The sequence below is a fragment of the Lacinutrix gracilariae genome (genome assembly GCF_042684485.1).
GTDB lineage: Bacteria > Bacteroidota > Bacteroidia > Flavobacteriales > Flavobacteriaceae > Oceanihabitans > Oceanihabitans gracilariae.
This window is the reverse complement of sequence record NZ_JBHULM010000011.1, coordinates 1,211,102-1,326,444: the sequence shown is the minus strand read 5'-3', so window position 1 is coordinate 1,326,444 and position 115,343 is coordinate 1,211,102. Positions and strand designations below refer to the sequence as shown.

Here is a 115,343-nt window from a genome sequence, read left to right as displayed (position 1 = left end):
AGACAAATTAAAACCTCTTTTGGAAAAACTGTTTCCATGCAAAAAGGAGCTTATTTGGTTATAGAACATACCGAAGCACTTCACGTTGTAGACGTAAATAGCGGAAACCGATCTAATAAAGCCAACTCTCAAGAGGATACAGCATTAGAAGTTAATTTAATTGCAGCAACAGAAATGGCCAGACAATTGCGTTTACGTGATATGGGCGGAATTATAGTTGTAGATTTTATTGATTTAAATACTGCTGAACACCGAAAAAAGCTTTTTAATCACCTACGTGATGAAATGAAAGATGATAGAGCTAAACACAAAATACTACCTCCAAGTAAATTTGGCTTGATACAAATAACTAGACAAAGAGTAAGACCAGAAATGAATATTAAAACTCGTGAGGAAAATCCTGACGATATTATAAATGGTTCTGAGGTCGAAGCTCCAATAAGTATTGTTCCTAAAATAAAATATGATATGGAACAACTATTTAAAAAAGACTATAAAAAGGTGACCTTAAACACACATCCCTTTATAGCAGCCTTTTTAACAAAGGGCTTTCCATCTATACGTTCAAAATGGTTTTTTGAACATAAAAAATGGGTGAAAATTTTACCAAGAGATGCTTACACATATCTAGAATATCATTTTTTTGACAAAGATGGTAATCAAATTAAATAATTAAAAAAGCCTTACTTTTTACAAGTAAGGCTTTTTTGTTTTATACCCTTTTGGTTTTATAATAAAGCGATGTACTAAATAAAACCTACTATTAGCTATAAGTACAACATAAAAAAACCACCTCATAAAAATGAGGTGGTTTTTAAACGTATTTATTGCGTTTCTTTTTATTGGTTATCTAAACCTCCACTTACAATAATAAACTCACTACGTCTGTTTAATTGGTGCTCTTCTTCGGTACATTTAGAACCACAGTTTACTGCTGGCTCACTTTCACCTTTACCAATTCCAGAAATTCTTGCAGCATCAATACCTTTAGATATTACATATTGTACTGTAGTTTTAGCTCTACGGTCTGATAATCTTTCATTATAAGAACTAGAACCTCTACTATCTGTATGTGATTTTGCATTAATAACCATTTCTGGGTATTTGTTCATTACTTGTACTAACTTATCTAACTCAAAAGCAGCTTTAGCTGTAATGTTAGATTTATCAAAATCAAAGTAAATAGCGTTTAATGCAATATGGTCTGCTTTTATTATTTCTTCAATAGGATCTAGAGCGATAGCTACAGATAATTCTTCTTCATCTGTTCCTTCAATGGCTAGTTTATTGCTTTCATAACCATCCATAGTTACTTCTAACTCTGTATCTGTATCACATTCAATAATAAACGCTGCTATACCTTCTGCATCTGTTATTTTTGAAGATATTTTATTTCCTTTATCATCATATAAAGTTGCTGTTGCTCCTGCTAAAATTGCTCCTGTTACTTTATCTGTTACAGTAGAAGTAATTTCAACATCGCATAAAGGTTGTAGTTTTTTAATAGCATAAATATCATCGCTACCTTTACCTCCTTCTCGGTTAGAAGAAACAAAACCTTCTCCAGATTCTTCGTCTATAGCAAAAGCAAAATCATCTGCACTACTATTTACAGGAATACCTACGTTACGTACTTTAGACATTTTACCATCTATTTCTTTAGTGTAGAATACATCTAATCCACCTAGTCCTAAATGTCCGTCTGATGATAAGTATAAGGTTCCGTTATCACTTATAAAAGGAAACATTTCACGACCTTCTGTATTTACTTTAGCTCCTAAATTTACAGCTTCTCCAAAAGAACCATCGCTTTTGATTGTTGCTTTGTAAATATCACCTTGACCAAAACCTCCTGGCATATCTGAAGTAAAATAAAGTGTTTTACCGTCTGCACTTACAGATGGATGATCTGTATTATAGTTGTTACTGTTAAAAGGTAATGCTTCAATATTTGACCAGCTATCTCCTGATTTAGTAGCTTTAAATAAGTTTAATACACTAAATCTAGTATTTGATAAAGAGTCACTTTGATACTTTTTCTCGTAAAAACTTTCTCTAGAAAAATACATGGTATTTCCGTCAGGACTAAAAGCAACTACACCTTCGTGGTACTTTGTATTGATATCGTTACCTAATAGGCTTTCGTTTTGGTATGTACCATCTTCTTCTATAGTAAATTCATAAAGGTCTAGAAAAGGTTCTTCATTCCAACCATATTCTCTTCTTGCTTTATTTCTTGCAGAAGTGATATATAATTTACCGTTATTAATAGTACCTCCAAAATCAGATACTTGAGAGTTAATTTCTAGATTTTGAACATTAAACTTCTTTCCTTTATCTAAAATTTTAGGTAAATAATCAGGATTTTCGTTAAATGCAATTGATCTTACATCTGCAGGTCTCATAGCTGCAAATTTGCTCATCCATTCATTTGATTTATCATACTTACCGTTTGCTTTAAGCATTTGTACGTAATTGATAATTGTTTCTGGATTTTGAGAGGTTTCAAGGGCTTTAGCATACCATTTTTCTGCATCTACAGTATTAAAAATATTGTAGTTTGCTTCTGCTAAACGCGTGTATACATACGCATCTGCTTTTCCTTTTTCTACTAATTTTTCATAAGACTCAATAGCTTTATTAAAATTAAATCTAGAAAAATATTTATCTGCAGTATTGGTATCCTTATTTTGAGCAGTTAAACTAAAGCTACTCAATAATAGTATTGTTATATATAATTTAAAGTTTTTCATAATATCTTTAGCTTATCTGATTAGAAATAACGTGGTGAACGTGATACACGTTTAGGAAACGCAATATCAAAATTAATAAATACCTCGTGTGATGAACTTGTTGAGTAATTTAAATCGGATTGAATAGCATCATATGCATAACCTACTCTTAAACGAGGAGTTACCATAAAGTTAACCATTCCGCTAAAAGAATCTTCTAAGCGATATCCTACACCTACTTCAACTATATCATACATAAATACATTTGCATTTACATCAAAACTTAAAGGAGCATCAAAAGCTGTTTTAACTAAAGCATGCGGCTTTAATTTAAAGTTATCAGATAAACTAAATACATAACCTGCTGCTGCAAATAAATGCTGTGTTTCTGAACCTATGTTAAGTCCGTTAGCATCTAAATGTGTAGCGTTTAAAATATTTGGCATAGAAACAGACACGTAGTATTTGTTTGGTTTATAAAAATAAACTCCTGCTCCAACATTTGGTGTTACTTCACTTATGTTTTGAAAAAGGTCATCATCTGCATCTGTTAATTCTAAATCACTTAACCCTATATCATGAAATGTAGCACCTGCTTTTAAACCAAAGGCTAATTTATTGTTTGCACCCATTGGTAAAGTATAAGAGAAATCTGCATAAGCATTTGTTTCTCTTACTGGTCCTATTTCATCACTAATAAGAGATAAACCTAAACCAACATTTTTACCTACTGGAGAATGTATTGCGAAGGTTCCTGTTTTAGGAGCGCCTTCTAATCCAACCCATTGGCTTCTATAAAGCATTCCAATAGCAACTCCTTCATAAGAACCTGCATATGCTGGGTTAACAACATTCATGTTATACATATACTGTGTGTACTGCGGATCTTGTTGTGCTTGCATTTGAACAACAAACAAGAAAGCGAGAATAATATATAATTTTTTCATTTTACTTAATTAGTTAATTAGTTTTCTCTATTTAAATATACCCAAGATGTTTTGGTTTTATTTCCTTGATATTCCATTACGTAGAAATAAGTTCCTACTGGTAGTTCATCGCCACTATCAGACTGTCCATACCAATCATTGGTATAATTAGTTTTAGAGTATACTTTAATACCATGTCTGTTAAAAATTTCTAATTTACTAACCTCATACCCTGTTAAATCGAAATTATCATTTTTACCATCGTTATTAGGTGATATACCTTGAGGAATAATACAATTAATACTTTCTACTAGTACGTCATTATAAACTACACAACCTAGGTCATTAGTAACTTCTACAACATAATTAAAAGCGCTTCCAGACATTGGAGGAGTAAAAATACTTGCGTCTATAACAAATACATTATCACCAGCAGTATTAGTTTGTAATACAGAATCCATATCATCATATAATACATATGTTGCAGTACTAGCATCATAACTATCATCTGTTGGGTTTATAGTTAACTCATAAATAGCACCATTACAATCTCCTATTACTGTAAAGTCAAAAGCGTCAAGTGTAACTAAAACCTGAGTACTAGTTGCGCTACATACTCCTGAAGTTGTGTACTCAATAGTATATGCTGTTCCTGGTAATGCGTTAGTAACTTCTCCTGTTACAGGATCAATTAAAGTTCCATCTGTTACTGTTGGGTTGAAACTAAATGTTCCGCCAGCGTCTCCAGATATTAAAGCAGTACCACCATCACATGTTGCAGTCATAGTAAATGAAGCATCTTCAGCATCTAAAACGGTAACATCTTGCGAGCTCGTTGCAGAACAAGAACCTGTTGTAGTATATACTACTGTATATGTTTCTCCTGGTGTAGCTCCTGTTACAGTACCTGTTGCAGCATCAATTGTTGCTCCATCTGTTGGCACAGTATCAAAAGTAAATACACCTCCAGTTGTTCCAGTAATTTCTGCTGTACCACCATCACATGTTGCTGTCATAGTGAATGAAGCATCCTCTACTCCAGAATCATCAAAAGTAATTACAACATCATCTGTAACAGTTGATGTACCACCTGTACAAAGCTCATAAGTAATTGAAGCTGTATATGTAGTTGTTTCTGTAGGTGAAACTGTTATTGTTTCAGAATCTCCTAAAGATGTTGTACCATCAAACCACTCAAAACTATAGTTTGGCGTTCCTCCTGAAGGAGCAAATCTCCAATACTCATCACTTGCAGACCAGTTTCCTGTATTTCTACCTGGAGGAGTAAATGCAACTGTACCAGGAACGTTTTGAACACCAATAACAGCACTACCACTATTCCAAGTTGTACAAGTTGGTTTATCGAAAACATTTATATCAATATTGTTAGAAGATTCATATAAAATAATCTGACTGCTTGACATTAAAGAGTTACAGCTGAAATGACATACATTTGAATAATTAACAACAAATTGTCTATAAGGAGCAGAACCTAAAATATAATAATTAATATCACCACATACACTTGGATCAATATCATGTGCTACACCAAATATATTAGCTTCAGATAATGCTGTATCTGTACTATTAGGTAAGGTATCTGTAAAGCCCCAAGCATTGTAACCACCAGCATACTGTAATTCAAAAGATAATACACCATTAGAACCAATTAGTATTTGACTGTATGTTTCACCAAAGAAACAGAAATCAAATCCTAGTTCAATAACTTCTGACCATGTATCATCAACATCTAAACTAGTTGGCTCTCCTCCAGATGTAGCAGGAGTTGGACAAACATCTAATGCGTTTATTTCATAAGTATTAGTATCTGTTCCGAAAAGGTGGAAAGTTGACGATAAATCTACTTCGTTATCATCACAAGTTACCGTTTGATCTTCACCTGCATAAATAATAGAACAAGGATTTGGTGCTGGAGGACAAACAAACGTTAACGGCATACTATTTACAATACAGTTAGCATCGTCTGTATTAGCTGCAGACACAACAACATCTATATTAGCTGTATAAGGACCAAATACTACTACACCAGGTTCTGTTAGAACTTGTGGAGCACTTCCTTGATCATCTGTTACTGTTACTGAAGTAGCATCACCAAAGTCTGTAACATTTACTTCTACAGTAAATTCTGGATTGTCTGGATCTGTATTACAATCACCATATACATCAAAATCTACCGTTTGTGGTATACAAGTTTGACACCAAACATCGAAATCCCATGGTGTATAACCAGTACTTGATTGGCAACTACCAGAACCATCTGAATCTATAGCTACAGATAAAGCATTTCCTGTACTAGTAAATGTTAATCCTGTAAGGTCTCCATCATTATCTCCTTGATATAAAATAGAACCATCAGTATCATAAATAATTACTTCATCCCAAGGATCTTCAATATCACCTGCATTAAACATAATATTTAACGGATATCCATCTGCACTTGCAAAATAAAATACCATTGGGTCATTATTATCATAACAGTAAGTAGTATTATAAACACCAGCTGTACAATCTATTATAACATTTGGATCATCTCTTGTTGTAAAGTTCTCTTCTGTACAACCTTCAGCATCACCATTAGTATTATAAGGCACAATAGTTACATAATATGTTGTAGCATAATCTAAAGTTCCCAGGTCATAAGTTAAAACATCTCCTACATCTAAACCATTAAGTACATCTGTTCCTCCTGGTGTTGTACCTACGTACAACTTATAACCATCAACAATAACAGATGCAGCAGACCAAGTTAAATCATCATTCTCATCTACATCAATAGCACCATCTACAGGAGCTACAAGTGCAGCATTACAGTTAGGTAAAGCGGTTGTATCTACACAAGCTACATCAAAACTAATTGGTGTATACCCATTAGATTCACAACTTCCGAAACCATCTGCATCAAAAAACACATATAGATTACCACTATTACCAACAAAATTAAAACCTGCTAAATTATTGTTACCAACAATACCGTCATTAGAGTCGTATAATAGTGTTCCGGTATTATCTGTACCATCATAAATATATATATCATCCCAAGAATTCCCTGAGAAAGTACTTTCTTCAATCAAACCAGCAAGGAAAGTAATTGAAATTGGGTTTCCGTTTGAAGATGCAAACCACAATTCAATTATTTCGTTATTTTCATAACAAAATGTTGTATTTATTACTTCACTAGTATCACAATCTACAATTTGATTAGGATCATCTTTTACTGTAAAGCTTTCTTCTACACAATCTACAGCAGAACCATTAACATTATATGGTATAATAGTTACATAATACGTTGTAGAATACTCTAATACTCCTGGATCATATGTTAAAACATTTCCTACATCTAAATTATCTAAAACGTCTACACCTCCTGGTGTTGTTCCTATAGACAAGTAATACCCTTCAACAAATACTGTTGCTGCACTCCATGTTAAATCTTCATTTTCATTTACATCTACAGCTCCGTTAACTGGAGAAGTTAAAGATGCATTACAGTTAGGTAAAGCTGTTGTATCTACACAAGAAACTGTGAAATTCCAAGGATTATTTGTACAACTAACCACAGAACCATCTGATGTTACTCCTATTGATATTGAACCTCCTGTAGAAGTAAACATTAATCCTGCTAGATTTCCTCCATTACCATAACCATTATATAATTCTGTTCCGTCTGAATCTGTTACCACTAATTCATCAAAGATATTTTCTGTAGTCCCTGAATTAAAAACGACCACTAAAGGTGCTCCTGAATTACTTGCAAAACTATACACGGTATTGTCGTTATTTTCATAACAAAAAATAGTATTTACTTCTTCACTTATAGAACAGTCTACTATTTGATTAGGATCATTTTCTGTTGTAAAAGTTTGTTCATTACAATTAACGGCTGAACCATTATCATTATAAGGAACAATAGTTACATAATACGTAGTTTCATAAGCTAAAGTACCTAAAGGATAGTTTGTAGCTCCAAACACATCTACATTATCAACAACATCTGTTCCTCCTGGCGTTGTACCAACAGAAAGAATATAACCAGTAACTAAAACAGAAGCTGGGCTCCAAACTAGATCTGTATTTACATCTACATCTATTGCACCATTAGCTGGTGTTGTTAAAGCAGCATTACAGTTTGGTAAAGCTGTTGTATCTACACAAGAAACATCGAAATCTAATGGTATGTAACCATTAGAAGCACAACTAAATGAGCTGTCACTATCAATTTCAATAAAAACAAAACCTGAGGTAGCTATTACAGAAACTCCTGTTAAATCTCCATCATTATTATCATCATACAGTACGGTTCCTGTATTGTCAGTACCATCATAAATAGTTATTTCATCACAACAAGACTCCATTTCTCCTGCATTAAAAAACACATTTAAAGGACCTCCTGTTGAACTTTGAAAGTTCCATGTTGTTGTATCATTATTATCATAACAGTATACTGTATTAATTGGTAAGCCTGAAGCACAATCTACAGGTGCATTTGGATCAGCTCCTGTTGTAAAAGTATATTCTGTACAACCTACAGCATCACCATTAGCATTAAAAGGTGTAATTGTCACATAATACGTAGTACCATATTCTAAATCTGGTAAGTCATAAGTTGTAGATAAACCTGTATTTACATTATCTAAAACTTCTGTTCCTCCAGGAGTTGTACCAACAGATAAAGTATATCCTGTAGGTATTCCTGTTGCATCAGTCCATTCTAAATCTGTAGTAATAGAAACTCCTGAACTACCATTTGTTGGTGTAAGTAAGTTTACACAAGAAGGAGGATCTACAACTACTTGTGTTGCAGAAACATTATCTAAATACAGATAATAAGTAACATCTGTATCTGTAGTGATCCAATTAGCATTAATACGTAACTTAAAGTCACTTCCTGTTGGCACATCTGCTGCAGGTACGACTACAGACCAGTTAGCACAAACATTGGATGTAACATGATTTGAATCATCAATAGTATCAACTGTTAACCAGGTTGCTCCATCATTTACAGAGTATTGCACCAATATTTCTCCCCAACCAGGTTGTGTTTCGGTTGTTGCTAAAGACCAATCAACTATTTTGTAATCAAAAGCAATAGTTAAATCAGATCCATTAGATTGACCTACAAGGTTTGGTGAGGTTAATTGCGCATCTGTATTTGTTGCATCTAAGTTTGCTCTTACAGATCTACCATCACAGTTTTCAACAAAAGACACAGAATAATCTTCTACATCACTTGTCCAACCAGTTGGCAAAGTAACTCCTGAGTCGAAATTTTCTACTAAACCTACTTGGGAGAATCCTATTAAGGACATCAAGCCCAATAATAGGGAAAGGGTAATTTTTTTCATTTTATGGTTAAGGTTAGTTAATAAATATTAAATATTCTTCTTGTAATTTACTGTTATATAAATCTTTATATTTAATTGTGTTTTTTTAAATAAAACACCACTTAAATTTTGATGCTTTAATTAATTACCTAAAGTATAAAAAAAGATTAGCCCTAATAAATTAACTTTAATTTAATAGATTAAATGCATTTTTATTCGATAAAAAGCACGTTATGTTAACAACTACTAGGTTTTTGCAAATGCGCTATGAAGTAGGGTTTGGTATAGCATTATGCACCTCTTTTATTTGGTCTAAAACATCCTTTTTTAGCTCTATATTTATACTATCTATATTCTCTTTTAATTGAGACATTGTAGTTGCTCCTATAATATTACTTGTAACAAATGGTTGTTGTGTTACAAAAGCTAGTGCCATTTGAGCTAAACTGATATTATTTTCTTCAGCAATTTTTAAATATCTTTTGGTAGCTTCTGTACAAGAATCACTACTGTACCTATTAAATCTAGAAAACAATTTTAACCTCGCATTAGCAGCAGCTGTACCTTTTATGTATTTTCCTGAAAGCACACCAAATGCCATTGGCGAATATGCTAATAAACCAATATTTTCTCGCATAGAAATCTCGGCCAAATCTCCTTCAAAAACGCGATTAAGTAGAGAGTATGCATTTTGAATGGTTACCATTCTTGGTAGGTTATGCTGTTTAGATTCTTCTAAATAACGCATAGTTCCCCATGCTTTTTCATTTGAAATTCCTATTTGGCGAATTTTACCTTCTTTAATAATGGTATCTAAAGTATGTAGAATTTCATTAAAATTATCTTGCCATGCATCTTTTGAATTGTGTGCATAGTCTCTAACTCCAAAAGTATTTGTTTGTCTTTCTGGCCAGTGTAATTGATACAAATCTATATAATCTGTTTGTAAACGTTCTAAACTTTTGTTTACAGCATCTTGAATAGCTTTTGGCTTAAACCCATTGGTTCTAATATGCGCTGTATAATCTCCTGGTCCTGCAATTTTTGATGCCAACACTACCTTGTCTCTGTTTCCAGATTTTTTAAACCAATTACCAATAATACGTTCTGTTTCTGCATACGTTTCTACATTTGCAGGAACTGGATATAATTCTGCTGTATCAAAAAAATTCACTCCTTGATCTAAGGCATAATCCATTTGAGCAAATCCTTCGTCTTGGGTATTTTGATTTCCCCAAGTCATAGTACCTAAACAAATTTTACTTACTTTAATATTGGTATTTGGTAGTGTGGTATATTTCATCTTTTGTTTTTATAAAAGAGGTGTCTTTTTTTAATTAGTTAGCATATAGTATTGACTTTTTTTTACAATGCCATTAAATATCATTTAAGAGCTTTGTTACCTCATCTAGCTTAGGAGTTAAAATAACCTCTATTCTTCTATTTTTTGCTTTTCCTGCAGCAGTTTCATTACTTGCAATTGGCGCAAATTCTCCGCGTCCTGCAGCAGTTAAATTCTCAGGTTGAATTGCTTTATTTTCTCTTAATATATTTACAATTGCTGTTGCACGTTTAGTAGATAGATCCCAATTGCTAGAAATTTGCCCTGTTCCTGTATATGGTACATTATCTGTATGCCCTTCAATTAAAACAGCTATTTCTGCATTTTCACCAAGTACAGTACCAAGTTGTTCTACTGCTTTTTTTCCTTGAACACCAACTGCCCAACTACCCGATTTAAAAAGTAATTTATTTTCCATAGAAACATATACTTTACCATCACGTTGCTCTACTGTTAATCCTTTTCCTTCAAAATCTGTTAATGCTTTAGAAATAGCATTTTTTAGTTGCGTCATTGCAGCATCTTTTGCAGCAATCATATTTTCTAACTCTGCAACTCTGTTAGAACGTTGTTCTAATTCACTTTTTATTTTTTCAAGTCTTAGGTTTTCTGCTTCTAAGGCTTGCTCTTTAGCTTCTAATTGCGCTAACAACTCTCTATTTTTTTTAGAATTTGCAGCTATAGATGCAGAGCTATTTTTTTCTAAAGCATCATAAGAAGCCTTTAAATTTTCTAGGTTTGTTTTTGATGCGTTATAATCTGCCTGCAACTGGTCTCTATTAGCAATTGCTGCATCGTAGTCTTTTTTAAGTTTTGCATAATCGTTTTCTGATTTATTGCTCGCTTGTAAAAGCGCTTCGTTTTCATCAGAAAGCTTTCTGTTTTCTTTTTTTAAGCTTGCATATTTACTTTCTAAATCTTTATAAACTTTAGGCGAAACGCATGAGGTTGCTACGATGGTTGCCATTGTTAAGACTACTAATTTACTTTTCATATTGTATTTGGGTTCTTTTTATTCTTTATATTTTAACTTTTGGTTTTGGTAAAACCAATTACTACTAACTAAAAACTAAGTATTAGTCACTTTATTATTCTATTTCAACTAAAACGGGACAATGATCACTATGCACAGCTTCTTGAAGAATAACGCTTCGTTTTATTTTTTCTTTTATTGGGTTTGCAACCATAGTATAATCTAAACGCCAACCTTTATTATTTGCTCTAGAATTTGCACGATAGCTCCACCAACTATATTCTTGTTTTTCTGGATGCTTATAACGAAATGCGTCTGTAAAACCACTAGCAATAAAATTACCAATCCACTCTCTTTCTATAGGAAGAAAACCTGAAACACCTTTCATTTTAGGATTGTGAATATCTATTTCTTCATGGCAAATATTATAATCACCACAAATAACAAGATTAGGTATTTCTTTTTTTAAATTATTAATGTACTCTTGAAACATACTCATATAATCTAGTTTATGTTGCAGTCTTGCATCATTTGTTCCTGAAGGCAAATACAAACTCATTACAGAAACACCGTTAAAATCTGCACGTATATTTCTTCCTTCAAAATCCATAGACTCTATTCCTGTACCAAACTCAACATGATCTGGTTCTATTTTACTTAAAATAGCAACACCACTATAGCCTTTTTTTTGAGCAGAAAACCAATAATTATATTGGTAACCAGCTTCTACAAAAACATCTAAATCTAGCTGTTCTTTCATTGCTTTTATTTCTTGCAAACAAATTACATCTGGGTTTGCAGCTTTTAGCCAATCTATAAAGCCTTTATTTAGTGCTGCTCGAATTCCGTTTACGTTGTATGAGATTATTTTCAAAAGGTTTTTTATTTTAAAATAGTTATGTTTCAGCTAAAATAAATAATGCTTTACATTTACACTAAAATATTAATGTCCTTTTAACAAAAAACTAGCAATAAAATATTTTAGGTATTTTTTAGTTTTAGTAACGCATGAAGTTTACATACTTTCTTTTAATGTTCTTAATTGGTTTTACTGCTTTAGCACAAGATCAAGAATCTAACTACAAGACCAAAAAGGTACTTGTACAAGATAGTATTGCTATAGACAGCGTTAGTATAAACCCATCTTACTTTACTATTAAAAGAAAAGACAACACTATTATAGACAGCACCTACTATGCTGTAGATTTTGCTAAAGCAATACTGTATTTTAAAAAACCTGTTGCAACAGACTCTCTAACAATTAACTACTTAAAATATCCTGATTTTATAACCAAAACCTATAAGCAATTAGATAAAAAAGTTATTGTTGAAAACACAGACAACCAACAACAGTTATACAAAATAAAACAGTCTAGCCAAAACAATACCTTTACTCCTTTTGATGGTTTAACAACTTCTGGAAGTATTTCTCGTGGTGTTATCATTGGTAACAACCAAAATGCAGTGTTAAATAGCGAATTAGATTTACAAATTACTGGTAAATTAAATCATAAGGTTTCGCTAAGAGCCTCTATTCAAGATGCAAACATTCCGCTTCAAGAAAGTGGTTATTCGCAACGTTTAGATGAATTTGACCAAGTATTTATTGAACTTTTTAGCGATAACTGGAAAATTCGCGCTGGAGATATAGACTTAGAAAACACACAGTCTAGTTTTGCTAATTTTTCTAAACGTGTGCAAGGGTTAAGTCTTGATGCAACCTTACATCATCCAGATTCTAAAACCAATATTTTTGCTGCTGGAGCAATTGTTAGAGGTCAATTTACCTCTAGCCAATTTACTGCAGAAGAAGGAAACCAAGGACCTTATAAATTAAGCGGTCCCAACAACGAGTTATACGTACTTGTAGTTTCTGGTAGCGAAACAGTTTATGTAAATGGAATTGTTCTTGAAAGAGGAGAAAACAAAGACTACATCATTAATTACAATGCAGGAGAAATTATTTTCAATTCTACTTTTCCTATTACTAGCGAAATGCGTATTACTGTAGACTACCAATATAGCGAACGTAATTATTCGCGATTAGTAGTATATGGTGGCAGCAACTACCAAAGCAAAAAACTAAACCTTGGGGTTTCTGTATACAGTGAAAATGATGCAAAAAACAACCCTTTACAACAAAACCTATCTACAGAACAAGTAGAAATATTAGCAAATGCTGGTGATGACGAAACACTCATGACTGCTCCTTCTGCTACTCCTGAAACCTATAGCGAAAACCGAATTCTATATAAAAAAGAATTTATTAATGGTGTGGAAGCTTTTGTGTTTTCTAACAATGAAGATGATGAACTTTACAGTGTAAACTTTTCTTTAGTTGGTGATAACCTAGGAAATTATATAATAAGTAACATTAACGCCATTAGTACCATTTATGAATATGTAGAACCTATAGCTGGAATACCACAAGGTAATTATGAACCTATTACCAACCTTATTGCTCCAGACAAATTACAAATAGCTGTTGTAAACGGAAGCTACACACCAAGCAAAAAAACAAGCATTGGTTTTGAACTTGCGGGTAGTAAAAATGATTTAAACCTATTCTCTAATTTAGATGATGATGATAATGATGGTTTTGCTGCTAAAATAAATGTAGAACAAGCAATACTTAAAAAAGATAGCCTTTGGAATGTAAATACGTTTGCAGATGCTATTTACATGCAAGAAAATTTTAGAACCATTGAACGTTTATACAATGCCGAATTTATTAGAGATTGGAATATTGAACAAACCTCTACCAATCAAAATGTAATTGACAACGGAAACCAAACCCTTTTTACTACAGGTGTACAAACAACTCATCATGAAAAAGGACTAGCAAAATACCAATATGAATATTTAAATTATTCTGAAAATTTTAACGGAAGCAGACACATACTCTATGGTGATTTAAGATTAAACAACTGGCAAATAACATCAAACTCTAGTGTATTAAACGCTAGCTCAAACCTAAACAACTCTACTTTTTTACGAAGCTACAACAATATAACCTACAGCTTAAAAAATGCTTGGATTGGCACCAAACTAGCTCTAGAAAACAACGAACAGAAAGACAAAGAAACAGATACTTTTACTGCCTTAAGTCAACGCTATAAATCGTATGAAATATTTACAGGAATTGGTGATAGCACAAAGATATTTGCAAAAATAGGATACAAACACAGAGTTAATGATAGTATTGTAGGATCTAATCTTGAAAAAGTAAACACTTCTAACACCTACTATATAGATTCTAGAATTATTCAAAACAACAACACCAACCTTGCTATTTACGCCAATTACAGAAACTTAGACAATGTAGATGAAACACTAGATAACGAAGAGTCTTTAAATTCAAGAATACAATTCAGTCAAAAATTATTTAAACAAATGGTTCACTGGAATACGGTTTACGAAACCAATTCTGGAACCTTAGCACAACAAGAATTCACCTATGTAGAAGTAGAAGCAGGACAAGGTGCCTACACATGGATTGATTATAACGAAAACAACATTCAAGAACTAGAAGAGTTTGAAATTGCACAATTTGCAGATCAAGGTACCTATATAAGAGTATTGCTTCCCAACCAAGTATATGTACAAACGCATCAAAACAGATTTAGCCAAACCATAACACTAAATCCGCAGCAATGGTCTACTAGTGATAATAATTTTAAAAAAATAGCATCCCATTTTTACAATCAAACCTCTTATTTAATAGACAGAAAACAAAAACGCGAAGGCAGCTCTTTTGACCTTAACCCTTTTAAAGACGACCCAGAAAAACGCCTTGGACTACAATCTAGCTTTAGAAACGTTTTCTTTTTTAACAGAGGAAAACAACACTACACAACCTCGTACACTTTTTTAACTAGCGATTCTAAAAACCTACTAACCATAGGCTCTTTAGAGGCAAACTCTAAAAGTCACCAGCTACTTTTTAACCATAAATTTGCAACAAATTGGCTAGCAAATTTAGCTACAAGCCTTAGCACTAATGAAAGCAAGAGCGAAAACTACACTAGCAAAAATTACAACATAGATGAAACACAGTTAAACCCAAAACTATCTTATTTATTTAATGACAATACACGCTTTGATATATATTACCAATACACCAACAAAGAAAACACCATCACTAATTTAGAAACCCTACAACAACAAAAGTATGGTGCTTCTTTTGCTTTTTCTAACCAACAGCAAATGGCAATCTCTGGAGAATTCAACTATTTTTCAAACACTTTTACAGGAGACTCTAATTCTCCTGTTGCATACCAAATGCTAGAAGGTTTACAACCAGGAAAAAACTTTACATGGACCCTTTTAGCACAAAAAAAACTCACCAAATACTTAGACTTAAACCTGAGCTATTTTGGTAGAAACACAGAAACCAGCAAAACCATTCATACTGGTAACATACAGCTAAAGGCTTACTTTTAAAACATTTGTAACATATGTTACGCAATTAATAATGCTAAATTTGTAAATTAGCATTTGTTATGAGCAAGATTTTAGTATTTACTTATTCTATCTTGATTCTCCTCCAGAGTTTCAATATTAACTTAGAAGATTTTTCTAAGATTAATGCTTTGCTAAATCATGCCAAGTTTCACAAAGAAATGTATGGCGATACTTTTTTTGAATTTATAGTAGAACATTATGGCGATGCAAAAGACAACCATAAAAACGACCACAAAGAACATGACGATTTACCGTTTAAAGACAGTCATCACATTTGCACACACATCAATACTTCCTTTATAAGTATTACTAATAATTACGATTTTACCTATACCGAATTTATAGAAATCCCTTTTAACTTTCACTACAACGAAGCATTAACAGATTCTGAAAAACCTTCTATTTTTCAGCCACCCAAACACGCATAATTCATTTTAAATTTTAATCCTGTTCTATAAAACAGGCTTTTATTATTTCTTAAATTAATATGAATTATGTTAACAAACATTATCAAATTTAGCTTAAACAATAAGCTAATAGTTTTTCTATTTACAGCCTTTATTTTAGGCTTTGGTATTTTCTCATTATCGCAAATACCAATTGGTGCTGTTCCAGATATCACCAACAATCAAGTACAAGTTATTACAACTTCAAGAAACCTATCTACACAAGATGTAGAGCAGTTTATTACCTATCCTGTAGAGCTAGAAATGGCCAATTTACCAGGAGTTGAAGAAATTAGATCGGTTTCAAAATTCGGATTATCAGTGGTTACCATTGTATTTAATGATGATTTAGGCACCTATTTACCTCGTCAACTTATTGCAGAAAAAATTAAATCTGCTTCAGAGCAAATACCAGATGGTTTTGGTGCTCCAGAAATGGGACCTATAACAACAGGTTTGGGTGAAATTTATCAATATATATTAGACGTAAAACCCGGTTATGAAGACCAATATAGCACAACCGATTTGCGTACCATTCAAGATTGGATTGTGAAACGTCAATTATCAGGAATTCCTGGTGTTGTAGAAATCAATACTTGGGGAGGATTTTTAAAACAATATGAAGTGGCCATCAACCCAAACAAGCTAACAGCAATGCATATTTCTATTACTGAAATTTATGACGCTTTAGAAAAAAACAACAGTGTATCTGGTGGTGGTTATATTGAAAAAAACAACAAAGCATTTTTTATTCGTGGTGAAGGACTAGTTAATTCCTTACAAGACATTGAAAACATTGTTGTTAAAAATGATGGCACACCAATTTACATTAAAGATGTTGCCAACGTAGGCTTTGGTAGCGCAACACGATTTGGTGCCATAACCGGAAATGGAGAAGGCGAAAAAGTATTAGGACAAATCATGATGCTTAAAGACGGAAACTCTAAAGAAGTAATTGATACTGTTAAAGAACGTGTTGCCTCTATACAAAACACACTGCCAGAAGGGGTTTATATCAATGGGTTTTTAGAACGTAGTGAACTCATTAACAAAACCACTTTTACTGTAGCAGAAAACTTAATTTTAGGATCTTTAATCGTCATTTTTGTCGTGGTTTTACTCCTTGGTAACTGGCGATCTGGATTGGTAGTAGCTTCTGTAATTCCGTTAAGTTTATTGTTTGCTATTATACTAATGAACTACTTTGGTGTAGATGCCAATTTAATGAGTTTAGGTGCTATTGATTTTGGTATTATTATCGATGGAGCTGTTATTATTGTCGAGTTTATTGCTTTTCAAATCATGTCTAAAACCAAACATTTAGCCGAAATTAGCAAAAGCCAAAAACAAGCCGAAATAGACCAAATAACACTACAAAGTGCTTCAAAGATGATGAATTCTGCCGTTTTTGGTCAATTAATCATCTTAATTGTATTTATTCCTATTTTATCTTTAAGTGGTATTGAAGGTAAAATGTTTAGACCAATGGCTATGACCTTTAGCTTTGCATTAATAGGAGCCATGATTTTATGCCTAACCTACGTTCCTGTGGTTTCCTCTCTATTTTTAAAACCTAATAAACAGTCTGCTAAAAACATTTCGGTAAGACTTATGCTGTTTTTAAATAAAGGCTACCAACCTATTATAAACTGGGCTTTAAACCACAAAAAAATAGTAATTGTGCTTTCTGTAGTATTACTAAGCTCTAGCATTTGGATTTTTAGCAAAATGGGAGGCGAATTTGTACCTACTTTAGACGAAGGTGATTTTGTTATTCAACCTGTTTTAAAAACAGGAACATCTCTTGGTAAAACCATAGAAATAACCACTAGAATAGAACAAATATTATTAGATAATTTTCCTGAAGTAGATCAAGTAGTTACTCGTATTGGTGCAGCAGAAGTACCAACAGATCCAATGTCTATGGAAGAAAGTGATGTTATTATAAAACTAATACCTAAAAAACAATGGACCTCTGCAAAAAGCAAAGATGAACTAGCAGATAAATTTAAAGAAGCCTTAAAGGTTATTCCTGGTATGGAAGTAGAGTTTACACAACCTATTGAAATGCGATTTAACGAGCTAGTTACAGGTGTAAGAGCAGATGTTGCTGTTAAAATTTTTGGCGAAGACTTAAATATTTTAGCTACAAAAGCAGCCCAAATAAAAAACCTTATTAAAAACGTTGAAGGTGCTGCAGATATTTCGGTAGAAAAAGTTGAAGGTTTGCCACAAATGAGTGTTACCTTTAATAGAAGTAAAATTGCACGTTACGGACTTAACATTCAAGAAATAAACCATATAATTTCTATGGGATTTGCTGGCGCTACAGTAGGAAATGTTTTTGAAGGCGAAAAACGCTTCGATCTTGTACTTAGACTGCAACAAAACAGCAGAAAAAACCTAGAAAGCCTGCAAAATTTATTTGTAGATACACCTAACGGAAACAAAATTCCGCTTAGCGAATTGGCAGAAATAAAATACACCAATGGTCCTGCACAAATATCTCGTGATGATACCAAAAGACGTATTGTAGCAGGTATAAACGTAAGAAATAGAGATTTACAATCTGTAGTAAACGACATACAAAACATACTAGAAAGCAAACTGAATTTACCTCCTGGATATAGCATTACTTATGGTGGACAATTTGAAAATTTACAAAGTGCTAAAGACAGACTGTTAGTAGCTGTTCCTGTTGCTTTATTACTCATATTCGTATTACTTTATTTTGCCTTTCACTCGGTAAAAGAAGCACTTATTGTGTACTCTGCCATTCCGCTTTCTGCTGTTGGTGGTGTATTATTACTTTGGTTTAGAGGCTTACCTTTTAGCATATCTGCAGGTGTTGGTTTTATTGCTCTTTTTGGTATTGCTGTACTTAATGGTATTGTGCTTATTGAGCATTTTAAAGAACTAAAAGAACGAGGTATTACAGATATTAATGAGCGTATTAAAAAAGGAACTAGTGAACGTTTACGTCCTGTATTGCTAACCGCTGCAGCAGCAGCTTTAGGATTTTTACCTATGGCAGTTTCTACAAATGCAGGAGCAGAAGTACAACGTCCATTAGCAACAGTTGTTATTGGTGGTTTGGTAACTGCAACCTTATTAACCTTAGTGGTTTTACCTATTTTATACGCTTGGTTTGAAGAGAAAAAAGAACTTAAAATGCATAAAAAAAGTATAGTAACTGTAATTGTTTTGCTAGCAAGCTTTCAAATACAAGCACAAAACAATCCTTTAAGCATGGAGCAAACTTTAGCATTAGCCATAGAGAATAATGCAAGCTTAAAAGCTGAAACCTTAAAAACAAATCAAGAAAATGCTAGTGTTAATTCGGCTTTTAGTTTTGATAAAACAAATGTGTATTATAATTATGACGAAAGTAATTTAGCTACAAATAACAAACCTTTAAAGGTTTTTGGTGTCTCGCAAAGCTTTAAGTTTCCTACGGTTTATTTTGCCGAAAAAAAACGAAACCTATCTAAAGTAGAAATTCAAAAAGCAACTTATAATGTACAATTACAACAAATTAAAAAGTTAGTGTACGCTAATTACTACCAATTAAGCTACGCAAAAAACAAAGCTAAAAACTATAAATACTTAGACAGCTTGTATCAAAATTTTGCGGTAAAGGCAGCACGTAGGTTTGAGTTAGGCGAAACAAACTACCTAGAAATGATTACTGCGCGTTCTAAACAAAAACAACTAGAAACCCTTTACAAACAGTCACTTCAAGAGGTAACCTTAGCCAAAGAGCAACTAAAAAAAGTGGTTCAAATAGATTCTATTTCTATTGCAGATACTTTTCTTAAAAAACTAGAGCTAGAAAATATATCAGCAAATCAAAATGTAGGTCTTTCCTTGTTTGATGCTTCTATTAATTATCAAAAAGCACAAACTACTTTAGAAAAACAAAACCTGCTTCCAGATATTAATGCAAGCTATTTTCAAGGAACTAATAATGACTTAAACAAGCATTTAACAGGTTACCAACTAGGTCTTAAAATACCCATTTTGTTTGGCGGACAGCGTTCTAAAATTAAAGCAGCTAAAATTGCACAAGAAGTTGTTTTAGAACAAAAGCAAAATTACAAAACACAGTTACACGCAGAACGACAATCTTTATTAGCTAAATTACAGCAGTATGAAGAAGCTATTAATTATTATGAAACGCAAGGAAAAACACTTTCTGAAGAAATTATAAAAACAGCCAATAGAACCTTCAAAGAAGGCGAAATTGATTTCTTTCAATTCATACAAAGTATAGAAACAGCTAAAGACATTCAGCTGAACTACCTAGAGCAATTAAATAATTATAACCAAACCGTTATCCACATCAATCACTTAATTTTATAACAATGAAATATCTATATATCTTATTATTTTCAATGGTTTTAGTAGCCTGCGGAAATTCAGAAAAAAAAGAAACTACCATTCCTGAAACAGAAACAAACAAGAATGAAATTAGGCTAACTAAAGCACAATTTGAAGGCGAAAAAATGGCTTTAGGAGCCTTAGCAGAATACAATTTTAATGAAACCGTAAAAGTAAACGGAATGATAGACGTGCCACCACGCAACAAATCTAGCGTTACTACTTTTATTGGTGGTTATATTACAAAAACCCCTTTACTAATTGGTGATACTGTAAAAAAAGGACAGCTTTTAGTTACCTTAGAAAACACAGAATTTGTAGAAATACAACAAAACTACCTAGAAGTTGCAGAGCAATTAAATTACCTAAAATCAGAATTCAACAGACAAAAAACCTTGTTTGATGAAAAAATCACTTCTGAGAAGAATTACTTAAAAGCAGAGAGTGCATACAAAAGCAACTTAGCACATTACAACGGTTTACGCAAAAAACTACAAATGATGCACCTAAACCCAACTAAGGTAGAGCAAGGACAAATCTCTTCAACTATAAATTTATACGCACCAATTAGCGGAAATATCACCAAGGTAAACGTGAGTAACGGAACCTATGTAGCGCCAAGTGATGTCATTTTAGAAATTGTAGATATTGATCACATTCATTTAGAACTATCGGTTTTTGAAAAAGACATTCTAAAAATTAAAAAAGGGCAAAAAATACTATTCAAAATACCGGAAACTTCTAACAAAACTTACGAAGCAGAAGTACATTTAGTTGGCACCACCATTGATGAGCAAACCAGACGTATAAAAGTACATGCACACGTAGATAATGAAAAGGAAAATTTTATAGTAGGTATGTTTGTTGATGCAGATATTATTGTAGATAGCAAAAAAGCACTAGGCTTACCAAATGAAGCTATAATTGAAAATGAAAACAATTTATTTGTATTAACTTTAAAGGAAGAAAATGCTACTGATTTTTATTTTGAAAAGGTTAAATTAGTCACAGGAAAAAAAACCGAAACCAACATAGAAATTATAAACACAGAAGCTTTAAAAGAAAAACAAATTGTAGTTAAAGGCACCACTATGTTATTAAATAACAGCGAAGAAGATAGCCAATAACTCCACCATTTTTTAAAAACTAAATGAACAACCACACTAGCCATTCGCACGACCATGGTCATAATATGATTTTTGGAAAAAAAACAGAACTCTATTTTGCCATACTGTGTGGTGTTTTTTTAGTACTTGGTTTTGTTATTGAAAAACTCACTAATGCGCCAAGTTGGCTAAACTTATTAAGCTATATTATCTCTTATTTTTTTGGAGGTTATTTTATTTCTATTGAAGCCTTTCAAAAAATAAAAAAAGGAGGTTTTGATATTGATTTTTTAATGATTGCTGCAGCCATAGGAGCTGCTTATATTGGTAGTTGGGCAGAAGGATCTTTACTTCTATTTTTATTTAGTTTAGGGCATGCTTTAGAGCATTACGCCATGAATAAAGCAAAAAAATCTATTGAAGCCTTAAGTGATTTATCACCAAAAACAGCCATAGTTAAAAAAAACAACCATTTAACAGAAACACCTATTGAAAACTTAAAAATAGGAGATATTATTGTAGTTAAACCAAACACTAAAATAGCTGCAGATGGTGTAATAATTTCTGGAAACAGCAGCATTAATCAAGCGCCAATTACTGGAGAAAGCATGCCTGTAGATAAAACAGCCATTGCAACAACAGATAAACTACCAGATTTTAAACATATAGACAAAAAACATATTGCTTTTACAGGAAGTATAAATGGAGATAGCACTATTGAAGTGCACGTATTAAAACAGAGTCATGATTCTACAGTAGCACGATTAATTAAAATGGTGAGTGAAGCCGAAACGCAAAAATCACCAACACAACGTTTAACCAAAAAGTTTGAAAAATGGTATGTACCTATAGTTATTATTGTTGTGGTACTTTTATGTTTTGCCTACTTAGTCATAGACGAAACTTTTAATGAAAGTTTATACAGAGCAATAACCGTTTTGGTTGCTGCTAGTCCTTGTGCTTTAGCAATTTCTACACCAAGTGCTGTTCTTAGCGGTATTGCAAGAGCTGCACAAAAAGGGGTTTTAATTAAAGGAGGTAAAGCGCTAGAAGACTTAGGAAGCATTAGCACAATTGCATTTGATAAAACAGGAACCTTAACCGAAGGAAAACCAAAACTTACCAATGTAATCCCTTTACATAATTTTAATAAAGAAGACCTTTTACAAATTGTTTTAGAGGTAGAAAGTTTAAGCAACCATCCTTTAGCAAAAGCAATTGCTAAAGACATTGAAACTTTGCATGCTATACATTTTAAAAACCATGCTAACTCCATGGAAGCCATACAAGGTAAAGGGGTTACTGCTATGTATAACCATGAAAAAGTATGTATTGGCAACTTAAAACTAATGCAAGATGAAGGCATGACTATTACAGATACTGTAACTTCAAAAATGAGCAGCCTTTTGCAAAACGGACATACTGTAATGTTAGTAGCTTTTAATAATGAAATTATTGGTATAATTAGCGTTATGGATGTACCAAGAAAAACAGCTGCAAACACACTTAAACAACTAAAAGCTATTGGTATAAAACGTATGACTATGCTTACTGGAGATCATCAAAATGTTGGAGATGCCATTGCAAAACAAATTGGTTTAACAGAAGCAAGAGGAAACTTATTACCAGAAGATAAAGTAGCAGCTATTAAAAACTTATTAGCTACAGACGGAAAAATAGCAATGGTTGGTGATGGTGTAAATGATGCACCTGCTATGGCATTAAGCACTGTTAGTGTTGCTATGGGAGCAGCAGGAAGCGATGTTGCTTTAGAAACTGCAGATGTGGCACTAATGTCTGATAAAATTGAAAACCTTCCTTTTGTTATAGGTTTAAGTAGAGCATCTAAACGCATTATAAAAGAAAACATCTTTATAAGTTTAGGTGTTGTTATTGTATTGGTTCCTGTTACTATTTTAGGACTTACCAATATTGGTTTAGCAGTTTTATTTCATGAAGGTTCTACAGTGGTAGTGGTGTTAAACGCTTTACGATTGCTAGGTTACAAAAAACACATATAAACCACTTTAATAGTTACATATTTGGCGTTTTTAGCAAAAACATTACAACAGCTAGCATTTAAGTTATATCTATTCTGTTATTAGATTGTACTACTTTTAATTAGAGGTTTATTTTAATATATAATAAAAAAGCCCAAGTTTAAAACTTGGGCTTTTACTGTTTTTGATTTCTGCTTTTTGCAGAGATTTATTATTTCATTTTCATTAGCCAATGTTTCACATCAACCTCTGTTTTTATTAAATCTTTTAAATCTTCAATCTTTACACGTTTTTGTTCCATAGTATCTCTGTGTCTTATAGTAACAGTATTGTTCTCTAAGGTTTCGTGATCTACAGTAATACAAAATGGTGTTCCGTTTGCATCTTGACGTCTGTAACGTTTTCCTACAGCATCTTTTTCGTCATAAAACACATTGAAATCCCATTTTAAATCTTCTACAATTTGTTTTGCTACTTCTGGTAAACCATCTTTTTTCACTAAAGGAAAAATAGCTGCTTTTACTGGAGCTAAAACTGCTGGTAATTTTAAAACGGTTCTTGTGGTGTTATTCTCTAATTTTTCTTCTACTAAAGAGTTTGAGAATACAGCTAAAAACATTCTGTCTAAACCAATAGAGGTTTCTAAAACATAAGGTGTGTAGCTTTTGTTATCTTCATGATCAAAATATTGAAGCTTCTTACCAGAAAACTCTTCGTGTTGTTTTAAATCAAAATCTGTACGAGAGTGTATTCCTTCTAATTCTTTAAATCCGAAAGGAAATTTAAATTCAATATCTGTTGCTGCATCTGCGTAATGCGCTAGTTTTTCGTGGTCGTGAAAACGGTAGTTATCTTCTCCCATTCCTAAAGAAAGATGCCATTTTAATCTGGTTTCTTTCCATTTTTCAAACCATTCTTTTTGTGTTCCCGGCTTAATGAAAAATTGCATTTCCATTTGTTCAAACTCACGCATTCTAAAAATAAACTGTCTTGCAACAATTTCATTTCTAAATGCTTTTCCTGTTTGTGCAATACCAAAAGGAATTTTCATTCTTCCTGTTTTTTGTACGTTCAAGAAGTTTACAAAAATACCTTGTGCAGTTTCTGGACGCAAGTATAAATCCATTGCAGTTTCTGCTGAAGCACCAAGTTTAGTACCAAACATTAGATTGAACTGCTTTACGTCTGTCCAATTTCTTGAACCACTTAAAGGACAAGCTATTTCTAGCTCTTCAATTAGTGCTTTAACATCTGCTAAATCTTCTGCTTCTAAAGATTTTCCTAAGCGTTTTAATATGGTATCAATTTTTTCTTGATATCCTAATACTCTTCCGTTAGTTGCTAAAAACTCTTCTTTATTAAAGGATTCCCCAAAGCGTTTTTGCGCTTTTTTTACTTCCTTTTCTATCTTGGTTTCTATTTTAGCACAATAGTCTTCTACTAAAACATCTGCGCGATATCTTTTTTTAGAATCTTTGTTATCTATTAATGGATCACTAAAAGCATCTACATGCCCAGAAGCTTTCCAGGTGGTAGGATGCATAAATATTGCTGCATCTATACCTACAATATTGTCATGCATTTGCACCATGGCTTTCCACCAATAGTCACGAATGTTCTTTTTAAGTTCTGCTCCATTTTGAGCATAGTCATAAACTGCACTCAAACCATCGTATATTTCACTACTCTGGAATACGTAACCATACTCCTTTGCGTGAGAGATTACTTTTTTAAATTGTTCGTCTTGATTTGCCATAGATGCAAAAGTAAAAAACCACTCCATATTAATGGAATGGTTTTTAAAAAATTATGTGTTATTTTTTTAATTTAATGCAATAGATGTGTTTCCTAAAAATGTTGCGTTTTCAAATATGTTAACAGAATAGCTTCCTGCTTCTAACCTTTCTTTGTTTTTCACACTTATTTTAAGGCATGCTGTTGTTTTATCAGCTATGTTTTTAATGGTTGTTTTCCCGCTGTATCCTATATGTTTTCCTTGAAATTTAAGAATTCCTCTTTCTGATACTATTTTATCATTAGCATCTACAATTTGAACATAAATATTTTTGCTTCCTTTATTAGTATACATATTACTCTCTAAGGTAGTACAAACCTCAAAATAATCTGCTTCACTTGCCTTGTTGGTTTCAAAAAATCGTAATGATGACGAAGTATTTAATGCTGAAACCGTTATTTGGTTTGCCTTAAGTTTACCAACCTCATTAATTATTTTATATAGTTTTTGGTTTTTTAAAACTAAACTATCTATTTCTAATTTTTGAGTTTCAGATTGTTGCGACACAGAATCTACCTGAGATTGTAAGATATTATTATTTCTAACAAGCGAGTCTATATGATCAAAAACACCTTCTCTTTCGTTTTTAAGAGTATGTATTTGACTTTTATATTTATTAATTAGTGACACATCGGTTTTTGCATTTTTTACTACATTTAAAATGCTTTCTACTTTTGTTTTAGAAGTTTCTAACCTTGTTTTAACCACTTGGTTTTCTACAGAAACATCTTCATATAGCGAAATCATTTCTTTTAATTCATTTTGAACAAGCTTTTTTTCTTGCTCTAAAAATTCCTCTTGATTTTTAGATGAATTAAAATAGGAAATGCTATAAGCTCCTAAAACAGTAATTACAATTACTAGTGTACCAATAATTAATTTGTAGTTAAAATTTTGAGGGAAAACCAACATATTATTTATTTTACGGCACGAAACTATATATTTTGTTTGATTTAAAATATTTTAATCGTTAAACGATAAGAAATAATTGTTAAAGCAATACCATTAAACTTTTCGCATTAAATTTTGTAAGTTTAGTATCATGTTTCGTTCTATTATAGATTTATTTTTTCCTAAGGTATGCTATGCATGTTATGTGCACTTGCAGGATTCTGAATGTTATGTTTGTACTTCTTGCAGACATAACTTGCCTGTTACTAATTATCATCTTAATGCTAACCAAGCTGTTGCTAAGGTATTTTATGGTCGCGCAAAGGTAGAACAGGCAACTGCTTTACTTCGTTTTGAAAAGAAAAGCATTGTACAGCAACTTATTCATAATTTAAAATATAGAGGTTATGAAGAAATTGGTGTTTTTTTAGGACAATGGTTAGGTAACGAGTTAAAAGAACTACCTACTTACCAAGAAATAGATATTGTTGTTCCTGTGCCTTTACACAAAAAGAAGTACAAAAAACGAGGTTATAATCAGGTTGCTAAATTTGGTCAAGAAATTGCCAAAGCGTTACAAGCAGATTATAACGACTCTTCTTTAATTAAAATTACAAATACCACCTCTCAAGTAACCAAGAAAAGATTTGCTAGATGGCAATCTAACTATGAGCTTTTTACTTTAGAAAATGCCGCATCAATAGAAAACAAACATATTTTAATAGTAGATGATATTATTACTACAGGAGCAACTTTAGAGTCTTGTATTCAAGTATTAAATAAAGCTAAAAATGTTAAAATTAGTATTGCTACTATGGCAATAGTACATTGAGTGTTTTGTTAATGATAAATATGTTGTTACTTTGTACAAAATCATGAAATTAATAATGCGTAATAAATTATCTAATTTATTTTTTATACTTACTCTAGGCTTAATTATAATTAGCTGTGCTAATAGAGGAAATCCTAGTGGTGGACCAAAAGACATAACACCTCCTAAAATTGTTAAATCCACACCAAAAAATTATACAACTAATTTTAATGGCAAGGAAATTAAAATCTATTTTGATGAGTATGTAAAAATTAAAAACCTTAGCAAACAGCTTATTATTTCGCCACCAATGGATCCTGCTCCAGAAGTAACTCCGCTTGGTACTGCTAGTAAGTATATTACTATTAAAATTAACGATACCTTATCTGAAAACACTACCTATGCTTTTAACTTTGGTAACAGTATTGTAGATAATAATGAAGAAAACCCATACTCGTATTACAAGTTTATTTTTTCTACCGGAAGTTATATAGATTCACTATCTGTTAAAGGAGATATTACAGATGCTGTTTTACGTAAACCAGAAGATTTTGTATCTGTACGTTTATATGAAGTAGACTCTACATTTAAAGATTCTATAGTTTACAATAAATTACCAAAATACGTTACCAATACCTTAGATAGTACCACAACTTTTAGCATTGATAATATTAAAGCTGGTAAATACATGCTTGTAGCTTTAAAAGATGCTAATGAAGATAATAAATTTCAGCAAAAAACAGACAAAATAGGTTTTTATAAAAACTACATTACAGTACCTACAGATAGCACTTTCTCTTTAAAATTATTTAAAGAAGAAACCAATTTTAGTATTATTAGACCTCGTTTAGTTGCTGGAGAAAAAATTGCCTTTGGTTACCAAGGAGATTATAAAAACACAACAATTACCACAAGCTCTGTAGTACCAGATAATTTTAAATTTATCATTACAAAAGATGCTATAACAGACTCTTTAAACTATTGGTATAAACCAAGATTAAAAGATACAGACTCTTTACTTTTTACAGTTAAAAACCATACATATAGTGAGGACTTTACAGTTAAAATAAGTGACCAACCTAGAGATTCTTTAAAAATTGAAGCCACCAAAGGAACTTTAAATTTTAAAGACGATTTTAAAATAACTGCAAATATTCCGTTTTCAAAATTTGATAAAGAAAAGCTAACTATTTTAGATAAAGATTCTGTAAACGTAGCATACAAGACTACACTAGACACACTTAACAACAAGTATTCTTTTTCTTTTGATAAAACCGAAAACAATAAATATTATGTTCAAGTTTTACCTGAAGCGTTTACCGATTTTTTTGATAATAAAAACGATACACTAAAATATACTTTAAGCACCAAAAGCTTTGCCGATTATGGTAATATAAGAGTAACGTTATACAATGCTAAATACCCAATAATTGCGCAATTAACAGATGCTAATGGCGAGTTAAAAGCAGAATTATATAGCACCAAACCAGAACCTATAGATTTTAGACACCTTGATCCTTCTAAATATTTTTTACGCGTAATTTTTGATGCTAATAAAAACAAGAAGTATGATCCTGGAAACTATTTAAAAAAGCTACAACCAGAACGTATTAGCCATTTTAAAGAAGCTATTGAAGTTCGTGCTAATTGGGATCCTATTATAGATTTTACACTTTTAGATTAAACGCATCAGCATCACCTAAAAACTGTAAGCGCTCACGATATTTTTTTATATGCTTTTTATCAAGTGTAACTATTTGGGTTTGCTCTTTACCTAAGGCTATAGTACTTATTTTTTCGCCTAAAACGTCATAGACAGCAGAACTTCCAGAGTACTCGTAGTTATTAACATCTAAACCAACTCTGTTAACACCTATACAATAAGTCATGTTTTCTATAGCACGTGCTTTTAGTAAGGCATCCCAAGCTGTAATTCTTAGTTTTGGCCAATTGGCAACATACAACAACAAATCATATTCTTCTGTATTTCTTGCCCAAACAGGAAAACGCAAATCATAACAAACAAGCGGACAAATTTTCCAGCCTTTATAGCTTACAAGTACTTTTTTATTTCCTGCTTGATACACTTTATCTTCTCCTGCAAGCGTGAAGGTATGTCGCTTATCATAAACATCTATTTTACCTTCAGGATGCACAAATAAAAGTCGGTTATAATACACGTTGTTTTCTGTAATAATAAGACTACCTACTATAGCTGCATTGCTTTTTTTAGCCATTTCAAGTATCCATTGTACAGATTCTCCTTGCATGGTTTCTGCAAGTGCAGAAGCATTCATGGTAAATCCGGTTGTAAACATTTCTGGAAGCAAAATAAGATCTACTGCTTCTGTTATTGCATTTATTTTTTGCGTGAAAAGCAATCTGTTTTCTTTTGGGTTTTCCCAAACTAAATCAGACTGAACAACTGCTATTTTTAATTTTTCTTGCATACTTTAAAAGTACAGGATTTTAGTTAAAAAAAACAAGAATTTAAAACATGAAAACAAAAAAAATCCAGAAACAAATATTTTTGCTTCTGGATCTTTTAATCATATAGTACGTAATAAGAAACTATGCTTTTCTTAGTTTTTTCTCGGCTTTATCTATATCTTCTTTATATCCTTCTATTTTTTTATGCCATTTCTCTTCATCTAAAGGAGACAGTTTTCCTTTCTTTTTAAGCTTTTCGTATTTTTCTTGAGCGCTTTCTAATTTACCATTTGCCTTATCAAAAGATTTTTGCGCTTTCTCTTTTTTCTTTAGAGCCTTCTCTGCTTTTTTTCGTTCTTTTTCACTCTTTTTTAAAGCTTTTTCACGAGCCTCTTCTTCCTTTTGCTTTGCTTTAAGCGCTTTTTCTTTTTCCTTTTCTGCCTTTGCTATCTCTTTTTCTTTTGCTATTTCGGCTTGTTTTTTTTCTTCTAATAACTTTGCCTCTGCTGCATAAGCAGTAAAAATTTCATTGCGTTTTTCTAGACTTAGTGTTTCTGTCACCTCTGTATCTCCTTGATAAATTTTATCGTTTTTTACAACATAAGGCTTTTCACCCTCTTGGTCTTGCGCATAAATGGTAAGGTTTACAGTAAAAAGGAATGCTAATGCAATTAGTTTTTTCATTGTTTTTATTTTGTATGTTTATTTCCATTAGAAATTACAAATATATTGCCAAACTACTTATAGCCAACTTATATTTTATTTATAATTTCTGCAGCCTTCTTTAAAGTATCATTGGTTTTTGCAAAGCAGAAACGCAATACCTTATCGTCTTTATTATTATCGTTAAATACAGATAATGGTATAGATGCTAATCTATTTTCTATAGTTAATCTTTTAGCAAAATCTACATCATTCTCTTGCGTTATTTTAGAAAAATCTAAAACTTGAAAATAGGTTCCTTTAGCTTTATTAAATGTAAATCTAGAATTTGTAATTAAGCTCAAAAACAGGTCTCTTTTTTCTTGGTAAAATTGAGAAATCTCTAAATAATGACTTGGTTCTTGCAAGTAATCTGCCAAGGCTTTTTGCATTGGATGGTTTACAGAAAACACATTAAACTGATGTACTTTTCTAAACTCTGTCATCAACGTTTTTGGAGCACAACAATACCCAATTTTCCAACCTGTATTATGAAAAGTTTTACCAAAAGAAGCCGTTATAAAACTTCTAGCTTTTAAATCTGGAAACAAACATGCACTTTGGTGCTTTTCACCATCAAAAATAATATGTTCATATACTTCATCACTCAACACTATAATATTCGTATTTTTAGTGAGCTCTTGAAGCTGCAACATATCGGTTTTACTAAAAATACTTCCACTAGGATTTTGTGGTGTATTTATAATAATCATCTTCGTTTTATTAGTAATTTTCGCTTTAACGGCATTCCAATCTATGGCATACTTTGGCGCGTTTAATTGTATGCTTATTGTTTTTGCACCTTGTAAAGTTATAGCTGGTTCATAACAATCATAAGCTGGCTTGAAAATAAGCACTTCATCTTCTTGTTTTACAAAGGCAGAAATAATGGTAAAAATGGCCTGTGTTGCTCCTGCTGTAATGGTTATTTCTGTTTCTGGATGGTAACTGCTATTGTATAATAAGTCAAATTTGTTAGCAATACGCGCTCTTAAATCTATATTTCCTGGCATTGGAGCATATTGGTTATAACCAGACTCCATGGCTTTAGTTACCAAACTTTTTAGCTTAGCATCGCTTTTAAAATTTGGAAATCCTTGCGATAAATTAATTGCTTGGTGCTTATTTGCCAAAGCACTCATCACAGAAAAAATAGTAGTTCCTACATGAGGTAGTTTAGATGTATGTTGCATAGTATAAATATAAACACAATTTCGCTTTCTAACTTCGCTTTCTACACATTCCTTTATTGCAATTTAAATTTGTAGCATTTAAAAAAAGTAAACCTCTATAAATTTAGTCCATTTTAACAATTAATAGTACTTGGTTTTTTATCTTTGAAAGCATTCAAACAAAAACAAAACATATGAAATTTTTTAAATTTTTATTACTTTTTATAACGCTGAATGTTTCAGCGCAGCAAGGTGGTATGTGGATTCCTTCGCTGTTAGAAGGTATGAACGAAACCGAAATGACAAATCTTGGTAGCAAACTTACAGCCCAAGATATTTATGATGTAAACAACTCTAGTTTAAAAGACGCTATTGGTCATTTTAATGGAGGTTGTACTAGTGAAGTTATTAGTGACCAAGGATTAATTTTAACCAATCATCACTGTGGATTTAGCCAAATACAATCACACTCTTCTTTAGAAAACGATTATTTAAAAGATGGGTTTTGGGCCATGTCTTTAGAAGAAGAGTTACCAAACGAAGGTTTATTTGTAGAGTTTATTGTAAGCATTACAGATATAACCGAAGAAATTCTTGCGGTTGTTACTGATGACATGACCGAAAAGGAAAAGCAATCTGTTATAGACAAAAACGCTAATGGCTTAATGAAAAATTGGCCAAGAGAAGCTTGGCAAGATGTAAAAGTGAAAGCTTTTTACAAAGGAAACCAATATTTTTTATTCGTTACAGAACGCTTTGAAGATATTCGTTTGGTTGGTGCGCCACCAACAAGCATTGGTAAATTTGGTAGCGATACAGACAACTGGGTTTTCCCGAGACATACTGGAGATTTCTCTATGTTTCGTATTTATGCAGATGCTAACAACAGACCTGCAAAATACAGCAAAGACAACAAACCTTACAAGCCAAAACACTTTTTACCAGTTTCTTTAGATGGTGTTGAAGAAGGTGATTTTACTATGGTATTTGGTTTTCCTGGAACTACAAATGAATACCTTCCTGCAGTAGCTATAGAACATATTACTCAAGAATTTAACCCAACAAATATTGCTATTCGTGAAGCTGCATTAAAAGTAATTGATGCAAAAATGAAAGAAAGTGATGCTGTAAGAATTAAATACGCATCAAAACAAGCACGTATTGCTAACGCATGGAAAAAATGGATAGGTGAAAACTTAGGAATTGAAAAAAGTGATGCTGTTGCTAAACGTCGTGCTTTTGAAGCTACTTTTACCAAAGCTTTAAAAGAAAAAGGATTAGAAGAAAAATACGGAAATATTTTACCAGAATTTGATAAACTATATAGTGACTTTGCTCCTATAAATATTAAACGTAGAAACTTTATTGAAGTCTTTTTGGTTACCAATGAGCTTATGCAAATGACATTTAGAGCATACCAAATGGAAGAAGCTATTAAAGCAAATCCGGAAATTTTTGATAAAGCTAAAGCGCGTTTAGCAGGTACCTTAAAAGGCATTCATAAAAATTATGATGCAGATGTAGACAAAGGTGTTTTTGCTAATGTGATGCCTTTTTACAATAAAAATGTAGATGTTTCTATTTATGATAAAACTGCTTTTACCAATCTAGACAACGCTTTAAAACTTTTAGATGGAGACGCTAAAGCTGTACTTAAAAAGTTAAATAAAGATGCAGCATACCAATATGCAAAACCAATGATTGCTGAATTCTACAGTACCATAAACAAAGAATTTGAAGAAAAAAACCAGCCAATTACAGCCTTACAAACTACATATATGACTGCTTTAATGAAAGCATTACCAGAAGCTCGTTATTTTCCAGATGCAAACAGTACGCTTCGTGTAACGTATGGTCAAGTACGTGGTTACGCTCCTAGAGACGCTGTGTATTACAATCCTGTAAGTTATTTAGAAGGTGTTATAGAAAAATACATTCCTGGAGATTATGAATTTGATGTTCCAGAAAAGCTATTAGAACTTTATAAAAACAAAGATTATGGTCAATATGCAGATAGTAACGGAAAAGTACCTGTTTGCTTTTTAGGAACCAACCACACTACAGGAGGAAACTCTGGAAGTCCTGCAATTGATGCACACGGAAATTTAGTTGGACTTAACTTTGATCGTGTTTGGGAAGGAACCATGAGTGACATGAATTATGATCCTGAAATTTGCCGAAACATTATGGTAGATTTACGTTATGTATTATTTATTGTAGATAAATATGCAGGAGCAACTCACTTAATTGATGAAATGCAATTGGTGCATCCTAAAACAAACAAGCAGTAAACAGTTCATCTGTATACACTTTACATATTTAAGCCTCACAAATTATAAAATTTGTGAGGCTTTTTTTTTATTCCTCTTACCTTCTGTTTTATAAAATCAGGCAAAGAAAGTCTTGCTTTTTTTTTAAACAATCTCCATCTTTTTCAATAAGAAACTAGCATTCATATTTTGGCAAATTCCTTTTTTTAGTTTGTAATCAAAAAAGAGTTCATCATTAATTATTTCTGCATCAAAATAATAGTTTTTTACTTCTTCTAATTCCTTTTCAATTTCACACAAACTTAAATCATGCGTTGCTATTATTCCTATTGCATTTTTAGAGACTAATTTTTCTACAAACTTACGCGAACCAATAGCTTTGTCTGTAGAGTTTGTTCCTTTTAAAATTTCATCTAGTATAATAAAGTATCTATCGTCTTGTAAAGCATCTACAATAAATTTTAAGCGCGTTAATTCGCTAAAGAAGTAAGAACTATCATCTGTAAGAGAATCGCTAGTACGCATACTTGTAATCAATTTTATAGGATTGTATGTACTGGTTGAAGCACAAATAGGCAATCCTACATTTGCCATAACAATATGAAGTGAAACGGTTCTTAAAAAAGTACTTTTTCCTGCCATATTAGCTCCTGTAACAATAAAAAACTGTTGGTCTGTTATGGTTAAATCACTTGTCACTCTTTTTGAAGCATCAAGTAACGGATGACCTAAGTCTTTAGCTTCTATAACAATATTGTTACTTACAATTTCTGGAAACACATAATCTGGATGATTAAAAGCATAAGCACCAAAAGTATTATATGCATCAAAAAAAGAAACTACTTCAAACCAATGTGCTACTGTAGTTTTATATTGGGCAATCCATTGTTCTATAGCATAGGCATTTTTTAAATCGGATAAGAAAAAACCGTTTCCAAAAATGGCAGCAATTAAATTATTTCTATTGTCTAAAGCATCTAAATTTTTTGAAAATTGTTTAAAAATAAGTGAAGCTTTTTTTTCTTCTTGCGCTATATAAGCTTGCTTTTCTTTTAACAAAGAAGTGCTAAAGTTCTCGCTTTCTATTTGCTGCAATAAAGAAGCATACTGCTTAAAAACATCTTTTACTTGATCTGTATTTGCTGCAAGAATATTTATTTTTTTTAGATAGATTCCAGAAATACCTAAACCTACAAGCAACCAATACCCTAAAAACAAAAAGGAAAGCACTTCAAAAATTGCCAAAAACAAAATAATAGCAGAGCCAATTGTAAAAGCTACTGGCAGCATACGCATGGTTTTAGGCAAAAAAGATTTATGCGCTTGCAGCCATTCTATAATTTGTACTGCAGGAGTTTCGGTTTTAATTAAACTTGCTACTGCTTCAAAATGCTGTCGCCATTTAGGTTTATTGGCCAATTCTTTAATTGCATCTTGGCGCAAATTAATGTTTTCAATATTATTAGCAGTTAGTGCATTTACTAAAGCTTTGGTACCTTCTTCTGTTGCTGTTCTATTTATAAATTGAAAAAAAGATCCTTTTCCAAACAAATCAATATCTAAACTAAAGGTGTGGTTTGGGTTTTGGTATTGTAGGCCTGTTTCTCTTTCTTTAAAATCACCTGAAGCTATTTTAAGTTCTTCTTCATTAATAGCTATAAGCGCTTTTTTTAACTTATGTTGGTATTTAAGATCGGTATATTTTGATAGTAAATACACAAAAACCACAATACCTACAAGTGCTATAGCTATTGCAATTTTAGCGTTATTAAAAGTAACATATACACCAATAGCTACAGCTACAAACACTACAAGCCTAGCTAAACTTAAACTTGTAAGTTGTTTAAATAACCGTTTAGCTTCTGTTTTATGTTGTTCTTTTTCTTGGTTGTAAAAGGTATTTGAATCTTGCATTTTTTTATAGTTGCATGGTATCTAATTTTTGAAAAACAGCCATAATAGTATGCACTGCATTTTTATAAAAATCAGGATGAATATTTTCGAAATCGTCTGTTGGTTGGTGGTAATCTTCATGATCTTCAACCCCAAAATAAATAAAAGGAATATGCTTTTCATGAAAAGATGCATGATCTGAAGCATAGGTCCAATCTTCTAAATGATCACTTCCGTCATGACCAATAGTAAGTTGTATATTTCCGGTTGGCGCAACACTTTTAATTACAGGATCTAATTGCTTATAATGATAAGAACCAACAGCGTAAAGCTCGTTTTTATCACTTCTACTTATCATGTCCATATTAATATTTAGTTTTATACTTTTAATAGGAACAATACTGTTCTCTACAAAATATTTAGAGCCTACTAAACCTAATTCTTCAGCATCAACAGCCGCCAAAATCACCGAATGTTTTGGTGGATTTTTCTGGAAGTATTCCGCGAAAGCGATTAAAGCGGAAATCCCTGAAGCATCATCATCTGCACCATTATAAATTTTACCATTTTTAATACCTTCGTGATCATAATGCGCAGATAACACAATGTATTCTTTTGGGTATTCAGTCCCTTTTATACCTGCAAGAATATTAACGCCTTTATATTCTTTATTTCCATTTTTAAAATCAAAATGCTGTTCATAATGTGCTCCTAGTGGACCTACGTTATAAAGATGCAATGCTTCAATAATATAGGTTTTTGCTTTTTCTGCTCCTGCGGTCCCTGTACGTCTGCCTTCAAAAACATCGGAAGATAAAACTTGTACATGCTGTAATAGAGAATCTGCATTAAACCAATTTTGATTACTTATTTCTACAGTAACTTTTGAAGTTACTGGTTGATTTTTACAGTTGCTAAATGTTACAAGTGCTAAAAACAAACAAAGAATATACCTATTATTCATATTCGTAAATTTAAGGTTAAAACTAAACAAAAAATCTCAAGATTGCTCTTGAGATTTTTTTTTATAAATAAGATCTATAAACTATAGGTCGACAAATGCTTTGTGACCGTTTGAGATAATCCATATTATCCTTTTAAAGATGCTTTTAAGTACTCGCTGTTCATACGTGCAATGTTTTCTAAAGAAATTCCTTTAGGACATTCTACTTCACAAGCTCCAGTGTTGGTACAGTTACCAAAACCTTCTTCATCCATTTGTTTTACCATATTTAATACACGGTCTGTAGCTTCAACTTTACCTTGAGGTAAAAGTGCAAATTGCGAAACTTTAGCACCAACAAATAACATTGCTGATGAGTTTTTACAAGAAGCAACACAAGCACCACAACCAATACAAGTAGCAGCTTCAAAAGCTTTATCTGCATCGTGTTTGTTTACAGGAATTGCGTTAGCATCAATAGTATTACCAGAAGTATTTACAGAAATAAACCCTCCAGCATGTTGAATTCTATCAAAAGCGCCTCTATCTACAATTAAATCTTTTACTACAGGAAATGCAGTTGCTCTAAATGGTTCGATAGTAATAGTATCTCCATCTTTAAACATACGCATATGTAACTGGCAAGTAGTTACGCCACGATCTGGACCATGTGCTTCTCCGTTAATATACAAAGAACACATACCGCAAATTCCTTCACGACAATCATGATCAAAAGCTACAGGCTCTTCATCATTATTTACTAATTGCTCATTAAGTACATCTAACATTTCAAGGAAAGACATATCTGGTGAAATATCGCTGACTTTATAATCAACCATTTTACCTTTATCACTAGCGTTTTTTTGACGCCAAATCTTAAGTGTTAAATTCATCATAGCTTTCCTTATTTGTAACTTCTTTGTTTTAATTCTATATCCTTGAACTCTAATTCTTCTTTGTGTAAGACAGCATCGCTAGGTTCTCCTTTGTATTCCCAAGCAGCAACGTATGCAAAGTTTTCATCGTCACGTTTTGCTTCTCCTTTTTGCTCACCATCTAACTCTACCGCATCTTCTCTAAAGTGACCTCCACAAGATTCTTCTCTATTAAGAGCATCTTTAGCAAATAGCTCACCTAACTCTAAGAAATCTGCAACACGACCAGCTTTTGCTAATTCTTCGTTGTATTCTTCATTAGTACCAGGAACTTTAACTTCTTTCCAGAATTCTTCACGAAGTGCTTTAATTTCTGAAATAGCTTCTGTTAAACCTTTTACATTTCTAGCCATTCCTACTTTATTCCACATGATTTTTCCTAATTTCTTATGGAAATAATCTACAGAATGTTTTCCTTTATTAGAAACAAAGAAATTTAATTTCTCTCTAACTTCTTTTTCTGCTTCTTCAAATTCTTTAGAATCGGTAGAAATTTTTCCTGTACGAATATCATTAGATAAATAATCACCAATAGTATAAGGTAGTACAAAATAACCATCTGCTAAACCTTGCATTAATGCCGAAGCACCAAGTCTGTTTGCACCATGATCAGAGAAATTAGCTTCTCCAATACAGTATAAACCAGGAACCGTTGTCATTAAGTTATAATCTACCCAAATTCCACCCATAGTATAGTGTACTGCTGGATAAATCATCATTGGTGTGTTGTATGGATCTTGATCTACGATCTTCTCATACATTTGGAATAAGTTTCCGTATTTATTTTTAATTACTTCTTGTCCTAATTTTTTAACAAGCGCAGCATCATTTTCATTTAATCCTTTAACGTGTGCAGTTTCTTTTCCGTAACGTTCAATTGCCGAAGCAAAATCTAAAAATACTGCTTCACCAGTTGCATTTACACCAAAACCAGCATCACAACGTTCTTTAGCTGCACGAGAAGCAACATCACGAGGTACTAAGTTACCAAAAGCAGGATAACGACGTTCTAAGTAGTAATCTCTATCTTCTTCTTTTAAGTCTTTTGGTTTTAATGTACCAGCTTTAATAGCCTCTACATCTTTTTTGTGTTTTGGTACCCAAATACGTCCATCATTACGTAAAGACTCAGACATTAACGTTAGTTTAGACTGATGATCTCCAGAAACAGGAATACATGTTGGGTGAATTTGTGTGTAACAAGGGTTTGCAAAGTAAGCACCACGTTTGTGTGCTTTCCAAGCAGCTGTTACATTACTTCCCATCGCGTTTGTAGACAAGAAGAAAACGTTACCATAACCACCAGTACCAAGAACAACAGCGTGTGCTGAATGTCTTTCAATTTCACCAGTAATTAAGTTACGTGTTATAATTCCACGAGCTTTTCCATCTACCTTAACAACGTCTAACATTTCGTGACGGTTGTACATTTTGATTTTACCACGACCAATTTGACGGTTCATGGCAGAATAAGCTCCTAATAATAATTGTTGTCCTGTTTGTCCAGCTGCATAAAAAGTACGCGATACTAATACACCACCAAACGAACGGTTATCTAATAACCCACCATATTCACGTGCAAAAGGAACCCCTTGAGCAACACATTGGTCAATAATATTTGCAGAAACCTCAGCCAAACGATATACGTTAGCTTCACGAGAACGATAATCTCCTCCTTTTACAGTATCATAAAATAATCTGTATGTAGAGTCACCATCTCCTTGGTAATTTTTTGCTGCGTTAATACCTCCTTGTGCAGCAATAGAGTGTGCACGTCTAGGAGAATCTTGAAAGCAAAATGCTTTTACGTTGTAACCAAGCTCTGCTAAAGTAGCAGCAGCCGATCCACCTGCTAAACCTGTACCAACAACAATAACATCAATGTTACGCTTGTTTGCAGGGTTTACTAAATCGATATGATTTTTATAGTCTGTCCATTTATCTTTAATTGGACCCTTTGGTATTTTTGAATCTAAAGCCATATTAGATATTTTTTAGTGATTAAAATGATGAAACAATGCAATAAAAATGAATCCTAATGGAATGATAATTGCGTATGCTTTTCCGAATCCTTTTAATCCTTTTGTGTATTTATTATTTGCACCTGCAGATTGAAATGCAGAGCTAAAACCGTGTAATAAGTGTAATGCTAAGAAAACAAAAGCAATACAGTATAAAGCAACTCTCCAAACGTCTACAAACTTGTGTTGTAGTTCTTCAAAGTATCTAAATTCACCATTTGCTAGTAAACCCGACATATCGCCTTGAATGTATTTGGTGTTAATTTCTGGTAACCAAAAATCGTAAAAGTGTAAACAGATAAAAGCTAAAATAGCTAGTCCGCTGTAAATCATATTACGACTCATCCATGAAGAGTTAGCAGCACCATTGTTTTTTGCATAACTTATTGTACGTGCTTTTTTGTTTTTAATCTCTAGTACAAATCCCATTACAAAATGGAAAATTACACCAAAAATTAAAATCGGTTGCATTACATATTGAATCACCCAAAAGGTTCCCATGTAATGAGAAACTTGATTAAAAGTATCTGCACTAAACACAGATAATAGGTTGATTGCAAAATGCTGTAATAAGAAAATCATTAGGAAGAGTGCCGAAAGTGCCATGGCAAACTTTCTTCCAATCGAAGAATTTAAAATTCCGCTCATTATTTTATGTAGTTAGATTATAATTACACAAATATAATAAGCCAAAAGTAGGCAGCCAAGCTAAAACTAATTTTATAAATTTATTTAGAATGGATTTAATTAATTAACAAAAGGTATTAAACCACGAAGTCCCATATCTACAACCTGCTCTCCTGCACTAGGCTCATACATGCCATCTGCGCTTACTTCTGTCCACTCAAAACTATTATTAGTTGAAAAAGAAAGCGTTACCACTACATCTTTGGTTTCTTCGCCAGAGATGGTGAATCCATTTTCAAATGCACCTGTAACCACACAAGAACCTTGTGGTATTGGTGAAGAATCAAATAACGGATTAGGAACTGTTGTTGCTCCTTCTGGCGCTTGCCCTTGTGCTGTATACCCTAAAGTTTCAAAAGCCCAAAAACCTTGTAACTTATTTGCGTTAACAGCAATAGTACTTCCGTTTAAATCTAAAGTAGTAATGTAATTGTTATAACCAACAAAACTTGCTAAAGTACCTGTATACACATTTCCGTTTTCTGCTAAAAAATCGATTTCTCCTTCTTGATATGCTAAAGACACACGAACCCATTCATAGCTTCCTGCACGAACATCACGTAAGGGAATAGTTAAAAAAGTCTCGTTATTTCCTGCAAACCTAGCATTTTGAAAATCTATAGCATTTGCTCCTCCAGAGGTTGTTTCTTCTCCTGCAAAAACAACTTCACCAGCACCTAAGGCTGTATATGTATTTGGCGCAAACTCAATATAGTTAGCACTCATTCTACTAATGGATGGCGATTGTGCCGCATTACCTTCTGCAACACTCACTGGTTGCCCTAAATTACCCAAACGCTCTTGTGTTGGATCAAATTTTAGTTGAATAATTAAATTTGCTTCAGAAGCAGAATTGGTTTCGTCATTAGCATCAGAACATGCAGATAAAGAAGAAATTAAACTAATACAAAATATCCATTTTAGTGCTTTCATGTTGTAAAGGTTTTGCTCATTATAACTTAAAAAACACACAAATAGTATATTACTTGATTTCAAAACCTGTTTGCTCTTCTTCTATTTGAATAAAATATTTTCCTTTTGGCAGATAATATTTTCCGTTTTTAGCCTGATTAATACTAATGCTTGTATTTTCTTTTAAAAGTTTTTCTTTTCCGTTTTCTGTCAATGACAAATCATAATCTACGTAGTTAAACCCTTTATCTGCTTGTACCAAAATAGTATATAAAACGGTATTTCTTTCCGAAAGGATTTTAAGCTCTTTTTTTTCTGAAGCATTGCTATAAAAAGCAATTGTTTTTAAAGGTGTATTTGCAGTAAACCATTTGCTCCATGTGCTTCCCCAACGTGCATTAAAACGCACATCTTTAAAAGGAAAAAGCGTTATGTTTTTACGCAAAAGAGAAGCATTCATTTTTTGCAAAGGCGCAATATTGGTTTTATAAATACTTCTTCCGTGTGTTGCTAATAACAAATCTTTAGTTTCGGGTTGTATTACCAAATCATGCACTGCAACTGCTGGTAAATTCTGGCTAAATACTTCCCATTGCTCTCCTTTATTAAAAGTAACATAAGCAGCATTATCGGTTCCTAAATACAGAATATTTTCATTTATAGGATCTTCTTTTATCACATTTATGGGAGACATTGCAAGGTTAGACGAAATGCTTTTCCAGGTATTCCCGTAGTCTTCGGAAACATAAACGTAAGCATTAAAATCATCCCAACGATACCCATTTAAAGTAACATACACACGTTCTTTTTTGTGCTGCGAAGCGATAACGCGACTTACCCAAAGATCTTTTGGTAAGTTATTTGAAATATTTTGCCAACTTGCTCCAGCACTTTTAGTAATATGCACCAAACCATCATCACTTCCTGTATAAATCAATCCGAAAGCAAAAGGAGATTCACTAATAGTAGTTAGCGTACCATAGGCTACGTTTCCTTTTTTTCCGCCTTTGGTTAAATCTTGACTAATTGCTTTCCAATCGTCTCCTTGATTCATAGAACGCATCAATTTATTACCTCCTAAATACAGTATATCTTGATTGTGTGGTGAGAGTAAAATTGGTGTTTGCCAATTAAATCTATACGGATTTTCGCCTAACGTATGTTTTGGCTGTATGTATTTTTGCTCTTTGGTTTCGCGATTAATTCTAAAATAATTTCCAAACTGATAGCCTGTATACACCAAATTTGCATTTCTATTATCTATTTGAATTTGCATACCATCACCTCCCATTAGGCTTTCCCATGGGTTTTGTCCGCTTTGTTGCCAAGCCTTATTTTGTACTGCATTATGCGCTCCTACCCAAACGCCATTATCTTGCAAACCTCCATATACATTATAAGGTGTTTGGTTATCTATATTAATGGTATAAAATTGCCCAACAGGATTTACATTTAGCTTTTCCCAGGTTTCTCCATCATCATAACTAAGGTTTAATCCTCCATCATTACCATCTATTAAATGACCTGATTTTTCTGGATTCACCCAAAGCGCTTGATGGTCTGCATGTACGTTTTCTTTACTAATAGAAGTGAATGTTTTTCCGCCATCTTTAGATTTTAAAATAGGAACACCCAATACATAAATACCGTTTTCATCTTGCAGATCTACACGTATTTCTCCAAAATAATATCCATAACTGTAGTATAAATCGTCTAGAAAATCATCATGCGTTTTTTGCCATGTTTTTCCGCCATCCACACTTTTATACACCTCAGCACCAACAACAGGAGTATTAAAAAGCATAGCATTAGCATCTTCAAGATAATGCGCTAAATCTGCAGGTTTTACATTTCCACTACGCACCATTTGTTTTACATTTTCGGCACGATATTTTTCTTGAAAACCATTACTTTTTAAAAAGCCATTAAGTTTTTTGTCTTCTAAACTTAAGAAGCTTTCGGTACTCATGGTTTTAAAATCTGCCTTGGTTAAACTATGGTTATCTGTTTTTTTAGTTTCTTTTTTTCTTCGGAATTGATTATCATGCAAAGCATAAATAGTAGTAGCATCATACATTGCCAACCCTATTCTACCAACTCCATTTCCTGTAGGAAAACCACTATTTTCTGTAGACACTTTTTCCCAAGTTTGTCCTGAATCTATACTTTTATAAATTGCGGAACCTTTTCCGCTTCCGTTAAAATGCCATGCTTTTCTATCTCTTTGCCAAGAAGCCGCAAACATAATATTATAATTATTTGGTGCATGTTGTAGATCTATTATTCCGCTAGCTTCATCAACAAACAAGGTTTGCTTCCAAGTTTTTCCTCCATCTAAAGTTTTATAAACACCACGCTCTTTGTTTGGTGAATACAAATGCCCAACAACACCAACAGTAAGCTCCTCTGGATTATTGGGATTTATTAAAATACGACCAATATGATGCGAGTCTTGCAAACCAACATTCATCCAAGTTTTTCCGTTATCTATAGATTTTAAAATACCTATTCCTGAATACGAAGAACGCGATGAATTATTTTCACCTGTACCAACCCAAAGGGTTCTATTTTTCCAATCTACAGCAATATCACCAATATTTTGTGTTTCTGAAGCATCTAGAACAGGCTTAAAAGTAGAACCGTTATTTGTAGTATGCCACAAACCTCCTGAAGCATACGCCACATAAAATTCTATGGTGTTTTCTGGATTGACATCTATATCTACCACACGACCACTCATAACACTTGGCCCAATATTTTTAAAAGGCACATTTTTTACTAAAGACGCTTGCTGTAGTGCTGCCTTTTGCTTTAATTCTTTTTGTACCACTTGCGCACTAGTAGCTGGTTGCTGTGCTTTCATTTGAAGTATAGAACAAATAAAAAATGCAAAAAAGATTCTTGTTGTCATAATTAGGGTTTAAAGTTTCAAGATACTTATAAATGCAAAATACACAAAGCAATTACAAAAAGAGCCCATATTTTAAGATGCTTTTATAACTATTGTATTTTAAACTTCTTACTTTTGATATTCTAAACTGAATTCAAAATAAAATTCCAATTCTCAAAGGAATTAAAAACGATTTTCTCATGAAATACAACCCAATAGACAATCAACTTTTTATAAAAAACCGCAAAAATTTTGCTTCGCAAATGAAGCCTAAAAGCTTAGCTGTTTTTAACTCTAATGATATTTATCCTGTTAGTGCAGACAGCACTTTACCTTTTGCACAACATAGAGACATCTTTTTTTTAAGTGGTGTAGATCAAGAAGAAAGTATTTTAGTACTTTTTCCTGATTGCCCAAACCCGAAACACAAAGAAATTTTATTTTTAAAAGAAACCAACGAACATATTGCGGTTTGGGAAGGTGAAAAACTAACCAAAGAAGCTGCGTTTAAAACAAGTGGTATAAAAACAGTATACTGGTTACAAGACCTAGAAAAAATATTGTTTGAAATCATGACGCAGGCAGAAACGGTTTACATAAACACCAATGAGCATTATAGAGCAAATGTAGAAACCGAAACACGCGAAGACCGTTTTACCAAATGGTTAAAAGAAAAATACCCTGCGCATAGCGTAGCAAAAAGCAACCCTATTTTACAAGCTTTACGTTCTGTAAAAGACCCAATAGAATTAGATTTAATTCAGCAAGCATGTAATATTACCGAAAAAGGGTTTAGAAGAATATTAAACTTTGTAAAACCTGGTGTTATGGAGTATAATATTGAAGCAGAATTTATGCATGAGTTTTTAAATAATCGCTCTAAAGGATTTGCATACACACCTATTGTTGCTTCTGGTAATAACGCAAATGTTTTACACTATATAGAAAACAACCAAGAGTGTAAAGCTGGCGATTTAATTTTACTTGATGTTGGTGCAGAATACGCTAACTACTCGAGTGACATGACTAGAACCATTCCTGTTTCTGGAAAATTTACCAAACGCCAGCGTGAAGTATATGATGCTGTAAATAGAGTAAAAAACGAAGCTACCAAACTATTAGTTCCTGGAGCATTTTGGGCAGAATACCACAAAGAAGTTGGTAAAATAATGACTAGCGAATTATTAGGCCTTGGCTTAATTGATAAAGCAGATGTACAAAACGAAAATCCAGATTGGCCAGCATATAAAAAATACTTTATGCATGGAACAAGTCACCACATGGGATTAGATACACATGACTACGGATTACTTTACGAACCAATGCAAGCCAATATGGTATTTACTGTAGAGCCTGGAATTTATATTCCTGATGAAGGGTTTGGTATTCGATTAGAAGATGACGTAGTGATACAAGAAACAGGAGAACCTTTTAATTTAATGCGCAATATACCAATTGAAGCAGAGGAGATTGAGGAGATTATGAATAAATAAATATTATTAAATCATAAAAAAAAGCGAGCTGTAAGGCTCGCTTTTTTTATTAAGAATTAAATAACAACTAACCATTGATTATTTTTTAAATTTGTCTAGTGAAAGAAAAAACAAACATAAGGGCATCTAGTATATTTCCTGTTTTAGGACTGGTAGTTTTGTTACTAATTTCACCTTGTAAAGTTAGAAATTTTCTTCAAGCACAACTTGATATACCACAAACCGAAGTCACCAATAAAAGTCAGACTTCTATTAGTAGCTCAAATTGTAACGAATTAAATATTTTTAAAAGCAGCAGCGCTAAAGAAAAACCTGTTTCTCAAAACGCTTTTGCAACACTAACAAAATTCGAGTTTCCATGTGAAATCTCTAATTTTCCTAATATCTACCCACGCTTACAGACATCTAGAAATAATTCTAGTTCTGCCATTCCGCTTTATATTTTATATCAAAATTATAAGGATTATCTATAATTCACTTTTCATAAGTAGCAACAAACCAGTTATAAAAACTGGAATTTTTAACAATTATAGATAACAAAAAATGAATAATATCAGTATAAAAAATGATGCTGGGCTTTTAGCTCTAGCAATAAGATTAGTAATAGGTTGGACCTACTTTTCAGCCTTTTGGAGAAGAACCATTTTAACCAACAAACTCGACCCTAAATTAGCAGGATATATTGGAGAAAAATTTAATCACTTTTTACCAAATGCATTAGGTATAAAACCAATTATACAATACTTGGTAGAAAACCCAGATACACTATGGCTAAACATGGTAATTTTCACCATTATTGAAGGTATTGTAGGTTTATTCATCCTTTTTGGTTTTTTTACTAGAATAATGAGTATAGGTGTTTTTGGCTTGGCCATGGGGATTCTTCTTGGTTCTGGATGGATCGGAACCACCTGCTTAGATGAATGGCAAATTGGAGTATTAGGGATTGCAACTGGTTTTGTATTATTTTTAACAGGAAGTGGAAAATATTCTTTAGACCATTATTTTATGCAAAACAATTTTTCTTTTACAAATAAGAAATGGTTTGCATGGATAGGCTCTGGGGTTTTACCAATTAAGGAAGGTATTTTCCCTAGAGTGGTATTAATTGGCTCGTTTTTAATTTTAGGAATAACATTAACAACTAACCAAGTGTTTCATGGCGGCTTATGGGGAAAGCTTCACAACAAATCTGTTAAGCCAAAATTAGAAATTACCGAAGCCAAAATAAACAACAATAGTTTTTCTTTTGATGTATTTAGAACCGAAGGAGTAGATGTTTATGGCTCTTGGGTTATAAGTATTAAATTAATAGACAGCCACAATAACACCGTTACAGAATACACACAACAGGATTTAGCAACTTTAGATATGGCAAGTATCTCCAATTATTATGTAGCTAAAGTAAAACCCGGGAAACATAGTTTAATTATACCTTTAGGCGCAAAAGCATCATTGCATTTTCAAAATAACGAGATCTCTAATTTAGCTCCTGGAAAATACAGGTTAAAAATAACAGATATTAGTGGCGCATTTTGGGAACATGAAGTGGTAAAGAATTAAATTACACAAATCTATCAACATATAAAAAAGCCCCCAAAAAATAGTTTAGTTTTTTGGGGGCAATCTATATGACTTGCATTTTTATTTAAGCTAATACACCATCATTTTCAAAAACGTAACGTTGTAGTTTTTTCAAGGTTTCTAGCTTATCACTAGTATTAATTAATAGTGAGATGTTATTATTAGAACCTCCATAAGAAATCATACGCACGCTAACATCTTGTAATATTTGGAATAAGTTTGGGGTATCTGGATGAAAAATTATAGCATTACCAACCAAGCACACAATACTCATAAAATCATCTACCTCAACAAGAGCAAAACGCTCTAACTCTTCTACAATTGCATTTAAATGCGTGGTATCATCAATAGTTAACGAGACTGCAATTTCTGAGGTGGTAATCATATCAATAGACGTTTCATAACGCTCAAAAATCTCGAATACTTTCTTTAAAAAACCATGTGCTAAAAGCATTCTAGCCGATTTAATTTTTATTGCTGTAATATTATCTTTTGCAGCAATAGCTTTAATACCTTCTCCATGTACTTCATTTGTAATTAAAGTACCATAAGAAGCTGGAGACATGGTATTTTTTAATCGTACAGGAATATCTAATGCACGAACTGGCATAACGGTTTGAGGATGCAAAATTTTCGCTCCGAAATAAGCTAGCTCTGCAGACTCATCAAAAGACAAATTAGAAATGGCTTTGGTATTTTCTACAAATCTAGGGTCGTTGTTATGAAATCCGTCAATGTCTGTCCATATCTGCACTTCTTCAGCTTTTACTACAGCACCAATAATAGTTGCTGTATAATCGCTTCCACCACGTTGTAAATTACTAATTGCACCTTCGGCATCACGACAAATAAACCCTTGTGTAATATATATTTCTGCATCAGGAGTTGCAGCAATAACTCGGTTTAAATTCTGTTGAATATAATAGTTATCTGGCTCATTGGTTTTATCAATTCGCATAAAATCTAAAGCAGGCAATAAGGCTGCATTAATATTTTCTTGTTGCAAGTAACGACTAAAAATAAAGGTAGATAGCAATTCGCCTTGTGCTACGATTTCATTATACAACAATACATCATATTGCTTATGCACTAATGTTTCTAGTGTAGTAAACACAAGGTTTACATAATCAAAAACAGTTTGATAAATTTCTGTATTTGTAATTAAAGACGTAATGGTTTTGTTATAATTATTTCTAAGTGCATTAATAACAATTAACGCTTCGTCAACATCTCCTGCTTCAATATATTCTGAAATCTTTACAAGTGCGTTAGTAGTTCCTGACATAGCAGATAAAACAACCACTTTTTTCTGTCCGTTATTAATGATGTCTTTTACATGCATCATGTTTTCAATTGAACCAACAGACGTACCTCCAAATTTTAATACCAACATAATATTTACTGTTTTATAAGAACAAAACTAATTAGGAAGTAACTGATAGCCATAAAAATGAAAAATTTGTACTACTTTTACACAACCTGTTAAATAATTAACAATTAGTAATATTTTTAGTGTTAGGAAACACAGCGTAGCGACCTAATAAGGTAGTACACCATGTAAAGCGCTCTGTTTACTATATAAAATGATAAAGGAAAAATAAAAACGAAGTCTTATTTATGAAAACTATAGCCTCTTGTGTAGAAGACATTTTAATTACACAACCTTTTTTAGAAGAAGCCTTATCTAGAAGCATCATTAACTATTCTGCTTTAGCTGAAGAATTAAAAACACCTATTAGTGATATGCTAAGAAAGCCTGTAAAATCTGGCGCTATCATGATGGCCTTACGAAGATACAACACACCAAACACCTTACGTCACTCTTTAAAACTAAAAAGCACCTTACAAAAATTAGGAGATATTACTGTGCGCTCTAACCTTAGTGATTTTACGTTTCAAAACTCTGAAACCTTAATACAAAGCCACTCTAAAATACTAGAACAAGTAGAGAGCAATAAAGATGTTTTTTATGCTTTTACTAGAGGAATTTACGAAAGCAATATCATTATATCTAGTTCAGAAAAAAAAGCGATTACCAAGTATTTTGTAGCAGAAAACCAAACAGGTATTCAAGAAGGACTATCTGCCATTAGTGTACGCTTACCAAAAGACAATTCTAAAATATCTGGTTTATACTACCAAATTTTTAAACGATTAGCTTGGGAAAACATTCCTATATACGAGGTGGTTTCTACTACCAACGAATTTACCGTTTTAGTAGAAGACCACGTGGTAGACAAAGCTTTTTCTGTAATTAAAAACCTAAAGAATTAATTGCTTACTACAGTCAATTCTCCTGCTTGTAGTGCCTTTTCATAATTAGCTTTTACAGAAGTATATAAACCAAAGAATTTAGTACCATCCTCCTTTTTTAAAACAACATAACTTTCATTATTGTCATCATTAACAACATCAGCAACAACAACTTGGTTACCAATAACAGGTTTATAACTAGAAGTTTTACCTCTTTTAACTAATATGTTTAATTGTGGAAATGCAATATGATTATAAAATTGAGCCGAAGGTGCTTTCACCATTAATTTGTCACCAACTTTTGGTTGATTTTGCCCATAAGACAACAAACTAACACAAAGAAACAATACCATTACAACTATTTTTTTCATAATTTTTTAAGCTTTTTATTTAGACTACAAAGTTAAAAAAATGGCATAAAAAAAAGCAAACTTTAACAAAGTTTGCTTTTTAATTTAACAAGTATTTAAGCAACTATTCTACTTGCAAAGTATATTGAGGCGTATGGTTTAACGGACAAAAATAAGTGTACGTTCCTTTAGCAAGTGTTACTTGACTTGTAGATTCTGTTTCGCCTAGTTTTACCACTTCTGTTACATAAGCTTCTTTAATATGGTTTGCAGGGTTTGATGCATCATCTCCTGCTTTAACCAACACAAAACCTACTTCTGGTGCTGCGTTGTTATTAGATACTTGAAATACATAAGTACCTTCTTTTAGCGTTAGTTCTTTTTGTGTAAACGCTCCTTTTGTTTGCTCTAAAGCAACAGTTGTAACGGTTGTTTTTTCTTGTGCTGTAGCTGTAATTGAAAATGCTACTAAGAATAATGCGATAAATAAATTTTTCATGATTTTGTTTTTATTTGTTTTTAATTATGGAGGTATTAGTTGTTTGTTACTGTAAATTTTCCTGCTTCTACACTCGGAAAATCTACTTCGGTTTCTGCAATATGGTTTACATAATTGGTAAGCGTATTAGAAACTACATTTAAAACAATTTCTAAAATATCTTCGTCATTAAAACCTGCTTCTTTAACTTCTTGAATAGCCTTAGCAGATACTTGTCCTCTGTTTTTTGTAACTGCTTGTGCAAATTGTAAACCTGCTTGTGTTTTTGTGTCTGCTGCAATTGCTTGTCTGCTTAACTCTGTTTGCTCTTCTGTTAAACCATTCATTTTACCAATTGCTGTGTGTGCAGATAAACAATAATTACATTGGTTTTCTTCGGCAATTGCTAACGCTAATTGTTCTCTAAACTTGTTATTAAAGTTTCCGCTAGCTGTTAACTCTCCTAAACTTAAATAGGTTTGTAAAGTTGCTGGTGAATTACCAAACACTTTTATTAGGTTTGGTATAAAGCCTAATTTGCTTTGTACTGCATTAAATAACTCTTTAGATTTTCCTGTGGTTGTTTCTGGGTTTAATGTTTCAATTCTTGTACTCATGTTATTTGTTTTTTTTTATTTCTGATACTGCAGAAATTGTATTAATATTTTATTATTGTTGTAATCTGAACTCTTAATTTTTGCTATTGCAAATTATATTGTCTTGCTGCGTATTATCATACTCTTGAAATCCCCAACAATTAGGACATGTTATATTTTTTATTGTTTTCATATTCGCTATGTTTTTAATGTTAGTAATTAATTACACTGCAAAGATGCGACACGAATAGGCTTTGAAAAATGGACAAAAGTTCCTTATGCTTGGACTTATTTGATTTCACACCGATTTACAGGGTTTTGAATCTGTAATTATTGCGTGAAGGATGGAAATGGCATCCTTTTTTTTGCTGCCATATATGGCAAAAAAAAGATAGAATGTACAGCCTGACCTTTATGGTCACGCCAAAAAAATCAATATTCTTTTTTAAACTGAAGTGGTGATTTTAAGGTTCCTTTTTTAAAGAATCTTGTAAAATAGGCTGCATCATTAAAACCTAAATTGTAGGCTATTTCTTTTACCGAATGGTTGGAGTAGATTAATTGCCTTTTTGCTTCTAAGAGAATTCTGTTTTTAATAAAATCACTAGGTGTTTGGTTTCCTATTTTATTAAAATGTTTGGCTAATGATTTTGGCGAGAGACCTAATCTGTTAGCGTAATGGGTTACTGTGTGTAGGGTTTTATAGTTTTGCTCTACCAATACACTAAAGTCTTTAAAGAGTTTGGTTTCTTGATCTTCTTTAATGGTATGGTGTTCTTTTCTTACTCGAACTGCGTGAATAATAAACTGCTTTAAATAGGTTTGCAACATATCATATTGTGCAGCTTGGTCTGTTTTAAACTCTTGAATTAAACCCTCTAATATAAACTCTAGTTTTTGGGTATCTTTTGTACAAGGTTTTACAAAAGGGGTTTGGTACACGTTATTAAAAAGAACTCCGTTACAAGCAACTTCTTTATCATGTGTTTGAATACAGTAAAAATCACGTACAAAGGATATTTTGTAGGCTTCTTGAATTGCTTCAGAATCAATAGTAAACACTTGTCCTGGAGACAGAAAAAACAATACATTATCTTGAAAAGTATAACTTTTAAAATCTATGTTATAGGTACCTTTTCCTTTTTTAATCCAATACACATTATAAGCATCTACTTGTTCTGGCTTGTTAAAAACACAGGCTTTTTCAAATTGAACAGTGCTTAATGAAAATATATCTTTATAGGAATATCTTGTAATGTCTTGCTCTGCCATACTGTACTAATTAGTTAGATGTGGCTTTAGTCGTAAAATTTTTAAAATTTAACAATCCAAAGCTAATTAAAGCTGGTAAAACCCAACCTAAACTATGTTTTGCAAAAGGAATGTTTGCCATTATTTCTGTTATCTTTTCTGAAGGACTTAAAAAAAGAAGCACATCTGGAATACTAAAAATAAAAGTTACCAATACCACCACACGAAACACGTTTTTAGATGCGAATTTTTCTGGGATAGCGTTTAATAAAATTAACACAATAGTTATAGGATAAATAAATAGCAATACTGGTAAGGCTATTACTATTATAGAATTAAAGTTTAACTGACCAACAACTACACCAAAAACCGAAGCTACAACAGCTGTAACCACATAAACGGTTTGTGAGTTTTTTATTAAACCTTTAAAATAATCTGCTGTACCTGTTACAATACCAACTGCTGTTGTAAAACAGGCTAAAGCTATTACTATACTTAAAACGGCATTACCAAATGCACCCAATGCTTTGATGCTAATACCTCTTAACAAGGTAGCACGTTGCGCATCACCACTTAAGTTTTGATTTAAGTCAATATCTGAACCAAAATAAGCACCAACCGAAATTAAACCTGCATAAATTATAAACAACCCAAAACCAGCAATAAGACCAGAATTTTTTATCAGCTCTTTTTTAGCTTGAAAAGAAGCTTTTATATTTATATTAATAGAAATAATAATTACAGCACCAACAACTACAGCTGCAATAGCATCAAAGGTTTGATAGCCTTCTAAAATACCATTTACAATAGGCGCTTTAACAGTACTTGTATTAGGAGTAAAATCTGTAGTAAACAAACCAATACCAATAACCAACAAAAGAATAGCTACTATAAAAGGGGTTAAATACTTACCGATTACATTTAATATTCTAGACCTATTTAAAACAAACACAAGCACTAAAGCAAAGTAAATACTACTTGTTAATAAAGGGGAACTGCCAAAATTTGGATGTATAGCAATTTCATGTGTAGCCGCTGCTGTTCTAGGGGAAGGAATTGCAACAACAATAAAGTATATTAATACACAATAAACATAACTAAAAGCAGGAGACACTTTTTTACCAAAATCATACAAAGTACCTTGTAATTTGGCATGTGCATAAATACCTATTATAGGAATAACTACTGCTGTAATAATAAAACCAAAAGTTACCCAAAACCAATTTTCACCAGCTTGATATCCTAAAAGTGGTGGTAGCAGTAAATTTCCGGCTCCAAAAAACAACGAAAACATTGCAAAGCTTGTTATTAATAATTCTTTTGTTTTATTCATAGGTATTATTATAGAATACTTCTTAAAAACAGGAAGTTTCTCATTTTAAATTATAGAGTCGTAATTTATTAAAAACCCTTAATTATCTTTGCACAATATAGTTTAAATATGATTTTAGAATACAAAGGCATTAATGTTTTTTATACCGATCAAGGACAAGGAACTGCCATTATATTATTGCATGGATTTCTTGAAAACCATAAAATGTGGCATGCTTTTTTACCCGAACTCACAAAAAAAAATCGAGTAATTTGTATAGATCTTTTAGGTCATGGTAAAACCGATTGCTTAGGTTATATACATAGCATGGAAGAAATGGCAGAAATGGTTCATGCTGTTTTAAAACATTTAAGACTTAGAAAATACTACATGCTTGGCCACTCGATGGGAGGATATATAGCATTGGCTTATGCCGAAAAGTATACAAAAACTTTAAAAGGAGTATGCCTATTAAACTCTACCTATAAGGCAGATGACGCAGAACGCAAACAACTTCGCGTGAGAGCAAATAAAATGATACAAACCAATTTTAACAATATGGTACGTATGTCTTTTGCTAATTTGTTTAGTGAAAAAAGTAAAGTATTATACAAAACAGCATTTGATGCAGCTTTAAAAGAAGCTTTAAAAACACCTCTTCAAGGATATATTGCTTGTCAAGAAGGTATGCGCTTAAGACCAAACAGACAAAAACTCTTTAGCTCTTTAACTTGCAAGAAACTCCTTATTGCTGGAAAAAACGATCCTGTTGTAGATGCCGAAAACCTAGTAGAAGAAACAAAAAACACACAAATTAAAACTGTGGTTTTAAGCGAAGGACATATGAGCCATATTGAAAATTATAAAATGTGCCTAGAAGAAATCATGCATTTCATCGAATAAATATAGCTTTTTGTCGTTTTTTTCATTTTTTTTCATTAGGTTTATGCTTACCAAACGCTCAAAAAATGAAAAAACCTACGCTAAAGCCTGCTTTTATCCCTCATTTAGTTTGCAATATTTTTGGACACAAATTTGAAGTATCTAAAAATGTCACCTACCATGTAAAAGAATACCAATGTACACATTGCAAAAAGCAAATGACCACTAACAGTAATGGCAATTTAATTCCGTTAACTGCTAAGTACAAAAAAATTAATTCTGTATTAGAACACATTTATAACAAAAAGGAGTTACGTTTACAGGAAAAATCTTACGCTTCATCGATTAACTAGTATGTTTTTGTGCGAAAACAATAAAATCTGTTAGCTTGTATACCAATAAATTAGCTAATAAATTCTATGAAGAAAATTCAATGTAGCGTTTTTGGTCATAATTTTGTTGTTTCAAAAGAAATCACAGCACATGTGAAAGAATACAAATGCAAACATTGCAAAAAGCAAATGACTACAAGTGCTAATGGTAACCTCATACCACTCACTCCAAAATACAAAAGAATAAATTCTGTTTTAAAAAAAGTTTATTTTAAAAAAGAAAAGCGCAAAGCAATTATTCTTGATCATTAAGCGCATTCCAACCTTGTGCTTGTAATGGTATTTTAGTTTCTGCTCTAGTTACTAAATGCATACCTACGTTTGGCTCTGTCATATAACCAATTACTGTAAAATTAGGATTTGCTTTTATTTTAGGATAATCTTCTTGCGAAAGCGTAAATAGCAATTCATAATCTTCTCCTCCATTTAAAGCAACCGTTGTACTATCTATATTAAATTCTTCGCAAGTAGAAATAACTTGAGGATCTAGTGGTAGTTTTTCTTCATACAAATCACAACCCACTTTACTATGCTTACATAAGTGCATGATTTCTGAAGATAATCCATCACTAACATCAATCATAGACGTTGGTTTAACCTCTAAGTCTTTAAAAAGTTTTACAATATCTTTTCTAGCTTCTGGTTTTAATTGTCTTTCAATAATATAGCTATAAGGCTCCATATCTGGTTGGCTATTTGGGTTTACCAAAAACACTTGTTTTTCGCGTTCTAAAACTTGTAATCCCATATATGCTCCACCAAGATCACCAGTAACTACTAGTAAATCGTTTGGTTTTGCACCACTTCTGCACACTACATCTTCTTTTTCAACCTCACCAATTGCAGTAACAGATATTAATAATCCTGAGGTAGAAGAAGTAGTATCGCCACCAACAACATCAATGTCATAAATTTTTGCTGCAGTACCAATTCCTGCATATAATTCTTCTAGAGCCTCTAAAGGAAAACGGTTAGAAACAGCTATAGAAACTGTAATTTGAGTTGCCTTTGCATTCATTGCAAACACATCAGATAAATTCACAATAACTGCCTTGTAACCTAAGTGTTTTAAAGGCATGTAGCTTAAATCAAAATGCACACCTTCTACCAATAAATCGGTAGTAACCACAATTTGTTTGTTCTTAAATTCTAAAACAGCAGCATCGTCACCAATACTTTGTATTGTTGATTTTTGCGAAACTTTAAATTGAGACGTTAAATGGTCTATTAAACCAAATTCTCCTAAATCACTTAATGCAGTACGTTGTTGATTTTTATCTTCTATCATGTTGCAAAAATAAGAAGCTTATTTTTAATGCCTCACAATTTTTTAATGAAAATAATCAAGATCTAATTACAAATTAGATTAAAAACATTAGAACACAGACTACAGCATGAAAATACAGACTTTTTTTACAAGTAAAGTCAAAGAAAACCAACCATAGATTTTTCTTATAAAAACATCACTAATATAATGTAAGCATATATGGAAATCCATGACTTATATTGTATATTTGCACTCTATTTAGACAAAATCTATTTAACAATTATGATAAAAGTTTCAGAAACAGCTAAAAAGAAAGTCATTGAACTTATGACTGAAGATGGCTATAATGCAGCAACAGACTACGTTCGTGTTGGTGTAAAAAGCGGAGGTTGCTCTGGTTTATCTTATGACTTAAAGTTTGATAAAGAAAAGAACGAAGAAGATAAAATGTTTGAAGACAATGCTATTAAAATTATTGTCGACAAGAAAAGCTTTTTGTACCTAATAGGAACCACACTAGAGTATTCTGGAGGATTAAACGGAACAGGTTTTGTGTTTAATAACCCAAATGCCAATAGAACCTGTGGTTGTGGCGAATCATTTTCGTTATAAACCACTATAAATCTTTCTTTTAACAGAAGGACTTTAAAATTAAATTCAAGATATGAGTAAATATACAGAAGACGATCTAAGAGAAGAACTTAAAACCAAAGAATACGAATATGGTTTTTACACAGATATTGAATCTGAAACATTCCCTATTGGATTAAATGAAGACATTGTTCGCGCTATTTCTAAAAAGAAAGAAGAGCCAGAATGGATGACAGCATGGAGACTAGAAGCATTTAAAGTTTGGAAAGAAATGAAAGAACCAGACTGGGCAAATGTAAATTATGAAAAACCAGATTTTCAAGCCATTGCATACTACTCTGCACCAACTTCTGTAGATCCTAATAAAACATTAGATGATGTAGATCCAGATTTACTAGCTATGTATAAAAAGCTAGGAATTTCTGTAGACGAACAGAAAAAAATGAACAATATTGCTATGGATATTGTTGTAGATTCTGTTTCTGTTGCTACAACTTTCAAAAAAACATTAGCAGAAAAAGGCATTATATTTATGTCTATTTCTGAAGCAATAAAAGAACATCCAGAACTAGTAAAAAAATACTTAGGTACAGTAGTGCCGCAAAAAGACAATTTTTATGCAGCATTAAATTCTGCGGTATTTAGTGATGGTTCATTTTGCTACATTCCTAAAGGAGTAAAATGTCCTATGGAATTATCTACTTATTTTAGAATAAACCAAGCAGGAACAGGACAGTTTGAAAGAACACTAGTGATTGCAGATGAAGGTAGTTACGTATCGTACCTAGAAGGCTGTACAGCTCCTAGTCGTGATGAAAACCAATTACACGCTGCAGTAGTAGAGTTAATTGCACTTGATGATGCCGAAATTAAATACTCTACTGTACAAAACTGGTTTCCAGGTAATGCAGAAGGAAAAGGTGGTGTTTACAACTTTGTAACCAAACGTGGTTTATGCGAAACCAATGCCAAAATTTCATGGACACAAGTAGAAACAGGTTCTGCTGTAACCTGGAAATATCCTTCATGTGTACTAAAAGGAGATAATTCTGTTGGTGAGTTTTATTCTATTGCAGTAACTAACAATTACCAGCAAGCAGATACAGGAACCAAAATGATTCATTTAGGTAAAAACACAAAATCAACTATTATATCTAAAGGTATTTCTGCAGGAAAATCACAAAACTCTTATAGAGGTTTAGTGCAAGTAAATTCTCGTGCAGAAAATGCGCGTAACTTTAGCCAATGTGATAGTTTATTAATGGGAAATGAATGTGGTGCACACACGTTTCCGTATATAGAAGCAAAAAACAAAACAGCACAAATAGAGCACGAAGCAACAACTAGTAAAATTGGTGAAGACCAAATATTTTACTGTAACCAACGTGGTATAGATACAGAAAAAGCCATTGCATTAATTGTAAACGGTTTTAGTAAAGATGTATTAAACAAGTTACCAATGGAGTTTGCTGTTGAAGCACAAAAACTATTAGAAATTTCACTAGAAGGTTCTGTAGGATAAACAAAACAAATAAAAATGTCACACTGCGCTTGTCGAAGTGTTTGCAATAACAAACTAAAGTTTAATCCCAATTAATTTTTTAAATACAAATGAAAAAATTAGTATTCTTATTCGTATTAGCTGTAGCATTTACAAGCTGTAAAAACGACACTAAAAAGGTAAACTCTGAAGAAACTGTTAAAACAAAAGACGGCAGGACAGCAAAACAAAGTGATGGCTTAACCTTACTAAAAGGAGAGTTTGTGTATTATGCAGATGCTGCAGTATTACAAACCAACAACCAAATTTATGGTGTTGTTTTAGATAATAAGGTTGAAGAATTAAACAAACAGGCAACAGCCTATAAAAAAGAACCAACAGACTTTGTTATGGTAGAAGTGAGAGGTAAAATCACACCAAAACCAGAAAACGAAGAAGGTTGGGAAAATCGCGTAGAAATTAAAGAAATACTAAATATATCTGCTATAAATAAGCAAGCAGAAAATGTTGTAAAATTAGGTACAAAATAATTATGTTAAAAATAAACAACTTGCACGCAAGTGTAGAAGACAAGTCTATTTTAAAAGGAATTAATTTAGAAATAAAAGCAGGAGAAGTACATGCTATTATGGGACCTAACGGTTCTGGTAAAAGTACTTTAGCTTCTGTAATTGCAGGAAAAGAAGAATATGAAGTTACAGACGGAAACATTCTTTTAGAAAATGAAGATTTAGAAGAGCTTGCTGCCGAAGAACGTGCACATAAAGGTGTATTTCTTTCTTTTCAGTATCCAGTAGAAATCCCTGGAGTTTCTGTAACTAATTTTATGAAAACTGCTATTAACGCTAACAGAAAAGCAAAAGGTTTAGAAGATATGCCAGCTAATGAAATGCTGAAGCTTATTCGTGAAAAATCTGAAATGCTTGAAATAGACAGAAAGTTTTTATCGCGTTCTTTAAACGAAGGTTTTTCTGGAGGAGAAAAGAAACGTAATGAAATTTTTCAAATGGCAATGCTAGAACCAAAACTAGCCATTCTAGATGAAACAGATTCTGGATTAGATATTGATGCTTTACGTATAGTAGCAAATGGTGTAAACAAACTAAAAAGCAAAGACAACGCTGTTTTAGTTATTACACACTACCAACGTTTATTAGACTATATCGTACCTGACTTTGTACACGTATTATACAATGGTAAAATTGTAAAATCTGGTGGTAAAGAACTTGCGCATGAGCTAGAAGAAAAAGGTTACGACTGGATTAAAGAAGAAGTAAACGCATAAACTAGTAAGTAGTAATTAGTTTGCAGTAAAGCATAGCTTACTAAAAACAATTACTCTAATACTTAAAAAAGTAGTCTATTCAGCACGCAGTTTGTATTGCAATAAACTGAAGATGAAAACAGATTACTGAAGACTTATAATAATGGATTTAAAAGAAAAATTAGTTTCCTCATTTTTAGCTTTCGAAAATCACGTAGATGTAGATACTGCAATACATGATATTAGAAGTGAAGCGATAAAAACCTTTGAAACAAAAGGTTTTCCTTCAAAAAAAGAAGAAGCTTGGAAATATACATCGTTAAACAGTATTTTAAAACATGACTACAGTGTTTTTCCTAAACAGGAAAATGCTATAGAGTATAGTGATGTTAAAAAGTACTTTATTCATGATATAGACACCTATAAAATTGTTTTTATAGATGGTAAATATGCTTCGCATTTATCGCAAACTACACATGACGGAATTGATGTTTGTTTAATGTCTGCGGCTTTAAGCAAACCTAAATATCGTCTTGTTATTGAAAACTATTTTAATAAAGTAGCTGCTAAAGACAGCTTAACTGCATTAAATACAGCTTTTACACAAGAAGGTGCTTATATTCATATTCCTAAAAATAAATTGGTAAACAAACCAATTCAAATTATACATTTTTCTACAGGAAGTGAAGTTGCTTTAATGCAACAACCACGTAACTTAATTGTTGTAGATGAAAACTCTCACGTACAAATTATTGAACGTCACCAGAGTTTATCAGACCATCCTGTTTTAACCAACAGTGTTACCGAAATTTTTGGAAACAAACGTGCTATTATAGATTACTATAAAATTCAAAACGATAACACCAACGCGTCTTTAATTGATAATACTTATGTAAATCAAAAACGCGAAAGTCATGTTTCTGTACATACTTTTAGTTTTGGAGGTAAACTAACACGTAACAACCTTAATTTTTACCAAAACGGAGAACACATGGACTCTACTTTAAATGGTATTACAATTATTGGAAACAAACAACACGTAGATCACAACACATTAGTACACCATATAGAACCTAATTGCGAAAGTCACCAAGACTACAAAGGTATTTTTAACGATGGTGCTACAGGTGTTTTTAATGGTAAGGTTATTGTAAACAAAGAAGCACAAAAAACCAATGCGTTTCAATCTAACAACAACATACTTTTAAGTGATAAAGCAACCATAAACTCTAAACCACAATTAGAAATTTTTGCAGATGATGTAAAATGTTCTCATGGTTGTACTATTGGTCAACTAGATGAAAGTGCTATGTTTTACTTACGTTCTAGAGGTATTCCTCAAAAAGAAGCTAAAGCTTTATTAATGTATGCTTTTGCTAATAACGTATTAGAAACTGTAAAAATTCCAGAATTAAAAAAACGTATTAATAAACTTATTGCAACCAAATTAGGTGTCAATATTGGTTTTGATCTTTAATACATTAATATATAGATAGGGTTTTCCTGTTTAAACATAAATAAAAACCTCAAACTGTATAGTTTGAGGTTTTTTTATTTAGTACATGTCACGCTTGCAATGCTTTGCTTCTTGATACTTTTGTTAGAAAGAAACCAACTAGCACACTAATTAGTAACCGCTTTCTTTTCAAAGAAAATATCTTTTATAGTACCTTCACTGTACAAAAGCATTCCTATAATATGGTTTTCTTTGTCTCTAGTAAAACGATAAAGTGTTCTTCTGTTATTCCCAAATTCATCTAACTGAACAGGATGTAAATGAATGTTCTTATTATTCGTATAAGATAATTTAAGCACATCATTCTCTACAAAAAAATGATAGGTAACGTCTAGTTCTTCAGAAAAATAAGAACCCACAAAATCATTATTATTTACCGTTTCCGAATCTATTAATACAGCACGCTTAAAATAAAAAGGAGTACCACCAAATAGAATAATCATATCATGAGTACTTGCAGGTGTAAAATCATATTTCACTTGAGGACTATTTTTTCTATGAAATTTATTATCCGCAAATTGCAATAACGAAGTTGCCCTTCTTCCTATCGATCCTTCCGATTTTAAAGTGTCCTTCTCAACAAAAATCTGAATAGTCATATCACTATTTATCTCCTTATAATCGCCTGTAAACGCATCCAATTTTGCGGGCTCAAAATTTACATCAGTAGAATGAATAGCTTCGCTAGTTTCTTCATCGGCCAGTAAAATATCTAAAATTTGATAGACAATTTCTGGCGCATTAATAGATTGTAAATTAGTAAGCACTACTATACCTATTTCCTTTTTAGAAATAGTAATTAATTGCGAACGACCACCAAAAGCATAGCCGCTATGTCCTGCAACTGTGTAACCTTTATACGTATCTATCATAATACCACGTGCGTATTTTGCTTTCTCACCAGTGTTTAAAACCTCTGTTGTTTTTAAAAATTGAGCTAAGGGTTTAAATTCTAGAATTTGCTCATTTAGCATCTGCATCCAAATCGCCATATCTTGAACAGAAGAACCCATGCTACCAGCGCCATAACTCAATTGATTACTAGAGTCATGTACAAATCCATTATTCCGTTTTTGGTAACCAACCGCTTTATTTTTTATAGTTTTACCATTTGCTACGCGCACAAAAGTAGCATGCATTTTTAACGGATTTAAAATATTAACTTTTAAAAATTCGTTTAAATTTTGTCCCGAAACGCGCTCAATAATAAGTGCTAATAAAGTATAATTCGTATTAGAATATGCTACTTTTTCGCCAGGAAGATGACTCAATCCTTTTTGCTTACATGCCAATGCAAACACCGTATTATTATCGTAATATGTTTGATCATAATCGAAACCATACAAAGCCATTAGCGCATGATAATTTCGAATACCACTAGTATGGTTCAATAAATGTCTAATTTTTATAGGTTCTTCGTATACTGGAAATTCAGGTAAATACTTCCTAATATCATCTTCTAACTGAATTTTACCTTCCTGAACCAATACCCAAATAGCAGAAGCTGTAAATTGTTTTGCAATAGATGCCAAACTAAAAATAGTAGTGTCAGAGTTTTTAATGTTATAATCCAAATTAGCCAAACCAAAACCCTTAGCATAGATACTTTCTTTACCTGAAATAACGTTTACACTTAAGCCTGGAGCGTCTGCGCTTTCATATTTTTCAAGAAGTTCATTAATCTTTGAAGTGTATTTGTTTTGAGCACTTAAATAAGCACAAATAAGACAACAAAAAACAGTTGTTACTAATTTTGTATTTCGCATTAGATATAATTAAGAATCCTTTTTAGTTTAAGAATATTTATAAACAGACCTTTTATATTTGGCATAAAAAAGAACAGGAAGAATACCAAAAGCAAAGACTAGTATGGCTCCGGTTAAAAGTAAACTTGCATAAGGCCAATGCATAATTTTAAACAACATACCAAGAACTAACAGTATAAGCATCGCGCTTCCAAGTACAAATTTTAGCTTATTAAGCACTTTTCTTTCTGTATTAAACTGCTGTAAATTGGTCTCTAATTGCAAATGCTTAAAACTTGCATAACCACCAAATTTTTGCAGTGCTTCTTGATATAATGCATCAAAGTCCTGACTGTCTTTATTTTCTATATAGCTGCAAATATGGTCTACTAAATCTTCAAGTAACGCTGTATCTTTAACACCATGAAACTTTAAACTGTTAGTAATAAAATCAATATGTTTTTCTTCTAATTGCATTATAAAGCTGGTTTTGGGTTAAAAATTAAATTTAAGGTATCTATAAAATTATTAATCTCTTGTGTAACTTCTTCTACTGCCTTTTTGCCTTCTACTGTAACTTTGTAATACTTTCTAACACGTTTACCAATGTATACTTTTTCTGTTTCTAAAGTTCCTTTGGCTTCTAGCTTATGCAGTATTGGGTACAATGCACCTTCAGATATATCAATCTTACCCAACGTAAGTTTTTTTACTTCTTGGGTTATTTCATAACCATACATTTTTTCTCTTTCGCTAATGAGCTTTAATATGATGGGTTGTAAGGTTCCTTTTGTTAATTCTTTGCTATACATATTTCAAATATACATTTTATTTAAATGCATTTCAATAAAATTATAATAAATTTCATCTTTTATCTTTTTCTTTACACTTCATTTATTAAACAAAACGTAAATTTGTAGCATGTTAGATTTGAAGAAAATAAGAGCAGATTTTCCTATACTTAAAAGAGAAGTAAACGGAAAACCTTTGGTGTATTTTGATAATGCAGCAACATCACAAACACCACAACAAGTAATAGATGTTATTGTAGATTATTATAGCAATTACAACGCGAATATTCATCGTGGTGTACATGCTTTAAGTCAAGAAGCTACAGATAAATATGAAGCTGCAAGACATACCATTCAGAAACATTTTAATGCAAAACATGCACATGAAATTATTTATACTTCTGGTACTACCCATAGTATAAATTTAGTTGCTAACGGTTTTGCTTCCATCTTAAAAAAAGGAGACGAAATTATTGTTTCGGCTTTAGAGCATCATAGTAATATTGTGCCTTGGCAAATGTTATGCGAAAAAACTGGTGCTGTTTTAAAGGTCATTCCTATGAACCAAGATGGTGCATTGGTTATGGAGGCATATGCTAAATTACTAAATAGCAATACCAAACTTGTTTTTGTAAATCATATTTCTAATGCATTAGGTACTATAAATCCTATTGAAGAAATTATTAAAAAAGCACATCAAGTTGGTGCTGCTGTTTTAATTGATGGCGCACAAGCTTGTCCGCATATAAAACCAGATGTACAAGCATTAGACGTAGATTTTTATGTAGCATCTGCACATAAAATGTGTGGACCAACAGGATCTGGTATGCTTTACGGAAAAGAAGAATGGTTAAACAAACTACCTCCTTACCAAGGTGGAGGAGAAATGATTGCTGAAGTTTCTTTTGAAAAAACTACTTACGCTGGTTTACCGCATAAATTTGAAGCAGGAACACCAAATATTTGTGGTGGTATTGCTTTTGGTTCTGCAATAGATTATATGAATGCTATTGGTTTTGATGCTATTGCTGCCTATGAACACGACCTTTTAGAATATGCTACTAAGGCACTTTTAGAAATTGAAGGTTTAAAAATTTACGGAACTGCTAAAAATAAAACTTCGGTTATTTCTTTTAATTTAGAAGGCATTCATCCTTATGATGTTGGTACTATTTTAGATAAACTAGGAATTGCTGTTAGAACAGGACACCATTGCGCACAACCTATTATGGAGTACTTTAAAATTCCAGGAACCGTACGTGCATCGTTTGCGTTTTATAACACAAAAGAAGAAATTGATACCTTAGTTTCTGGTGTAAAGAAAGCTAAAATGATGCTTTCATAAAGTTTGGCCTTTGCAAATCAAATAAATAAACACCTTCACAGGTGTTTTTTTTTGTGTTCAAAATAAATATTCTGTAAAATTTTAGAATAAATTTTATGACATATACGTTTTTTTATCTTTTAAAATGTATTTTTAACAACATTTTAACCTAAACCATAAAAAAATGAAAAAAATAGTTTTAAGTTTTGCAACTATTGCAATGTTATTTACGTCTTGTAATGATGACCAAAATGTCATAAATACCAACGAACAGTCCAAAATTGACATGAGTGATTTTTATGTTTATACGGATGCTGATCTTGACGAAGCTGAAAAGGTAGCTAATAATAGTAAGTTAAAATCCTGCTATTCCATGGTAAATTTAAATAGGATGTTAAATGAAGACCCTAGTTTAGAAAAAAAACTGTACGATATTGAGTACCATACTCGATCACAAATAAATGCAAAAAAGCCTAATGGAAATGGCAATGGCAACGGAAATAGTGGTGGTGGTAATGACGGAGGAACAGATCCTGTTACAGATAACTTAGGTATTATTAATATTCCTGTTAACATACATGTAGTATATAGTAATGCGCAACAAAATGTTAGTGATAATCAAATAAATGCGCAAATAGCAGTTTTAAATGATGATTTTAGAGCTTCTAATAATGATATTAATCAAGTACCAAGCGAATTTGCTGGATTAGTAGCTGATAGTGAAATCAACTTCACTTTAGCAAACACATTCAGACATTCAAATTCTACTTCAGCTTGGAGTACTAATGACGCCGTAAAAGACGCGTATCCTCCTGTTTCACCATCTACACATTTAAATATTTGGATCTGTAATATAAGTGGTGGCATTTTAGGTTATGCACAATTTCCGGGTGGTCCATCTGCAACAGATGGAGTTGTTGTATTATATTCTAGTTTACCTGGTGGTTCTGCAGCTCCTTATAATGAAGGAAGAACTTTAACACATGAAGTTGGTCATTATTTAAACTTACGTCATATTTGGGGAGATGGAAGATGCAACAGAGATGATTTTGTTACAGACACACCAACCTCAGATGCTGCTAATTATGGATGCCCTTCTTATCCTACTGTAAATTGTCGAACTACTGACATGACAATGAACTACATGGACTATGTAGATGATTCATGCATGTACATGTTTTCTGAAGGACAAAAATTAAGAATGAGATCTATTTTTGAATCTGGAGGAGCAAGAGAAAGTATGCTGAATTAAAAAAAAATGTCATAAATATTAAAAGACGCCAACTTTGGCGTCTTTTTTGTATATTATATTTTAAATTATAATAAATGAAAATTATGAAATTCATTACAATACTACTTACCGTTTTTACACTTAACTCTTGTGGAAACTCTAAAGCTACATCTAATATGCAAGATAATACAGACGCAAAACAAACAGAAACACTTTCTGGAAGATACCTAGTTTCTTCATTAGTGGCTATTGATGAATTACCATCAGATACCTATTTAAGTTTTGATGAAACTACAAACCGTGTTTCTGGCTATGCTGGATGTAATAGGTTTTCTGGTAATTATACTGTAGACGGAAACAATATTGCGTTTACCAATATCATTGCTACAAGAATGTATTGTAAAGAAACAATGCCTGCTGAACAAAACCTTATAAGCGCTCTAGAAAATGCAAATACTTTTTCTATAGCTAACAGCGTATTAACATTAAACAATGCAAAAGATACCTTAGTACAAGCAGCTAAAAGCGAAAGTACAAAAGAAGCACAAAAAGAAGAGTATACCATAGAGTATACTGCTGTTACCAGAGGTACGTTTATAAATATTGTGGTAAAAAATGACAGTATTACTTATCAAAAAGATAGACGTACAAAAGCAGAAACTAGAACCTTTAATGCGGAAGAAAAAGATGCTATCTACGCTAAATTAAATGCGGTAAACGCAAAAGAATTACCTAACCTAGAGGCACCTTCAAAAGCACACCAATATGATGGAGCAGCTGGAGCTATTTTAACTATTGTTAAAAACGGACAAACCTATAGGTCACAAACTTTTGATCATGGACAACCAAATACAAAAATTGAAGATCTAGTAAGTACTATTTTAAGTATGACGGAAAAACAATAATTATAATGATGAAAATAATACTAAATTGTATTTTTGCTTAAAATAAAAAACCATGAATATTCAAGAGGTACAAAACGAAATAATTGAAGAGTTCTCCATGTTTGAAGATTGGGAAGAACGCTATCAATATATGATAGATTTAGGAAAATCTTTACCACTTATTGAAGAACAATATAAAACCGAAGATAATATTATTAAAGGCTGCCAAAGTAAAGTATGGGTACATGCAGAATTAAAAGAGGATAAAATAGCTTTTACTGCAGATAGTGATGCCATAATTACAAAAGGTATTATTGCTATTTTAATTCGCGTGTTCTCTAACCAACATCCAAAAGATATATTAGAAGCAAACACCGATTTTATTGATCAAATAGGTCTTAAAGAACACTTATCTCCTACCAGAGCTAACGGTTTAGTAAGCATGATCAAGCAATTAAAATTATATGCTATTGCATACCAAACACAATTAAGCTAATTGCTATTACTACTCAAGTAGCAAAACATTTAATATGAAAAAGATTCCCATTTTTATGGGAACAAAAAATACAATTTCAATGAGCGAAACTATAGACACTTCCGTACTAGGAGAAAAGATTGTAAAAGTTTTAAAAACTATTTTCGATCCAGAAATTCCTGTAGATATATATGAATTAGGACTAATTTATGACGTTTTTGTAAACGAAGATTATGATGTAAAAATCTTAATGACTTTGACTACACCAAACTGTCCTGTAGCAGAAACACTTCCGTTAGAAGTAGAAGAAAAAGTAAAATCTTTAAACGAGGTAAAAGATGCAGAAGTAGAAATTACTTTCGATCCGCCTTGGTCTCAAGATTTAATGAGTGAAGAAGCGAAGTTAGAACTTGGTATGCTTTAATTAAAATTAGCCAATGCCAAGACGTAAACTAACATCTCTTAAAGATGGTGAAAAAACCAATTTAAAGAAGTCGTTTAGCGCGTTGGTTTTTATTCCACGATTTTTTAAAGAAATCTGGAAAACCAACAAAAAACTATTTCTATTATCTGCATTTTGCAGAGGTATTGGTGCTATTTTACCTGTTGTCATTCTGTGGGTTGGTAAGATAATTATTGATGAAATAATTCTTCAAACAAAAACAGATGTTTCAGATTTAACCTCTCTATGGACCTATGTTGCCATAGAGTTTGGTTTAATTATTTTATCCGATTTAGTTAGCAGAGCTATTTCATTAACAGATAGTCTGCTTGGTGATTCTTACTCTATAGATTCTTCGGTAAGAATCATCAAAAAAACAAACCAAATAAACATTAGTCTGCTAGAAGACGCAGAGTTTTATGATAAATTAGAAAGAGCAAGAACGCAAACAACAAGTCGTGTAGGCTTAATGTCTAACGCACTTGGCGAAGTACAAAGCTTAATTTCTATTTTAACTTTAGTTGCTGGTTTAATTTATTTTGAACCTTACCTAATCATTCTTTTAGTATTAAGTATTATTCCTTCTTTTATAAACGAAATTTGGTTTAGCCAACAGCAATATTCATTAGCTCGAGGATGGACTGCAGAACGCAGAGAATTAGACTACTTGCGTTTTATTGGTGCAAATGATAAAACAGCAAAAGAAATTAAACTTTTTGGTTTAACCGATTTTGTAGTAGATAGATTTAAAAACCTATCACAAGAATACTACGAGCTTAATAAAAAACTAGCAGTAAAACGCTCTGCACTAGGTTTTGTATTTAATGTTTTAGGTACTTTAAGTTATTATGGTGCTTATGTATTTATTATTTACAGAGTTATTTCTGGTGCAATCACTTTAGGTGAATTAACCTTTTTATCTGGTTCTTTTAACAGGCTTACTAAAAATTTACAAGACTTCTTTTCAAAGTTTACACGCATTACAGAAAGCGCATTATACTTAAAAGATTATTTTGATTTTCTTGACATATCTATAGAACCAACACATAAAGAAGATATACCACTTCCTGAAACAATTAAAGAAGGCTTTACATTTAAAAATGTACGTTTTGCCTATCCAGGATCTGATAACGAAATTTTAAAAGGTATTAGTTTTACTATTAAAGCTGGCGAAAAAATAGCTTTTGTGGGTCAAAACGGAGCAGGAAAAACAACATTAACCAAATTACTATTACGTTTTTACGAACCTACTTCTGGTGAAATTTTATTAGATGGAATTAATATAAACCGATTTAATAAAGCAACATACCAAACATATTTTGGTGTTATTTTTCAAGACTTTTTTAAATATGAATTTACAGTTAAAGAAAATATAGCCATTGGTGATATTGATGAAATAGACAACCAATCTAAAATAGAAAATGCAGCACAGCTTAGCTTAGCTAATGAAGTGGTAAACGAGTTAAAGTTTGGTTATAACCAACAATTAGGAAAACGTTTTGCTAAAGGACAAGAACTTTCTGGCGGACAATGGCAAAAAGTAGCATTAGCAAGAGCCTACATGAAAGACGCTAAAGTGATGATTTTAGACGAGCCTACTTCTGCATTAGATGCTAAGGCAGAAAGCGAAGTTTTTGATCGTTTTATTGGCTTAACCCAAGACAAAACAAGTGTTATTATATCGCATAGATTTAGTACTGTTAGGCAAGCAAATAGAATTTTAGTTCTTGAAGAAGGTCGTGTTTTAGAAATTGGTACTCATGAAGAACTAATGAAAAATAAATCGTTGTATGCCGATTTGTTTACACTACAAGCCGAAGGCTACCTATAAGCATACACATTCATTATTTTAAAGAATTCCTTTAAAACCCACTTACAACAAATAATTTAAAAACACGTATATTAGTACTATGGCAGAAGAAATTATAAACCGCGTTGCAAATAGCAAACTAGAAGTTTTTGATTTAGAAGATTATTATCCGCAAGGAAAACGCATCCTCTTTGATATTAAAGACTGGCTTTATGAAGGTTTTGTATTACGTGAAAAAGACTTTAGAGCTTTAGTAAAAGAGCATGATTGGTCTCAATACCAAGATGCTTTTGTGGCTTTAACTTGTACTACAGATGCTATAGTGCCAGATTGGGCATATATGTTATTAACAATTCAATTAGCACCTTTTGCTAAAAAAACTGTTTTAGGAACCTTAGAAACCTTAGAGACTTCTTTGTACCAAGACATTATATATACTTTAGATGTTAGTTCTTTTAAAAACAAACCAATAATTATTAAAGGATGTTCAAAAAAACCTGTTCCATCAAGCGCATACATAATGATTACTAATAAGTTAAAACCTATTGCAAAATCTATTATGTTTGGTGAAGCATGTTCTTCTGTCCCTCTATATAAAAGTACTTCATCGGCAAAATAGGTTGCTTTGTCTATTTTACTAAGAAAATACTAACAACCATGTAAACAATTGTTCGCTTAATACTTAATTTTGCGCGTTCAAAAAAAACAATCAAAATGAAAAAAATCTTTTTATTAGTAGCGTTATTTATTGGAGTAGCTTCAGTAAACGCACAGACAGATGAAAACAATTTAACAAAAGAAGAATTAGCTGCAAAGAAAGCAGAAAAGCAAGCAATTGCTGATGCTGCACAAGCAGAAGCTAATGCTTTACAAGCACAAATTGATGCTTTACCAGGTTGGAGAACAGGTGGTAATATATTAGTAACTTTTAACCAATCTGCATTCAACAACGAATGGACTGGTGGAGGTATTGGTAATACTGCTGCTAACTTATTAATCAACTACGATGCAAACTTAATTAAAGGAGATTACATCTGGGACAACAAACTTATTGTTGATTATGGAGTATTAAAAAACAAAGGAGATGAGAATTTTACAAAGTCAAATGACAGAATAGAATTAAACTCTTTAGCTGGTAAAAAAGCTAGCGCTAATTGGTTTTACTCTGCATACTTTAATGCAAAAACACAATTAGATAGAGGTGCAGATGGTAACACTCACTTTTTCTCACCTGCTTATTTTCAAGCTGGTCCTGGTATGTTTTGGAAAAAATCAGATAACTTAAACGTTATGATTTCTCCTGCTGCTGCAAAATTAATTATAGTACATGATGAGTATACAGATGCTGCTGCTCTTGGATTAACAGATGCTCAGTTTAATGATGCTGGTGGATACTTTGGTGTTGAAGCTGGTGATAGTACTCGTTTTGAATTAGGTGCTGCCTTAAGAGGATACTACAAATTAAACTTACTAAAAAATATTGCTATGGAAAACATCTTAGCATTATACACAAACTATTTAGAAGATCCTCAAAATGTAGATATCGACTATACTATGAACCTTGGTATGTCTATAAACAAATACATTTCTGCTAACTTTGTATTTCAAGCAATCTATGATGACAATGCAAACAGCAACGGTTTTCAAATTAGAGAAGCTTTTGGTTTAGGATTTAACTACGGTTTCTAAAGTATTAGAAAAAGAAAAATTACACTATTAAAAACGTGCTTCAAAAGAAGCGCGTTTTTTGTTTTATACTATATTGTAGCAAAGCGCCTTTTCAAGCTTAAAAACACACCTAACAAATTATATTATTATTTATGCTAACTATAAACATACAGGATTAGCTGCAATAAGGATTGCAACGGCATCCTTTTTAAAATGTAAAGTATAATGACCTTTAGTATAACACCTAACAAAGATAGTAGCACCTAACAAACTATAAGTAATACTGTTTTAAAAAGATATAGTGTAAAGCCTGGTTGCTTTTGCTTTTTCAGCAAAAGCAAATTGCCCTAAAAATTATAAAAAGAGTACTAATTACTTTTAAACTTTTTGTTTTTCTTCTTGTTGCCAAACAGTCTTTTTATAAAACCATCGCGTTTTTCTGGATTACAATTCAGGGCTTCTAAAACTTCTGTAGATGCGCTTTCAAAATGGCTTTTGGTTATGGAATTAAACCTAGCATCTGCATTTAATTTTTGGTAGAACTTAGCAAATATTGGTAAGGCAGAATTTGCACCTTGTCCCATTCCTGTGGTTTTAAATCCTATATTGTAATTGTCATTTCCTACCCAGTTTATGGTTACCAATTTAGGTGTAATACCAACAAACCAACCGTCTTTATTGTCTTGCGTGGTTCCTGTTTTTCCTGCAATGTCGTTTTTTAATTGATAGGTTGTTCTTAATCTAGTTGCTGTACCTTTATTTACGGTAGATTTCATCATTTCTAACAGCACTTGTCTGGTGAAATCGCTATATGCTTTAGAAGTTGTTTTTTGTGGCTTAAAAGCGACTATTTCCTTTCCGTTTTTGTCTTCAATTTTTGTAATATAATATGGCTTTACTGCTTTGCTATTGTTTACATAGCTTGCATAGGCTCCTGCCAAATCTTTGATGTTTATTTCTGCTACACCTAATGCTATTGAAGGTTGGTTTGGTAGTTCTTTTTCTATGCCTAACTTTTTTACTTGTGTTAGCACATTTTGTATACCTACTTCTTGTAGCACTTTTACAGCAATAGTATTTACAGAGGTGCTTAAAGCGCGTTCAAGGTTATAATTTAAAAATGGGTCTTCTTCTTGAGCTCCAGAATTTGTTGGTGTCCAGTTTTTATAATTGGTATAGGTAATTGGTTTTACAGAAAAATAAGTACAAGGCTCCATGCCATTTTCTATTGCTGCTGTATACACAAAGGGCTTAAAAGTAGAACCAACTTGACGTTGGCTTTGTGAAATATGATCGTATTTAAAATAACGATAGTCTATACCACCAATATAACTTTTTACAGCTCCTGTTTCTGGGTCTATAGCAATCATTCCTGTGTTTAAAAACTTTAAATAATGCTGTAAGCTATCTTTAATAGATATGTTTTTGGTAGTATTTTCTTGCCACTCAAAAAGCTCGATATCCTGCTTTTCTGCTAATTTTTGTTCTATTTGAGCTTCTGTTAAACCTGCTTTTTTATAGCTTTTATAGATAGGTGATTTTTTTATAGCTTTATCTATTAGTGCTTTATTGGTTTTCCAAGGAGCGTTTTTACCATAAGATTTTTCAAAAGCTTTTTGCAAAGCTGTTAAATGCTCTTTCATTGCATCTTCCGCAAGGGTTTGCATGGTATAATCTAAGGTAGTGTGTACAATTAATCCATCGTTATAAATATCATACGCTTCGCCATTTTCTTTTTTATAATCTTTTAAAATAGTGGCTAGTTCTTTTTTTACTTGTTCGCGAAAATAAGGAGCTACACCTAAATCATGATTAAAAGATTGATAATCTATGCTAATGTCTTCTTGTTGTATCTCTTGTGCCTTTGCACTAGTTAAGTAGTTGTATTTAACCATTTGATTAAGTACTACATCTCTTCGTGCTTGACTGCGTTTTACATGTAATCTTGGGTTGTAACTATTATTGGCTTTTAAGCTTCCTACTAGTGTTGCAGCTTCTGATATTGTTAATGCTGTTGCCGATTTATTAAAAAACTTTTGCGAAGCACTTTCTATACCATAGGTGTTATCTGGAAACGGAACTGTATTAAAATACTGTGTAAGAATTTCTTTTTTAGAGTATATATTTTCCATTCGCTTAGCAATAATAGATTCTTTGAATTTATTAATAAGCATACTTAAAAACACATAGTCTTTTCTTCCGAAAATATTTTTAGCCAACTGCAAAGTGATGGTACTACCTCCTCCAGACGACCTATCTTGTAAAAGTATGGTTTTAAAAAACACACGAAGCAGGCTTATATTATCTACTCCATCATGCTCATAAAAACGAACATCTTCTGTAGCAACTAAAGCATCAATAAGGTGTTTTGGTAAGTCTGCATATTTTAATGGTTGTCTATCATAGATAAAGTATTTACCTATGAGTTTCTGGTTAGCATCTAGTATTTGTGTAGCTTCGGCTTGTTTTAAAGAAGCCAATGTAGCATTTGTTGGTAATTTTCCGAAAACACCTAAATACACACTTGCGTATAAGCCAATTACAAAAAGTATTCCTGCAGCAATAGCTAGCAAAGGCCACTTAATCCATTTTTTTTTCATCAATGCTAGTATTTTTTGCATAGTATTGAAACGTAAAAAATCTTGAATTATTTGTTAAAAATAGTATTGTGCAAAGAAATAGTTATTCTTCCTCTTCAGAATAATCAGGATATAGAAAATGGTTATACGGAAAACGAGTAACATGAATTTCACGAACCTCATTATACACGCGTTTTTTAAATTCTTCTATATTCTTTTTATTTAATGCAGAAATAAACAAAGCATTGTTTTTACCTACTCTATGCATCCAGGTGTTTTTCCATTCTGCTAAAGAGTAATGCTCTTCGGTACGTTCTGCAATTAAATCGGTTTCATCAAAAGGTTCTGCTTTATAGGCATCAATTTTATTAAAAACCATAATCATAGGTTTGTCTGTACTGTCTATTTCACCTAAAATTTTGTTTACAGATTCTATGTGTTCTTCAAAATTAGGATGCGAAATATCTACAACATGTAAAAGCAAATCTGCTTCTCTAACCTCGTCTAGTGTACTTTTAAAACTCTCTACTAATTGTGTTGGTAGTTTACGTATAAAACCAACAGTATCACTTAATAAAAAAGGTAAATTTTGTATTACTACTTTACGTACTGTGGTGTCTAGCGTTGCAAATAACTTATTTTCTGCAAAGACCTTACTTTTACTAATAACATTCATTAAGGTAGATTTACCAACGTTGGTATACCCAACAAGTGCAACACGTACCATGTGTCCACGATTACCTCTTTGCACAGACATTTGTTTGTCTATGGTTTTTATTTTGTCTTTTAATAAAGATATTCTATCTCTTACAATACGTCTATCGGTTTCAATTTCTGTTTCTCCAGGTCCACGCATTCCAATTCCCCCTTTTTGTCTTTCCAGGTGTGTCCACATTCCTTTTAAACGAGGTAATAAATATTGGCATTGTGCTAATTCTACTTGCGTTCTAGCATAACTAGTTTGTGCTCTTTGTGCAAAAATATCTAGAATAAGATTGGTTCTATCTAGCACTTTACACTCTAAGATTTTACTAATATTTCGTTCTTGCGCTGCAGAGAGTTCGTCATCAAAAATAGCAGTACCTACTTCATTCTCTTCAATGAATTTGCGCACGTCTTCCATCTTTCCTGTACCTATAAAGGTTTTAGGATTTGGCATATCCATTTTTTGGGTAAAGCGTTTTAAAACTTCACCACCTGCTGTGTAGGTTAAAAACTCTAACTCATCTAAATATTCTTTAGACTTGTCTTCATCTTGACTTTTAGTAATTACTCCTATTAAAACTGCTTTTTCAAGCTCTATATTTTTTTTCTCTAGCATACGTAAAATTAAAGTACAAAGTTAATGAATTGTAAGCAGTTTAATTTTTATATTTTTGACGAAAGATAAATACGTTATTTACATTAAAAATAGACACCCATTTTACTTCTATTTTTAACTCTATTACCATAACACCAGCGTATTTAATAAAGTGGTATACTGCATATATTGCAAACCGAATAACTATAATGAATGAATGAATGAATGCTTTTTCTGATATTTCTGTGAACACCAAATTACATACTATAGCTTTTTATAACACTGAAAATTTGTTTGATATTTTTGATGAAGAAAAGAAATATGATAATGATATGTTACCAACGGCTAATAAACGTTGGACATTAAAAAGGTATCAAAACAAATTAAGAAAGTTAAGCTATGTTATTTCTAATATAGGAAGAAAAGAAAACGGAAAACATCCTGCACTTGTAGGTTTAGCCGAAGTAGAAAACGCTACTGTTTTAAAAGGATTAATTGCCACTAAACATTTAAAAAATTGCAATTATGATTTTGTGCATTACGACTCTAAAGATGAACGCGGAATTGATGTTGCTTTACTTTATGACACCACTGTTTTTACGGTTGAAAGCTCTACAGTATTTTCGTTAGAATTGTATAACGACAAAGGTTTACCTGATTATACTAGAGATATTTTGTTAGTTACAGGTTTACTTGCTGGTAGTAAAATACATGTTATTGTAAACCATTGGTCTTCTAGACGCGAAGGCGAAAAAGAAACCGAACATAAAAGAATGGCTGGTTCTAATAAAGTTGGAGAGATTATCTCTAACTTAAAACTTCAAGATCCTGATGCTAAAATTCTTGTAATTGGCGATTTTAATGATGATCCTTCTAGCAAAACAATAAAGCGATTAGTTACTGCTTTTGATTTATTTAACCCAATGGAAACTTTGCGTTCTTACACTAGAGGAACCACAAAACACCAAAGAAGATGGTATTTGTTTGATCAAATATTAGTTACCACTAACTTTTTTGAAAAAAACAAAAACACTTTACAATACGAAAGTGCTAATATTTTTGATGAAGATTTTTTAAAGGTTACTACAGGTAAATACAAAGGCTCACCATATAGAACCTACGCTGGTACAAAATACCAAGGAGGTTATAGTGATCATTTTCCTGTGTATGTAGTTTTAGAAGAAAACTCTTAATTATAGAGTATACTACCAACTATAGACTGAAAACTTAAACCGCTTGATAAATAATTATTGCTAAAACAATACTAGCAACAGGAAGCAACCAAAGCATAAAAATACTATATGTTGCTGTTTTTTTTCTAAGCATTTTAGCATTTAATACTTTTCTTTTTTGTCCTGCGTACTGCATCCAGTTTTTAAAGAAAATAAATATACTTACTAAAATAAATATAACAATTGCTTTGTCTTGCGACATGGTAGTCATGTTCATTTGCTTAAAAAATCCTGCAAAGAAAACGCCAAGAAGCAATAGTAAAGCACATTGTAAAACCGATACATAAACAGTTGCTAGTTGGTTCGCTTTTTTGTTTTTGGCATCTTTATAATGCTTAAAAACGCTAAAGAATAAGGTGTCAAAAAGTGTCATACAAGGTTGGTTATTAAAAATAAAAAACCTGCTAAAATAAATTAGCAGGTTTTATTATACGTTTATTGTTAAGACTATTGTCCTAATACTTTAACATTATCAATTTCAAAAGTACCAGTAAAATCATCAACATCACCTCCTGTGTATTTAAAAGCAACATTAATAGAACCTGCATATGTACTTAAATCAACAATACCTGAGCTTACCCAGTTTTGGTAAAATTCTGAATCTTCTACTATTTGTGCATCTAAAGTAGACCATGTAGCAGTTAAAACACCTGCTTCAGTACCATCCCAATCTGTAGAGATTAACACTTCTAACTCACTACCATCAGAGAAGCTATTAGAAGACTCAAAGTTTAAAAACTCATCACTAGTAGCATCTAAATCAATTCCTGGTGTAATTAACCAAGTAATGTTAGAAGCATCACCAGAGTTATATGCACTCATAGAAGCAATAGTTGTGTTATTTCCACTATCTGAAGAAGTAACTGCTCTCCAGTTGTAACCACCTTCTTGTGCATAAGCTAACCATCCGTTAGATGCAATAGTTGTATATGTTGGCATAGACTCAAAATCTTCTTCAAAAACTACTGAAAAATCATCTTCATTCCATAATACACATCTTTCTTGATCAAAAACTACATCTTCTAAAGAGTTTAAAGCTAATACTAAATCATCTCCTCCATAAGATTTTGTTACAATACCTGAAATAGAACCACCTTTATCTACTGGTAAAGGACTGTTGTAAAAATTAGCAAAAGAACTAGTTTCTACAATAAAGTTTGAATAAGAAAAACCATCACAAGCTTGTAATGCTCTTTGTGTATCAAAATCTTCTGAAGAATCTCCGTAAAGTTCCCCATTTAAATAAGCAGGAAATTCTGCGTTATCAATTTTAACAAACATACCAACATGAGATTCGTTGATAGAAGATAAGTTAACATCTAAAGCAGTAATTACTTCTGTATTTGTAGATCTTAAAATATAATCAGGAATTTGTGTTGCAGTAAACTGCCCTACTTCATCATCATCTGTTTTACCACCAATAGCAATAACTTCTGAAGAAGTTAAACCTACATATATATCTTGAAGTTTAATATAAACTTCTCTACCTTGGTTAAATTGGTTGTAAGAATCTGCTTGGTTTAATACTACTTGTATTGCAGCAGTTGGGTTTGATGGGCTATCTTGAATAAAAAATTCTTTGTAAAAGTTACCTGTTGCATCTGAAGAAGATACATATCCTTTAACTACTACATTAGATGTAATTTGATAAAATTTATCATAATCAAATCCTGATTGCGCATCTTCATATGCTGTATAAAGTTCTTTAACTTGACTTATTGTTAATTCAGTTACACCGCTATTTACGTCTGCTAACTGCGCTAATAATTCTGTTAATGCTTCGTTTTCTTCATCTCCTAGACTATTAGGTACAGTATAATCGTCATCTTGTACACAAGACGTTATTGCTATACAAGCAACAAATGCCAATATGATGGTTAAAAATTTATTAGTTTTCATAATTCGTAATCTTGTTTTATTAATTTTTCTTTTTTTTCTAAAATCTAAAGTACACATTTACAAAGTAATTAGCACCACGACCATACCAATATTTTGAACCAAATGTAGGTGTTGGGTTGGCATTATCGTCTCTTAACTGTCTATAGTTTGCGTTTCTACCTTGTTCAAAACCACCAGTTTTATATTCTTTATCTAGTACGTTTCCTACACTTGCAAAAAAGCCAATGTAATATTGGTCTATTTTCCAAGATTTACCTCCAACAAGGTTTACCACCATGTATTCATCAAATTCTTCTTGTTTTAATAATTCTGTTGCCACTTCTGGGTCATAATCATTAAAAGGTAAGCCATCTGCATCTAAGTAAAAGTTTTCTGTTCTAGTTAAAGCATTAACATCTACATATGCATTAGAGAAAAAGTTTGCTGTTGCACCAAACCACCAGTAATCTGGATCTCTATATTCAAAACCTACAGATGCTGCACGTTGTGGTCCTCCAGCAACTTTGTAATCTTTAAGGTTTGCTTGTCCGTAAGAAATAGATCCATCTTCAGACTCAAAACTAGAAGAAGTTAAGTATAAATCAGGATTGTTGTCATAAGTATATTGACCAACAGAACCTGCAGCTTTTAATTTAATAGTAGGTGTTACTTGTGCTTCAATACCAAATTCAACACCAATATTCTTTTTGTTGATTCCTGTTAAAACTTCTTGTACAAAAGCAGAAGTTTCATTTTCTGCAATAGCATCACCACTTAATCCGTCTGCGTAGTAGAAACCTACTTCATTAGCATCTTTAATTGTAGAATAGAATCCTGTTAATTTTGCTTTTACAATTGGAGATCTAAAAATATAACTAGCATCAAAAGAAGTTACTTTTTCTTCTTCAATACCTCTTACTACGTTATCGTTTTCTCTAGAGTTAGAGAATGTATTACGTAATGAAGGAGCTCTAGTAATATAACCACCATTTACATCTATTAAATGTTTACCAGTTATTTTATAAGTAAATCCTCCTTTAGCTCCAAAACCATTAAAGGTAAGTTCTTCCCCTTTTCCTAAAGAGTTATCTTCAAATCTACTGTGTTGCCATAAACCTTCTCTTTGGTATGTTGTATTTGTTACACTACCAGAAACGAAAAAGTCAATTTTGTTGTATTTAAATTGTGCTTGTGCATATCCTGAAAGTACATCAGCAAATAAATTATAGTTATATCTAAATTTATCTCCTTCTCCTACTAAACGATCTGGATTTTGAGCATCGTATTGGTAGTTATCAAAAGAATCTACGTTTAAAGCTCCAACTGTAGAACCTAATAAGTCGATTATTTCACCAAAGTTTTCCGATTTTAATTTCTTGTAATTAAGAGAAGCATTCACTAAAATGTTTTCATTAATTTCTGAACTTAAGATAGAATTTACAGTAAGTTGTTTATCATCTGCACGATCTTCATATAACACATATGCAGCTGGAGCAGTACCATTAGCATCTATATTATTGTTTTGGTTGGCTGTAAGAATATACTCCCAATCAATTTGACCGTTATCTAAAAAGTTTTGTTGTGCTAAATATGCACCTTCGTAATCTGGTCCATCATCATCTGCCAAGAAATAACTTGGTAAGTCTTGGTAGTATGCAGGACTTGGGTTAGTACCTCCAGAATAGTCTAAACGACTATTTCCTAATTTACCAAATTGGTAACCAACATTGGTATTTAATTTTGTTTTAGAAGAAATATCCCAGTAATGGTTTAACATTAAGATTGGTTCTTCTACTTCTTTAATACGAGAGTTTCTTTTCTCACCATCTAACCATCCCCAATATTCGTTGTATTGAATACCTTTAAGGTCATATACTTCTTGTGTATTTGGTGAAGATTTACCTCTACGGTTTGGTGCATAGATTGATGTAAAGTTTAAGCTATGCTTATCGCCAAATTGTTTTTCAACAGATGCAAAGAATGAGTTAGAGTCATATAATGAAGCATCTTGATATCCTTCATCTCCCCAACGTCTTCCAGCCATAATAGAATAAGCCCATCCACCTTCTAAAGCTCCAGAAGAATAACTAGCCATTAAACGGTTAGTATAACTTCTGTTAGAAGAAGAGTATGTTACACGACCACCTTCTCTATAAGAAGAAGCTCTAGTGTTGATGTTTGTTGTTCCTAAAATACCACCAAAGTTATACGCTGAAGGTGTTAAACCTGTAGTTAACTCTTGGTTACGCATTACATCATTTAGTCCACCCCAATTACTCCATTGTGGTCTACCATTGTAAAGCTTGTTCATTTCAATTCCGTTGATTAAAACAGAACCGTTGTCAGAATCTAAACCTCTTACTTTAAAGAAAGAAGAGCTAAACTCGAAAGCTGCTGTACGTTGAAAAACATCTTGTGAAGAAGAAAGTAAACCAGAAATATTATCTGCTCCACTAGTATCATCATTTAACTCATCATCAGAAAGTGCGATGGTAAATAAATCATTTCCAGCAAGGTCTCTTTCCATTACCATATCGTTTATGGTTAATGTTTGTCCTTCATTAACTACAATTGGGTAACGTTGAGGAACGTAACCATCTTTAGTTAATTTTAAAACTTGTTCGCCTAATGGCAAGTTACTGCTAAACGAAAACACTCCTAGCTCATTTGTTTGAGTAGATTGATTTGTTTCTTCAATAGTTACAGTAACATCTGAAATAGGCTCTTGAGAAATTGGTTGTTTAACACTTCCTGTTACCATTGTTTGCTGCGCAACCATGGTAAAGCCTGATAAAATTCCGAAGAAAAGAATTAATAATCTTTTTTGCATACTTAAATTTATAGTTAGTAAACTTTTAATACATTAAATAAATATTATTTAAAGCACGCAAATTTACATTTTTTATAATAAATATTTACATTTGGCAGGAGTTTTGTATTAACATAACTATAACATAACATTTGCATTCATGAAAAATTTAAAATTCTGGCTTACAACACTGTGTTTAACAGTGCTATTATCTGCACAAGCTCAAGAAAAAAAGAAATTTAAAGTCCATACTGTAGGATTTTACAATCTAGAAAACCTATTTGATACTATTAATGACAAAACGAAGTTTGATGAAAGAAGTCCTATAATGGAAATGAAAACCAAACGATCTGAAGTATATCTTCAGAAAGTTAAAAACATGGCTGGAGTAATTTCTGAAGTAGGTAAAGACGTAACACACAACTCTCCTGTACTATTAGGAGTTAGTGAAGTTGAAAACAGAGAAGTACTTGAAGATATAGTAAACGACTCTTCCTTAATTCATCAAGACTATGGTATTGTGCACTACAACTCACCAGACGTAAGAAGTATTGATGTTGCGCTTTTATACCAAAAGAAATTTTTTACTCCTTTATCTACAAGTAGTCATGAATTAAAAATTTTTGATGACAGCTCTAACAAAAGAATTTATACTAGAGACCAATTATTAGTAAGTGGTAAATTAGAAGGTGAAATGATTCATGTAATTGTTAACCACTGGCCTTCAAGAAGTGGTGGAGAAGCTAAAAGTAGACCAAAACGTGTTGCTGCAGCGAAACTTACCAAGAGATTATTAGATTCTTTACAATCTATAGATCCTTACGCAAAGGTTTTTATTATGGGAGATTTAAATGATGACCCAACCAACGCTAGTGTTACAGATGTTTTAAAAGCAGAAAGCAACAAAAAGAAAGTTGGTTTTAAAGGTCTTTACAACCCATACACTAACATGTATAAAAAAGAAGGTTTAGGTACTACAGCATACAGAGATGCTTGGAGTTTATTTGATCAAATTATGGTAACACAACCATTATTAGAAAAAGACTACTCTTCTTTTAGATTGTATAAAGCAGGTATTTTTAACAAAAACTATTTAGTAAACAAACACGGAAGATATAAAGGATACCCAAAGCGTAGTTTTGCTGATGGAGGATTTACAAATGGTTATAGTGATCATTTTCCTGTATACACCTATCTTATTAAAGAAATTACCGAATAATACTTAACAGTGCATTCTGTGTGTTTATTAAACGGAATACAACACGCTTTCAAACAAAAAGAAAGAACAAATATTATAGTGCATAAAGCATTACATTATAACACTAAAAAAGGCTTCCTTACTGGAAGCCTTTTTTAATATAATAGCATTTAAACCAAGCAAAAGAATCTTTGTTTAACAATTCTTTTCTTGATGTTTAAACAACAAACGCTTTTAACCTAACCAAACACTCCAAGGTATTCTAGTTAAAACCAATATTAAGCCAATAGTGTAAAATATAGCTATGGTTTTATGTTTTGGTTTAGACGTTAATTTCTTTTTGTGTTTAGAGTAACCAATAGTAATAAAAGTTATTGCTAAAATACCTACAAAAGGGTGCTCTACAGCAAGAAGTCTTGCAAAAGAAGATAATCCTCCCATACCATTATTAACAATGTTTTGCACACCATTTGGTGAAGTAAAATACAATACCAAACCTATTAATAATTGAATATGTGTAACGATAAGTGTAAACAATGCTATTCTAAAATCTTTAGCTTCATACTCTTTATCACTAAACGTTTTAATTAGGCTATTTACTACTGCTAGTATTAAAATAATAAGGACCAAATAAGCCCAATAAGAATGAAGGTTTTTTACAATACTGTACATATAATTTATGTTTAATTAGTTTAAAAACAAATGTAGTAATTATTAAGCATAAAAAAACCTCTTCAAATTAATGAAGAGGTTTTTAAACCAATAATTTTTACAAATTAGAATTTAAATCTAATTCCGAAGTTCCAAGTTCTTCCGTTTCCAAAGTACACTTGGTTATTTTGATTAACTCCTAAGTAAGTAGCATCTCCAGCTTCTGCTTGAATTGCTGTACTAGATTGAGAGAAATATTCTTCGTCTAATAAGTTGTTAATGTTAAATCTGAAGTTTACAGAATTTGTTTTGTCTTTACCAACTAACATTTTGTAAGATAATCCCATATCTACTAAACTGTAGTTTGGCAACTCTAAGTTTTCTTTAATTGCTCCAACATCAGCATATAAGTTATCATAGAATCTGTAGTCAGCATCAATAGAGAATCTTTCCACTATTTCAAAATCTGCACCTAAACCAAATGTTGTTTGTGCAGCACCACCAACTTTACCACCATCTACATCATCCATCTCAACAGATAATGTTTCTAGGTTTTCGTTTCTTGTTGTTGTTTGTGCATCACCAACATACTCCCAGTTACCAACAGAAGCAAAACCTTTAATTCTTAAAGAATTGATTGGCTTATATTGTAATTGAAGCTCTGCTCCAGAGTGTAATTGCTCAACTCCTTCATCTGTTTCAAATAATAAAGCATTAGTTACGTCATCAGTGTAAGAAGAAGACTCTACACGATCTTTCCATGATGTTCTATATAAATCTAAAGATGCAGAGAATACAGAAGATGTATATTGGTAACCTACTTCAATACCAAAAATCTTTTCGTTTTCCGTTAATGGGTTAACGTCATTGGTATAGTTTAAGTAAATATTATCATGGTAAGGTTGACGTGAGTAGTAACCTCCATTTGCATATACTTTATTATTTTCATTTAAAGAATAACTAGCACCTGCTTTAATATTAAAACCTGTATTGTTTACCGTTTCAGATTCTTCATTAGCTTCATCATAGTTAAATCTATCCCATCTTACGTGAGATTGAGTAGATACAGCACCTTGAAAAAATGCAGAGAAACTATCTGTTGCATACTCTAACTGACCAAATAAACCACCATAGTTAATACGCTCATCATAATCGTAATCAATTCTATCCTCTTCATCAGCAAAGTTAAATAACGTAGACCAAGGGTTAATACTATAAGTATTAGAAACAACATAGTCATCTGGATACTGAGCGCTAATTTGCCCTTCATCAAATCCATTTAAGCCTAATAAATCTACTAATTGTCTAAAGTGAGTTCCTTTATAAGTACGTAAATCTGCACCTACATTTAAGGTAAGGTTATCAGATAATTCATTTTCATAGTTGGTTACTAAACCGTACCAAGCATGGTTATTCATTGAAGCTCTAATTGCAGAACCTGTATAAGTACTACCACTACCAATACCATCAGTCACATCTTGATTAGCAGCTATAGTAGCATCCCAATCTACTAAACCAGTGTCAGTAGAAGCAGTATAAGCTCCATAACCACCAGTTCCTCCTCCACGTCCCCATGAAGCATAAACTACAGTAGATAAGTTAGATTTGTCATTGATATTCCAATCCCAGTTTAAGTTAGCAACTGGTTTGTGGTAAAAGTTTGTTCTTAAACTTAAGTACTCACCATTACGGTACCCATAGTTATAGTTGTATTTTTTTCCGTACTCTAAGTAATCAGAAATTCTCTTTCTGTAGTTTTGATCATGTTGTTGTGGTGCACCTGTAACTAAAAAGTTTAAGTTGTGCTTATCATTTACTTTATAACCAAAAGAAATGAAATAAGTTTGTCCTTCTCCTTTAGTTCCAAAGTTATATCCATCACCTTGCCAGTGCGACATCATTATTGTAGCTCCGAATCCTTTTTCGTTCATTCCTGTGCTATAACCAGCAGCAGTTTTTAAGTAATTGTTATACCCTGTTGATAAAGCAACAAAACCACCTTCTCTTTTGTCTGTAGCTTTAGTAACAAAGTTTACCGTACCACCAACAGAAGAAATTGCTAATTTAGAAGAACCTAATCCTCTTTGAATTTGAACAGCACTTGCTATATCAGAAATACCAGACCAGTTAGACCAGTACATTTTACCGTCTTCCATACCATTAATTGGTTGCCCATTTAATAAGAATGCTGTGTTATCTTGGTCAAAACCACGAACACGCATGTTTGTATCTCCAAAACCTCCAGCTTGTCCAGAAACATATACAGATGGTGTATTTACTAAAGTAGCTGTAACATCTTGTGTTCCTATTTTTTGTTGAATTTCTGCGGCTTTAATTGTAGATACAGCAACAGGTGTATTTCTATCACCAGCTAAATCAATAACTCCAGACCCCATAACAACAACCTCTTCTAATGAGTTATCACTAGTTAAAGTAATGTTACCTAAATTAGTGTTACCATTAAATTTTAATGTTACTGTTGTATAACCTACATAAGAAATAACAACCTCTCCTGAGTTTGCTTGCGTTGTAATTTTGAAATTACCATCAAAATCTGACGACGCTCCATTTGCAGTTCCTTTCTCTATAATGTTCGCTGCCGGAAGTGGCGCGTTCATTTCGGCATCAATAATAGTACCTGTAACTGTACTTTGTGCCATTGCTCCTGTAGTAACGAAAGCTACTAGTAAAAATAAAAATCTTGAAATTTTTTTCATTTTATTAAATAAGATTGGTTTAATTTTTTGCAAAATTACATCTAATTAATGGTTTAACATTAACTAAACGTTAACAAATTTTTCAACCCTCAATTTAATAAAAATTGTTAAAGTGTTTATTTTGAGTATAAAAAAGCTATAAACAATCTTTTTAACAATTATTTTGTTAAATTTTTATAATGCTTTAACAAATTTAAGGTAGAAGAGTCATGATTAGTAAAACTATCTTTTTCAAACTCTTTTAATATTTTTCCAGCAAGTTGCTTACCAAGCTCTACACCAAACTGATCATAACTAAATATATTCCAGATTACACCTTGAACAAATATCTTATGCTCATACATAGCAATAAGTTTTCCTAAACTTTCTGGTGATAGTTTATTGATAAAAATAGTATTGGTTGGCTTATTACCTGCAAACACTTTAAAAGGAACTAGTGTTTCTTCGGTACCTTCTGCTATTACTTGGTTTGCGTCTTTTCCGTTTAAAAGCGCTTCTGTTTGCGCAAAGAAGTTAGACATTAATTTGTCTTGATGCTCTTTATTACCATGTAAAGACTCTGCAAAACCTATAAAATCTGCTGGTATTAATTTTGTTCCTTGGTGTATTAGCTGAAAAAATGCATGTTGAGCGTTGGTTCCTGGTTCTCCCCAAATAATAGTACCTGTTTGGTAGCTTATTGGTTTTCCGTTTCTGTCTACACTTTTCCCGTTGCTCTCCATAATACCTTGTTGTAAATAGGTAGCAAATTGGTTTAGGTATTGTGAATACGGAATAACAGCTTCACTTTCTGCATTAAAAAAGTTATTATACCAAACACTAATTAATGCTAGTACAACCGGAATATTACTTTTAAAATCTTCGGTTTTAAAATGGGTATCCATTTTATTAGCACCTAGAAGTAGTTTTTCAAAATTTTCATTTCCTACTGCTAAGCTTATGGTTAAGCCAACAGCACTCCAAAGTGAAAAACGACCTCCAACCCAGTTCCACATTGGAAAAATATTATTGGCATCTACACCAAAATCTTGAACCTTTTCTAGATTAGTAGAAACTGCCACAAAATGCTTAGCAATATCTTCTTGTTTTGCACTTTTTAAAAACCATTTTTTTATTGTAGTTGCATTAGATAAGGTTTCTTGGGTTGTAAAGGTTTTAGAAACAATTACAAACAAGGTAGTTTCTGGGTCAAGCTTTTTAATTACTTCATTTACATGATCTCCATCTACATTACTAACAAAATGTGTGGTTAGTTGGTTTTTATAAAACTGTAATGAATCTACTACCATTGCAGGACCAAGGTCTGAACCACCAATACCAATATTTACAACATCTGTAAAAGCTTTGTTTGTAAACCCTTTTTTATTTCCTGAAATAACAGCTTCAGAAAAATCTTTTATTTTTTGTTTTACCGAAAATATTTCTGGCATTACACTAACACCTTCTACTTTTATATCTGCGTCTTTTGGCGCTCTTAAAGCAGTGTGCAGCACTTCTCTTTTTTCGGTTTCGTTTATAACTTCACCAGAAAAATACGCTTGCATGGCTTCTTTTAATTGTACCTCATCTGCTAACTGTAACAACAATTTAAATGTTTCTTCAGTGATTCGGTTTTTAGAAAAATCTACATAAAAATCTTCCCAAGAAATGGTAAACTTTTCTGCTCTTTTTTCGTCTTGAGCAAATAAATTTTTCATTTCAACATCTTGCATTTTATTAAAATGTGCTTCAAGATTTTTCCAAGCTTTAGTACTTGTTGGGTCCATTTTTGGTATAGCCATAGTCTAGTTGTTTTCTTATGAAATTAAATTAGTATCTATTATAATATCTTCTAAAGGTTCTGCTTTATATTGAATATTGTCTAACTGCCCTTTAAGCGGTTTGATAAATTCTAGATATTCTGCTTTTAAACTATCTGAAATAGGTTCTGCTTCTGGTAGTTTTTGTTTAAAAGGATCTACTTCTTTACCATTTTTCCAGAAACGATAACATACGTGAGGTCCTCCTGTATTTCCTGTCATACCAATCCAACCAATAACATCTCCTTGTTTTACAAAATCTCCTTTTTTAACATTTTGTGCTTTCATGTGAAGGTATTGCGTTTGGTAGGTAGCATTGTGTCTTATTTTTACAAATTTACCATTACCACCACGTCTGGTAGATTCTATAACTGTTCCGTTTGCTGTTGCAAGAATTGGTGTACCAATAGGTGCTGCAAAATCGGTTCCTCTATGCGGACGAATTTTATTGCCATAATAAGCAATACGTCTTTTTAAGTTGTAGCGAGATGAAATACGGCTAAACTTAACAGGTGCTTGTAAAAAGGCACGACGTAAGTTTTTGGCTTCTTCATTGAAATAATCGGTAATTCCTGTTAGGCTATCGGTTTCAAATTGAAAAGCATAAAAAGGTTCGTTATTATGTTCAAAGTAAGCAGCTTTAACATCTGCTACACCTGCATATATACTATCATCAATATATTTATCTGTATAAATTACTTTAAAACGATCTCCTTTTTGAAGACGTCTAAAATCTATAGTCCAAGGATAAATTTCATCGGCTAATTTATAGGCTAAACGCACACTTACGTTTTGATTGTCTAATGCTTCAGAAATGTTAGAAGTTATAACACCTGCTACTTCTTTTTCAACAAATGTTATCGGTTTTTTGCTTGTATACGCGTGAATAGAGTCTTGAAAATTAATGACTACGTATTCTTCTTTATTAGGTTGATAAATAAAACATCTTGGCTTTTCAAGAGAATCACCTTTTGTACATAGAAGTGTATAAGGTTTACCAACTTGTAGTTTTCTTATATCAAAAGTATCTTTTGCAACTTCTGCTATTTGAAAAATGTCTGGATAGCCAATATTATTTCGTTCTAATATTTGCCCAAAGCTATCTCCTTTTTGAATAGTATCTCTTTTAACCACATAGTCATCTAGGTTAAAACCAAACTCTATGGTTTCTTCTGGTTCTACAATGGCTATTTCTTCTGAAATAACTTCTTTAGGTTCGTCTTTACAGCTATAAAATAAACTTATAGTTGCAAATGCTACTAGGCATTTTTTCCCCAATCTTTTAATTCTTGCTCGCTCCATAGTTCTGGAAAAAATATTCTTCTTTGGTATTTAGGATGCATGTATTTTACCCATTCACTTCCTCCTGTTGCTTCTGCTGTTTTTCCACCAATATTAAGGTAGTGGTTTGCAGTATTATAATGAGCCATAACCCATTTAATATTTACAGTATGGTCATAATGACGCATGGCATCTATTAATTTTTGATCTTCTTTAACATGATTTGGGAGTTCTTTGAATTTTGTCCACAAATTATGTGTATTATAGAATTGCGCAAATCTAAGAAATTCGTCTTTATATTTTTCTTCAAAAACTGTTAATAAATAGCTTTTTTTGCCAGTTTTATAGTCTTTTCCTGCTGCTTGCCAATATAAATGGTCAAAAGCATGCTCATAAGAGGTATTTCTATCTATGGTTTCTCTAAATCTATTATCAATAAGATTTATAAGTTCTGTAGACGCAAATTCAATTTTACGATATTGTGCACTTTGAAATCCGCTTGCTGGAGTTAAGGTGTTTCTAAACTTATTGTATTGCTCTACATCCATACCATCTTTCATGATAGTAAACGAAGAGGTAAGCATATCAAAATAACGACTGATACGCATAATTTTTTCAGAAAAAAACGCAGCATCAATATCTTCCTTTTTTGCTACTTGGTCTATTTCCCAAAGTATCATTTTAAACAACAACTCGTTAATTTGATGATACATAATAAACACCATTTCATCTGGTAAAACAGAGCGTTGCGTTTGTAAATCTAGCAAAGCATCTGTTTGAATATAGTCCCAATAATTTATAGGTTTACTATATAATAATCCTTGTAAGTGTACCTCTAAATCTTGGCCAATATTATCAAATTTTTCTTTGAGTTGGTTGGTTATATCTTTATTCATTAATTTTTAGTAATAATATTAAAAGGGTGTTTTAAACCTTTAAAGGCGTTTAAATCTGCTCTAAGCGAACCTACAGCAAGATCTGCCTTGATACGTAAAGGTACTTTATTTTTGTCTTTTGAAACCCAAAGTGTTAAACTTTCTTCTTCTTTAAAGACACGTCCTGCCATAACATATGGTCTAAATTTTACGGTTTTTACTTCGCCAAATTCGGTTTCAATAGTTTCTTCCCCTAGATACTTTAATTTAAAGCCATAATTTTCTTCATCAAAAAACATATCTGTTTGTATTTCGTCTCCTGGCTTTAAGTTTTCAATTTCTATTTTATTTCTTAAATAATAATACATAGAAACCATGTCTTGTACATTTGGCTTAGTGTCTACAACAATTCTCTTTTTTTTCTTCTTGTTGTGAACATGTGCTTTATTGTTTTGTTGATCAAACTCTATTTCTATGTCTTTAGTGTGACCACCTTCATCAATATTTCTAATAAATTTATAAGGCAATAAGGTAGTTTTATCAAAATAGCTTTCATACCTATCTTTTACTTTAAAAAACCATTTAATGGCTCCTGTTGTCCAACCTTTACCAACTACGTGATATACTGGTTTCCCTTTAACCGAACTGTTTTTAACTGCAAGTGTAGCGTTTCCTGCTTTAAAGAAACCACTATAACTCATTTCAAACCGAAACCATTCTCCTTCTTGAAAAGCACTTTCTTGCTGAGCAAACGTGTTGCTTATTGCTAAAACTGTTATTAATATAAATAGTATATTTTTCATAGTTGGTTGTAATTGAATCTGTAACTTTTATTCTTAAAAAATATTATTAAGTTTTAATAATTACAATTACTATTCCAAAAGTATAAAACAAAAAAAACTCTAAGCGTATAATTGTTAGAGTTTTTAATGTACTGCATGTTAAATAATTGTTATAGTGTACCTCTTTTAGCCTGCTCTCTTTCGATAGACTCAAAAAGGGCTTTAAAGTTTCCTGCACCAAAACCTTTAGCTCCCATTCTTTGAATAATTTCAAAAAACAAAGTTGGTCTATCTTCTACTGGTTTGGTAAATATTTGTAATAAGTAGCCTTCTTCATCTGCATCAATCATGATACCTAGGCCTTTTAGCTTTTCAATATCTTCTCTTAACTCATGACTAAATTCTTCTAATCTGCCTGGTACTGCTTTATAATATTCTTCTGGTGGTGTAGATAAAAATTCTACTCCGTTTGCTCTTAATTGCGAAACGGTTTTAATAATATCATCTGTAGCAACTGCTATATGTTGCACTCCTGCTCCTTCGTAAAAATCTAAATATTCTTCAATTTGCGAGCGTTTTTTACCTTCTGCTGGCTCGTTTATTGGAAATTTAATTCTTCCGTTACCATTAGACATTACTTTACTCATTAATGCAGAGTATTCGGTATGAATTTGTTTATCATCAAAAGATAAAAAGTTTTCAAACCCCATAACATCTTCGTACCATTTTACCCAAACATCCATTTGGTTCCAACCTACATTACCAACCATATGATCAATGTATTTTAAACCTGCTGTTGGCGGATTGTAATCGGATTCCCATTTTTGGAAACCTGGTAAAAATGCACCATTATAATTTTTACGCTCTACAAACATATGCACTGTTTCACCATAGGTATAAATTCCTGCTCTTACTACTTCACCATGCTCATCTTTTTCTACAGTTGGCTCCATATAAGATTTAGCACCTCTTGATGTGGTTTCTTTATACGCTTGTCTTGCATCTTCTACCCAAAGCGCTACTATTTTTACACCATCACCATGTTTTACAATATGATCGTTTATTGGTGATTTGCTATTTAAAGGCGTCGTTAGCATTAATTTTATTTTGTCTTGTGTTAACACATAACTAACCGAGTCTGTAGACCCTGTTTCTAAACCTCTGTATGCATGTGATTGAAAACCAAATGCTGTTTTATAAAAGTGTGCTGCTTGTTTTGCATTACCAACATAAAACTCTACATAATCTGTTCCTAAAAGCGGAAGGAAATCTTGTGCTCCTTCAAATATTTTTTCTAAACCGTAGTTTACTGATTTTATTTCTTTTGCCATAATATTTTAATATTGTGTGTTGACTATTTCTTTATATTTTCTTATGGATATAGAGTCTATAATTATAGAATCACTCTCTATCTCAAACATATCGTCTTCTTCATAATATAAGGAATCGTTTTCCCATTCATAATAAGAATCATTACCGTTTTCTTCATAAGCATCCATGAGTATGGTAGTAAGTAATACACCGTAAATCATAAAATACGCAAGATATAACAGGGTTACCATTGCGCTTAAGACTAATGCTATAATATTTAAAACTTTAGCATTTTTTACATTGGTATAACTAAGACTAGAATACACTTCTGTATTTTCACTAAACAACCTTAAGCTTTTGTTGGCCGAAACCAAACCTATGATACTTAAAACTACAGAAACGATAGAAAACAAACCACAGCAGCATCCTAAAAACAAAATAACTATAGCTATAATTCCTAATGTCATTGCAGAAGAATCTGCAGGTAATCTATTTTGATTCATTTCTTATTCCTCTTTCTTTATGAGAAGATTATATACTGTACCATTACTCTAACCAGGATCTTAAATACTCTTCATCTGCAATTTTCATTGCTTCTTCGGTAACCATTAAAGGTTTAAATGTATCTACCATTACGGCAAGTTCATCGGTTTTTGTTTGCCCTATACTACGTTCTGTAGCTCCTGGATGCGGACCATGAGGTATTCCTGCTGGATGCAATGAAATGTGTCCTGCGTCTATATCATTTCTACTCATAAAATCGCCATCTACATAATATAAAACCTCATCACTATCTATATTGCTATGGTTATAAGGTGCAGGAATAGAATCTGGATGGTAATCATACAATCTAGGCACAAAACTACAAACTACAAAAGCGTCTGTTTCAAAAGTTTGATGTACTGGAGGTGGTTGATGAATACGACCTGTAATAGGCTCAAAATCATGAATTGAAAATGCATACGGATAATTATAACCATCATAACCTACCACATCAAAAGGATGTGTTGCGTATACCATTTCAAAAATATCATCTTGTTTTTTTACTTTAATAGTAAAATCTCCTTTTTCATTATAGGTTTCTAATTCTTGTGGCTGACGTAAATCACGTTCGCAAAAAGGAGCATGTTCTAACAATTGCCCGAACCAGTTTCTATATCTTTTTGGTGTATAAATTGGTCTTCTTGACTCTACAATAAACAACCTATTATCTTCGGTATCGAAATCTATTTTATAAATAACACCTCTTGGCACTAGCAGGTAATCGCCATATTTAAAATCTAAATTACCAAGATGTGTACGTAGTTTTCCTGTTCCTTTATGAATAAAGATAAGCTCATCTGCATCTGTATTTTTATAAAAATAATCTTGTGTAGATTGTTTTGGTGCTGCTAATATTATGGTACAATCGCTATTAGTAAGCACTGCTTTTCTACTTTCTAAATAGTCGGTTTCTGGTTTTACTTGAAAACCTCTAAAACGATAAGATTGTATATGGTTTGCTTTTGCAATTTTTGGAGCAACACTATATTGTTTTTTTATTTCTTTTACCTGTGTTGGCCTTTGCTCGTGGTAAGAGTTTGTAGACATACCATCAAAACCAATGGTACCAAATAATTGTTCGGCATATAAACTACCATCTGGTTTTCTGAATTGCGTGTGTCTTTTTGGTGGAATTTTTCCTAATTTATGATAAAACGGCATTCTTTTAAAGTTTAAAGTTATTATATACTTCTTTTAAAACGGAATAAAACAATGCACTATCACTCTGGATTTCTTTTAAGCAGAAATTTTAAAAAAATTAGTATGTTTTGCCAAAATGGTTTCATGGGTTTCTACTTGTGTTTTTAATAGTCACAAACACCTAATTAACCTGTGTTTTCAGGTATTCCGTTTTGGTTATAGGTATTACATGCTTTACAAATATCGTGAAAATTTTTGAGATTTTTTTTAAAACCAAAAACCAACATTAAAAAACCACATGCCTTCTTTAGTTTCTGGAGACCAAGAATATTTAGCTTCTACAGGACCAAAAAAAGTATCTAAACCATAACCTACTGCGTAACCAGAATAATCTGGAGAAGTAAACCATTCGCCAGAATCAAAAAGTCCATCTTCTATATTAGCGTAGTTTGCAGCAAAATTTACATGGTTCTTTTTATAAAACTCGTAGTCTAGATTAATAACTCCTTTTACATAGCTGTTTCCTACTAAAGACAAGAAATCATACCCATAGAACGACTCAAAATTATTAATAAAACTATTGCCATAACCTCCTATTACAAAATCTAGGGTTCTGTTTTTATTTTCACCAATTTTAAAACCACCTTCGGTACTTAAATTCACTGTAAATTCATCACCAAAACTCTTAGTATACCCAATAGTTGCTTTACCTATAGAAAACTCTGTAAAGTCGTCATTAAAATCTGAAGAATACAAGTATAGATGAAAATCGCCATCAAAATAAACACCTTCATTTGGAAAGTACTTATTATCAAAGGTGTCTAGTTTTAATTTTCCGAAAAGGCTTAAATAATTACTATTATCAAAAGCTGTTTCTTCTTGATTCGCATCTGTAAGTATGGTTTCGGTTTTAATTTTCAAGTATTTATGTTCTGCTCCTAATGTTAATGAAAAGTCTTTTCTAAATAAGGTTTGCAAATACAGCTGGTTAGTAAAATCGGCAAGCTTAACATCTATTTTATTTACATTAATTGCCAACAGTTGATCTGGTGTTAAAATAGTTTCGGCAGCTACATTTTTTTGAAATTGATTGTATCTAGAATGCACACCAACGCTCCAATAAAAACCTTTATCTATATAATAATCAAAATTATACCTAATATTATCACCTACAATAAAATCTAAAGAAGCAACATCATTATTAAAAAGCAGTTTTTTTTGAGTTACATTCAGCAAAACACCACTTTTATATAAATCATCATAATGTATACCTACTTTAAGCAAAGTATTTAATCTACTTTCTCTTAAATTAAGATGCAAAAGATACCCTTCTTCTTCCGTAGAAGGTTTAAGACTAAAGCTTATGTTTTCAAAATTATTGGTTGCTGCAAGGTTATTTACACCTTCTTGAAAAGTGCTATAGCTTATTTTTTCGCCAGGCTTAAGTTTTAGTTTTCCTAGCACATAGGCTCTTGTATATCTTTCTAAATCATTAAGAACAACACCAGTAATTTTTAAACTATCTACCGCTTTTATTCGCGGAAGCTCTTTTTTCTTCATTATTTGTTTTGCTGCCACTTCTTTTAATGCATCTACATGCTGGTTTGTTGCTGCAACACCATTATCAATAATAACTCTTCCTTCGTCAAAAGAAACCACATTAAAGTCTGTTATATCTGGTTTTATATAAATATCTGTTTTTACAGACTTGGTTTTTAAATCGTTAATGGTTCTATAATTATTTATTTGAAGTAATATTTTAGTTGCAGATTGCAAATTATCTCTTGTTTCTAAGTCGTCTTGCACATCTACACCTATAATAAGATCTACTCCTTTAGCCTTTAACTCATCTAACGGATAATTATTTACTACACCACCATCTATTAAAACCTTATCGTCAATTCTCACTGGCTGAAATAAGGAAGGAAAGGCACCACTTGCCAAAACAGATTGCGACAGACTTCCTTTATCTAAATACACCGCTTCTCCTGTTTCAATATCTGTAGCTACACAAAAAAACGGAATTGGCAGCTTACTAAAATCATCTACATCACTTACATGCAAGGTTAACTTGGTTAACAAACTTAATATGTTTTGTCCTCTAGATAATGCTCTTGGTAATTTGACTTTAAAGTTTCTAAAAGGAAGACTTACAGCATATTTTTCGGAATTATCACGCTCATAAAACGTTTTTGCTTTTCGCGGAAGGTTATCACCTATAAGATCATCAAAATTCACCGATTTAATAATCGAGTCTATTTCTTTACCAGAATAACCTGAAGCATACATAGAACCTATAATTGCTCCCATACTAGTTCCTGCTACGTAGTCTACACGAATTCCTAAACTATCAATAACCTTTAGCACGCCAATATGTGCAAAACCTTTGGCTCCACCACCACTTAACACTAATCCTACTTTTAAGTCTTCTTGCTCTTGATTTTGAGCTAGACTAAAAAGGCTAATAAAAAGCGCCACTACAATTAGTATATTTTTCATTTAGTATGGTAAAAATTATATATTTTTTCTGCTCTAGACACTCCTACAACAGCTTCTAACTCATCTAACTTGGCATTAGCAATTCGTTTTACAGATTTAAATTTTTTCAGCAATTCTACTATGGTTTTGTCTCCAACGCCTGGAATACTTTCTAACTCGGTATTTAATGCTGTTTTACTTCTTCTATTTCTGTGGTGTTCTATACCAAAACGATGCGCTTCATTACGCAAATGCTGAATAATTTTAAGCGTTTCGCTTTTTTTATCTAAATATAACGGAATTGGATCTTCTGGATAAAACAATTCTTCTAAACGTTTTGCAATTCCTATAATTGCTATTTTTCCTCGCAACTCTAAAGCATCTAAACTTTTTAAAGCAGAAGAAAGCTGCCCTTTTCCTCCATCTATAATTATAAGCTGTGGTAAGGGTTGATTTTCTTCAACCAAACGTTTGTAACGTCTATACACCACTTCTTCCATAGATGCAAAATCATCTGGACCTTCTACTGTTTTTATATTAAAATGTCTATAGTCTTTTTTACTTGGTTTTCCGTTTTTAAAAACCACGCAAGCAGCAACAGGATGAGTACCTTGTATATTAGAGTTATCAAAACACTCAATATGTCTTGGTTCTTCACCCAAACGCAAATCGGCCTTCATTTGCGCCATGATTCTTTTTACATGCCTATCTGGATCTGTAATTTTTACTTGTTTAAAACGCTCCATTCTAAAATACTTGGCGTTTCTAATAGACAAGTCTAAAATATGTTTTTTATCACCTAATTGCGGAACTGTAATTTTAAGATTTTCACCTACATTTACCTTAAAAGGCACATAAATTTCTTTAGAGTTAGAGTTGAATCGTTGTCTAATCTCTGTAATTGCTAACTCTAATAACTGCAGATCGGTTTCTTCTAATTTCTTTTTAATTTCTAAGGTGTGTGAGCGTATAATAGAACCATAAGAAATTTGTAAAAAGTTTACATAACCAAAGCTTTCATCACTTACAATACTAAAGACATCTACATTGCTAATTTTTGGATTTACAATGGTAGATTTGGCTTGATAATTTTCAAGCACTTCAATTTTTTCTTTTATTTTTTGCGCTTCTTCAAACTGCATTTCTTCTGCAAACTGCTTCATTTGCTGTTTAAATTGCGATAGCGAATCTTTAAAATTTCCTTTTAAAATTTCTCTAATTGCTATAATATTTTCTTCATAAGCTTGTGCTGTTTGCAGGCCTTCACATGCGCCTTTACAGTTTCCTAAATGATACTCTAAGCATACTTTATATTTTCCTGAAGCCACCTTTTCTGGAGACAAATCATAATTACAAGTACGCAATTGATAGAGTCCTTTTATTAAATCTAATAAGGTAGAAACGGTTTTCATACTTGTGTATGGACCAAAATATTCGCTACCATCTTTAAAAACTCTTCTAGTAGAAAATACTCTAGGAAAACGTTCTTTTTTTAAGCAAATCCAAGGATATGATTTATCATCTTTAAGCAATACATTATACCTTGGCTTATTTTTTTTAATCAGGTTATTTTCAAGCAGTAAAGCATCTGTTTCTGTTTCTACTACAATATGTTTTACGCTTGCTATTTTTTTTACAAGCACTCTAGTTTTACCACTATCATGTGTTTTGGTAAAATAAGAACTTACACGTTTTTTTAAATTTTTAGCCTTTCCTACATAAATAAGCGTACCTTCTTCATCAAAGTATTGGTATACTCCCGGAGCATTTGGTAGCGTTTTAAGTTGTATTTTTAAAGCAGGTTCACCCATGTTGTAAATGTACTTATTTTAATTTTTTAAAAGAAAAAACACCATACTTTTAACGTGTATTTTTAATAAAAAAAAGAAGTTTTTTGCAAGTACTTAATGCTTACATTGCGCCACATTTTGAAAAACAGTAAATGACTAAAAAAACAATTGGGAGAGTAGATAAAATAGACTTCCCAAAACTAGGCTTATACAATATAGACGTTAAAATAGACACAGGTGCTTACACCTCTGCTATACACTGTTCGCAAATTATTGTAGATGGTGAACATTTAAAATGTACCTTTTACAGCAAAGGACATCCTAACTTTAGCGGAAAAGAAGTAACCTTTACCTCCTTTACCAAAACAGACGTAAAAAGCAGTAATGGTTTTAAAGAAAACAGATTTAAAGTAAAATCTGAAGTCGTTTTTTTTGGAAAAGCATATAAGATTAACTTAACTTTAAGCACAAGAGAAGACATGAAATTTCCTGTACTTATTGGCAGACAATTTTTAAAACAAAAATTTTTGGTAGATGTAGACCAAGAAAACCTATCACACAATTTAAAAACATTATGAACATAGTTATTTTATCACGTAATGCTAATTTATACTCTACCAATAGATTGTTAGAAGAAGGCGAAAAACGTGGTCACCAAGTAGAGATAATAGATCCTTTAAAATGTGATATTATTATTGAACAGGAAAAACCAACCATTTTCTACAAAGACAGATACCTAGATTATGTAGATGCAATTATACCACGTATTGGCGCATCTATTACCTTTTATGGTTGTGCTGTAGTTAGACAGTTTGAAATGATGAATGTTTTTACCATTGTTACTAGTGATGCTATACAAAGATCTAGAGACAAATTACGAAGCTTACAACGCTTAAGCAAAGCAGGAATTGGTATGCCTAAAACGGTTTTTACCAATTACAGTAGAGATGTAGAAGAGGTTATAGATCATGTTGGTGGCGTGCCTGTAATTATCAAATTACTAGAAGGTACTCAAGGACTTGGTGTAGTTTTAGCCGAAACTAAAAATGCTGCAGAATCTGTTTTAGAAGCCTTTAATGGTTTAGAAGCAAGAGTAATTGTACAAGAATTTATTGACGAAGCAAAAGGTGCAGATTTACGTGCTTTAATTGTAGATGGTCAAGTAGTTGGCGCCATGAAAAGACAAGGTAAAGAAGGTGAGTTTAGATCTAATTTACATAGAGGCGGAAGCGCAAACGTAATTAAACTTAGTGAGCCTGAATTAAAATTAGCAATACAATCTGCTCGTGCTTTAAAACTTCCTGTTTGCGGAGTAGATATGCTACAATCTAGTAGAGGTCCTCTAATTTTAGAAGTAAACTCTACACCAGGACTAGAAGGTATTGAAGCTGCTACAGGAAAAAATATTGCTAAAAATATTATTACCTACATTGAAAGAAACAGACATTAGTAAATAGTTAAATATTTTATGACAGACCACAAAGAAGCAATAACCATTCTTGGCAAAACCATCCATCTTGGAGAAAGTAAAGAACTTTCTTTTGAGGTTGCAAAGCTACACACCTTTAACTCTGTGGAAGTCCCTGTTTTTATTGAGCGTGCAAAAAAACCAGGACCTACTATTTTACTAACAGCAGGAATTCATGGTGACGAGGTAAATGGAGTAGAAATTGTACGTCAAATTATTGAAAAAGGCATTAATAAACCTAAAAGGGGAACCATTATTTGTATTCCTGTTTTAAATGTTTTTGGATTTATAAATCTATCTAGAGAGTTTCCAGATGGCAGAGACTTAAACCGTGTTTTTCCTGGTACTTTAAAAGGCTCTTTAGCAAGTAGAGTTGCCTACAAATTGATACAAGAAATTGTACAAGAAGTAGACTTTGTTATGGATTTTCATACAGGAGGTTCAGGGCGTTTTAATGCTCCACAAATTAGAATTATTAAAGGAAGTAAAACACTAGACCAATTGGCCACAAAATTTGGAGCTCCTTTTGTTTTGTATTCTAAAAACCTCAACAAATCGTTTAGAAATACCTGTCATAAACTAGGAAAACCAATACTTCTTTTTGAAGGTGGAAAATCTTTTCACATAGACAATAACGTTACTATTCATGGTGTTAATGGCATTAAGCGAGTACTACACAGCTTAGGTATGCTTGCTACAAAATTTAAAATCTCTACGCCTAAAACAGATTGTGTTTTTATAAACGAAAGTAAATGGATTAGAGCCAAATATTCTGGTATGTTTAAAGCTACCACACCAATAGGTAGTTTTGTTACTAAAGGTGATTTTATTGGTAATATTACAGATCCTTATGGTAAGTTTAACCATTTTGTAAAAGCAGACAATACTGGCTACATCATAAACGTTAATGAGTTACCTATTGTGTATCAAGGCGATGCACTGTTTCATATTTCTAAAGAGTTATTATGACCAAGGCAGAATTACGAATTACATACCGACTAAAACGCAAAAAACTAAGCGAAACAGAACTAGACGATTATAGTTTAGAAATTGCTAACCAGCTATTACAACTGGATATTTGGAACTTTTCTTTTTACCATGTTTTTTTAACCATAATAGAGCAAGGCGAAATAAACACCGATTATATTTTAAATATTTTATCTGGAAAAGACAAAAATATAGTGCTTCCTAAAAGTGATTTTAAAAAAGGAGTACTGCAAAATTTCCTACTTACAGATAGCACCACAATTAAAAAGAACAAATACAATATTCCTGAACCTGTAGACGGAATACCAATTCCTGCAGAAAATATAGAAGTGGTATTTATACCGCTTTTAGCTTTTGATAAAAACGGAAATAGAGTAGGCTATGGCAAAGGATTTTACGATACTTTTTTAGCTTCTTGCAAACCCGAAACAATAAAAATTGGCCTTTCTTTTTTTGAAGCGGAAACGCGAATAATTTCAGATATTTTTGAAGGAGATATTGCTTTAGATTATTGTGTGACACCAAAACAAGTGTATAGGTTTTAGTAAAAACACTTTGGGAAATTAATTCTATTTGACTATATTCGTCTTATTACCAACCCATTATTCTTTGCTTTATGCAAAAAATTATTTCTTTTGTTTTTTGCAATTGTATTAGTGTATTCTTGTACTATTAGTACCTATTGGCTAACACTAAAATAATTTTTAATCTTTAGAAAAAGCCTTTTTATTAAATACAATTAGCATAATAAACCCTGCGCTAATTGCCATATCTGCAACATTAAACACAGGCTCAAAAAAAGTAAAATATTTACCTCCATAAATAGGTAACCATTCTGGTAAAAAGCCTTTCCATAACGGAAAATACAGCATATCTACCACTTTACCATGCAATAAACCATCATAACCTCCTGCTTCTGGCAAAAAAGTTGCTACTTGATGGTAACTATCACTAAACAACAAACCGTAAAAAGTAGAATCTATAATATTACCTAAAGCACCTGCAAAAATTAATGCTATAGCTAGAACAAGTACGTTTGGACTTTGTTTTTTTATTGCTGTAACTAACCAATAACCAATACCAACAATTGCCACAATTCTAAAAAGTGTAAGCGCTACCTTGCCTGTTCGGTCATTAATAGTAGAAGTAAAATCGCTAATCTTGGTTCCCCAAGCCATACCATCATTTTCTATAAAATAAATTTTAAACCAACTGAAAACTTCAACACTTTCGCCTAATAAAAAATGTGTTTTTATATATATTTTACTAATTTGATCTATTAGTAAAAGGATAACGATAAGAATAATGGACTTTTTTAATGACATAAATTGTCTTCTTGTTTCTATTTAATACAATTTATAAGCATTGGCTTAAAAAATGATAATTAAATGTTTTTCAGCAAAAATAGAAATATTATTGACTTTTAGTAAGTGTTATATTTCCGTTTATGGTTTTAATTAGTATTTGGTTAGTACCAGTATCTATTACTTCCTTTTTAATACTTCCATTTTTAGAGCTTGCAGTAATTTTTGCATGATTGGTTTGCAAGGCTACATTTCCTTTTCTAGTATATATTTTAGCATCACCAGAAAAGGCATTAAAAATACAATTACCAGTATCTGAATTAAGGCTTACTTTTTTATAATTTCCTTGTACAACCACCAAAGCATTGTAGGCATTTAAAAACACTTGTAGGTGTTCTGGAACCACCAGAGCAATTTCTATAGAAATTACTTTATGCGCACTTAATTTATCATTTGCGTCTTTAAAAAGAGGTTGTAGCTTTGCTGCTACATACAGACTCTTGTTACTGTTTTCTGTTACTATAACTATATTTTCATTATTTTCTCCTTCTACTCTAGCGCTTACTGTTATTTCATGAACAGGTTTGGTTTCTATAGTAATTTTAAACACATTTTCTCCTACTATATTAATAGCTGTAATACCATTAGCAGAAAAGGTTTTATCTGTAATACTTTGCGCTTGTATAGCATAAGTAAAACAAAAAAGAAATAAAAAAATAAGGTTTTTCATGGTACTAACATTCATAGATAGTCTAAACAAGACCAAGAGATAAAAAACAAAAACGCTTCAATTTATTTGAAGCGTTTTTAATATAATAAGATTACTATGTTAATAGAAAAAGAACTATTGCATGTTTTTAGCTTCAATGCTTAAAGTAGCATGAGGTACTAATTTTAAACGTTCTTTACTAATAAGCTTTTTAGTTACACGACAAATACCATAGGTTTTGTTTTCAATTCTAATAAGCGCATTTTTTAAATCGCGAATAAATTTTTCTTGTCTAATAGCAAGTTGTGAGTTAGACTCTTTACTCATTACAGCACTACCTTCATCAAAAGCTTTAAATGTAGGCGAAGTATCTTCGGTACCATTATTATGGTTATTTACATAAGCACTTTTAATAAGCTCTAAATCATGCTGAGCCTTTTTAATTTTATCTTGAATTAACTCTTTAAACTCTGCTAAATCTTTATCAGAATATCTTACGTTTATGTCTGCTGCCATCGTTTTAATGTTTTTTAATAGATAATTTGGTAACTACTTCATCAAAAGCAATTTCTATACCATTATCCATTTGTTCTACAATCTCTAACTCTTCTGTTAAGGTTTCGGTTTTAATATACTCGATATTAGTTGCAATAGCCTTAACAATATGGTCGTCTTTTTGAAGCTTCACATTTATTTTATCTGTAACCTCAAACCCAGAATCTTTACGTAAGTTTTGAATTCTATTTACTAGTTCACGAGCTATTCCTTCTTTGCGTAATTCTTCTGTTATAGTAACATCTAAAGCAACGGTTAAGTTTCCTTCATTTGCCACAAGCCAACCTTCAATATCTTGTGAGGTAATTTCTACATCACTGATTTCTAAAGTAATACTTTTTTCGTTAATTTCAACGTCTAAAACACCATTTTGTTCGATTTTTTTTATGTCTTCAGCGGTAAACTTCTGAATTTGACTAGCAATAGCCTTCATATCTTTACCAAAACGAGGACCTAAGGCTTTAAAATTAGGCTTTATTTGCTTCACTAATATATCTGAAGCATCTTCTAAAAGCTCTACATTTTTAATATTCACTTCGTGTTTTATTAAATCTGCTACTGCCAAAATCTCTTCCTTTTGTTCTGCTGAATCTATAGGAATCATTATTTTTTGTAATGGCTGACGCACTTTAATTTTTTCTTTAGCTCTTAATGAAAGTACTAGAGAAGAAATAGTTTGTGCGGCTTTCATTTTGCGCTCTAACGATTTATCTATAAAAGCTTCATCACTTTTTGGAAACTCAGCCAAATGTACACTTTCAAACGTTTCTGTTTGTGTTGTTTTTGTTAAGTCTTGGTAAAGTTTATCCATGAAAAATGGTGCAATTGGCGCTCCAAGTTTCGCTATGGTTAACATACAAGTATATAAGGTTTGGTATGCCGAGATTTTATCGGTTTGGTAATCGCCTTTCCAGAAACGTCTTCTGCTTAAACGCACGTACCAGTTACTTAAATATTCTTGTGTAAATTCTGAAATGATTCTTGCTGCTTTTGTTGGCTCATATGCTGCATAGAATTCGTCTACTTTTTGAATTAACGTGTTTAATTCAGAAAGAATCCAACGATCTATTTCAGGTCTTTCGTTTAACGGAATATCTGCTTCTTCGTACTTAAATTTATCAATATTTGTATAAAGCGTAAAGAAAGAATAAGTGTTGTATAGTGTACCAAAGAATTTACGTTTCACCTCTTCAATACCATCAACATCAAATTTTAAATTATCCCAAGGGTTTGCATTAGAAATCATGTACCAACGCGTAGCATCTGCACCATAGGTTGAAAGCGTTTCAAAAGGATCTGTTGCGTTTCCTAGACGTTTAGACATTTTCTGTCCGTTTTTATCTAAAACCAATCCGTTTGAGACTACGTTTTTATAAGCAACCGAATCGAAAACCATAGTACCAATAGCGTGTAAGGTATAGAACCATCCACGTGTTTGATCTACTCCTTCTGCAATAAAATCTGCTGGAAACGACTTATGCTCATCAATTAATTCTTTATTTTCAAAAGGATAATGCCATTGTGCATAAGGCATAGAACCAGAATCAAACCACACATCTATTAAATCGCTTTCACGTTTCATAGGTTGTCCAGAAGCAGAAACTAGCACAATATTATCTACAATATTTTTATGTAAATCTATTTTAGCATAGTTTTCTTCAGAGTTATTACCTACTTCAAAATCTTCATAAATATCTTTTTCTAACACTCCTGCTGCTACCGCTTTTGCCATTTCAGCTTTAAGCTCTTCCACAGAACCAATACAGATTTCTTCTTTACCATCTTCTGTTCTCCAGATTGGTAATGGAATTCCCCAATAACGAGAACGAGATAAATTCCAATCGTTTGCATTTGCTATCCAGTTACCAAAACGACCTTCTCCTGTAGATTTAGGTTTCCAGTTAATGGTTTCGTTTAACTCGTGCATACGCTCTTTAACATCTGTAATTTTAATAAACCAAGAATCTAAAGGATAATATAGAATTGGTTTATCTGTACGCCAACAGTGCGGATAATTATGCTTGTATTTTTCTACTTTAAAGGCTTTATTTTCTTCCTTTAATTTAATGGCTAACTCTACATCTATAGAACGTTCTGGAGCTTCACCATCTTTATAATATTCGTTTTTAACATACTTACCACCAAACTCTTTCATCTCTGGTCTAAAGCGTCCTTGTAAATCTACAAGAGGTACTAAGTTGTCATTTTCATCTTTTACTAAAAGTGGTGGCACTTCTGGTGTTGCTTGTTTAGCAACTAAAGCATCATCTGCTCCAAAAGTAGGTGCTGTATGTACAATACCTGTACCATCTTCTGTAGTAACAAAGTCTCCTGCTATAACTCTAAATGCATTTTCAGGATTATCATTTGGTAAGGCATATGGTAATAATTGTTCGTATTTAATACCAACAAGGTCTTTACCTTTACACTCTTTTACTACGTAATATGGAATTTTTTTATCGCCTTCTTTATATTCTAAAAGCGCTGCTTTTTCTTCAACTCTTTTAAACTTTCCGTCAAACTGATTGTTAACCAATGGTTTTGCCAAAATCACATTCATTGGTTTAAATGTGTATTGGTTATAGGTTTCTACTAAAACGTAGTCTATTTTAGGTCCAACGGTTAATGCTGTATTACTTGGCAGTGTCCAAGGAGTTGTTGTCCATGCTATAAAGTATATATCTCCTTCGTTTTGTAAAAAGTCTGGCAATGTACTTTCAACAGCTTTAAATTGCGCAACAATAGTAGTATCTGTTACATCTTGATACGCTCCTGGTTGGTTTACCTCATGCGAGCTTAAACCTGTTCCTGCTTTTGGTGAATAAGGCTGAATAGTATAGCCTTTATACATTAATTTTTTAGAATATATTTCTTTTAGCAACCACCAAACAGACTCCATGTATTTAGGTTCATAAGTAATATATGGATCGTCCATATTTACCCAATATCCCATTTTATTGGTAAGGTCATGCCAAATATCTGTATAACGCATCACTGCTTTACGACAAGCAGCATTGTAATCTTCTACAGAAATGGTTTTACCAATATCTTCTTTAGTAATACCTAGTTCTTTTTCTACACCAAGTTCAATTGGTAAACCATGTGTATCCCAACCCGCTTTACGCTTTACTTGGTATCCTTTCATGGTTTTATAACGCGGAAAAATATCTTTAATAGCACGAGCTAATACGTGGTGTACACCAGGTAATCCGTTTGCTGAAGGAGGTCCTTCAAAAAACACAAAAGGTTCAGCTCCTTCTCTAGTAGTTATACTTTTATCGAAGATATTATTTTCTTGCCAATAGTTCAAGATTTCGTCTGCAACTTTTGGTAAGTTAAGTCCTTTGTATTCAGGAAATGTCGTGCTCATTATTTCTTTTACTTTTAAGAGTTGCGAAATTAATGAATTCTTGTGAAATGGTTAATTTAAAAGCACAAAAAAAGCCAAAACATAGATTTTGGCTTTTTTTTGATGAATATGTAGACCTTAATTACTTTACAACTATCTTTTTTTCTATTGTTTGATGGTCTTCTGTTTTTATACTTACTATGTATATTCCGGTTGCTAATGTATGTATTGGTAGTCCGTTTTCTAGAGTAGTGTTAGACACACCTGTTTTAGCATAAACAGTTTGCCCTAACATATTAATTAATTGCAAATTGCTTACTGTAGTATTTAACCCCCTTACATACAATAAACTACTATTATTATTGTAATAAATTACTGTATTGTTGTTTACAGTAACCTCTTCTGTACTTAGCGTTTGGCTTGAAAATACAATTTCAAAACGATCATTAAATACTCCTGCTGTAGAGGTAAAAGTGTACGCAGTGTCTTGACGTAAATTATAGTACACATTAGTTAAATTATCACGTAAATACACGTCTTGATCTTCTGCTATGTTTATTGTTTCGGTTAACTTAATACTATAGCTATTGTTTCCTGATGTTTTTAGAGCTAATGGTACCACTTTATCATCTGTAATTTCTGCATAAGATTGAATGGTCATGTATTCACCATCTAACATTAGGTTTAAATCATCGTGATTGTCGTCTGTATTTTTGGCTTCGTAACCATAATCATAAGCATCTGTAGTATAACCACTAAAACCTAATAACAATTCTCTTTTGGTAGCTTGACCATCTAAAGCATTAAACTCTAAACGTAGTTTTTGCATAACATCTTCTTCATTAGATGCTGACGATCTAAAAAATACAGATCCATTTTCTTCTGTACCATCCGCATCTGCTTCTTTTACAAATACACGTTGGCTATTTTTAAATACTACTGTACCACTATTCTTTATTTCTGCTATAAAACCTTGTCCTACTGGTAAATATTTGGTTGGTAGTTTGGTTCCGTCTAGAGAACCATTGTTTCCTCCTACTCCTCCTTCAAATTGATAAGCACGTACGCTTCCTGTTTTGTTTACTTGCGCATAACCACCTTCATATTCTGAAGTTACATGAGATGCTCCATCCCATTGTTGCCATACCTGAATACTTCCTTCTAGTACAGAGGCGTTATCATCTAAAAACTTATGAATATCGATTGATGAAGCATATGGATTACCTAGTAAGTATTCGGTTTTAGACACTCCTGGTTCAGATCCTGCTCCACCTACATCTGTTACGCTTAATTTTATTGTTCCATTATTTGGTTTTCCTTCAAATAAATATTGCTGCTCTGTACCAACTCCCATTCCTTTATGAATATATCCTACTCCTGGATTGATGGCTGTGGTTTGGTTTACACTTCCCCAATCATAATAGGTTACTCCGTTTTGATACGTATACATCCATCTTGTACTTAATCTATCGGTTTGGTGGTTACCACTTATAAATTGAATAGCACTACCATCTCCTTTTTTAAGCATATTAACACTAAAGCTTGTGTTATTTGTATTGTTAGCAGCAGCATTATTATTAGATAAAGTAGTCACTCCTGTTTGCCCTACTGGCGATGCCCAATAGTTATACCAATAGTAGCTTGAAGCTCCTTCTTGGCGTCTTAATATTTTTCCGTTTGCTGAAGTTACCAAATCACTTTTATTGGTTTGAATTAGTTGTGAATCGTTTTGTAAATCTATCGCTCCGTTTAGTTCTAAATACCAATTATTATATATTTGATGATCGCCACTTACTGTAAGAGTTTTTCCTTCACTCACTATTAAACCCTCTGTTTTTAAAGAATTATTGATGGTTACATCATGATCTATTTTTATGATTGCATAACCAGAACTAGTTAAAACATCCATATCCCAAACAGCTCCATGTAACCAGCTAGAACTATTAGATAAGTCTCCAGAACTTGAAGTCACATATGGTATTGGTGCTGTTTGCTCTTGTAAAGAGATACTATTTCTTAATTGCCCTGTATGCCCGTTATTGGAATAATCTAATGTACTAGAGTTATAGATATTAGACATTGGGTAATAAGCTGTTAAATTAGACCAAGAAATAGTAGCAGCAGTAGCATCATCACTAATTGGTTTAGGCACAATTACACCACCAACACTACCTGAAATTTGTGTTATTTCTTGGTGAATCATTTTTTGCATTTGGCTTTCTGTTAATGCAATATCAAAAACGCGAACCTCATCGATACTTCCTTTAAAATTCTTATCATTATCTTCTGATCTCCTACCGATATAAAATGAGTCATCGTTATCTCCATCGATTTCCTCCTCTAAATCATCCCCACTTTTTACACCAACCAAGTTTCCGTTTACATATGCTTTTAAATTTTCTGCATCTAAAGAACTATCAAAAATAAAAGCCACATGATACCAGACATTAGTTTGTAAAGCATCACTTAAATTGATTGCTTTGTCATTTACTGCAAATTTAAGTTTTCTGTTACTCTTTACTTCAATATACAAATCGTCTCCATAACTAAGCACATATCCTTGGTTATTAAAATTGCTATCCAATTTTATCCAAGCCATAATACTTGATTGGGTGTAGCCATTCAAATCAAGATCACTAGAAACATAATCATTATCTCCATCAAAATCTAAAGTAGCTTCTGGTTGTGTAGTAATTGGAATTTGCATTACATTAACCCCACAGTCTGCCAGCATTTCATCTATACTATCTGGAATATTAACATTATAAATAAGCTCTATCCCTTCTATATCTTCTAATTCATCTAAACAGTCATCATCACAAGAAGAATCTACATAAACCATACTATCAGTAACATTGTCTACATCACTAAAGTCTGCGTCTTCATTTAAAATTAATAATGAGGTTGTTCCGTTGCCATAAATATCACTACTATTTCCTAGGTCCAAATTACCTAACATTAATGTACCATCATTATATACATCTTTTGAGTTAGAACCTTTTAAAGTACCATCTACAATTAATATTCCTGAAGTAGGAAAGTCATTTTTATATTCAAAATCACCACTAACATAGGTAGCACAAGAATTTTCAAAAATATTATTATTCCCTGATTCAAATTTTAAATCACCATCCAACACCTTAAATACACCACAATTATAAAATTCAGCTTTAAGTTGTACATCACCTTCTAGCACATTAAAAGTAGCATTACTATAATTAATTATTTCTCCTTTTGTTAATTTTAAATCCTTCTCAACATTTATTGTACCTGCATTATGTAATGTTTTTTCATAGCCCATATTAAAATCATGCTCAATAAAATTTAATACGCCTGTAGGTTCTACATAGATGGTTGTTTTACTAATATTATCACCCCCTATATTTAATGTACCCGCAACAATAATTATTGCATCATTCAAGGTCTCCATATCATCACTAGTAAAAGTTACTCCAGGTGCTATATAAAGCGTACCACCTTTAAGTTTTTCGATAGCATTCGAATTGAGATCTGATTGAATACAAACAGTTTTATTACTAATAGTATTATTATTTGGTAAGTTTTGACTCCACCCAGAAGCAGTATACGTATAATCACATGAAGACGGCGCGTCTTGTGAAGGATAGGCACTCCCATTACAGGTTTGCGCATTTATTAAAGAAGTGACAAGTAGGATGGCCACAAAAAGTAGTTTGGTTTTCATAATGTGATAGATTTGGGATCTATATTTCGTGCTAAATTATATTTAATCAACTTATCCTCAAAATATCACGAAGTATATCAGGTAAAGTGTCGCTTTTATGCGGTTATATGATTTAAAGTGCAAAAATCATCGATAAACAGCATGTGTAAATTAACAATTTGGTAATATTTTAGTACTACAAACTAAGTAACACTAGTTCATTCCATTTATTCATTAAACCGTTATGCATAATATAAATTACTCTATTTCAAACACTTATATATTTAAAGGAATAAATAAAAAGATTAATGTTAGCCAAAAACTTAGTTTTAACAGCTATTTAATATAAGCATGTTGCATCATCCTTTTTTGTGATTTTAGCTAATGTAAACCAAAGACAAAGCATATCTTTTTATTTCTGTTTCATCTTAAAAGAAAATCACTCCACAACAATCTTTTTATCTATGGTATTGTTATTTTCTGTTTTTAACTTTACTATATAAATACCGGTTGCTAATGTATGTATTGGTAGTCCGTTTTCTAGAGCAGTATTAGACACACTTGTTTTAGCATAAACAGTTTGCCCTAACATATTAATTAATTGCAAATTGCTTACAGTATTATTTAACCCCTTTACATACAATAAACTACTATTATTATTGTAATAAATTACTGTATTGTTGTTTACAGTCACCTCTTCTGTACTTAGCGTTTGGTTTGAAAACACAATTTCAAAACGATCATTAAATACTCCTGCTGTAGAAGTAAAGGTGTACGCAGTGTCTTGACGTAAATTATAGTACACATTAGTTAAATTATCACGTAAATACACGTCTTGATCTTCTGTTATGTTTATTGTTTCGGTTAACTTAATACTATAACTATTGTTTCCTGATGTTTTTAGAGCTAATGGTACCACTTTATCATCTGTAATTTCTGCATAAGATTGAATGGTCATGTATTCTCCATCTAACATTAGGTTTAAATCATCGTGATTGTCGTCTGTATTTTTTGCTTCGTAACCATAATCATAAGCATCTGTAGTATAACCACTAAAACCTAACAACAGTTCTCTTTTAGTAGCTTGACCATCTAAAGCATTAAACTCTAAACGTAGTTTTTGCATGATATCTTCTTCATTAGATGCTGACGATCTAAAAAACACAGATCCATTTTCTTCTGTACCATCCGCATCTGCTTCTTTTACAAATACACGTTGGCTATTTTTAAACACTACTGTACCACTATTCTCTATTTCTGCTATAAAACCTTGTCCTACTGGCAAATATTTGGTTGGTAATTTGGTTCCGTCTAGAGAACCATTGTTTCCTCCTACTCCTCCTTCAAATTGATAAGCGCGTACGCTTCCTGTTTTGTTTACTTGCGCATAACCACCTTCATATTCTGAAGTTACATGAGATGCTCCATCCCATTGTTGCCAAAGCTGAATACTTCCTTCTAGCACAGAGGCATTATCCTCTAAAAACTTATAAATATCAATTGCTGAAGCATATGGATTACCTAGTAAATATTCGGTTTTTGACACTCCTGGTACGGATCCTAATCCTCCAACATCGGAAACACTTATTTTTATGGTTCCATTATTTGGTTTTCCTTCAAATAAATATTGTTGCTCTGTACCAACCCCCATTCCCTTATGAATATATCCTACTCCTGGATTAATGGCTGTGGTTTGGTTTACACTTCCCCAATCATAATAGGTTACTCCGTTTTGATACGTATACATCCATCTTGTACTTAATCTATCGGTTTGGTGATTTCCACTTATAAATTGAACAGCACTACCATCTCCTTTTTTAAGCATATTAACACTAAAGCTTGTGTTATTTGTATTGTTAGCAGCAGCATTATTATTAGATAAAGTAGTCACTCCTGTTTGCCCTACTGGTGATGCCCAATAGTTATACCAATAGTAACTTGAAGCTCCCTCTTGGCGTCTTAATATTTTTCCGTTTGCAGAAGTTACCAAGTCACTATTAGCACCTTGTATTAGTTGCGAATCTTCTTTTAAATCTAAGGCTCCATCTAACTCTAAATACCAGCTATTATTTACTTGATTATCTCCATTTACAGTAAAAGTTTTATCATTATCTACTAATAACCCTATGTTTTTTACAGCATGTGCTGCATCTACATTGTTTTTAATGTGTACAATACTCCAATCTTTATTGTTTTGATAATCTGTGATATCCCAAACATCTCCATACAACCAAATTTTTTCTTCTGACCAATCTCCATCATCAACCGTTTGATATGGTAAAGGAGCTGTTTGGAAATAAATTTTCTTAATATTATATAGTTTAGCTCCATTAACTTGATCTATTGCTGGAGTAACTTTATTATCTGTAATATCATCTTTATAGCCATCCATTTTATAATAGCGAACCAAGTTTGCTCCTATAGAATTTTCAGAAATATCTTTTGGAATTATTTTTCCTTGGTTAAAGCTCTGGTTTTCTTCTAGCTCCTGATATACAGTTCTTTGAATCTCTGTTTCGGTTAGGCTACTATTAAAAACTCTAACCTCATCTATTTCACCATGAAAATAGTTTGCATCTGTATTTGCAAGTCTTCCTATTGTAAAATTAGAAGCATCTGCATTAATACCTCCAGAACTTAAAGGAGTTCCTTGTGCTTCACCATTTACATAAAGTATGGTTTCACTTCCGTTTGTTGTTGCTGCAATATGTGTCCAGATATGATCTACAACTAAATCTGTTGATGTTATAACAGCACGACCATTTAGCATTACTGTTACAGCGTTATTAGAATCATTAACAACTAAATAAAAGTTGTTTTGACCTGCAACAATTCTGTTGGTGTTTAATGCATTAGCTCCTTCTGATTTTATCCAAGCCATAATAGAGGCATTTCCATTGGTTAAAACATTAACATCTTCAACATAATCATTACGACCATCAAAGAAAAGGCTATACGAATCATCTAGATCTCTAGGAGAACCAAAATTTGCATCATCTGTATCAAAAGCATCTAATAATCCGTCTGCATCTGCGTCTGTATCACCATCAATAATACCATCATTATCTGCATCTAAATACGCATATATTGTTTCACTAATATCTGTTCCGTTAGAAGGATCATTACTAGCATCATTACTATCTATATCTAGGTAATCTGGCACACCATCACCATCTGAATCTATTGGTTGGTTATAGGTAAATGTACCATGATCTGTATCAAAACCACCATCAATATCGTTATCATTATCATCTATAGATGGTAAAATACCATCACCATCTTGATCATCATTGGTATTATTAACTACTATATCTTGATAATCTGAACCATTACCTATACCATCACCATTTATATCAATATCTCCGTACCCATTATATTCTACATTATCAAAAACACCATCATTATCACTATCTAGATCGATATGATTTGGTACACCATCACCATCTGAATCTAAAGCTGTTAATCCTTCATAAGCATCGTGCATTCCGTTACCATTGTCATCTACCCAAACATTGTTTACATCATTATATACAGTAGCATCTAAATTATCATCAATATATCCTAACTCTACTACGTTTGGAATTCCGTCATTATCATTATCTAAATCAACAACATCTGCAACACCATCTGCATCTAAATCACAAAGTGTTTGTTTTACAAAAATATCATCAATTGCTAAGTCGTTTCCTAATCCTCCTAATTGAGAGTTGGTTAATACTACCGTAAATTGTGAAACAGAGCTAATAAAACTAGCAGAAACTTCTACCCAGTCACCAGCAGGACTTGTTGCAGGAATTAAACCTGAGGACTGTGAAGCTATTTCGTTACCAAGATCATCATAAATAGTTATAGTTACATCTGGTTTATTTCTAGTATCTATACCAGGAGCATCTATACGATCAATATTTATAGCATAAAAACCAAACTGTATTGGTACTCCCGTTGTTACCCCTGTCACCTCTTGTCTATAGAAAACACCTGGATCTTCTGCTGCATTAAAAATAGCCATTCTACCATTTACATCACCACTAGTATGGTCTCCTCCCGTGTACCAATAACCTTCTGCCCAATCTGCTATATCTACATCAATACCTTCTGTTACACCGTCACCATCTGTTATGGTATGATATACTGTATAGTCTCCGTCATTTACACTTGTTGCATTATTGCCTGAATAACATGAACCTGTACCATCCTCATAACAATAAGTAGTGGTTGCTCCTGAGTAATTACCATTAATTTGAATTCTATTTGTTCCTGCACCAAAAGTTTCGTTTAAAAAAACAAGATCTGTAGTAGAAGCATTAGGATAACTAGCACATATTAACGATTCATAAGCATCTGTTAGCCCATCGTTATCATCATCTACATCTATATTATCAGGAACACCATCACCATCTGTATCTGGAAAAGTTTGTGCTCCTTCCCCTTCTACCGCAAAGGTAAAAGGGTTTTCATCTACATCATTTGATAAAATAGAAACCACTCCAGAGTATGACCCAACAACATCTGGATCAAAGGCTATAGAAAATGTTGTGGACTGTCCTTGGGACAAAGTGGTTAATGCAGGTTGTGCGTTTACAGAAAAAGCTTCACCCACTACACTTACATATGGTGAATTTAACACTAAATCTGCATTACCTGTATTTTCTAAAACAAAGGTTCTAGTTACTGCTCCAGAATTGATATCATATATATTAAAATTGGTAAAATTATCTGTACTAGTTGTTGTAGTTCCAGATACAATATTTACACTATTACCAGACACTGCTATATCTTGTGTGGCTGCCTCATTAATGATATTTAAGGTGTAGTCTTCAAATTCTACCGAGGCGTAATCAGCTCTACAAGGACTAAATTCATCTCTAACATCACTAACTAAAGCTACTCGCATTCTAGTATCTCCATAATATAATCCATTAGGAATATCAATACTTATAGGTACAACTACACTATTTCTTCCATCAACATCAAACTCAAACTCCTCACCTGCATCATCAAGAGTACCATTATGATTAAAGTCTACCCAAACAAAAACTCTCTCCTTTGGATTATTACTATTTAGCCTAACAGTAACACTACCTGTAACTGTAGATCCTGCAATTACAGATGCCTGATTTGCAGTATAGTCTTGATAGGCTCCTCCTGTTCCTGAGGTAGTATTATTAATTTCTCCTAAAGTAACATTGGTAATATAATAAGTATTCCAATCTCCTCTTTGGTCTGGCTCACAGTAGGTAGGATCAGCAGCTATTGAACCGTTTCCAATATTTAATGTATAATCTTCTACATCTCCTCTGTACGTATTGGTAAAATCACAACCATCACTTGATAAAACAGCTCTACCACCACAAGTAGAGCAATATGCTGCTTGAATTCTTAGCTTTGCGGCACCTGTACTTGCTGCTGTATCTACAGTAAAACTACCTGTCACTTGATGTGTTGTTGGCCCGTAATCCTGTTCATAATAATCACTAAAAACCTGCGTATAGTTACCGTCATTATTATAATCAATCCAAATTCTAATTTGAACATCACCCCAAGCATTACCTCCTTTATCATTATTAATAGAAAAATTATAGGTATTACCAGCAGTAACATCTACGGAAAGATTGGTAAAATCTGTATAACGACTATTGTTATTTGTATTGTTTATTCCTGTTGCATTATCTCCATTAATAGTAACATTAGAAATGTGAAATCCATTCCAAGCAACAAGATCATTATTTCCTAGATTGGTTATATCATAGTTACACTGAGCAA

At 32.3% G+C, this 115,343-nt stretch carries 85 protein-coding genes (2 of these 85 running past the window's edge); 35 read left to right on the top strand and 50 right to left on the bottom strand.

Annotated elements, in window-relative coordinates; genetic code table 11:
* On the top strand, nt 1-672 hold the end of the coding sequence (locus ACFSSB_RS12765) for an Rne/Rng family ribonuclease (protein WP_379904842.1). Its footprint begins 876 nt before the window's first position; 672 of the gene's 1,548 nt are visible here — the last part of the coding sequence; its start codon lies beyond the left edge, outside the window; the stop codon is at nt 670-672.
* Between the two features lie 167 nt (nt 673-839).
* Here the strand turns inward: ACFSSB_RS12765 and ACFSSB_RS12760 are convergent, their stop codons facing one another.
* From ACFSSB_RS12760 to ACFSSB_RS12735, 6 genes are all read right to left on the bottom strand, one after another.
* Nucleotides 840-2,753 carry an OmpA family protein gene (locus ACFSSB_RS12760; RefSeq protein ID WP_379904840.1) on the bottom strand — a complete coding sequence of 638 codons (1,914 nt, stop codon included), beginning with the start codon at nt 2,751-2,753 and terminating at the stop codon, nt 840-842.
* Between the two features lie 20 nt (nt 2,754-2,773).
* Nucleotides 2,774-3,679 (bottom strand): PorP/SprF family type IX secretion system membrane protein, encoded by a 906-nt coding sequence (locus ACFSSB_RS12755; protein ID WP_379904838.1) that lies wholly within the window; start codon nt 3,677-3,679, stop codon nt 2,774-2,776.
* Between the two features lie 17 nt (nt 3,680-3,696).
* On the bottom strand, nt 3,697-9,021 hold the full coding sequence (locus ACFSSB_RS12750) for a T9SS type B sorting domain-containing protein (RefSeq protein ID WP_379904836.1): 5,325 nt from the start codon (nt 9,019-9,021) through the stop codon (nt 3,697-3,699).
* A gap of 244 nt (nt 9,022-9,265) precedes the next feature.
* On the bottom strand, nt 9,266-10,303 hold the full coding sequence (locus ACFSSB_RS12745) for an aldo/keto reductase (RefSeq protein WP_379904834.1): 1,038 nt from the start codon (nt 10,301-10,303) through the stop codon (nt 9,266-9,268).
* Nucleotides 10,304-10,376: 73 nt separating this feature from the next.
* A complete protein-coding gene (locus tag ACFSSB_RS12740) occupies nt 10,377-11,336 on the bottom strand; it encodes an OmpA/MotB family protein (RefSeq protein WP_379904832.1) in 960 nt (319 codons plus the stop codon).
* A 94-nt stretch (nt 11,337-11,430) separates the two neighbouring features.
* Nucleotides 11,431-12,189 (bottom strand): exodeoxyribonuclease III, encoded by a 759-nt coding sequence (locus ACFSSB_RS12735; RefSeq protein WP_379904830.1) that lies wholly within the window; start codon nt 12,187-12,189, stop codon nt 11,431-11,433.
* A gap of 134 nt (nt 12,190-12,323) precedes the next feature.
* Here ACFSSB_RS12735 and ACFSSB_RS12730 point away from each other — a divergent pair, with 134 nt between their 5' ends.
* The 5 genes from ACFSSB_RS12730 (at nt 12,324) to ACFSSB_RS12710 (ending at nt 23,732) form a co-directional block, all read left to right on the top strand.
* On the top strand, nt 12,324-15,758 hold the full coding sequence (locus tag ACFSSB_RS12730; protein ID WP_379904828.1) for a hypothetical protein: 3,435 nt from the start codon (nt 12,324-12,326) through the stop codon (nt 15,756-15,758).
* Between the two features lie 59 nt (nt 15,759-15,817).
* Entirely contained in the window at nt 15,818-16,207 is a 390-nt protein-coding gene (locus ACFSSB_RS12725) for a hypothetical protein (RefSeq protein WP_379904826.1), read from the top strand.
* A 66-nt stretch (nt 16,208-16,273) separates the two neighbouring features.
* Nucleotides 16,274-20,587: a CusA/CzcA family heavy metal efflux RND transporter gene (locus ACFSSB_RS12720; RefSeq protein ID WP_379904823.1), complete on the top strand. Its 4,314-nt coding sequence runs from the start codon at nt 16,274-16,276 to the stop codon at nt 20,585-20,587.
* Between the two features lie 2 nt (nt 20,588-20,589).
* Complete coding sequence (locus ACFSSB_RS12715) at nt 20,590-21,732, top strand: efflux RND transporter periplasmic adaptor subunit (RefSeq protein WP_379904821.1); 1,143 nt, start codon at nt 20,590-20,592, stop codon at nt 21,730-21,732.
* A 23-nt stretch (nt 21,733-21,755) separates the two neighbouring features.
* The gene (locus ACFSSB_RS12710) at nt 21,756-23,732 is read left to right on the top strand and encodes a heavy metal translocating P-type ATPase (RefSeq protein ID WP_379904819.1); all 1,977 of its coding nucleotides are present in this window, start codon (nt 21,756-21,758) and stop codon (nt 23,730-23,732) included.
* A 190-nt stretch (nt 23,733-23,922) separates the two neighbouring features.
* Here ACFSSB_RS12710 and ACFSSB_RS12705 read toward each other — a convergent pair whose 3' ends face one another.
* Nucleotides 23,923-25,467 carry a glycine--tRNA ligase gene (locus tag ACFSSB_RS12705; protein ID WP_379905685.1) on the bottom strand — a complete coding sequence of 515 codons (1,545 nt, stop codon included), beginning with the start codon at nt 25,465-25,467 and terminating at the stop codon, nt 23,923-23,925.
* 66 nt (nt 25,468-25,533) lie between these two features.
* Nucleotides 25,534-26,418, bottom strand: a complete 885-nt coding sequence (locus tag ACFSSB_RS12700; RefSeq protein WP_379904817.1) for a hypothetical protein — start codon at nt 26,416-26,418, stop codon at nt 25,534-25,536.
* Nucleotides 26,419-26,548: 130 nt separating this feature from the next.
* On the opposite strand from ACFSSB_RS12700, the gene ACFSSB_RS12695 reads away from it, so the two are divergent.
* The gene (locus tag ACFSSB_RS12695) at nt 26,549-27,229 is read left to right on the top strand and encodes a ComF family protein (protein ID WP_379904815.1); all 681 of its coding nucleotides are present in this window, start codon (nt 26,549-26,551) and stop codon (nt 27,227-27,229) included.
* A gap of 43 nt (nt 27,230-27,272) precedes the next feature.
* The gene (locus ACFSSB_RS12690; protein WP_379904813.1) at nt 27,273-28,892 is read left to right on the top strand and encodes an Ig-like domain-containing protein; all 1,620 of its coding nucleotides are present in this window, start codon (nt 27,273-27,275) and stop codon (nt 28,890-28,892) included.
* Here ACFSSB_RS12690 and ACFSSB_RS12685 read toward each other — a convergent pair.
* From ACFSSB_RS12685 to ACFSSB_RS12675, 3 genes are all read right to left on the bottom strand, one after another.
* Nucleotides 28,876-29,658 carry an amidohydrolase gene (locus ACFSSB_RS12685; protein WP_379904810.1) on the bottom strand — a complete coding sequence of 261 codons (783 nt, stop codon included), beginning with the start codon at nt 29,656-29,658 and terminating at the stop codon, nt 28,876-28,878. The two genes, ACFSSB_RS12690 and ACFSSB_RS12685, sit on opposite strands and share 17 nt — an antisense overlap.
* A 121-nt stretch (nt 29,659-29,779) precedes the next feature.
* The gene (locus tag ACFSSB_RS12680) at nt 29,780-30,322 is read right to left on the bottom strand and encodes a hypothetical protein (protein ID WP_379904808.1); all 543 of its coding nucleotides are present in this window, start codon (nt 30,320-30,322) and stop codon (nt 29,780-29,782) included.
* Between the two features lie 68 nt (nt 30,323-30,390).
* Nucleotides 30,391-31,533, bottom strand: coding sequence for a methionine aminotransferase (locus ACFSSB_RS12675; RefSeq protein WP_379904806.1), 1,143 nt, complete (start codon nt 31,531-31,533; stop codon nt 30,391-30,393).
* A 173-nt stretch (nt 31,534-31,706) separates the two neighbouring features.
* Between ACFSSB_RS12675 and ACFSSB_RS12670 the strand changes: the two genes are divergently transcribed.
* A complete protein-coding gene (locus tag ACFSSB_RS12670) occupies nt 31,707-33,803 on the top strand; it encodes a S46 family peptidase (protein WP_379904804.1) in 2,097 nt (698 codons plus the stop codon).
* Nucleotides 33,804-33,926: 123 nt separating this feature from the next.
* Here ACFSSB_RS12670 and ACFSSB_RS12665 read toward each other — a convergent pair whose 3' ends face one another.
* The 7 genes from ACFSSB_RS12665 to ACFSSB_RS12635 form a co-directional block, all read right to left on the bottom strand.
* Nucleotides 33,927-35,696 (bottom strand): MutS-related protein, encoded by a 1,770-nt coding sequence (locus ACFSSB_RS12665; protein WP_379904802.1) that lies wholly within the window; start codon nt 35,694-35,696, stop codon nt 33,927-33,929.
* Between the two features lie 4 nt (nt 35,697-35,700).
* On the bottom strand, nt 35,701-36,639 hold the full coding sequence (locus ACFSSB_RS12660; protein ID WP_379904800.1) for a M20/M25/M40 family metallo-hydrolase: 939 nt from the start codon (nt 36,637-36,639) through the stop codon (nt 35,701-35,703).
* A 125-nt stretch (nt 36,640-36,764) separates the two neighbouring features.
* Nucleotides 36,765-37,511 (bottom strand): succinate dehydrogenase/fumarate reductase iron-sulfur subunit, encoded by a 747-nt coding sequence (locus ACFSSB_RS12655; RefSeq protein ID WP_379905683.1) that lies wholly within the window; start codon nt 37,509-37,511, stop codon nt 36,765-36,767.
* A gap of 11 nt (nt 37,512-37,522) precedes the next feature.
* Nucleotides 37,523-39,535, bottom strand: a complete 2,013-nt coding sequence (locus ACFSSB_RS12650) for a fumarate reductase/succinate dehydrogenase flavoprotein subunit (protein WP_379904798.1) — start codon at nt 39,533-39,535, stop codon at nt 37,523-37,525.
* A gap of 12 nt (nt 39,536-39,547) precedes the next feature.
* Nucleotides 39,548-40,222, bottom strand: coding sequence for a succinate dehydrogenase cytochrome b subunit (locus ACFSSB_RS12645; protein WP_379904796.1), 675 nt, complete (start codon nt 40,220-40,222; stop codon nt 39,548-39,550).
* Nucleotides 40,223-40,321: 99 nt separating this feature from the next.
* Nucleotides 40,322-41,194 carry a hypothetical protein gene (locus tag ACFSSB_RS12640; protein ID WP_379904794.1) on the bottom strand — a complete coding sequence of 291 codons (873 nt, stop codon included), beginning with the start codon at nt 41,192-41,194 and terminating at the stop codon, nt 40,322-40,324.
* A 49-nt stretch (nt 41,195-41,243) separates the two neighbouring features.
* Nucleotides 41,244-44,084 (bottom strand): WD40/YVTN/BNR-like repeat-containing protein, encoded by a 2,841-nt coding sequence (locus ACFSSB_RS12635; protein WP_379904792.1) that lies wholly within the window; start codon nt 44,082-44,084, stop codon nt 41,244-41,246.
* A gap of 179 nt (nt 44,085-44,263) precedes the next feature.
* Here ACFSSB_RS12635 and ACFSSB_RS12630 point away from each other — a divergent pair, with 179 nt between their 5' ends.
* The 3 genes from ACFSSB_RS12630 to ACFSSB_RS12620 all read left to right on the top strand — a co-directional run bounded on the left by ACFSSB_RS12630 (nt 44,264) and on the right by ACFSSB_RS12620 (nt 47,119).
* Nucleotides 44,264-45,556: an aminopeptidase P family protein gene (locus ACFSSB_RS12630; protein ID WP_379904790.1), complete on the top strand. Its 1,293-nt coding sequence runs from the start codon at nt 44,264-44,266 to the stop codon at nt 45,554-45,556.
* A gap of 98 nt (nt 45,557-45,654) precedes the next feature.
* Nucleotides 45,655-46,029: a hypothetical protein gene (locus ACFSSB_RS12625; protein ID WP_379904788.1), complete on the top strand. Its 375-nt coding sequence runs from the start codon at nt 45,655-45,657 to the stop codon at nt 46,027-46,029.
* Between the two features lie 70 nt (nt 46,030-46,099).
* A complete protein-coding gene (locus ACFSSB_RS12620; protein ID WP_379904786.1) occupies nt 46,100-47,119 on the top strand; it encodes a TQO small subunit DoxD in 1,020 nt (339 codons plus the stop codon).
* Between the two features lie 85 nt (nt 47,120-47,204).
* Here the strand turns inward: ACFSSB_RS12620 and ACFSSB_RS12615 are convergent, their stop codons facing one another.
* Nucleotides 47,205-48,533 (bottom strand): aspartate kinase, encoded by a 1,329-nt coding sequence (locus ACFSSB_RS12615; protein WP_379904784.1) that lies wholly within the window; start codon nt 48,531-48,533, stop codon nt 47,205-47,207.
* A gap of 224 nt (nt 48,534-48,757) precedes the next feature.
* Here ACFSSB_RS12615 and ACFSSB_RS12610 point away from each other — a divergent pair, with 224 nt between their 5' ends.
* On the top strand, nt 48,758-49,414 hold the full coding sequence (locus tag ACFSSB_RS12610; protein WP_379904782.1) for a hypothetical protein: 657 nt from the start codon (nt 48,758-48,760) through the stop codon (nt 49,412-49,414).
* Here the strand turns inward: ACFSSB_RS12610 and ACFSSB_RS12605 are convergent.
* From ACFSSB_RS12605 to brnQ, 5 genes are all read right to left on the bottom strand, one after another.
* A complete protein-coding gene (locus ACFSSB_RS12605) occupies nt 49,411-49,764 on the bottom strand; it encodes a hypothetical protein (RefSeq protein WP_379904780.1) in 354 nt (117 codons plus the stop codon). The genes ACFSSB_RS12610 and ACFSSB_RS12605 overlap by 4 nt on opposite strands.
* Before the next feature lie 103 nt (nt 49,765-49,867).
* Nucleotides 49,868-50,242, bottom strand: a complete 375-nt coding sequence (locus tag ACFSSB_RS12600; protein WP_379904778.1) for a cupredoxin domain-containing protein — start codon at nt 50,240-50,242, stop codon at nt 49,868-49,870.
* A gap of 35 nt (nt 50,243-50,277) precedes the next feature.
* Nucleotides 50,278-50,838: a carboxymuconolactone decarboxylase family protein gene (locus ACFSSB_RS12595; protein ID WP_379904776.1), complete on the bottom strand. Its 561-nt coding sequence runs from the start codon at nt 50,836-50,838 to the stop codon at nt 50,278-50,280.
* Between the two features lie 411 nt (nt 50,839-51,249).
* Nucleotides 51,250-52,089 (bottom strand): helix-turn-helix domain-containing protein, encoded by an 840-nt coding sequence (locus ACFSSB_RS12590; protein WP_379904774.1) that lies wholly within the window; start codon nt 52,087-52,089, stop codon nt 51,250-51,252.
* 10 nt (nt 52,090-52,099) lie between these two features.
* Nucleotides 52,100-53,401, bottom strand: coding sequence for a branched-chain amino acid transport system II carrier protein (brnQ, locus tag ACFSSB_RS12585; protein ID WP_379904772.1), 1,302 nt, complete (start codon nt 53,399-53,401; stop codon nt 52,100-52,102).
* A 108-nt stretch (nt 53,402-53,509) separates the two neighbouring features.
* On the opposite strand from brnQ, the gene ACFSSB_RS12580 reads away from it, so the two are divergent.
* The 3 genes from ACFSSB_RS12580 to ACFSSB_RS12570 all read left to right on the top strand — a co-directional run bounded on the left by ACFSSB_RS12580 (nt 53,510) and on the right by ACFSSB_RS12570 (nt 54,906).
* On the top strand, nt 53,510-54,283 hold the full coding sequence (locus ACFSSB_RS12580) for an alpha/beta fold hydrolase (RefSeq protein WP_379904770.1): 774 nt from the start codon (nt 53,510-53,512) through the stop codon (nt 54,281-54,283).
* A 65-nt stretch (nt 54,284-54,348) separates the two neighbouring features.
* A complete protein-coding gene (locus ACFSSB_RS12575) occupies nt 54,349-54,615 on the top strand; it encodes a DUF1660 family phage protein (protein ID WP_379904768.1) in 267 nt (88 codons plus the stop codon).
* Between the two features lie 66 nt (nt 54,616-54,681).
* Nucleotides 54,682-54,906, top strand: coding sequence for a hypothetical protein (locus tag ACFSSB_RS12570; protein WP_379904766.1), 225 nt, complete (start codon nt 54,682-54,684; stop codon nt 54,904-54,906).
* On the opposite strand, the gene thiL is transcribed toward ACFSSB_RS12570, so the two are convergent.
* Entirely contained in the window at nt 54,890-55,942 is a 1,053-nt protein-coding gene (gene thiL, locus ACFSSB_RS12565; protein WP_379904764.1) for a thiamine-phosphate kinase, read from the bottom strand. The two genes, ACFSSB_RS12570 and thiL, sit on opposite strands and share 17 nt — an antisense overlap.
* A gap of 261 nt (nt 55,943-56,203) precedes the next feature.
* Between thiL and ACFSSB_RS12560 the strand changes: the two genes are divergently transcribed.
* The 5 genes from ACFSSB_RS12560 to sufD all read left to right on the top strand — a co-directional run bounded on the left by ACFSSB_RS12560 (nt 56,204) and on the right by sufD (nt 60,754).
* Nucleotides 56,204-56,533: a HesB/IscA family protein gene (locus ACFSSB_RS12560; RefSeq protein WP_379904762.1), complete on the top strand. Its 330-nt coding sequence runs from the start codon at nt 56,204-56,206 to the stop codon at nt 56,531-56,533.
* A 52-nt stretch (nt 56,534-56,585) separates the two neighbouring features.
* Nucleotides 56,586-58,034: a Fe-S cluster assembly protein SufB gene (sufB, locus tag ACFSSB_RS12555; protein WP_379904760.1), complete on the top strand. Its 1,449-nt coding sequence runs from the start codon at nt 56,586-56,588 to the stop codon at nt 58,032-58,034.
* Between the two features lie 89 nt (nt 58,035-58,123).
* Nucleotides 58,124-58,543 (top strand): hypothetical protein, encoded by a 420-nt coding sequence (locus tag ACFSSB_RS12550; RefSeq protein ID WP_379904758.1) that lies wholly within the window; start codon nt 58,124-58,126, stop codon nt 58,541-58,543.
* A 2-nt stretch (nt 58,544-58,545) separates the two neighbouring features.
* Entirely contained in the window at nt 58,546-59,298 is a 753-nt protein-coding gene (gene sufC, locus ACFSSB_RS12545; protein ID WP_379904756.1) for a Fe-S cluster assembly ATPase SufC, read from the top strand.
* Nucleotides 59,299-59,440: 142 nt separating this feature from the next.
* The gene (gene sufD / locus ACFSSB_RS12540; RefSeq protein ID WP_379904754.1) at nt 59,441-60,754 is read left to right on the top strand and encodes a Fe-S cluster assembly protein SufD; all 1,314 of its coding nucleotides are present in this window, start codon (nt 59,441-59,443) and stop codon (nt 60,752-60,754) included.
* Between the two features lie 146 nt (nt 60,755-60,900).
* Here sufD and ACFSSB_RS12535 read toward each other — a convergent pair whose 3' ends face one another.
* From ACFSSB_RS12535 to ACFSSB_RS12525, 3 genes are read right to left on the bottom strand one after another with little or no spacing between them, the layout of a single operon-like run.
* Nucleotides 60,901-62,559 carry a serine hydrolase domain-containing protein gene (locus ACFSSB_RS12535; protein WP_379904752.1) on the bottom strand — a complete coding sequence of 553 codons (1,659 nt, stop codon included), beginning with the start codon at nt 62,557-62,559 and terminating at the stop codon, nt 60,901-60,903.
* Between the two features lie 27 nt (nt 62,560-62,586).
* Complete coding sequence (locus ACFSSB_RS12530) at nt 62,587-63,015, bottom strand: hypothetical protein (RefSeq protein ID WP_379904750.1); 429 nt, start codon at nt 63,013-63,015, stop codon at nt 62,587-62,589.
* Nucleotides 63,015-63,350 carry a PadR family transcriptional regulator gene (locus ACFSSB_RS12525; protein WP_379904748.1) on the bottom strand — a complete coding sequence of 112 codons (336 nt, stop codon included), beginning with the start codon at nt 63,348-63,350 and terminating at the stop codon, nt 63,015-63,017. The genes ACFSSB_RS12530 and ACFSSB_RS12525 overlap by 1 nt, the downstream gene beginning before the upstream one ends.
* A 109-nt stretch (nt 63,351-63,459) precedes the next feature.
* On the opposite strand from ACFSSB_RS12525, the gene ACFSSB_RS12520 reads away from it, so the two are divergent.
* The 8 genes from ACFSSB_RS12520 to ACFSSB_RS12485 all read left to right on the top strand — a co-directional run bounded on the left by ACFSSB_RS12520 (nt 63,460) and on the right by ACFSSB_RS12485 (nt 71,184).
* Nucleotides 63,460-64,674 carry an aminotransferase class V-fold PLP-dependent enzyme gene (locus tag ACFSSB_RS12520; protein WP_379904745.1) on the top strand — a complete coding sequence of 405 codons (1,215 nt, stop codon included), beginning with the start codon at nt 63,460-63,462 and terminating at the stop codon, nt 64,672-64,674.
* Between the two features lie 163 nt (nt 64,675-64,837).
* Nucleotides 64,838-65,905 carry a zinc metalloprotease gene (locus ACFSSB_RS12515; RefSeq protein WP_379904743.1) on the top strand — a complete coding sequence of 356 codons (1,068 nt, stop codon included), beginning with the start codon at nt 64,838-64,840 and terminating at the stop codon, nt 65,903-65,905.
* Between the two features lie 83 nt (nt 65,906-65,988).
* Nucleotides 65,989-66,789 carry an META domain-containing protein gene (locus ACFSSB_RS12510; protein ID WP_379904741.1) on the top strand — a complete coding sequence of 267 codons (801 nt, stop codon included), beginning with the start codon at nt 65,989-65,991 and terminating at the stop codon, nt 66,787-66,789.
* Between the two features lie 52 nt (nt 66,790-66,841).
* Nucleotides 66,842-67,264, top strand: coding sequence for a SufE family protein (locus ACFSSB_RS12505; RefSeq protein WP_379904739.1), 423 nt, complete (start codon nt 66,842-66,844; stop codon nt 67,262-67,264).
* A gap of 79 nt (nt 67,265-67,343) precedes the next feature.
* Nucleotides 67,344-67,667, top strand: a complete 324-nt coding sequence (locus ACFSSB_RS12500) for a DUF59 domain-containing protein (RefSeq protein ID WP_215968451.1) — start codon at nt 67,344-67,346, stop codon at nt 67,665-67,667.
* Between the two features lie 13 nt (nt 67,668-67,680).
* Entirely contained in the window at nt 67,681-69,516 is a 1,836-nt protein-coding gene (locus ACFSSB_RS12495) for an ABC transporter ATP-binding protein (RefSeq protein WP_379904737.1), read from the top strand.
* A 79-nt stretch (nt 69,517-69,595) separates the two neighbouring features.
* Nucleotides 69,596-70,114, top strand: a complete 519-nt coding sequence (locus ACFSSB_RS12490) for a DUF2480 family protein (RefSeq protein ID WP_379904735.1) — start codon at nt 69,596-69,598, stop codon at nt 70,112-70,114.
* 95 nt (nt 70,115-70,209) lie between these two features.
* Nucleotides 70,210-71,184, top strand: a complete 975-nt coding sequence (locus ACFSSB_RS12485) for a DUF3078 domain-containing protein (RefSeq protein ID WP_379904733.1) — start codon at nt 70,210-70,212, stop codon at nt 71,182-71,184.
* Nucleotides 71,185-71,531: 347 nt separating this feature from the next.
* Here ACFSSB_RS12485 and ACFSSB_RS12480 read toward each other — a convergent pair whose 3' ends face one another.
* Nucleotides 71,532-73,784 carry a transglycosylase domain-containing protein gene (locus ACFSSB_RS12480; RefSeq protein ID WP_379904731.1) on the bottom strand — a complete coding sequence of 751 codons (2,253 nt, stop codon included), beginning with the start codon at nt 73,782-73,784 and terminating at the stop codon, nt 71,532-71,534.
* 61 nt (nt 73,785-73,845) lie between these two features.
* Nucleotides 73,846-75,063 (bottom strand): GTPase HflX, encoded by a 1,218-nt coding sequence (gene hflX / locus ACFSSB_RS12475; protein WP_379904729.1) that lies wholly within the window; start codon nt 75,061-75,063, stop codon nt 73,846-73,848.
* A gap of 200 nt (nt 75,064-75,263) precedes the next feature.
* On the opposite strand from hflX, the gene ACFSSB_RS12470 reads away from it, so the two are divergent.
* On the top strand, nt 75,264-76,235 hold the full coding sequence (locus tag ACFSSB_RS12470; RefSeq protein ID WP_379904727.1) for an endonuclease/exonuclease/phosphatase family protein: 972 nt from the start codon (nt 75,264-75,266) through the stop codon (nt 76,233-76,235).
* Between the two features lie 34 nt (nt 76,236-76,269).
* On the opposite strand, the gene ACFSSB_RS12465 is transcribed toward ACFSSB_RS12470, so the two are convergent.
* The 3 genes from ACFSSB_RS12465 to ACFSSB_RS12455 form a co-directional block, all read right to left on the bottom strand.
* Nucleotides 76,270-76,647 carry a hypothetical protein gene (locus ACFSSB_RS12465; RefSeq protein ID WP_379904725.1) on the bottom strand — a complete coding sequence of 126 codons (378 nt, stop codon included), beginning with the start codon at nt 76,645-76,647 and terminating at the stop codon, nt 76,270-76,272.
* 74 nt (nt 76,648-76,721) lie between these two features.
* Nucleotides 76,722-78,173: a DUF5689 domain-containing protein gene (locus ACFSSB_RS12460; RefSeq protein WP_379904723.1), complete on the bottom strand. Its 1,452-nt coding sequence runs from the start codon at nt 78,171-78,173 to the stop codon at nt 76,722-76,724.
* Between the two features lie 37 nt (nt 78,174-78,210).
* Nucleotides 78,211-80,982, bottom strand: coding sequence for a carboxypeptidase regulatory-like domain-containing protein (locus ACFSSB_RS12455; RefSeq protein WP_379904721.1), 2,772 nt, complete (start codon nt 80,980-80,982; stop codon nt 78,211-78,213).
* A 139-nt stretch (nt 80,983-81,121) separates the two neighbouring features.
* On the opposite strand from ACFSSB_RS12455, the gene ACFSSB_RS12450 reads away from it, so the two are divergent.
* Complete coding sequence (locus ACFSSB_RS12450) at nt 81,122-82,180, top strand: endonuclease/exonuclease/phosphatase family protein (RefSeq protein ID WP_379904719.1); 1,059 nt, start codon at nt 81,122-81,124, stop codon at nt 82,178-82,180.
* Between the two features lie 213 nt (nt 82,181-82,393).
* On the opposite strand, the gene ACFSSB_RS12445 is transcribed toward ACFSSB_RS12450, so the two are convergent.
* From ACFSSB_RS12445 to uvrC, 11 genes are all read right to left on the bottom strand, one after another.
* Complete coding sequence (locus ACFSSB_RS12445; RefSeq protein WP_379904717.1) at nt 82,394-82,831, bottom strand: hypothetical protein; 438 nt, start codon at nt 82,829-82,831, stop codon at nt 82,394-82,396.
* 104 nt (nt 82,832-82,935) lie between these two features.
* On the bottom strand, nt 82,936-85,527 hold the full coding sequence (locus ACFSSB_RS12440; protein ID WP_379904715.1) for a TonB-dependent receptor: 2,592 nt from the start codon (nt 85,525-85,527) through the stop codon (nt 82,936-82,938).
* Between the two features lie 158 nt (nt 85,528-85,685).
* Nucleotides 85,686-87,308 (bottom strand): glucose-6-phosphate isomerase, encoded by a 1,623-nt coding sequence (gene pgi / locus ACFSSB_RS12435; RefSeq protein WP_379904713.1) that lies wholly within the window; start codon nt 87,306-87,308, stop codon nt 85,686-85,688.
* 15 nt (nt 87,309-87,323) lie between these two features.
* The gene (locus tag ACFSSB_RS12430) at nt 87,324-88,628 is read right to left on the bottom strand and encodes a peptidoglycan DD-metalloendopeptidase family protein (RefSeq protein WP_379904711.1); all 1,305 of its coding nucleotides are present in this window, start codon (nt 88,626-88,628) and stop codon (nt 87,324-87,326) included.
* Nucleotides 88,586-89,503 (bottom strand): tryptophan 2,3-dioxygenase family protein, encoded by a 918-nt coding sequence (locus tag ACFSSB_RS12425; RefSeq protein ID WP_379904709.1) that lies wholly within the window; start codon nt 89,501-89,503, stop codon nt 88,586-88,588. The genes ACFSSB_RS12430 and ACFSSB_RS12425 overlap by 43 nt, the downstream gene beginning before the upstream one ends.
* Nucleotides 89,503-90,285, bottom strand: coding sequence for a DUF3108 domain-containing protein (locus tag ACFSSB_RS12420; RefSeq protein WP_379904707.1), 783 nt, complete (start codon nt 90,283-90,285; stop codon nt 89,503-89,505). Before ACFSSB_RS12420 ends, ACFSSB_RS12425 begins: the two co-directional genes overlap by 1 nt.
* A 149-nt stretch (nt 90,286-90,434) precedes the next feature.
* Nucleotides 90,435-91,595: a 4-hydroxyphenylpyruvate dioxygenase gene (gene hppD / locus ACFSSB_RS12415; protein ID WP_379904705.1), complete on the bottom strand. Its 1,161-nt coding sequence runs from the start codon at nt 91,593-91,595 to the stop codon at nt 90,435-90,437.
* 6 nt (nt 91,596-91,601) lie between these two features.
* Nucleotides 91,602-92,078 (bottom strand): CCC motif membrane protein, encoded by a 477-nt coding sequence (locus ACFSSB_RS12410; protein ID WP_379904703.1) that lies wholly within the window; start codon nt 92,076-92,078, stop codon nt 91,602-91,604.
* 43 nt (nt 92,079-92,121) lie between these two features.
* Nucleotides 92,122-93,279 carry a homogentisate 1,2-dioxygenase gene (locus ACFSSB_RS12405; protein WP_379904701.1) on the bottom strand — a complete coding sequence of 386 codons (1,158 nt, stop codon included), beginning with the start codon at nt 93,277-93,279 and terminating at the stop codon, nt 92,122-92,124.
* Nucleotides 93,280-93,525: 246 nt separating this feature from the next.
* Complete coding sequence (locus tag ACFSSB_RS12400; RefSeq protein ID WP_379904699.1) at nt 93,526-95,757, bottom strand: patatin-like phospholipase family protein; 2,232 nt, start codon at nt 95,755-95,757, stop codon at nt 93,526-93,528.
* A complete protein-coding gene (uvrC, locus tag ACFSSB_RS12395) occupies nt 95,754-97,547 on the bottom strand; it encodes an excinuclease ABC subunit UvrC (protein ID WP_379904697.1) in 1,794 nt (597 codons plus the stop codon). Before uvrC ends, ACFSSB_RS12400 begins: the two co-directional genes overlap by 4 nt.
* Before the next feature lie 131 nt (nt 97,548-97,678).
* Here uvrC and ACFSSB_RS12390 point away from each other — a divergent pair, with 131 nt between their 5' ends.
* From ACFSSB_RS12390 to ACFSSB_RS12375, 4 genes are read left to right on the top strand one after another with little or no spacing between them, the layout of a single operon-like run.
* Entirely contained in the window at nt 97,679-98,104 is a 426-nt protein-coding gene (locus ACFSSB_RS12390) for an ATP-dependent zinc protease family protein (protein WP_379904695.1), read from the top strand.
* Nucleotides 98,101-98,976 carry a 30S ribosomal protein S6--L-glutamate ligase gene (gene rimK / locus ACFSSB_RS12385; protein ID WP_379904692.1) on the top strand — a complete coding sequence of 292 codons (876 nt, stop codon included), beginning with the start codon at nt 98,101-98,103 and terminating at the stop codon, nt 98,974-98,976. Before ACFSSB_RS12390 ends, rimK begins: the two co-directional genes overlap by 4 nt.
* 18 nt (nt 98,977-98,994) lie before the next feature.
* Entirely contained in the window at nt 98,995-99,963 is a 969-nt protein-coding gene (locus tag ACFSSB_RS12380) for a succinylglutamate desuccinylase/aspartoacylase family protein (RefSeq protein ID WP_379904690.1), read from the top strand.
* A complete protein-coding gene (locus tag ACFSSB_RS12375; RefSeq protein WP_379904688.1) occupies nt 99,960-100,526 on the top strand; it encodes a 5-formyltetrahydrofolate cyclo-ligase in 567 nt (188 codons plus the stop codon). The genes ACFSSB_RS12380 and ACFSSB_RS12375 overlap by 4 nt, the downstream gene beginning before the upstream one ends.
* A 159-nt stretch (nt 100,527-100,685) precedes the next feature.
* On the opposite strand, the gene ACFSSB_RS12370 is transcribed toward ACFSSB_RS12375, so the two are convergent.
* From ACFSSB_RS12370 to ACFSSB_RS12345, 6 genes are all read right to left on the bottom strand, one after another.
* The gene (locus ACFSSB_RS12370) at nt 100,686-101,306 is read right to left on the bottom strand and encodes a lipoprotein signal peptidase (RefSeq protein ID WP_379904686.1); all 621 of its coding nucleotides are present in this window, start codon (nt 101,304-101,306) and stop codon (nt 100,686-100,688) included.
* Between the two features lie 88 nt (nt 101,307-101,394).
* Nucleotides 101,395-102,015: a hypothetical protein gene (locus ACFSSB_RS12365; RefSeq protein WP_379904684.1), complete on the bottom strand. Its 621-nt coding sequence runs from the start codon at nt 102,013-102,015 to the stop codon at nt 101,395-101,397.
* 114 nt (nt 102,016-102,129) lie between these two features.
* Nucleotides 102,130-102,510, bottom strand: a complete 381-nt coding sequence (locus ACFSSB_RS12360) for a TraR/DksA family transcriptional regulator (RefSeq protein WP_379904682.1) — start codon at nt 102,508-102,510, stop codon at nt 102,130-102,132.
* Nucleotides 102,511-102,514: 4 nt separating this feature from the next.
* Nucleotides 102,515-105,919, bottom strand: a complete 3,405-nt coding sequence (gene ileS, locus ACFSSB_RS12355) for an isoleucine--tRNA ligase (RefSeq protein WP_379904680.1) — start codon at nt 105,917-105,919, stop codon at nt 102,515-102,517.
* A gap of 121 nt (nt 105,920-106,040) precedes the next feature.
* Nucleotides 106,041-109,601, bottom strand: coding sequence for a LamG-like jellyroll fold domain-containing protein (locus tag ACFSSB_RS12350; protein ID WP_379904678.1), 3,561 nt, complete (start codon nt 109,599-109,601; stop codon nt 106,041-106,043).
* 418 nt (nt 109,602-110,019) lie between these two features.
* A protein-coding gene (locus tag ACFSSB_RS12345) for a LamG-like jellyroll fold domain-containing protein (RefSeq protein WP_379904676.1) crosses the window boundary here: on the bottom strand, nt 110,020-115,343 show its 3' portion. The gene runs 79 nt beyond the window's last position; only the last 5,324 of its 5,403 coding nucleotides appear in the window; its start codon lies beyond the right edge, outside the window — the gene reads right to left on this strand; the stop codon is at nt 110,020-110,022.

Coding starts and splice junctions, on each gene's coding strand:
- ACFSSB_RS12760 (WP_379904840.1), bottom strand. CDS start 2,753: ATGAAAAACTTTAAATTATATATAACAATACTATTATTGAGTAGCTTT.
- ACFSSB_RS12755 (WP_379904838.1), bottom strand. CDS start 3,679: ATGAAAAAATTATATATTATTCTCGCTTTCTTGTTTGTTGTTCAAATG.
- ACFSSB_RS12750 (WP_379904836.1), bottom strand. CDS start 9,021: ATGAAAAAAATTACCCTTTCCCTATTATTGGGCTTGATGTCCTTAATA.
- ACFSSB_RS12745 (WP_379904834.1), bottom strand. CDS start 10,303: ATGAAATATACCACACTACCAAATACCAATATTAAAGTAAGTAAAATT.
- ACFSSB_RS12740 (WP_379904832.1), bottom strand. CDS start 11,336: ATGAAAAGTAAATTAGTAGTCTTAACAATGGCAACCATCGTAGCAACC.
- ACFSSB_RS12730 (WP_379904828.1), top strand. CDS start 12,324: ATGAAGTTTACATACTTTCTTTTAATGTTCTTAATTGGTTTTACTGCT.
- ACFSSB_RS12725 (WP_379904826.1), top strand. CDS start 15,818: ATGAGCAAGATTTTAGTATTTACTTATTCTATCTTGATTCTCCTCCAG.
- ACFSSB_RS12720 (WP_379904823.1), top strand. CDS start 16,274: ATGTTAACAAACATTATCAAATTTAGCTTAAACAATAAGCTAATAGTT.
- ACFSSB_RS12715 (WP_379904821.1), top strand. CDS start 20,590: ATGAAATATCTATATATCTTATTATTTTCAATGGTTTTAGTAGCCTGC.
- ACFSSB_RS12710 (WP_379904819.1), top strand. CDS start 21,756: ATGAACAACCACACTAGCCATTCGCACGACCATGGTCATAATATGATT.
- ACFSSB_RS12705 (WP_379905685.1), bottom strand. CDS start 25,467: ATGGCAAATCAAGACGAACAATTTAAAAAAGTAATCTCTCACGCAAAG.
- ACFSSB_RS12700 (WP_379904817.1), bottom strand. CDS start 26,418: ATGTTGGTTTTCCCTCAAAATTTTAACTACAAATTAATTATTGGTACA.
- ACFSSB_RS12695 (WP_379904815.1), top strand. CDS start 26,549: ATGTTTCGTTCTATTATAGATTTATTTTTTCCTAAGGTATGCTATGCA.
- ACFSSB_RS12690 (WP_379904813.1), top strand. CDS start 27,273: ATGAAATTAATAATGCGTAATAAATTATCTAATTTATTTTTTATACTT.
- ACFSSB_RS12685 (WP_379904810.1), bottom strand. CDS start 29,658: ATGCAAGAAAAATTAAAAATAGCAGTTGTTCAGTCTGATTTAGTTTGG.
- ACFSSB_RS12680 (WP_379904808.1), bottom strand. CDS start 30,322: ATGAAAAAACTAATTGCATTAGCATTCCTTTTTACTGTAAACCTTACC.
- ACFSSB_RS12675 (WP_379904806.1), bottom strand. CDS start 31,533: ATGCAACATACATCTAAACTACCTCATGTAGGAACTACTATTTTTTCT.
- ACFSSB_RS12670 (WP_379904804.1), top strand. CDS start 31,707: ATGAAATTTTTTAAATTTTTATTACTTTTTATAACGCTGAATGTTTCA.
- ACFSSB_RS12665 (WP_379904802.1), bottom strand. CDS start 35,696: ATGCAAGATTCAAATACCTTTTACAACCAAGAAAAAGAACAACATAAA.
- ACFSSB_RS12660 (WP_379904800.1), bottom strand. CDS start 36,639: ATGAATAATAGGTATATTCTTTGTTTGTTTTTAGCACTTGTAACATTT.
- ACFSSB_RS12655 (WP_379905683.1), bottom strand. CDS start 37,511: ATGAATTTAACACTTAAGATTTGGCGTCAAAAAAACGCTAGTGATAAA.
- ACFSSB_RS12650 (WP_379904798.1), bottom strand. CDS start 39,535: ATGGCTTTAGATTCAAAAATACCAAAGGGTCCAATTAAAGATAAATGG.
- ACFSSB_RS12645 (WP_379904796.1), bottom strand. CDS start 40,222: ATGAGCGGAATTTTAAATTCTTCGATTGGAAGAAAGTTTGCCATGGCA.
- ACFSSB_RS12640 (WP_379904794.1), bottom strand. CDS start 41,194: ATGAAAGCACTAAAATGGATATTTTGTATTAGTTTAATTTCTTCTTTA.
- ACFSSB_RS12635 (WP_379904792.1), bottom strand. CDS start 44,084: ATGACAACAAGAATCTTTTTTGCATTTTTTATTTGTTCTATACTTCAA.
- ACFSSB_RS12630 (WP_379904790.1), top strand. CDS start 44,264: ATGAAATACAACCCAATAGACAATCAACTTTTTATAAAAAACCGCAAA.
- ACFSSB_RS12620 (WP_379904786.1), top strand. CDS start 46,100: ATGAATAATATCAGTATAAAAAATGATGCTGGGCTTTTAGCTCTAGCA.
- ACFSSB_RS12615 (WP_379904784.1), bottom strand. CDS start 48,533: ATGTTGGTATTAAAATTTGGAGGTACGTCTGTTGGTTCAATTGAAAAC.
- ACFSSB_RS12610 (WP_379904782.1), top strand. CDS start 48,758: ATGAAAACTATAGCCTCTTGTGTAGAAGACATTTTAATTACACAACCT.
- ACFSSB_RS12605 (WP_379904780.1), bottom strand. CDS start 49,764: ATGAAAAAAATAGTTGTAATGGTATTGTTTCTTTGTGTTAGTTTGTTG.
- ACFSSB_RS12600 (WP_379904778.1), bottom strand. CDS start 50,242: ATGAAAAATTTATTTATCGCATTATTCTTAGTAGCATTTTCAATTACA.
- ACFSSB_RS12595 (WP_379904776.1), bottom strand. CDS start 50,838: ATGAGTACAAGAATTGAAACATTAAACCCAGAAACAACCACAGGAAAA.
- ACFSSB_RS12590 (WP_379904774.1), bottom strand. CDS start 52,089: ATGGCAGAGCAAGACATTACAAGATATTCCTATAAAGATATATTTTCA.
- brnQ (WP_379904772.1), bottom strand. CDS start 53,401: ATGAATAAAACAAAAGAATTATTAATAACAAGCTTTGCAATGTTTTCG.
- ACFSSB_RS12580 (WP_379904770.1), top strand. CDS start 53,510: ATGATTTTAGAATACAAAGGCATTAATGTTTTTTATACCGATCAAGGA.
- ACFSSB_RS12575 (WP_379904768.1), top strand. CDS start 54,349: ATGAAAAAACCTACGCTAAAGCCTGCTTTTATCCCTCATTTAGTTTGC.
- ACFSSB_RS12570 (WP_379904766.1), top strand. CDS start 54,682: ATGAAGAAAATTCAATGTAGCGTTTTTGGTCATAATTTTGTTGTTTCA.
- thiL (WP_379904764.1), bottom strand. CDS start 55,942: ATGATAGAAGATAAAAATCAACAACGTACTGCATTAAGTGATTTAGGA.
- ACFSSB_RS12560 (WP_379904762.1), top strand. CDS start 56,204: ATGATAAAAGTTTCAGAAACAGCTAAAAAGAAAGTCATTGAACTTATG.
- sufB (WP_379904760.1), top strand. CDS start 56,586: ATGAGTAAATATACAGAAGACGATCTAAGAGAAGAACTTAAAACCAAA.
- ACFSSB_RS12550 (WP_379904758.1), top strand. CDS start 58,124: ATGAAAAAATTAGTATTCTTATTCGTATTAGCTGTAGCATTTACAAGC.
- sufC (WP_379904756.1), top strand. CDS start 58,546: ATGTTAAAAATAAACAACTTGCACGCAAGTGTAGAAGACAAGTCTATT.
- sufD (WP_379904754.1), top strand. CDS start 59,441: ATGGATTTAAAAGAAAAATTAGTTTCCTCATTTTTAGCTTTCGAAAAT.
- ACFSSB_RS12535 (WP_379904752.1), bottom strand. CDS start 62,559: ATGCGAAATACAAAATTAGTAACAACTGTTTTTTGTTGTCTTATTTGT.
- ACFSSB_RS12530 (WP_379904750.1), bottom strand. CDS start 63,015: ATGCAATTAGAAGAAAAACATATTGATTTTATTACTAACAGTTTAAAG.
- ACFSSB_RS12525 (WP_379904748.1), bottom strand. CDS start 63,350: ATGTATAGCAAAGAATTAACAAAAGGAACCTTACAACCCATCATATTA.
- ACFSSB_RS12520 (WP_379904745.1), top strand. CDS start 63,460: ATGTTAGATTTGAAGAAAATAAGAGCAGATTTTCCTATACTTAAAAGA.
- ACFSSB_RS12515 (WP_379904743.1), top strand. CDS start 64,838: ATGAAAAAAATAGTTTTAAGTTTTGCAACTATTGCAATGTTATTTACG.
- ACFSSB_RS12510 (WP_379904741.1), top strand. CDS start 65,989: ATGAAATTCATTACAATACTACTTACCGTTTTTACACTTAACTCTTGT.
- ACFSSB_RS12505 (WP_379904739.1), top strand. CDS start 66,842: ATGAATATTCAAGAGGTACAAAACGAAATAATTGAAGAGTTCTCCATG.
- ACFSSB_RS12500 (WP_215968451.1), top strand. CDS start 67,344: ATGAGCGAAACTATAGACACTTCCGTACTAGGAGAAAAGATTGTAAAA.
- ACFSSB_RS12495 (WP_379904737.1), top strand. CDS start 67,681: ATGCCAAGACGTAAACTAACATCTCTTAAAGATGGTGAAAAAACCAAT.
- ACFSSB_RS12490 (WP_379904735.1), top strand. CDS start 69,596: ATGGCAGAAGAAATTATAAACCGCGTTGCAAATAGCAAACTAGAAGTT.
- ACFSSB_RS12485 (WP_379904733.1), top strand. CDS start 70,210: ATGAAAAAAATCTTTTTATTAGTAGCGTTATTTATTGGAGTAGCTTCA.
- ACFSSB_RS12480 (WP_379904731.1), bottom strand. CDS start 73,784: ATGCAAAAAATACTAGCATTGATGAAAAAAAAATGGATTAAGTGGCCT.
- hflX (WP_379904729.1), bottom strand. CDS start 75,063: ATGCTAGAGAAAAAAAATATAGAGCTTGAAAAAGCAGTTTTAATAGGA.
- ACFSSB_RS12470 (WP_379904727.1), top strand. CDS start 75,264: ATGAATGCTTTTTCTGATATTTCTGTGAACACCAAATTACATACTATA.
- ACFSSB_RS12465 (WP_379904725.1), bottom strand. CDS start 76,647: ATGACACTTTTTGACACCTTATTCTTTAGCGTTTTTAAGCATTATAAA.
- ACFSSB_RS12460 (WP_379904723.1), bottom strand. CDS start 78,173: ATGAAAACTAATAAATTTTTAACCATCATATTGGCATTTGTTGCTTGT.
- ACFSSB_RS12455 (WP_379904721.1), bottom strand. CDS start 80,982: ATGCAAAAAAGATTATTAATTCTTTTCTTCGGAATTTTATCAGGCTTT.
- ACFSSB_RS12450 (WP_379904719.1), top strand. CDS start 81,122: ATGAAAAATTTAAAATTCTGGCTTACAACACTGTGTTTAACAGTGCTA.
- ACFSSB_RS12445 (WP_379904717.1), bottom strand. CDS start 82,831: ATGTACAGTATTGTAAAAAACCTTCATTCTTATTGGGCTTATTTGGTC.
- ACFSSB_RS12440 (WP_379904715.1), bottom strand. CDS start 85,527: ATGAAAAAAATTTCAAGATTTTTATTTTTACTAGTAGCTTTCGTTACT.
- pgi (WP_379904713.1), bottom strand. CDS start 87,308: ATGGCTATACCAAAAATGGACCCAACAAGTACTAAAGCTTGGAAAAAT.
- ACFSSB_RS12430 (WP_379904711.1), bottom strand. CDS start 88,628: ATGGAGCGAGCAAGAATTAAAAGATTGGGGAAAAAATGCCTAGTAGCA.
- ACFSSB_RS12425 (WP_379904709.1), bottom strand. CDS start 89,503: ATGAATAAAGATATAACCAACCAACTCAAAGAAAAATTTGATAATATT.
- ACFSSB_RS12420 (WP_379904707.1), bottom strand. CDS start 90,285: ATGAAAAATATACTATTTATATTAATAACAGTTTTAGCAATAAGCAAC.
- hppD (WP_379904705.1), bottom strand. CDS start 91,595: ATGGCAAAAGAAATAAAATCAGTAAACTACGGTTTAGAAAAAATATTT.
- ACFSSB_RS12410 (WP_379904703.1), bottom strand. CDS start 92,078: ATGAATCAAAATAGATTACCTGCAGATTCTTCTGCAATGACATTAGGA.
- ACFSSB_RS12405 (WP_379904701.1), bottom strand. CDS start 93,279: ATGCCGTTTTATCATAAATTAGGAAAAATTCCACCAAAAAGACACACG.
- ACFSSB_RS12400 (WP_379904699.1), bottom strand. CDS start 95,757: ATGAAAAATATACTAATTGTAGTGGCGCTTTTTATTAGCCTTTTTAGT.
- uvrC (WP_379904697.1), bottom strand. CDS start 97,547: ATGGGTGAACCTGCTTTAAAAATACAACTTAAAACGCTACCAAATGCT.
- ACFSSB_RS12390 (WP_379904695.1), top strand. CDS start 97,679: ATGACTAAAAAAACAATTGGGAGAGTAGATAAAATAGACTTCCCAAAA.
- rimK (WP_379904692.1), top strand. CDS start 98,101: ATGAACATAGTTATTTTATCACGTAATGCTAATTTATACTCTACCAAT.
- ACFSSB_RS12380 (WP_379904690.1), top strand. CDS start 98,995: ATGACAGACCACAAAGAAGCAATAACCATTCTTGGCAAAACCATCCAT.
- ACFSSB_RS12375 (WP_379904688.1), top strand. CDS start 99,960: ATGACCAAGGCAGAATTACGAATTACATACCGACTAAAACGCAAAAAA.
- ACFSSB_RS12370 (WP_379904686.1), bottom strand. CDS start 101,306: ATGTCATTAAAAAAGTCCATTATTCTTATCGTTATCCTTTTACTAATA.
- ACFSSB_RS12365 (WP_379904684.1), bottom strand. CDS start 102,015: ATGAAAAACCTTATTTTTTTATTTCTTTTTTGTTTTACTTATGCTATA.
- ACFSSB_RS12360 (WP_379904682.1), bottom strand. CDS start 102,510: ATGGCAGCAGACATAAACGTAAGATATTCTGATAAAGATTTAGCAGAG.
- ileS (WP_379904680.1), bottom strand. CDS start 105,919: ATGAGCACGACATTTCCTGAATACAAAGGACTTAACTTACCAAAAGTT.
- ACFSSB_RS12350 (WP_379904678.1), bottom strand. CDS start 109,601: ATGAAAACCAAACTACTTTTTGTGGCCATCCTACTTGTCACTTCTTTA.